Raw genomic sequence first — 115,343 nt, 5'->3', positions numbered from 1 at the left:
TGACCGCTGTCCTGGCCGGCGGCACCCTTGCCGGACAGGCAAGCTGGGCACCCAAGCTGGCACTGGACCTCGAGGGTGGCACCCAGATGATCCTGGCGCCCAAGGTTGAGGGCGGTTCGGACATCAATGAAGAGCAGCTCAACCAGGCCGTAGCCATCATCCGCCAACGTGTGGATGGTTCAGGTGTTGCCGAAGCGGAAATCAGCACGCAGTCAGGCCGCAACGTAGTGGTCAGCCTTCCGGGTACACCCACGAAGGAAACTCGCGACCTGATCCAGGCCTCCGCGGACATGAACTTCCGTCCCGTATTGCTGAACGGCGACGGCGCGCCCGTCCCCACGGAATCCCTCACCCCCGAAGACCAGCTTCCGAAGCCCACGGCGGAGCCCGCCAACGGCAGCGATATCAACTGGATCACCGCGGACATCTACCGTCAGTTCGAAACCATGGACTGCAACAATCCTGCGCCGGAGAGCCCGGAGGCCTCCGATCCCACTAAACCCCTAGTTACCTGTGAACCGGCAACGGAGACCACGCCGGCCATCAAGTACATCCTGGGTCCGGTGGAGGTCAAGGGCGGCAACATTGTCACGTCCTCCTTCCAGCTGCAGCAGGGTGCGCAGGGCGCTGTGACCAACGACTGGGCCGTCAACATCCAGTTCGACGACGAAGGCACCGCCAAGTTCAAGTCGGTCACCGAACGCCTGAACCAGTTCTACGTGGCAGCAGGCGGCGAGACTGGCAACGACCCGAAGGCGCAGTTCGCCATCGTTCTGGACGACCAGGTCATTTCCGCGCCGCGGTCCTTGGCAGTCATCACCGACGGACGTCCACAGATCACCGGCGGCTTCACCGAACAGACCGCCAAGGTCCTTTCCGACCAGCTACGCTTCGGCGCGCTCCCCATCAGCTTCGAGATCCAAAGCGACCAGCAGATCTCGGCCACCTTGGGTGGCGAACAGCTGCGCATGGGCCTCCTTGCAGGCATCATCGGCTTGCTCCTGGTGGTGGTCTACTCACTCTTCCAGTACCGGGCCTTGGGCCTGGTGACCATTGCATCGCTGGTGGTGGCCGGCGCCCTGACCTATCTGGCCATCGCCATCCTGGGCTGGACCGAAAACTACCGGCTTTCCCTGGCCGGCGTGGCCGGCCTCATCGTCGCCATCGGCCAGACCGCTGACTCGTTCATCGTCTACTTTGAACGCATCCGCGATGAACTCCGCGAAGGCCGTGGATTGGTCTCCGCGGTGGAGAACGGCTGGAAGCGGGCCAAGCGCACTGTCCTGGCCTCCAAGGCCGTGAACCTGCTGGCCGCGCTGGTGCTCTACTTTGTGGCCGTCGGCAACGTCCGCGGGTTCGCTTTCACGCTGGGTCTGACGGCCATTGCCGACCTCATCGTGGTCTTTATGTTCACGCACCCGACGCTGCAGCTCCTGGCGCGCACCAAGTTCTTCGGGGAGGGCCACCCGCTCTCCGGCCTGGACCCCAAGCGGCTGGGTGTTGTGCCGCTCTACCGCGGCGCCGGGCGCCTGCGCACGCCGGAGGCCAAGCCGTCCGTGGTCCGCGCCAAGAACACCGGCGCGGCGGCCGAGGCTGAACGACGCATGACCATCGCAGAACGCCGCCTCGCGGAAAAGCAGGAGCAGCTCACCGGCTCCTCCAAGAGCGCAGCCAAGGAGAACAAGTAATGTCCAGCAGCTTCGCCAATTTCGGCAACGAGCTCTACACCGGGAAGCGCTCATACAACTTCGTCGGTGCCAAGAAACTGTGGTTCATCATCGCGGCGGTGGCGGTGGCGCTGTCCATCCTCATTCCGGTAGCCAAGGGTGGCTTCAACCTTGGTATCGAATTCCGCGGCGGTTCGGAGTTCACCGTCTCCAACGTGCAAAGCACCGACTCGGCCCTTGGTGAAAAGGTTGTCGAAGACGTTGTGGCCGGCAGCGTTCCGCGTGTGGCCAATGTCGCCGGTACCACCATGCGGATCCAGACGGACAAGCTCACGGATGACGAGACCCTCCGGATCAAGGACGGCCTCATCTCGGCCTACGGCGTCACCGACAACGAGGTGACATCCACGTTTATCGGACCCACCTGGGGCGCGGATGTCACTAAGCAGGCCCTGATTGGCCTGATCGTCTTCGTGGCCCTGGCCGCTGTGCTGATGGCGCTGTACTTCCGGACCTGGAAGATGTCGCTGTCCGCGATGGCTGGAATGCTGGTGACGATGTTCATCACCGCCGGCGTCTATGCCCTCAGCGACTTCGAGGTAACGCCCTCAGCCATCATCGGGTTCCTGACGGTGCTCAGCTACTCGCTGTATGACACGGTGGTGGTCTTCGACAAGATCCGTGAGAACACCGCTGATCTCGATGCGTCCACGCGCCGCACTTTCGGGGAGGAAGTCAACCTCGCCGTCAACCAGACGCTGGTGCGTTCCATCAACACCATGATGGTGGCCATCCTCCCGGTCGGTGCCATCTTGTTCATCGGGGCCGGCCTTCTGGGGGCAGGCACGCTGCGCGACCTGTCGCTGGCACTGTTCGTCGGAATTCTGATCGGAACTGCGGCCACTATATTTATCGCTGCCCCGATGTATGCCTGGCTGCGCCAGAACGAGCCTGACTTGGTGAAGCAAGCGAAACGCGTCGAACACCGCAGGTCCGCGAACAACGCCCGGACCGAAGAATCGGCTTCGCCCGCAGGGGCCTGACCCTTCGCACAACGCGGGCCGGGCGGCGTCGGAATACCGACGTCGCCCGGCCCGTTTCGCATTTAAGCGCCGGTTACATAAGTGAACTGGCGGGGGAATAGACTGGAGTAATTAAACAGTCGTGAGGGGTGCTTCATTGGAAGAACGTTCGGCGTCGGTGCCAACGGCAGGTGGGGATGACAGTCCGGGCCACGGAGTTCAGACCGGACTGACCGCTTCCGTACGCCCGGCGCCGGTTGTTCCCGTGGACAATTCGGGCGCCCGCCCAACATTTCCCGGCCGCCGCGAGCGGACTCGCTCCCGTTTGGCCCGGCTGACCGGCCGCGGCACGGCAACCTATTCGCCCATTCTTGAGCCGCTGCTGCGTACCGTCCGTGCGAACAACCCCAAAGAAGATTTCGATCTTATCCAGCGCGCCTTCGAGGTGGCTGAGCAGAGCCACCGCGGGCAGAAGCGCAAGAGCGGTGATCCCTACATCACCCACCCCGTGGCCGTAGCCACCATCCTCGCTGAGCTGGGCCTCAGTGGAACCACCCTCGCCGCGGCGCTGCTGCACGACACAGTCGAGGACACCCCCTACACGCTGGCGGACCTCAAAAGGGACTTCGGTCCCGAGGTTGCCATGCTGGTGGACGGCGTCACCAAGCTGGACAAAGTCAGCTTTGGCGAAGCCGCGCAGTCAGAGACCGTCCGCAAGATGGTTGTGGCCATGGCCAAGGACATCCGGGTCCTCATGATCAAGCTCGCGGACAGGCTCCACAACGCCCGGACCTGGCGGTTTGTCTCCGCGGAGTCATCGGCCCGAAAAGCCCGCGAAACCCTTGAAATATTCGCGCCCCTTGCCCACCGCCTGGGCATGAACACCATCAAGTGGGAGTTGGAGGACCTGTCCTTCGCGGCCCTCTATCCGAAGGTCTATGAGGAAATCGTCCGGATGGTGGGCGACCGCACCCCGGAACGGGAGAAAAGCCTCGGCGTCATCCGGGACCAGATCACTGAGGATCTCCGTACTGCCCGGATCAAGGCCACCATTACCGGCAGACCGAAGCACTATTACTCGATCTACCAGAAGATGATCGTCCGGGACAAGGACTTCGACGACATCAACGACCTCATGGGCGTCCGTGTACTCGTCGATTCGGTCCGGGACTGTTACGCCGCCCTGGGCACCATGCATTCGCGCTGGAACCCGCTGCCGGGGCGGTTCAAAGACTACATCGCCATGCCCAAGTTCAATATGTACCAGTCGCTGCACACCACGGTGATCGGACCCGGCGGCAAGCCCGTGGAGATCCAGATCAGGACCCACGAAATGCACCGCCGTGCTGAGTACGGTGTGGCCGCCCACTGGAAGTACAAGGATCAGCCCAGCCGTACGGCTGTCGGGCCGGGCAGCCCCCGCGACGGTGACATGGGCTGGCTGAGGTCCCTGGTGGACTGGCAGCAGGAAACGTCCGATCCCGGGGAGTTCCTGGACTCGCTGCGGTTTGAGATCAATGCCCGCGAAGTCTTTGTCTTTACCCCCAAGGGTGAGGTCATGGCACTGCCCGCCGGATCGACTCCGGTGGATTTTGCCTACGCCGTCCACACCGAAGTGGGGCATCGCACCATCGGCGCACGGGTCAACGGCAAGCTTGTGCCCTTGAACAGCGAGCTGAACCACGGCGACTGGGTTGAGATATTCACGTCCAAGGCGGAAGGCGCCGGCCCTAGCCAGGACTGGCAACACTTCGTCAAGAGCGCGCGTGCGCGGAACAAAATCCGCCAGTGGTTCAGCAAGGAACGGCGCGAAGAAGCAATCGACCGCGGCAAGGAACTGTTGACACGGGCGATGCGCAAACAGAACCTGCCCCTGCAGCGCCTGATGACGCACGAGGCCCTCGCGGCGGTGGCCGCAGAGTTCAAGTACCTTGACATCTCGGGCCTCTACGCCGGCGTGGGAGACGGTCATACGTCAGCGCAGTCGGTCATGGAGAAACTCGTTGAAAGCCTGGGCGGCAACGAGAGCACTGACGATGACATCACTGAAGTCAGCATCCCCACGCAGGTGGCTAAAACCAAGTTCTCCGATTCCGGCGTGGTGGTGCGCGGCGTTGGCGATGTCTGGGTGAAGCTCGCGCGCTGTTGCACGCCCGTTCCGCCGGATCCGATTCTCGGCTTTGTCACCCGCGGCTCCGGGGTTTCGGTGCACCGCACGGACTGCACCAACATTTCGGATCTCCGGGACCAGCCCGACAGGATTGTCGAAGTGGACTGGGCACCCACCCAGTCAAGTGTATTCCTGGTGGAGATCCAGGTTGAGGCGCTGGACCGGAAGTCCCTTCTCTCCGACGTCACGCGTGTCCTGTCCGAGAACCACGTCAACATTCTGGCCGCCAGCGTGAACACCTCCACCGACAGGGTGGCCATCTCCAGGTTCGCCTTCGAGATGGGCGACCCCAAATACCTCAGCCACGTCCTCAGTGCCGTGCGGCGCATCGACGGCGTGTTCGACGTCTACCGGACCACCGGTAACAAGCGCCGGAGCTAGCAAGGCCAGCTTTTCCAGTGCGGCCCGTTTGTGGGGGACCCGCGGGCAGGCCTCAATGGCCAGGATCAGCAGGCGCAGCCGCACGTCCCGCTCCGGGCGGGCCAGCAACCCCGCCAGCGCTGGCAAGGCCCGGTGGCCGTCGACATGCAGGGCGATGTCGACGGCGGTGCGCAGTGGACTCGACACCATCAGCCCGCCCATGCTGACAACGTCGAACGGACCAAGCCGGACTTCATGGAGCGTGCAGCCCCTTGTGTTGCGGAGGCTCGAAATCCGCCGCTTCGCATCCACAAGCAAGGCCAGCCGGTCCGGTTCAGCCGCACAGCCGTAGATCCAGGCCGCCGTCATCCGCCCGGCCACCACGCGTTGCCTGACGGCCGCCGGAACCGCGTTGGCCACCGTTCTGGCCCGCACCTGGGGTGACGCGGGAGCATCCGGCAACGTGAAGCCGTGCTGGTGGAACTGCGCCAGGACACCGTCCGCTGCCAGCGACTGGAGTTCGGGCCACGCGAAAGGCTTGCCCGGCGAATACAGGTCCGGGTATTGGGGTGGTGGGGAGGTGGCCATCCCCCCATCCTGCCGCGTCTTCCCTTAACGCGCACAGGCCCGGTCCCGGTTATGTGGATAACCGGGACCGGGCCTGTGCGTCCTCCGACAGACGCCTGATGAAAGGCGTCCTACAAACTACTTGCTAGGAAAGCTCGCTGGCCGAGCGCTGGATCTGGTCCAACCAGGCCTGCCTCGCCTCGAGGGCTTCGCGGGCCCCCTTGATCTTGCGCTGGTCGCCGGCTTTCTCGGCCTTGGCGAGATCGTCCTGCAGGCCGGAAATGGCTGCTTCCAGCTGCGACAGGGCGCTGTTGGTGCGGGCCTTCGTCTCGGGGTTGGAGCGCTGCCAGTTTTCCTCTTCGGCGTTGCGGACAGCGTCCTCCACCTTGCGGAGGCCGGCTTCGATGCGGCCCATGTCGGCGCGGGGCACCTTGCCGGCTTCTTCCCAGCGGTCCCGGACAGACTGGAGCGCCTTCTTGGCCGCGGCCAAGTCCTTGACCGGCAGAATGCTGTTCGCTTCGACGAGGAGCGCTTCCTTCACCGTGAGGTTGGCGGCGTATTCCTGGTCGATCTCCTCGTTGGCTGCCTGCCGGTGCGTGAAGAACACATCCTGGGCGGCACGGAAACGGGCCCAGAGGGCGTCGTCGTCCTTGCGGCTGGCGCGCGGTGAGGCCTTCCATTCGTCCATGAGCCGGCGGTATTCCCCGGCGGCAAAGCCCCAGTCGGTGGACGAGGACAGAGCCTCGGCTTCGGCGATGAGCTTCTCCTTGGCCGATTTTGCGGCCGAGTTCGTGCTGTCCAGCTGGGAGAAGTAGGCGCGGCGGTGACGGTCGAAAACTGTGCGGGCGGCACGGAACCGCTTCCACAAGGCGTCCTCGTTGCTGCGGCCAAGCCGGATGCCGCCCTTCTGGGCTGTCTTCCAGCTTTCAAAAAGATCGTTCATCCGGGCGCTGGAGGTCTTCCATTGGATCTGTGCGGGATCCTGCCCCGAGATCTCTTCGGCTTCGGCCACGATGGCCTCGCGGGCCGCGAGCTCGGCGGAGCGAACGGCGTCGTGTTCTGCCTTCTCTGCCTTTTCGAGTTCTGCGATCTGCCCGGAAACAGCGTCGAGCCGTGCTTCGGTGGAACGGAGGTCTCCCACCATGTTCCGCTCCGCCAGCTGCTCGCGCAGGTGCGTGACGGTCTTCTGCATATCGGTGCTGGGCGCCTTGGAGCTGATGCGCTGCTCCAGGAGCAGGACCTGCGCAACAATGTCGTCATGCTTCCGCGCGAAGTAGGCAAGGGCTTCGTCATTGCTGACGCCGGGGTACTGGCCCACCGGGTGCTCATCGCCGTCGATCGTCAGGAATACGTGGCCGTCACCCTCGACACGGCCCCACTTTGCAGCTTCCGCCAGCGAAGTCGCGGAGGCGACGGGTGCCGGTGCTGCCACGGGTGCGGCTGCTGCCGGCTTGGGCCGGGCAGCGAAGGCTGCCGGTGACGGGGCGGGTCGAGGTGCCGGAGCAGGCGCGGGTGCCGGAGCCGGGGCTTCTTCAGCCGCGTTCTCGTCACCGGCCGCACTCTCTTCAACCGGGGCCGCCGGGGCCTCGGCATCTTCGGCCTGGACGCCCACGCCCTTTAGATCCACGTCCGCTTGAGCCGCGGTTTCGTCAACCGTGGCCTGTTCGGCGGTTGCCTGGACAGCGTCTGCCTGGTCAGCCACGGGGGCCGTTACCTCGGTCAGTTCTGCTGCTGTTTCGTCGGATTTCTGACTGTCTGTCACCGCTAAAAGTCTTTCGCTTGGAGGGAAATACTCACGTACTGCACCGCGGCCGTAAAGGCCTGGCTTCCTACTTCAGAGAAACCGAGTCTATCGTGACTGGTTGCACAGGTGCGCCGTCTGATGCGCTGGAGCCGGGCTTGATTCCCGCGGCGGCAATGGCGTTGACTGCTTCCATTCCAGAGGTCACCTTGCCCACCACCGTATAGCCCCCGGCAGAGTCGGCGGGAATCACCGTGTCTTTGTAGACCACAAAGAACTGCTTGCCGTTACCGTAGGCGTTGTCGCCGGACCGGGCGATGGCAATCGTGCCCGCAGGGTAGATGTTGTCTACCGGGGTGTTTTCGAGGGGACCCCAGGTGTACTCGGGGTCGGCAGCAGCGGTGGCGCCACCGCACTGCAGGAGTCCGAACGTTTCGCCCGTGGTTAGTCGGTGGCACGCGCTGCCGTTGTAGAAGCCCTCGTCCGTCAGTGCTTTGAAGACCGCGGCAGCCTGGGGTGCCTTGGTACCGTCGATTTCGACGCCGAGCACGTTCCCGTTCAGTGCCAGTTCACCAGTGAACACCTTCCCGGCGGCAGTGTCCGGGGCCGGGATGTTCGCGCCGTTCGTGGCGGGCGCGGAAGGCGTGGGGGAGTCGGTTGGGCTGGTCAGGCCGGCCTCCGCGGCGGCGAATTCCTCTTCGGTGGGATTGCCGGCAAAGGCATTGAACTGAAGCACGACGGCGAGCAGGACGGCGGCGGTTCCGGCGCAGGCGGCGATGAGGTTGTCGCGCTTGCGGCGTTTCTCCTGGTCCCGCCGCAGCTCGCGCTTTGCCTCCATCTGCTGGATGCGCCGTTTGGCTTCGCGGGCGCTGCGTGAACTGGCCGCCAATGGTCCTCCTTGTATCCGGGCCGCGTCCGGTAGGAACTGAATCCGGAGGCGGTTGTCTGCCGGCAGCCTTGCGGCGCCGGCCGCCGTATTAGAGATGCCGGCGGATGACGCATAAACTGACTGCCGCACATAGTTTATGCATGAGTTGCCGGACTGCCGCCGTTCCCCGCCCGTTTCGGGCGGAATGCCGGGCAAAGTCCCAGGCACCCTTCATCAAGAGGAGAACATCCACCATGGCACGCACAGCCTCCCTGTCCGGATTCCCCGAGTGGCTTCCCGAGGAGCGGCTGGTGGAGCTGCACGTGCTGGACACCCTTCGCAAGGTTTTTGAGCTGCACGGCTTCGCGTCCATCGAGACCCGTGCCGTGGAAACCGTGGGCCAGCTGCTGCGCAAGGGTGAGATTGATAAGGAGGTCTACGGCCTCAGCCGCCTTCAGGACGACGACGCCGACACCTCCGACGCGGGCAAGGCCGGCAAAGCTGACCCCAACGCCCTCGCGCTCCACTTCGACCTCACGGTGCCTTTTGCGCGGTACGTCGTTGAGAACGCCGGGTACCTGGCGTTCCCGTTCCGGCGCTACCAGATCCAGAAAGTCTGGCGCGGGGAGCGCCCGCAGGAAGGCCGGGCCCGCGAATTCACCCAGGCAGACATCGATGTGGTGGGCGACGGCGAGCTGCCGTTCCGCTATGACGTGGAGATTGCCCTGGTCATTGCCGAAGCCTTGAGCGCACTGCCGATTCCGGACTTCCGCCTCCGGATCAACAACCGCAAGCTTGCCGAAGGCTTCTACCGCGGCATCGGCCTGGATGACACCGCCGGCGTGCTCCGCAGCATCGACAAGCTGGAAAAGATCGGCGCAGCCAAGGTCGCAGAGCTGCTCAAGACGGAACTGGGTGCTACTGATGACCAGGCGCAGGCAGCACTGAAGCTGGCAGGAATCCGTACCGAGGACACCTCGTTTGTGGCCCAGGTCCGCGCGCTCGGCGTGACGAACGACCTCCTTGAGGAGGGCCTGAATGAACTGGAACAGGTGATAGAGGCCGCCGTGCAGCGCGCGCCGGGCAAGGTTGTTGCCGATCTCAGCATCGCCCGCGGCCTGGATTACTACACTGGCACGGTGGTGGAGACGGTCCTGGTGGGCCACGAACAGCTCGGTTCCATCTGCTCCGGCGGCCGCTACGACGCGTTGGCGAGCAAGGGCAACCGCAAGTTCCCCGGCGTCGGCCTCTCCATCGGAGTTACCCGGCTGGTGTCGCGCATCCTGAGCCAGGACCTGGCCAAGGCCTCCCGTTCGGTGCCCACCGCCGTACTGGTGGCGCTCACCACTGACGAGAGTTGGGGTGCCGCGCAGGACGTTGCCGCCCAGCTCCGCAGCCGGGGCATCGCCACCGAAGTCGCTGCCAAGGCCGAGAAGTTCGGGAAGCAGATCAAATTCGCGGACCGCCGCGGGATCCCGTTCGTCTGGTTCACCGACGACGACGGCAAGCACCAGGTCAAGGACATCCGGTCCGGCGAGCAGGCCGACGCCGATCCCGCAACCTGGACGCCGCCGTCGGAAGACCTTAACGTCCAGGTCACAACAGTCCAGGTGCCAGCGGCAGCAGCCCAGCCGGCCTGACCGGCCCGGTTTGGCGGCAGCTAGCGGCGGAACCGAAGCACCACGAACCGGCCGGCCGCGCCGAGGGTCAGGACGGCGGCCATCCCCAGCACTGAAGCGGACGGCAGTGTGAAAGCCAGCAGCAGGCAGCTGATGAAGCCGGCCACATTGAGCCACCTCGGGCCGTGGGGCGGGTGCTCCTCCAGGGTGTACGCCGCGGCGTTCGTCACCGCGTAGTAGATGAGCACACCGAAGCTGGAGAACCCCACCACCGTCATCACGTTAGTCGTCAGGATCAGGAAGATCACGACGGCGGCCACCGCCAGTTCTGCCACGAAGGGCACCGTGTGCTTGCCGCCCACCCGGGCCAATTGAGCCGGCAGATCGCGTTCGCGCGCCATAGCCAAAGTTGTGCGCCCCACGCCGGTGATGAGCGCAAGCAGCGCACCCAGGCACGCCGCTGCCGCGCCGGCCTGGACGAGCGGCGCACCGGCGGCGAACTGCGAATTCACTACAGCGTCCAGCAGCGGGGCCGTGGTGGCGGCCAGCTTGCCTTCGGTCAAGTGGTTTTGGAGCAGCAGCGCCAACGCCAGGTAGATGACGAAGGCGCCGGCGAGGGTCGCCAGGATCGCTCGCGGAATGGTCCTGGCCGGGTCCTTGACTTCCTCTCCGAGGGTGGCGATGCGGGCGTACCCCGCGAAGGCGAAGAACATCAGGCCGGCGGCCGGCAGCACCCCTTCGATTCCGCCGGCCCCGCCAGAGCCGGACGTCCCGAGGGACGTTCCGCCGGCTGGATGCGGCCCCACGATCGCGGCCGCGGCAACAAACACTAGGGTGGCCAGGACAACGCACAGCAGGATTCTGGTCAGGAGTGCTGTGCGGGTAATGCCAAACAGGTTCACGGCGGTCAGCGCCACCACCGCAGCGATGGCAACCGGCACCGCGTAGCCCGGTGACACGTAGTGGCCGAACGTCAGCGCCATGGCGGCGCAGGAGGCCGTCTTGCCGCTGACAAATCCCCAGCCGGCCAGGAAACCAGGCCATTCCCCCAACCGCTTCCGGCCGTACACGTACGTTCCGCCGCTGGCCGGATACCGTGCGGCCAACTCTGCGGACGCCACCGCGTTGCAGTAGGCCACGGCACCCGCGATCAGGACCGAGAGGACGAGGAAATTTCCGGCCAGGCCCGCCGCGGGGGCGAAGACGACAAAAACGCCGGCCCCGAGCATGGAGCCGAGGCCGATGGACGTGGCGTCAAACACTCCCAGCCTGCGTTGAAGGTGCTGGTGTTCGGGCACGGGGGAGTCGGGCCTTTCCAGCGGGTAAACTCAGACGGGATTGTTCCCGGAACGATCCTATGCAGTTTTTTATCTTTTGTTTTCCTGCTGTCGTCTTCAGAAAGGCGTGCTGTGCTGCGCACACATGACCTCGGATCCCTTCGCTCCGAGCACATTGGACAAACCGTAACCCTGGCTGGCTGGGTGGGCCGCCGTCGTGATCACGGTGGTGTTGCATTCGTGGATCTGCGCGATGCGTCCGGCGTGGCCCAGGTTGTGGTCCGTGAGGAAGAGGTCTTCCACGGTCTGCGCAACGAGTACGTCCTGCAGATCACCGGCACCGTGTCCCAGCGCCCCGAGGGTAATGAGAACCCCGCCCTGGCCACCGGCGCCATCGAGGTCATGGCGGACAAAGTGGTTATCCTCAACACCTCCGATCCGCTGCCGTTCCAGATCGACGAGCACGTGGAGGTCGGTGAGGAAGCCCGCCTGAAGCACCGCTACCTTGACCTGCGCCGCCCTGGTCCCGCCCGCAACCTCCGGCTGCGCTCCGAAGCCAACCGGATTGCCCGCGAACTGCTCCACCAGGACGGTTTTGTCGAGATCGAGACGCCCACGCTGACCCGTTCGACGCCGGAAGGCGCCCGCGACTTCGTGGTCCCCGCCCGCCTCGCGCCGGGTTCCTGGTACGCGCTGCCGCAGTCCCCGCAGCTTTTCAAGCAGCTCCTGCAGGTGGGCGGCTTCGAGAAGTACTACCAGATCGCGCGCTGCTACCGCGACGAGGACTTCCGCGCCGACCGCCAGCCCGAATTCACCCAGCTGGACATCGAAGCAAGCTTCGTGGACCAGGACGACATCATTGCCCTGGGCGAAAACATCGTCAAGGCGCTGTGGAAGCTGATCGACGTCGAGATCCCCACGCCCATCCAGCGCATCACCTACGCAGACGCCATGGCGCGCTATGGCTCGGACAAGCCCGATCTCCGCTTCGGCGTGGAGCTGACGGAGCTCACCGCATTCTTCAAGGACACCGGCTTCGGCGTCTTCAAGGCCCCGTATGTCGGCGCCGTGGTGATGCCCGGCGGCGCTTCCCAGCCGCGACGCACCCTGGACGGCTGGCAGGAATTCGCCAAGCAGCGCGGCCACAAGGGCCTGGCCTACGTCCTCTTCAAGGAAGACGGCGAACTGGCCGGCCCTGTTGCCAAGAACCTGAACGAAACCGAGCGTGCAGGCCTCGCCGACGCCGTGGGCGCCAAGCCGGGCGACTGCATCTTCTTCGCCGCCGGTGAGAAGTCAGCGGCCCGCGCCCTCCTGGGTGCGGCCCGCGTGGAGATCGGCCACCGCACCGGCCTGATCGACCCCAGCGCCTGGGCCTTCTGCTGGGTGGTTGACGCCCCCATGTTCGAACCGGCCGCCGCAGCGGTGGCGTCCGGCGATGTGGCTGTTGGCGCCGGAAAGTGGACGGCCGTCCACCACGCCTTCACCTCGCCCAAGCCCGAGTTCATGGACACGTTCGACAAGGACCCGGAATCGGCCCTGTCCTACGCCTACGACATTGTCTGCAACGGCAACGAAATCGGCGGCGGCTCCATCCGAATCCACGAGCGTGACGTCCAGGAACGGGTGTTTGAACTGATGGGGCTGGACAAGGCAGACGCCCAGACCAAGTTCGGCTTCCTGCTGGAAGGCTTCAAGTTCGGGGCACCTCCGCACGGCGGCATCGCGTTCGGCTGGGACCGCGTGGTGGCATTGCTGGCGGGCGTTGAGTCCATCCGCGACGTTATTGCGTTCCCGAAGACGGGCAACGGATACGACCCCCTGACGCAGGCTCCCGCGCCGATCACGGCGCAGCAGCGCAAGGAAGCCGGCGTGGACTTCAAGCCCCAAACGAAAACGGAAGAGCCCAAAAAGGCCGAGTAATCTGAACACCGCAGTCGCGAGGCTCCCCGGGAAACCGGGGGGCCTTTCGCATCGGAAGGGTGGTATGCCATGACAGCTCCAGCTCCAGGACCTGCTCCGGCCTTGCCCGGGCTTGAGTCGCTGATGGACGCCGCCTGGCCGGCCCCGGACCGCGAGGAATCCGCCGGCTGGGTGCTTCGCGCGGCCTCGGGCGTGACCCAGCGCGCCAATTCGGTCTGGCCGCGGGAGCCGGAGGGCGACACCCGCCGGCAGCTCGAGGCTCTGCGTGCGGCGCGGCTCTGGTACCGCGGCCGGCGCCTGCCGTTGATTTTCCAGGTCTTCGATGATCCCCGCTCCACCGGACTGAATGCCATCCTCGACGGGGAAGGCTTCACCCGGCAGTCCGAAACACTGGTGATGTGCCGGAGCAGCGGCGCGCAGGCTGCGGACCAACCTGCGCTAACCCATCCTGCGGCGGCCCAACCCGTCGTCGAGATCTCCACGGTCCCCAGCGATGAGTGGCTTGAGCTGTGGTGGAACGTGGATGGCCGCGGCGGCCCGGCCGAGCGCGAGAGCGCACGCAGCATCCTGGCAGGCTGCCCGTCGCTCTATGCGCTTGTGAGGTCCGACGAGGGTGTTCCCGCCGCCGTCGGTCGGCTGGCTCTCCCTCCCGCCGGGGAGGCAGGAGGCAGTTGGGGCGGGCTGTACAGCATGGCCACCCGCCCGGACGCCCGGCGGTGCGGCCATGCCGTGCGGATCATGCAGGTGCTCCTGCAGGAAGGCGCCGCCCGCAACCTGGCCGGCTACTGGCTGCTGGTCACCGCAGCGAACTCCGGGGCCCAGCAGCTCTACGCCCAGGCAGGATTCCAGGAGGCTGGCCGCTACCTCTACCGGCAGGAACGGCCCAAGCGGCACCTGACCGGCTGCTAAGGGGCCCGGAGATTCGGATTGTTGGCCGGGCCGTCCGCAGGTGCGTCCGCCACCTGTATCCGGACGGCGCAGACATCCGCGGCGGCCTTCCGCAGAACCGAGCCATTGGGATCAGGCACATCCAGGAAGTCCAGCCGGGGGACTGAGGCGTACAGCTTCATGGCAGGTTGGTCCATGACCAGTCCCGCAAGGGTCCGGTCCCCGCCCGGAGCAAGATACTCGATCGGCTGGCCGCCGAAGACCGCTGCGGCGTGGGCCGCCACTTTCTCCACCAGCTCATCAGCCTGGTTGGCCCGGCGCCGTGCGAACCGCTGCTGGGACTGGCCGCCGGCCGCAGTCCGGGACTGCACGTGGCGGGACCCCGCCTTGGACGCGAGTAAGATGCCTTCCCGGGCCACGCCCACCGCATAGCCGCCGCGCCGCACAAGCACCAGGCCAGCCGTCCGTGGCTGGGCGGCGACGGAGGCCAGGCGCTCCAGGGGATCAGCGCCGCGTCCAGGCCGTCCGTCATGTGGCCACGGAGCCTGAAGCAGCGCAGTGGTGCCGTCGGCCGCCAGCAGCCGCACGCCGTCGTCGTCATCGCTGATCCGGAAGCCGCTGTGCGAGGCACCGAAGCGTTCCGCCCAGCCGGCCAGGCGTCCGCCGGACACAAACGCGGTCCTGACGGACCCCGTCCGGCCGGCGCCGGGGGTACTGCGTGCGCTCATGGCGGGATCCCTTGCATGGAGGGCGGAAGTGGGGCGGTGAACTAATGAGTAGCCTATCTATGTGGATGATCTCTTCGCCCAAGGGCATGGCAATGACGACGACGACACTGACGAACCGTCGTCGTCCGGCCGTACCGCCGCGCCCCGCAGTCCCTTGGCCGTCCGGATGCGGCCACGCACCCTGGATGACGTGGTGGGCCAGCAGCACCTGCTGGGGCAGGGATCGCCGTTACGGCAGCTGGCGGCCGGCACCGACGCCCTGGGCCCCGCAGGCCCCAGCTCGCTGATCCTCTGGGGACCGCCCGGGACCGGAAAAACCACGCTCGCGCACGTGATCGCCAAGGGCAAGGGGCGGAAGTTCGTGGAGCTGTCCGCCATCACCGCAGGCGTCAAGGACGTCCGGCGGGTTATGGACGAAGCCCTGACAGCGCGGGACCTGTACAAGACCACCACTGTGCTTTTCCTCGACGAGATCCACCGCTTCAACAAGGCCCAGCAGGATGCCCTGCTGCCCGGCGTCGAAAACCGCTGGGTGGTGCTCGTAGCAGCAACCACGGAAAACCCGTCCTTTTCGGTGGTCTCGCCGCTGCTGTCCCGTTCCCTCTTGCTCACTTTGAAACCGCTCACGGAGGCGGATATTGAAGGGCTCCTGCAGCGCGCCGTGGCGGACGATCGCGGCCTGAACGCGAAAGTGGAGCTCAGCGGCGAGGCCATGGCGCACCTCGTCCGGCTCGCAGGCGGCGACGCGCGCCGTGCACTGACTGCCCTCGAAGCAGCAGCGGGCGTGGCCTTCGGCGATGCGGACGACGCCGCTGCCGACTCGCTGGTCACCGTGGAACTCAAGCACACCGAACGCGCGCTGGATGTGGCTGCCGTGCGCTACGACCGCGCCGGGGACCAGCATTACGATGTCGCCAGCGCATTCATCAAATCGGTCCGCGGCTCCGACGTGGACGCCGCACTGCACTACCTTGCCAGGATGCTGGAGGCAGGGGAGGACCCGAGGTTCATTGCCCGGCGCATCGTGATTTCCGCGGCGGAAGACGTGGGAATGGCGGACCCCACAGCGCTGCAGACGGCGGTCGCCGCCGCCCAGGCAGTCCAGCTGATCGGCATGCCCGAGGGGCGGATCGTCCTGGCCGAGGCCGTGGTGCATCTGGCCACCGCGCCGAAATCCAATGCCGCGTACATGGGAATCAACAAGGCCGTCGCTGATGTCCGTGCCGGCCTGGGCAACGGGATCCCGGCGCACCTGCGTGATGCGCACTACCCCGGCTCCAAGCAGCTGGGCCACGGGCTCGGCTACAAGTACGCCCACGATGCCCCCCATTCCGTGGCCAGCCAGCAGTACCCGCCGGATGATCTGGTGGGTCGGGACTACTACGAGCCCACCGCCAACGGCGCGGAACGGGACATCGCCTTGCGCCTCGAACGCCTGCGCAAGATCATCCGCGGCAACTGACCGGCGCCGGCGGTGGAGTGGACCCGGGCAGTGATGCCACCGGAGTGACGCGGGGAAGCGGCGGCCGGAGCGGCCGGCGGAGTGTGGGAATGCAGCCGAATCCTGCTAAGATTGTTCGTTGTCTGGCAAGGCGCGGACGCAATCTCCCCATCCTTCAGTATTTCTGCTGTTTCGTTGGGGTAGCCCTGTGCCCAGTAGCAAAAGGCAGCGGTTGGCCGATGCTCTCCATTATGGAGGCCAGTAACACTGACACACCGCAGATATTGGAAGGACACAAGTGGCTAACAACACTCGTGCTCGCCGTACAGCACGCCTCTCGCGTGCACTCGGCATTGCTCTGACCCCCAAGGCCGCCAAGTACATGGAGCGCCGCCCGTACGGCCCCGGTGAGCATGGCCGTGCCCGCAAGAAGCAGGACTCCGACTACGCCGTACGTCTGCGCGAAAAGCAGCGTCTGCGCGCCCAGTACGGCATCCGCGAAGCCCAGATGACCCGCGCCTTCGAAGAAGCCCGCCGCACCAAGGGCCTGACCGGTGAAAACCTGATCGAACTGCTCGAAATGCGTCTCGACGCCCTCGTGCTGCGTGCCGGCTTCGCCCGCACCATCGCCCAGGCCCGCCAGCTCGTTGTGCACCGCCACATCATGGTTGACGGCATCCGCGTTGACCGCCCGTCCTTCCGCGTCAGCGAAGGCCAGCTTGTCCACGTCCACACCCGCAGCGAAACCATGGTTCCGCTCCAGGTTGCAGCAGCCGGCGCACACCGCGACGTCCTGCCCCAGGTTCCGGCCTACCTGGACGTCAAGCTTGACGCCCTGCAGGCCCGCCTGGTCCGTCGCCCGAAGCGCTCCGAGGTTCCCGTAACCTGCGAAGAGCAGCTCGTCGTCGAATTCTACGCACGCTAAATCCCAGCAGCGTATCCAAAGAAGCCCGTGGCAAGCGCCACGGGCTTCTTTGTATGTAAGGTACTTGGGGGACATCTGCGGAACGCATCAAGGCAGCGTGCGCGCGGAGGTAAAAGATCCACGTCAGTTTCAAGGAGATGAACGTCTATGTCTGGTGGCGATATTGCCGGCCTGATCGCAGCCGGGGTGTTCGCGCTCCTGGTGCTGCTGCTCGCCGTGCCCATCCTGAAGCTCGGCAGTGTGCTGGAGGAAATTCGGACCTCCATCCGCTCCCTCAGTGATGGCGCCACGCCCCTGATGGACGAAGTCACCGCGACTGTGTCCACCACCAACCAGCAGCTGAAGAAAGTGGATGGCATCACCTCCAACGTTTCGGATGCGTCGGCAAACCTTTCGGCGCTGTCATCACTCGTTGCAGCGACAGTCGGTTCACCGCTGATCAAGGTGGCGGCCTTCAGTTACGGCGTGCGCTCAGCACTGGCCAACCGCAAGAAGCCCGCCCCCGGCCGCCGCAGCCGCTAAGCCACCGGAGAAACTGAAATGAAACGATTTGTCTGGATGGGAATCGGCGTGGCCATCGGAGTCATCGCGTTCCGCAAGGTCACCGAAGCCCAGTCCAACCTGGGGCCCGAGGGCCTGAACCGCGCGGTGGGCCGGCTAGCTGACGGCGTATACAACTTCGCCGACGCCGTGCGTGCCGGAATGCATGAGCGCGAGACCGATCTGCGGGCCGCCCTCGGGGTCGATTCCCAGGACGTAGCCCGACGCTGAACGCGGGAAGAACGCGCGAGAATTAAACCAGCAGCCGCCGCTTGCCGGCACTGCCGTCTGAATCACTAAGTCATGCGTGGCATAACGCGTGAACCGAGAAGGGTATGTAATCAGCTCATGAAGTCGCAGGAGATCACAAAGCGCTGGGTGGACTTTTTTGTCAGCAAAGGACACACAGCGGTTCCCTCCGCCTCGCTGGTCTCCAGCGACCCCTCCCTCCTGTTCACCGTGGCCGGCATGGTCCCGTTCATCCCGTACCTGACTGCCCGAGAAGAGGCCCCTTTCGCCCGGGCCACCAGCGTCCAGAAATGCATCCGCACCGGTGACATCGAGGAGGTGGGCAAGACCGCCCGCCACGGCACCTTCTTCCAGATGTGCGGCAACTTCTCCTTCGGTGATTACTTCAAGGAAGACGCCATCAAGTACGCCTGGGAGCTGCTCACCACGAGCGTGGACGACGGCGGCTACGGCCTGCCGCCGGAACTGCTGTGGGTGACGGTCTACGAAGAGGACGACGAAGCCAAGGAGCTGTGGCTCACAAACACCGGCGTCCCGTCCGAGCGCATCCAGCGTATGGGCAAGGCCGACAACTACTGGCACACCGGCCAACCGGGCCCGGCAGGCCCCTGCTCGGAGATCTACTACGACCGGGGCCCTGCCTACGGCGTCGAGGGCGGTCCCATCGCCGACGAAAACCGCTACGTTGAAATCTGGAACCTGGTGTTCATGCAGTACCAGATCGACAACGTCCGCTCGAAGGACGACTTCGACGTCGTCGGCGAGCTGCCCAAAAAGAACATCGATACCGGCCTCGGCATGGAGCGCCTCGCGATGATCCTGCAGGGCGTCGAGAACATGTACGAGACAGACCAGGTCCGGCCTGTGATCGACAGGGCTGCCGAGCTGTCGGGCCGGGAGTACACCTCGGCCGAAACACCTGAGGACCCGCACCACACGGACGACGTTCGCATGCGCGTTGTCGGTGACCACATCCGTTCGGCCCTTATGCTGATCGCCGACGGTGTGACTCCGTCCAACGAGGGCCGCGGCTACGTCCTGCGCCGCCTGATCCGCCGCGCCGTGCGTTCCATGCGCCTGCTCGGCGTCGAAAAGGCCTGCCTGCCGGACCTGCTCCCCGCCTCACGCGATGCCATGAAGGGCGTCTACCCCATCGTGGCGACGGACTTTGACCGCATCAGCCGGATCGCCTACGCCGAAGAGCGGGCCTTCCTGCGCACCATCGCTTCAGGTACCGCCCGCCTCGAAGACGCCGTAACGGAGTCCAAGGCCGCCGGCACGCCGCTGTCCGGTGCCGATGCCTTCGCCCTGCACGACACCTACGGCTTCCCGATCGACCTCACCCTGGAGATGGCAGAGGAAGCCGGGCTCAAGGTCGATGAGCCGGAATTCCGCAGACTGATGCTCGAGCAGCGCCAGCGTGCCCAGGCGGACGCCAAGGGCAAGAAGGGCGGCCACGCCGATCTCAGCGCCTTCCAGGAACTGCTGGCGCAGGGCGAGACTGTCTTCACCGGTTACACCGAGCTGGATGGTGAGTCCCGGGTCCGGGGCATCCTCAGCCGCGGACAGCACGTGGGGCACGCCGCCACCGGCGACGAGATTGAACTCGTCCTGGCGGAGACCCCGTTCTACGCTGAGGCAGGCGGCCAGTCGGCTGACACCGGCCTCATCACCGGTGACGGATTCGTCGTCGAGGTCCTGGACGTCCAACGCCCCATCAAGGGACTGAGCGTCCACAAGGCAATCGTCCGCGAAGGGGAGATCGGCTCCGACTCACTGGTCCGCGCAGCCGTGGACCGCGAGCGGCGCCACGCCGCCGAGCAGGCCCACACCGGCACGCACATCGTCCATGCCGCGCTGCACCAGATCCTCGGCCCCGAAGCCACCCAGCGTGGTTCCTACAACAAGGCCGGCTACCTGCGCTTCGACTTCGCCTGGGGCGAAGGCCTCAGCACCGCCACGCGTTCGGAAATCGAGGAAGTCTCCAACCTCGCCATCCGCAACAACTTCCGCGTGGACACGAAGATCATGGGCCTGGCGGAGGCCAAGGCGCTGGGCGCCATGGCGCTCTTCGGCGAAAACTACGGCAGCGAAGTTCGTGTTGTGGAGATCGACGGCGCGTGGTCCCGGGAACTCTGCGGCGGCACGCACGTACCCAACACGTCCTTGATCGGCAGCCTGTCGCTGCTCGGCGAGCAGTCAGTCGGTTCAGGAAACCGCCGTGTGGAGGCGTTCGTGGGCATGGATGCTTTCCGCCACCTGGCCGCCGAGCGCGCCCTGGTGACTGAACTGACCGAGATGCTCAAAGTGCCTTCCGGTCAGCTCGCGGACAGAATCGCCAGCACGCTGAACAAGCTCAAGGCCACGGAGAAGGAACTCGACCGCCTGCGCAAGGAACAGATCGCCGCGGCGGCCGGAAACCTCGTGGGCACAGCCCGGGACGCAGCCGGCGTCCAGGTCATCGCACACGACGCCGGCCAGATCGGCGGCGCTGACGACATCCGCAACCTTGCCCTCGACCTGCGCAACCGCCTCGGTTCGGCAGCATCCACCGTGGCAGTGGCCGGTGTCAGCAATGACCGGCCCATGATCCTGGTGGCCACCAACGAGGCAGCCCGGGAAGCCGGCGTGAAGGCCGGGGCCCTGGTCCGGCTCGCGGCCGGAATCCTCGGCGGCGGCGGCGGCGGCAAGGACGACGTCGCCCAAGGTGGCGGCACGGACGCCGCCAAGGTCGCACCGGCGCTGGCCGCCGTTGTGGACGCCATCTCCCGGCGCTAGGGAACCCGTGACAGAATCCGCTGGCGCCGCCGTCTACCCCCAGGGCATCAAACTGGGGGTAGACGTCGGCACCGTCCGCGTGGGCGTCGCCATCTGCGACCGGGACGAAATCCTGGCCACTCCGCACAAGACCCTGGACCGCAACGTCAAGAAGAATTCCGACGTGCGCGTCATCGCGTCCCTCGCTGGGGAACTGGGCGCCGTCCAGGTCTTCGTGGGGCTGCCACGGACCATGAAGGGCGAGGAGCACGCCTCTGCCAGGATGGCCACCGATTACGCCGAACTGCTGGTCGCGGAGTTCGTTGCCCGGGAAATGGATGTTCCAGTCAACCTGGTGGACGAGCGCTTGAGCAGTGTTACGGCGCACCGTAACCTGCACGAAGCTGGCATGAGCAGCCGGAACCACCGTAAAGTGGTGGATCAGGTCGCGGCGGCAGGCATCCTCCAGCACGCCATCGACATGCAAAAAGCCAGGGGAACGGACGTTGGCAGCCGCGTGACCGCGCCGCCCCGTACTCGGCCATCCGGAGCAGGTTCGGCAGTTCAGCCCGAGCATGCGGCCCCGGAAGGCACGACCCGATCTCAGAACACGGAAGGCTACAGTGAGCCCGTCCAATAACGACGACGCCTATGGCGCCACGAGCAACGATGGAGCCAGGCCGCTGACCCGAAAAGAGCTCCGCGCCCTGGAGAAGCACACGGGAAGCAGCGATGTGGTTCCCGAGCAGGCCTACGAAACAGGGCAGGATGCGCCCGCACCTGCCACGGCTCCTGTTCCCGAAGCTGCGCCCGCTCCGGCGCCTGCCCCCGTTCCGGTCCGGGCGCCCGAACCTGTTCAGGCGCCTGAACCGGATCCGGAGCCGGCTATTCCCACAGTCCCGGAAACGCCGCCTTCCATCCAGGACCCTGGTCCGGCCGCAGACCACCAGCCGGATAACGCCCAGGTTCAGGAATACCACCCCGAAGACCAGCACTTTTATGAAGCGCACGACGCCGGGCACCACCACCCTGACGAAGCGCTCCATGAAGCCGGGCACCACTATCCGGACGAAGAACACCATGATGATCACCATGCCGATGACCACTACCCTGATGATCACCACCCCGACACCGGCCTGTTCGCCGGCGCAGCCGCGGTTTCCGTAGTGGCGAAGCCCTCCAAGAAGGTGCGGCGGCGGCGCCGCCTCCTGGCCCTGTTCCTGACCCTTGTCGTCTTCGTGGCAGCGATCGCCGTGGGCGCGCAATTCCTGAAGCCCCTGCTTGGAAACGACAAAGCGGCCGACTACCCCGGTCCCGGCACGGGCGAAGTCATTGTTTCTGTCCAGCCCGGCGAAGGTACCCGCTCCGTGGCCACCAAACTGGAAAGCGGCAAAGTAGTGGCCAACGCGGACACTTTCCTGCAGGCATTTTCGTCTTCCGGCGGAACGTTGTCGCCGGGGGATTACGCATTCAAGATGGAGATGAAGAACTCCGACGCCGTCAGCGTCCTGCTCGGCACCGACAAGAGCAAGGTCATCTACTTCGCCTTAAATGCCGGTCTCAGGGTCGGCGAGTCGCTGCAGGCCATCTCCGAGGGCTCCGGTGTGTCGCTTCAGCAGCTGAAGGCATTCAGCGACGCCCCCGCACAGTTTGGCCTTCCGGCCAACGCCAAGAACCTTGAGGGCTACCTCGCTCCGGGGGAGTACCGGTTCCCGCTCGGCACACCGGCCAAGGACATCCTCCAGTCACTGGTCAAGGGAACCACCGACGAACTTGTGGCACAGGGCATCACCGATCCGGCGAAGCAGTATGAAGCTGTGATCGTTGCGAGCATTGTGCAGGCCGAAGGCGGCCAGGCTGAGTACGGCGATGTTGCAGGAGCCATCTACAACCGCCTCAAGCCGAATGACCAGACCTCCGGTTACCTGCAGGTCGATTCGGCCGTGACGTACGGGCTGGGCACCAAAAGCTTCAACTTCACCGATGAAGAGCGCCAGGACAAGTCCAACCTCTACAACACCTACGCCAACCCGGGCCTACCGCCGGGCCCCATCGGGTCCCCGGGCAAGAGAGCTATTGACGCTGCTGCGAAGCCCAAGGCCAACGACTACCTGTACTGGGTAACCATCAACCTGGACACCAAGGAAACCAAGTTCTCCAAGACGCTGGCCGAACATCTCGGCTACGTTGAGCAATACAACACCTGGTGTACGGCCAACGTGGGCCGCTGCGCATGAGTCTCCGGGCCGCCGTCCTGGGCCATCCGATCAGCCACTCCAAGTCCCCGGCCCTGCACCTGGCGGCCTACCGCAAACTCGGGATGGACATCGGCTACACGGCCCTGGACCTGACCGAGCAGGCGCTGCCCGCCTTTATGGAACAGGTCAGGACGCAGCAGGGCTGGCGGGGGCTCTCAGTCACCATGCCCCTGAAATCGGGCATGGTTGCCGAAGTGGACGAAGTCCGCGGTGTGGCACGGACGCTGGGCGTGGTCAACACCGTCGCCTTCGAGGAAGACCTCGGCTCCGTCAGGCGCGTCGGCTACAACACCGACGTCGCCGGCATCGTCAACGCTGTCCTGAACGCCGGGGTGGCGGCCAGCCCCGCCGCCGTGGTCCTGGGCGGAGGGGGAACGGCCGCAGCCGCAGTGGCCGCGCTGAAGGATCTGGGCACGCAGCACGCCCAGGTGTTCGTCAGGGATACCTCCCGGGCCGACGAAGCACGCGCCGCCGCGGCCGGAGTAGGCCTTTCCATCGTCGTCCGGCCACTGACGGAAGCTGCCGTTCCGACGGCAAGTGCCGACGTCGTAATTTCCACGCTTCCGCCGCGCGCAGCGGACGGTCTGGCAGCGGAGATCGCCGCGTTGGGAACCGGAACACCCGGGGTCCTCCTGGACGTGGCCTATGATCCGTGGCCCAGCGAGATTGCGTCGGTGTGGCAGTCCGGCGGCGGCGCGGTGGTGCCCGGGCTCGAAATGTTGTTGTACCAGGCGGTGGAACAGGTACGCCTGTTCACCGGCCGCGGTGACGACGTTAATGCAGCTGTCATAGATGTGATGTGCGACTCAGTCGGCCTTCCCCGACGGGCGTTCTGACCGCCATACGTGGCAGGATGGAAATTATGTTGCGTTGGTTGACTGCCGGTGAATCCCATGGTCCGGCCCTGATGGGAATTATTGAAGGCGTCCCCGCCGGTGTTGAACTCACCAGCGGGCAGATCGCCGATTCATTGGCACGCCGCCGTCTTGGCTACGGCCGGGGCGCACGGATGAAGTTCGAGCAGGACGTCGTGACCATTCTCGGCGGCGTCCGCCACGGCCTGACCCAGGGCGGTCCAGTGGCCGTCCAGGTCGCCAACACCGAATGGCCCAAGTGGGAGCAGATCATGGCTGCAGATCCGGTGGATCCGGAAATCCTGGCGGACCAGGCCCGCAACGCACCGCTGACCCGGCCCCGTCCGGGCCACGCAGACTTCACCGGGATGCAGAAGTACGGGTTCACCGAGGCCCGGCCCGTCCTGGAACGCGCCAGCGCCCGGGAGACCGCCACGCGGGTTGCCATGGGCACCGTGGCGTCCCAGTTTCTCAAGGCGCTCGGCATCGAACTGGTCAGCCACACCGTCTCCATCGCCAGCGTGACCGTGCCCGAGGGCCGTCCGCTGCCCGTTCCGGCCAACGTGATTGCGCTCGACGCCGATCCTTTGCGCTGTTTTGACCGCGAGACCTCCGATGCCATGGTGGCCGAAGTTGACGCCGCCCACAAGGAAGGCGAAACCCTGGGCGGTGTGGTGGAGGTCCTCGCGTACGGACTGCCGCCAGGACTGGGCAGTTACGTCCACTGGGACCGCAGGCTTGATTCGCGCCTCGCGGCCGCCCTGATGGGCATCCAGGCCATCAAGGGCGTCGAAGTCGGCGACGGATTCCGCACCGCCGCACGCCGTGGTTCGGCCGCCCACGACGAAATCGTCAAGGACGCGGACGGCAAGATCATCCGTACCAGCAACCGCGCCGGCGGCATTGAAGGCGGCATGAGCATCGGCGACGTGCTGCGCGTGCGTGCAGCCATGAAGCCCATCGCCACGGTGCCCCGCGCCCTGCGCACGGTCGATGTCAGCACGGGGGAGCCTTCCAAGGCCCACCACCAGCGCTCGGACGTCTGTGCCGTGCCGGCCGCAGGTGTTGTGGCCGAGGCGATGGTGGCGCTGGTCCTGGCGGAAGCCGTCACCGAAAAGTTCGGCGGTGACTCCGTGGCGGAGACCGCCCGCAACATCAAGGGTTACCTGGACAACATTCCGGCATCCCTGGACTCGATCGGCCACTAGTGCCCGGGAGCCGTAAGGCCGGTGTGCCTGGCAACCGGCCCATTGTCCTCATCGGACCCATGGCGGTGGGAAAGTCCGCGATCGGGCACGAGTTGGCCAAGCTGCTGGACGTGCCCTTCGTCGATACGGATAATCTGATCGTGGACGCCCATGGCAGCATCGCTTCCATTTTTGCCGGCCGCGGCGAGCACGCGTTCCGGGAGATTGAGGCCCGGACCGTAGCCAGCGCGGTGGAGCATTCAGAAGGCGCGGCCAGCGTGATTTCCTTGGGTGGCGGCGCCGTGCTGGATTCCGGCACGCAGCAGCTCCTGGGCCGCTGCACTGTGGTGTACCTCGAATGTGATGAGGAAACCGTGGCCGTCCGCATCGCCCGGAACTCGGGCCGGCCGCTGCTCGCCGGCGATGCCATGGCCCGATGGTCCGCTCTGTTTATTACCAGGAAACCCGTTTACGAACGGCTGGCCGACCTTGTGGTGGATGTCCGCCATGGCTCGGTCAGCGAGCTGGGACACCGGCTCGAAGTTGCGCTGCGTGATTACGCGGCCGCCAAACAGGAAGTTGAAAATTGAGCGTCGATTCAACAGTCATCAAGGTCACCGGCGAATCCGCTGGGCAGAATTACGACGTCGTAGTTGGCCGCGGTCTGCTGGGGAACCTTCCGGCGTTGCTGGGGGAGCGGGTCCGGCGTGTGCTGGTCATCCATCCCCGTGCGTTGCGGCTCACCGGTGACACGGTCCGCGATGAGCTGGCTGCAGCGGGTTTCACCTCGCTGACCGCGGAAATCCCGGACGCCGAGGAAGGCAAGCACATCCAGGTTGCCGCTTTCTGTTGGCAGGTCCTGGGCCAGAACGATTTCACGCGCTCGGACGCCATCGTGGCAGTGGGCGGCGGGGCCGTCACCGACCTGGCCGGTTTTGTGGCGGCTACCTGGCTCCGCGGCGTGAAGGTCATCCACATGCCCACCAGCCTGCTGGGCATGGTGGATGCTTCTGTGGGTGGAAAGACCGGCATCAACACGGCTGAGGGCAAGAACCTGGTGGGCTCCTTCCACCCGCCGGCCGGCGTGCTGGTGGACCTGGACACGCTGAACACCTTGCCCAGGAATGAAATCATTTCCGGCATGGCTGAAGTCATTAAATGCGGCTTCATCGCAGATCCGGCCATCCTTGACCTGATCGAAAAGGACCCCGCGGCGGCCACCGACCCCGGATCGGACGCCCTGCGCGAACTCATTGAACGCGCCATCGCGGTCAAGGCCAAAGTGGTTTCGGAAGACCTCAAGGAATCCGGGCTGCGCGAAATCCTGAACTACGGCCACACCCTGGCCCACGCCATTGAACTGGTGGAGCGGTACTCCTGGCGGCATGGCGCGGCCGTGTCGGTGGGCATGATGTTCGCCGCTGAACTGGCCCGCAGCGTTGGCCGGCTCAGCGACGTCGACGCCGACCGCCACCGCAGCATCCTGGAAACACTGGGCCTCCCGGTCACATACCGGCGGGACCGCTGGCAGGGGCTGTTGGACGGCATGCGGCGGGACAAGAAATCACGCGGGGACCTCCTGCGCTTTGTGGTCCTGGACGGCATCGCCAAGCCGGGCATCCTGGATGTCCCGGACACGTCCCTGCTCTTCGCGGCCTACCAGGAAATCGCCTCCTGATGCAGGGCGACGTGGCGGGCACCAGCGACTGGCCCGAGGCTGGCTTCTCCGGAATCCGGATCAACCCGGTCTCCCTGCTGCCGGAGATCGTCAACGAGGATGCCTGCCGCGCGGCCCTGGCGGCGTCCGCGGACCCGTCAGACCAGATTTTCGTCCTGATCGTGGAAGGGCATGCTGCGGAGGCGGCCGAACTGCTCGCGGAGGCCCGCTTCAAGGACCCCGAGTCCTTCCGGCTCCGCACGTTCGAGGCCGAGGTGCTGCGTGTCTCACACCGCACGGACCGCGCCCTTGAACTGTTCCGGCAGTTGCTGGCGGAGTTCCAAGGGACTGACCGTGAAGCACTGGTACTGCAATACCTGGGCAAGACCCAGTACGCCGCCGGTCACACGTCCGCCGCGGTGGAAGCCTTTGCCCGGGCACTGGATCTTCGGGTTGCGCAATCGGCTGATGCCGCGCAGATCTACTCGTCCACCGTTGCCCTTCAGCGGGCCCGCGACGTCCTGGATCTCGCCTGCTGACACGCCTATCCGGTTCTGAGGTGGGTGGCCGGGAGGCCCGGACGCAAGCCGCCCGGGTTTTACCGGTAGAATGGTTCTTGGATTTTTGATAAACACGCGCTGGCAGGCCGTTCGGCATGCCTGGCCGGCATAGAACGTCTGACAACTGACCAGACAGATAGAAACCAGAGGATACCAGTGGCAACCACTAACGACATCAAGAACGGAACGGTCCTTAAGCTCGAGGGCCAGCTCTGGAACATCATTGAATTCCAGCACGTCAAGCCCGGCAAAGGTGGCGCGTTTGTGCGGACCAAGATGCGGAACGTGATGTCCGGCAAAGTTGTAGACAAGACGTTCAACGCCGGCCTTAAGATCGAGACCGCCACGGTTGACCGCCGGGACTACCAGTACCTGTACCAGGACGGCGCCGACTTCGTGTTTATGGACACCTCGGACTTCGACCAGCTCACCGTCTCGGGCGCCACTGTTGGCGACGCCACCAACTTCATGCTGGAGAACCAGATGGTGAACATCGCCATCCACGAAGGCAACCCGCTCTACATCGAACTTCCGGCCAGCGTTGTCCTCGAGATCACCTACACCGAGCCTGGCCTGCAGGGCGACCGCTCCTCCGCCGGCACCAAGCCCGCAACCCTGGAAACCGGCTACGAGATCCAGGTGCCTTTGTTCGTCGAGAACAACACCAAGGTCAAGGTCGACACCCGCGACGGCAGCTACCTCGGCCGGGTCAGCGAGTAGTGAGCGCACGCGGTAAGGCCCGAAACAGGGCACTGGATGTCCTCTTCGAAGCCGAGCAGCGCTCGGTTTCCGCCTTCGATGTACTCAGGTCCCGGCGCGAACTGACAGACCAGATCGTGAACCCGTACACCTTGGAAATCGTGGAAGGCGTCGTCTCACAGCAGACCGCCATCGACGAATTTCTCGAGACCTATTCCCAAGGCTGGACCCTGGAACGTATGCCTTCGGTGGACCGCATCATCCTGCGCATCGGCACCTGGGAACTGCTGTACAACGACGACGTTCCCGACGGTGTCGCGGTCAGTGAGGCAGTGGCACTGTCCAAGACGCTCTCAACGGATGAATCGCCGTCGTTCATTAACGGCCTCCTCGGCCGGCTGCAGCAGCTGAAGCCCTCGCTGCTCGCCTGAGCAGGACCCGCCTGAACAGCACGTTGTGACGGAAGGGACCGGCACCACCCAAACGGTGGTGCCGGTCCCTTCTGCGTCAGCCCGCGACGGCGGCGCGCAACGACAGAATCCGCTGCAGTTGCTGCTGTTCCTCCATCTGGTGCAGCCGGACGTCGCGGCCGCTGAGGATGCGCTGCCGGATGAAGGCGAGCTGGGTGGCAGAGTGCAGGAACGCCTTCATCTGCGGGCGGCGGTTATAGCCAGCCGCCCACTGCAGGGCGGTCCGCCGGCCGCGCGGGGTGGCCAGCAGTTCCACCTCGGCGGGGCTGAACCAGCCAGCCGCGGAATATTCCATCAGCCGTTGGCGCGTGAGCCGGTTTTCAGCGACGCGGAGGAGGAAGATGCCCACAACAGCCAGCACAAAGATGGGCACCTGGATCAGGATGTACTCGGCCAGGAACCCCGCGCCCATGCTGTTCCACCGGTTATGCAGCAGCATCGCCGGGATCAGTCCGATGACAAAGGCCAGCACCGAGGCCCCGGAGTGCCAGCGGCGGGCAGCGAAACCCATGATGAGGCCGGTGGTTCCCGTGAAAATGGCATGGGCGAAGGGCGACATCACGCCGCGGAGGAGGAAGATCTGGGCCAGATCCGTTCCCGGGTTGGCGGATTCGGCGATGGCCCGCCCGAAGTAGAGGATGTTTTCGGTGAACGCGAAGCCGCCGGAGATGGTGAAGGCGAAGACTATGCCGTCCACCGGACCGTCGAAGTGTTTGCGCGCCAGCAGCAGGATCAGCAGCAGGCCCAGGGACTTCGCGAACTCCTCCACCACGGGCGCCTGGACGGTGGCCATAAACGTCTGGAAGTCCGCCACATCGCTGAACTGGAAGGTCAGGGCAAAGAACGGCTGGACCAGCAGCGTGACCGCGATGGACACCGCCGCGCCCCAGGTGAATGCGAAGAGCAGGAGCCGCTTGGGTTCCGGTTCCCACCGGTCGATCAGGTAGACGGCAAGGAGCACCGCGGACAGCGGGATCAGCGACACCACAAAGCCCACCAGGAAGCCGCCCACGCCGGTGTTGGCCAGCAGGAAGGGCACCACCAGGAACAAGCTCAGGAAGACCAGGGCGGCGCCGCCTACCGTGAGTGCCAGGAGGCCTGCGGGCCGCCGGCCTGCCAGGGTTGCCTGCGGAGGCCCCAGCGGCGGCAGCTGGGCTGCGTTGGTTCCGGGCGCAGGACGGTAGTACTCCGGTTCAACCCGGCCCATCCAGCTGGGGTTGGCCTGCGTGGGGAAAGGATCCGGTGGGCCGGCTGGCCCACGGGCATGGCCGGAACACGGCTGATGAGGGTGCATGGACATACTGGAAGCCTATGATGCCCCTGCCGATGTGGTAATTTTGAAACGCAAATGATCCTTTTTTAATTCCGTCCCGTGAGGCGGGGAAAGGGGAGACGAGAGTTTGACTTCTGTCACTAACGCACCGGTTCCAGCCAGGGTTGTCCTCAATCAGGCGGACATTGACCGTGCACTCACTCGAATCGCCCACGAGATCCTTGAGGCCAACAAAGGGTCCAAGGACCTGGTCCTGTTGGGCATTCCGCGCCGCGGCTATCCGCTGGCCGTCCGCCTCGCACACAAGATTGCGGCCGCGGACCCAACCGTGGACGCCACCGCCATTGTCGGGCAGCTGGACGTCACCATGTTCCGCGACGACCTCTCCCACCAGCCCACCAGGCCGCCGTACCCCACACAGCTCCCGCGCACGGGAATCGACAACAAGGTTGTGGTGCTCATCGATGATGTCCTGTATTCCGGCCGCACCATCCGTGCCGCCCTTGACGCCATCATCGACCTCGGCCGTCCGCGGATCGTCCGGCTCGCTGTGCTGATCGACCGCGGCCACCGTGAGCTGCCCATCCGGGCCGACCACGTGGGCAAGAACCTGCCCACCTCGTCCGCCGAGAAGGTCCGGGTCCGCCTGGAGGAAACCGACACCGCCGCCGACGGTTCCGTAGTCAACGAAGTAGTTATCGAGGGCGGGGCGTGAAACACCTCCTCTCCACCGAAGACCTCAGCCTGGCCAACGCCATCCGCATCCTCGACACCGCCGAGGAAATGGCTGCCGTAGGGGACCGCGAAGTCAAGAAGCTCCCGGCCCTCCGCGGCCGCACCGTGGTGAACCTCTTCTTCGAAGACTCAACCCGCACGCGGATCTCTTTCGAAGCGGCCGCCAAGAGGCTGTCCGCCGACGTCATCAACTTCGCCGCGAAGGGCTCCTCCGTCTCCAAGGGCGAATCCCTCAAGGACACAGCCCAGACGCTCGCAGCCATGGGTGCGGACGCCGTCGTGATCCGCCACTGGGCCTCGGGCGCGCCGCACCGGCTTGCGGCGACGGACTGGATCGACGCCGCCGTCATCAACGCCGGCGACGGCACCCACGAACACCCCACGCAGGCCCTCCTGGATGCCTTCACCATGCGCCGGCACTGGTCAAAGCTGGCGGGATCCGCCTCGACCGGGGCGGACCTCAAAGGCATGCGCGTAGCCATCGCCGGGGACGTCCTGCACTCCCGCGTGGCCCGCTCCAACGTCTGGCTGCTCCGCACGCTCGGCGCCGAAGTCACCCTCGTGGCGCCACCCACCCTGCTGCCCATCGGCGTCGAACACTGGCCGTGCAAGGTCAGCTACGACATGGACGACACCCTGGCGCAGGGTGTGGACGCCGTGATGATGCTGCGCGTGCAGGGCGAGCGGATGAACGCCTCGTTCTTCCCCTCCACCCGCGAATACTCGCGCCGCTGGGGCTTTGATGACAACCGGCTCCGGGCCCTGGACAGCCTGGGACTGAAGGACACCATCATCATGCATCCCGGACCCATGAACCGTGGCCTGGAGATTTCTTCCGCCGCCGCCGACTCGCCCCGTTCCACCGTGCTTGCACAGGTGCGCAACGGCGTCTCGGTCCGGATGGCCACCCTCTATCTGCTGCTCTCCGGGGATACCCGCGAACCAGCCGCCTCCGTGGGCGCGGCCACCAACACAGCCCGCACCAACTCAGCCCACACCAATGCAGCGCGTTCAAACGCCGCCCATTCTACCAAGGAGAGCAACTGATGGCAGAGAACAACGGAACCTACCTGATCCGCGGTGCATCGATCCTGGGCGCAGGGGCAGAGGACCTGCTAATCAGTGACGGCGTCATCGCCGCCCGGGGCGCAGCCGCTGCCACCCACAAAAACGCGGACGGCGCCACCGTCATCGAAGCCGCCGGCCTGGTGGCACTGCCCGGCATGGTGGACGTGCACACACACCTGCGCGAACCCGGCCGCGAAGATGCCGAAACCGTAGAGACCGGCACCCGCGCCGCCGCCCTGGGCGGCTTCACCGCGGTCCACGCCATGGCCAACAGCAACCCGGTGGCGGATACCGCCGGTGTGGTGGAACAGGTCCACAGCCTGGGCCGCGCGGCCGGCTGGGTGGACGTCCGTCCCGTCGGCGCCGTGACCGTCGGCCTGGCCGGCGAGCAGCTCGCCGAACTCGGCGCCATGGCAGATTCCCGCGCCCAGGTCCGCATGTTCTCCGACGACGGCATCTGCGTCCACGATCCCGTGCTCATGCGCCGCGCCCTGGAGTACGTCAAGGCGTTCGACGGCGTGGTGGCCCAGCACGCGCAGGAACCCCGCCTTACCGCCGGAGCCCAGATGAACGAGGGCGCCGTCTCCGCCGTCCTGGGACTCACCGGCTGGCCGGCGGTCGCCGAGGAAAGCATCATCGCCCGTGACGTCCTGCTGGCGCAGCATGTGGACTCCCGACTGCACGTCTGCCACGTCTCCACCGCCGGCTCCGTGGAGATCATCCGCTGGGCCAAGGAACGCGGCATCAACGTCACCGCCGAAGTCACCCCGCACCACCTCCTGCTCACTGACGACCTGGTCCGCAGCTACAACCCCGTCTACAAGGTCAACCCGCCGCTGCGGACGGATGCAGATGTGCAGGCACTGCGCGCCGGCCTGGCGGACGGCACCATCGACGTGGTGGGCACGGACCACGCCCCGCACCCGAGCGAGCACAAGGAATGCGAGTGGGCGCAGGCCGCGATGGGCATGACCGGGCTGGAAACCGCACTGTCCGTAGTGCAGCACACCATGATCGAAACCGGCCTCATGACCTGGGCCGATTTTGCCCGCGTGACCTCCACCGCGGCGGCGCAGATCGGCCGGGTGACGGACCAGGGCCGTCCCCTGGACGCCGGCGAACCCGCCAACATCATCCTGGTGGACCCGGCGGCACGCTGGACCGTTGACCCTGCCAAGATGGCAACCATGGGCCGCAACTCCCCGTTCGCCGGCCTGGAGCTGCCGGGCAAGGTGGTGTCCACCTTCTACAAGGGCCACCCCACCGTCCTGGACGGCAAGCTCAACACGCCGTACCGCGAACCGGCAGCGGCAGGCGCCTCCTGATGGACACCAAACTACTCACCGGCCTCATCACGGTCGCGCTTATCGCCGTCGTCCTGGTGATGATCTGGGCAGGCTGGCGTAACCGCCTCAGGCGGCAGGCCGACGTCGGCCGGTTGCCCGACGTGCCAGAGGCGCCCGGGGTGCCGCTCGCCGGGGCCGACGGCCAGTACGTTGCGTCCACCACCGCCGGAGACTGGCTGGACCGCATTGCGGTGCACAGGCTTGGGATCCGGACCAACGCGGTTCTCAGCGTGTACCCGCATGGCGTCCTCTTCGACAGAACCGGTGCCCCGGCGCTCTACATCCCGGCCGGCAGCCTGACCGCCGTCCGGCAGGAAAGCGGAATGGCCGGCAAGTTCGTTGAAAAGGATGGGCTCCTGGTCCTCACCTGGGACCTCGGGACCCACGAACTCGACACGGGGTTCCGGACCCGCCGGGCCGCCGACAAGGACGCCCTCTATGACTCCCTTCAGCAATTGATCGCCGCAGCCCCCCAGGCAGATCCCCAGAGTGGAAAGTAAGACAGTGACAGAAACAGCGACAGCAAAAGCAGAGACTGCGGCACCAGCAGCCCTTTCCACCACCGTTCCCACACCGGCGGTATTCGTCCTGGAGGACGGCCGCATGTTCCGCGGCATCAGCTACGGCGCGCAGGGCACTGCCCTGGGCGAGGCGGTGTTCGCCACCGGCATGACCGGCTACCAGGAAACCATCACCGACCCCTCCTACGCCCGCCAGCTGGTGGTGCAGACGGCGCCGCACATCGGCAACACGGGTGTGAACAGCGACGACGCCGAGTCCCGCCGCATCTGGGTGGCCGGCTACATCGTCCGCGACGCCGCCCGCCGCCCCTCCAACTGGCGCTCCGAACGCTCCCTGGACGAGGAGCTCATTGAGCAGGGGATCGTCGGCATCCAGGGCGTGGACACCCGCGCCATCACCCGCCACCTGCGTGAGCACAAGACCATGCGCGCCGGCATCTTCTCGGGTGCGGCCGCCAAGGCCACGGACAAGGAACTCCTTGACGCGGTCCTGGCCAGCGCCCCGATGGAAGGCGCCCGCCTGGCCGAGGAAGTCAGCGTGGACAAGGCCTATGTGGTGGACCCCAAGGACCACGGCTGGGACGGCGAGCCGCGCTTCAGCATTGCCGCGATCGACCTCGGCATCAAGGCCATGACCCCCGTCCGCTTCGCCGAGCGCGGCGTCCGCGTGCATGTCCTGCCGGCAACTTCCACCCTCGAGGACGTCAAGGCCCTCAACCCGGACGGCTTCTTTATGTCCAACGGACCGGGCGACCCCGCCACGGCTGACGCCCAGGTCAAGCTGCTGCGCTCCGTCCTGGACGAGAAGCTGCCGTACTTCGGCATCTGCTTTGGCAACCAGATCCTGGGACGCGCCCTGGGCTTCGGCACGTACAAGCTCCGCTACGGCCACCGCGGCATCAACCAGCCCGTCCTGGACCGGCGCACCGGCAAGGTGGAGATCACCTCGCAGAACCACGGCTTCGCCGTGGACGCGCCGCTCGACGGCGCCACGCAGGCTCCCGAGGAGCGCTACGGCCGCGTCGAGGTCAGCCACATCAGCCTCAACGACGACGTCGTCGAGGGCCTCGCATGCCTGGACATTCCCGCCTTTTCGGTGCAGTACCACCCGGAAGCCGCGGCCGGCCCGCACGACGCCGCTTACCTGTTTGACCGTTTCATCGACCTGATGGCCGTCACCAAAACCGGCGCAGAGAACACCACCGATTCCAAGACTGAGGACAAGAAGTAATGCCCAAGAGAACTGACCTTAAGAGCGTCCTGGTCATCGGTTCCGGCCCGATCGTCATCGGCCAGGCCGCGGAGTTCGACTACTCCGGTACCCAGGCACTGCGTGTCCTCAAGGAGGAGGGCCTGCGGGTCATCCTGGTGAACTCGAACCCGGCCACCATCATGACGGACCCCGAATTCGCAGATGCCACCTACATCGAGCCCATTACCCCCGAGGTGGTGGAGAAGATCATCGCCAAGGAGCGCCCGGACGCGATCCTGCCCACCCTCGGCGGCCAGACCGCACTGAACACAGCCATCGCGCTGGACAAGAACGGCGTGCTGGCAAAGTACAACGTGGAGCTCATCGGCGCGAACATCGCCGCCATCGAGCTCGGCGAGGACCGCGAAAAGTTCAAGGGCGTGGTGGAACGCTGCGGCGCCGAATCGGCCCGCAGCCACATCATCCACACCATTGACGAGGCTTTGGCCGCCGCCGAGGACCTCGGCTACCCGATGGTGGTCCGGCCCTCCTTCACCATGGGCGGCCTCGGCTCCGGCCTGGCCTACAACGAAAACGACCTCCGCCGCATCGTCGGGCAGGGCCTGCAGTACAGCCCCACCACCGAGGTGCTGCTCGAAGAGAGCATCCTCGGCTGGAAGGAATACGAGCTTGAGATGATGCGCGACAAAAACGACAACGTCGTTGTCGTTTGCTCCATCGAAAACTTCGACCCCGTGGGCGTCCACACCGGCGACTCCATCACCGTGGCACCGGCGCTGACCCTGACCGACCGCGAATACCAGCGGCTGCGCGATATCTCCATCGCCGTCATCCGTGAGGTGGGCGTGGACACCGGCGGCTGCAACATCCAGTTCGCCATCGAGCCGGACACCGGCCGGGTAGTGGTCATCGAGATGAACCCGCGCGTGTCCCGGTCCTCCGCCCTGGCGTCCAAGGCCACCGGCTTCGCCATCGCCAAGATCGCCACCAAGCTCTCCCTCGGCTACACGCTGGACGAGATCCCGAACGACATCACGCAGAAGACCCCGGCGTCGTTCGAACCCACGCTGGACTACGTGGTGGTCAAGGTTCCACGCTTCGCCTTCGAGAAGTTCCCGGCCGCGGACGACACCCTCACCACCACCATGAAGTCCGTCGGCGAAGCCATGGCCATGGGCCGCAACTTCACCGAAGCGCTGCAGAAGGCCCTCCGCTCCCTGGAACAGAAGGGCTCGCAGCTGGACTTCAGCTCCGTCCCCGAATGGGAAGTCCCGGAGCTGATCGAGAAGGCCAAGCGGCCCACCACGGAACGCCTGCACCAGGTCCAGCGTGCCCTGCTCGGCGGCGCCACCGTGGAACAGCTGTTCGAAGCCACCAAGATCGACCCCTGGTACCTGGACCAGCTCCAGCTGCTCAACGAGATCTCCCACGAGATCCGCCAGGCCGGAGCCCTGACCGTGGAGATGCTCAAGCGCGCCAAGCGCCACGGCTTCTCGGACGAGCAGATCGGTTCCCTCACGCACAACTCCGAAGCCGTGGTCCGCGGTGTCCGGCAGGCCCTCGGGATCCGTCCGGTCTACAAGACGGTAGATACCTGCGCCGCCGAGTTCGCCGCCTACACCCCGTACCACTACTCGTCCTACGACGAGGAGGACGAGATTGCGCTGCACTCCAAGCCGTCCATCCTGATCCTCGGCTCCGGCCCCAACCGTATCGGCCAGGGCATCGAGTTCGACTACTCCTGCGTCCACGCCTCCATGGCGCTGCGCAAGGCCGGGTACGAGACCGTTATGGTCAACTGCAATCCGGAGACCGTCTCCACGGACTATGACGTCTCCACGCGCCTGTACTTCGAGCCGCTGACCCTTGAGGACGTCCTCGAGGTCATCGCCGCCGAGGAACGCACCGGCGGCGTGATGGGTGTGTTTGTGCAGCTCGGTGGCCAGACGCCGCTGAAGCTGGCACAGCAGCTGGCCGACGCCGGCGTCCCCATCCTGGGCACGTCCCCGGAAGCGATCGACCTCGCCGAGCACCGCGGCGAGTTCTCCCGCGTGCTCGACAATGCCGGGCTGATCGCCCCGAAGAACGGCACCGCGGTGTCCTTCGACGACGCCAAGAAGATCGCCGACGAGATTGGCTACCCCGTCCTGGTCCGTCCGTCCTACGTGCTCGGTGGCCGCGGCATGGAAATCGTCTACGACGAGGCCAACCTTTCCCGCTACATCGCCAACGCGACCGAAATCACCCCGGACCACCCCGTGCTGATCGACCGCTTCCTGGAGGATGCCGTCGAAATCGACGTCGACGCGCTCTTCGACGGCACCGACATGTACCTCGGCGGCATCATGGAACACATCGAGGAGGCCGGCATCCACTCCGGCGACTCCGCGTGTGTCCTGCCTCCCATCACCCTGGGCAACAACGTGATCGAGCGTGTCCGCACGGCAACGCGCGCCATCGCCGAAGGGGTGGGCGTCCGCGGCCTGATCAACATCCAGTTCGCGCTGGCCTCCGACGTTCTCTACGTGCTCGAAGCCAACCCGCGTGCCTCCCGCACCGTGCCGTTCGTCTCCAAGGCGACCGGCGTCCAGATGGCGAAGGCAGCCGCGCTGATCGGCACGGGCGTCACCATCCACCAGCTCCGGACCGCCTACAAGATGCTGCCGGAAACCGGCGACGGCTCCACACTGCCGCTCGACGCCCCGGTCTCGGTCAAGGAAGCCGTGCTTCCGTTCAGCCGCTTCCGCACCCCGGAAGGCAAGGTGGTGGACTCGCTGCTCGGCCCGGAGATGCGTTCCACCGGCGAAGTCATGGGCATCGACAAGCACTTCGACACCGCCTTCGCCAAGAGCCAGGCAGCCGCCAACAATGCCCTGCCCACCGAAGGCAAGATCTTCGTCTCCGTGGCCAACCGGGACAAGCGGGCGGTCATCATGGCCGTCAAGCGCCTCTCGGACCTCGGCTTTGAGATCGTCTCCACCGGCGGCACCGCCGACGTCCTGCGCCGCAACGGCATCCAGGCCAGCACGGTCCGCAAGGTCGCCGAGGGCAGCAGTGCCGAAGGTGAGGGCACCATCGCAGACCTCGTCATCGCCGGCGAGATCGACATGGTCTTCAACACCCCCTCCGGCGGCGAAGCCCGCAGCGACGGCTACGCCCTGCGTGCCGCCGCGACCTCCATCGGCATCCCCTGCATCACCACGGTGGCCGAGTTCAACGCGGCGGTGCAGGCCATCGAGGCGATGCGCACCTACGAATGGTCGGTGACCAGCCTGCAGGAGCACGCCGCCGCCCTGGTGGCGTCCCAGAAGGCAGCTGCGGAGAACGCGGCGGCCGAGTCTGCGGTTTCGCAGAATGCCTGAGGCCGCCTCCACACCGTCAAGCCCCGCCCGGGAGTCCTTCGGCTCCCGGCTCGGGGCGGCCATGGCGGCCCGCGGGCCGCTGTGCGTGGGCATTGACCCGCACCCCGCACTCCTGAAGGACTGGGGACTGGCCGACGACGCCGCAGGGCTGAGGCGGTTTTCGCTGACGGTCCTGGAGGCCGTCGGTTCGCTCGCTGCCGCGGTGAAGCCGCAGGTGGCGCTCTACGAGCGCCACGGTTCGGCCGGGATGGCAGTCCTGGAAGAGGTCCTGGCCGCGGCAACGCAGGCGCAGGTCCTCACCATTGCTGACGCCAAGCGGGGGGACATCGGCTCCACGATGGCTGCCTACGCGGATGCCTGGCTGCGGGACGGCTCGTCCCTGGCAGCCGACTCCGTGACCCTCAGCCCGTACCTGGGGTTTGAGTCGCTCCGCCCGGCCCTTGACCTGGCAGCGGACTACGGCCGGGGCGTATTTGTCCTGGCGCTGACCTCCAATCCGGAGGGGGCTTCCGTGCAGCATGTGGGCGGAGCCGACTCCGTGGCCCGGCGGATCGTCGAGGCGGCAGCGGCAGAAAACAGCCGTTATGCCGGCGGCCTGGGGTCCGTTGGACTCGTCGTCGGCGCCACCGTGGGGTCTGCTTTGACTGACCTGCACCTGGACCTGCAGGCGGTCCGCGGACCCATCCTGGCCCCGGGACTGGGCGCCCAGGGTGCCACCCCGGCAGACCTGCGCCGGACCTTCGGGGCGGCGTACCCGCAGGTCCTGGGGACGTCCAGCCGGGATATCCTGGCTGCCGGTCCAGGGACCCAAGGTCTCCGTAATGCTGCGTTGCGCACGCTTGTTGGGCTCATCGGCGAATAGGCACCCAATGGTGGCATCCATTGATTCACCGCCCACCAAGGGGTAGGTTTCAGGACAAGTCCAATGGCGGCCGCCTTGGACTCAGCCGATGAATCCGGGGGTGTCCTCCATGAGCCTGCGACCCTTATCTCCTTCGGAACGCGCGGCGGCCCTGAACAAGGCGGCCGCCGCGCGGGCCACCAGGGCGGCCGCGAAAGAGCGCCTCAAGAACGGCAAGACGTCGGCAGCGGACCTCATAGGCGCCGCCGCCGCGGATGACGCCCTAGCCCGGATGCGGGTAGTGGAGCTGTTGGAGGCCCTGCCGGGCATTGGAAAAGTCAGGGCTGCAGCCATTATGGAGCAGTTGGGCATAGCGGCCTCCCGCCGGCTCCGCGGGCTGGGCATTCACCAGCGCCAGGCGCTGGTAGATTTTATAGACGAGAAATAGGGCGTTCCTAGAGGCGCCCGACCCCAAACTCCGCCGCAAAGGAATACGTGAGCAAGAAACCGGGACTGACAGTCCTCGCTGGTCCGACGGCTGTTGGCAAAGGCACCGTGTCCACCTATATCCGGGATAACTACCCCGAAGTCTGGCTTTCCGTATCGGCCACCACCCGCGCTCCGCGGCCCGGTGAGCAGGATGGCGTCCACTACTTCTTCAAGTCCAAGGAAGAGTTCGAGTCGCTCGTTGCAGCCGGCGAGTTCCTGGAGTGGGCCGTAGTCCACGGCCAGAACACCTACGGCACCCTGCGGAGTTCCGTGGACGAGGCCATCGCCGCCGGCAGGTCCGTCCTGCTGGAGATCGATCTGCAGGGTGCACGCCAGGTCAAGCAGGCCGTTCCTGACGCCCAGTTTGTGTTCCTGGCGCCGCCCAGCTGGGACGAAATGGTCCGACGACTGGTGGGTCGCGGCACGGAAACTGAGCAGGAGCAGCAGCAGCGGCTAGAAACAGCTAAACTGGAACTTGCCGCTGAACCGGAGTTTAACCACACCGTCATCAATGATGACGTTCGCCGGGCAGCGGACGAGCTTGTTTCACTCATGGGGCTGACCCCGCACCCGCACTAGTAGCCGGTACCAGCCAGCCCGTTAGAATTTGGAGAATTCGTGTCCACGAACCTTGAAGGCATCATCAACCCGCCGATCGACTCACTGCTTAAGGCAGCTGATTCCAAGTACGGCCTGGTGATCTTCGGTGCCAAGCGTGCACGTCAGATCAACGCTTACTACGCCCAGCTGCACGAGGGCCTGTTCGAGTACGTCGGCCCCCTGGTCGACACCAAGCTGAACGAGAAGTCGCTGTCCATCGCCCTGCGCGAAATCAACGAAGGCAAGCTCGTTTCCACGCCGATCGAAGCCGCAGAGTAAGTTCAGACTGCCCTGTTGACGGAGGTCACGTGCGCATAGTCCTCGGAGTCGGGGGAGGGATTGCGGCCTACAAGGTCGCATCGCTCCTCCGGCTTTTTACTGAAGCCGGCCACAATGTCACGGTGATTCCCACTGAGGCAGCCACCCGCTTTGTGGGTGTCGCCACGTGGGAGGCACTGTCCGGGAACCCGGTCAGCAACAGCGTCTTCGACGACGTGCACCAGGTCAACCACGTCAGGCTTGGCCATGAGGCCGACCTCATTGTGGTGGCACCCGCGACCGCGGACCTGCTGGCGCGCGCGGCCACCGGACAGGCCAACGACCTCCTCACCAACACGCTGCTCATGGCCAGCGGCCCGGTACTCTTTGCCCCCGCCATGCACACGGAGATGTGGCTGCACGCCGCCACCCGCGCCAACGTTGAAACGCTGCGAAGCAGGGGCATCGCGGTCCTCGAACCGGCCAGCGGCCGGCTCACCGGCACGGACTCCGGTCCCGGCCGCCTGCCTGAGCCCGAAGCAATCTTCGACGCCGCCATGGCACTTGCCCAGGGCCAGTCCGATTACCAGCTTCCGCTGGCCGGCCGGACCGTCACAGTCAGTGCAGGCGGAACCCGGGAACCGCTGGACCCCGTCCGTTTCCTGGGCAACCGCTCCTCCGGTAAGCAGGGCGTGGCGCTGGCCGTCGCTGCCCGCAATGCGGGTGCCACGGTCCGCCTGGTCGCCGCCCATTTGGAGGTCCCGGCGCCGACCGGGGTCGACGTAGTGACCGTTGAGACCGCCCTGGAGTTGCGCGAGGCCATGCTGGCAGCCGCGGCGGATTCCGACGTCGTGATCATGGCTGCGGCCGTGGCGGACTTCCGCCCCGCGGAGATCTCCGGCACGAAGATCAAAAAACGTGATGACACCGCGGACCCCGTCATTTCCCTGGTCCGGAACCCGGACATCCTCCAGGAACTGGTCGAGGTCCGGGACCACGCTCCCGATAACCAGGCCAGCCGCCGCAGCCAGCTGATAGTGGGCTTCGCAGCAGAGACCGGTGACGGCCAAGGCGACGTCCTGACCTACGCGGAGGCAAAGCTCAAGCGCAAGGGCTGCGATCTCCTGGTGGTCAATCATGTGGGATCGGACAAGGTCTTTGGCCAGGACAGCAACTCGGTAGTCATCCTTGCCCGCTCCGGCGCCGAACCACAACTGGCCGCCGGAACCAAAACAGAGGTTTCGGCCGCCGTCATCACGCGGATCGGCTATGAGCTGAACCACGTTTCGCCACGCTCCTGACCGAAAGCCACGCACTGTTTCCTTAGCACGGGGACACACGCCGCCGGACGTCCGATTCCCAACCAGTAAGGTAGTTGAGTGACTTTACCGCTGCACATTCCCCACACCCACGGGGCCACGCCCTCCGCCCTCCGGCTCTTCACGTCCGAGTCGGTCACTGAAGGCCATCCGGACAAGATCTGCGACCAGATCAGTGACGCCATCCTGGATGCACTGCTCGCCGCGGATCCCGAGTCCCGCGTCGCCGTGGAGACCATGGCCACCACCGGCCTGGTCCATGTTGCCGGCGAGGTCACTACCGACGCCTACGTCGAAATCCCGCAGATCGTCCGGGAAACCATCCTCGGCATCGGCTACGACTCCTCAGCCAACGGGTTTGATGGTGCCCGCTGCGGCGTCTCCGTCTCCATCGGACAGCAGTCCAACGACATCGCCGGGGGTGTCTTCAACTCCCTCGAAGCCCGCGAAGGCCGCCAGGAGGACGACTACGACCTCCAGGGCGCCGGCGACCAGGGCCTGATGTTCGGGTACGCGAGCGACGAAACCCCGTCCTACATGCCGGTGCCGATCTGGATCGCGCACCGCCTGTCCGAACGCCTCACCGAGGTGCGCAAGTCCGGCGAACTCTCTTACCTCCGCCCCGACGGCAAGACCCAGGTCACTATCGGCTACGACAAGGACGTCCCGGTTTCCGTCGAAACCGTCGTCATCTCCAGCCAGCACGCCGCAGGCACCAGCCTGGACCGGCTGCGCGCCGACCTCGCCTCCTTTGTTATTGAGCCCGTCCTGGCTGCAGCCAACCTGGACATTTCCCGGGCTGCCAACATCCTGAACCCGGCCGGTGAGTTTGTCATCGGCGGGCCCGTCGGTGACGCCGGCCTGACCGGACGCAAGATCATTGTGGACACCTACGGCGGCATGGCCCGCCACGGGGGCGGCGCCTTCTCGGGCAAGGACCCCTCCAAGGTGGACCGTTCCGCTGCCTACGCCATGCGCTGGGTTGCCAAGAACGTCGTGGCGGCCGGACTGGCAAAGCGCGCCGAGATCCAGATTGCCTACGCCATCGGCCAGGCCCGCCCCGTGGGCACGTACGTCGAGACCTTCGGCACCGAGACGGTGGACCCGGCCAGGATCAGCGCCGCCATCGCGGAGATCTTCGACCTCCGCCCGCGTGCCATCATCGATGCCCTGGACCTCAAGCGTCCCATCTACGCCAAGACCGCCGCGCACGGACACTTCGGCCGTGACGATCCCGACTTCACCTGGGAGCGCCTGGACCGGGTGGAGGACCTGAAGGCCTTCTTCAACGCGTAGGCCAGTCCGCCATGGCCTCTGATGAGTCTGTCCCTCCCGGCGCCGTCCAGTTGTCGCTGCTGCAGGGCTTCCCGGCGAAGGCCAGGCCGTCCGGGCCCCCGCTGGCCGCGCACCTTCCGGTGGCCAGGGTCCTCGTGGAGACGCCGCTGCCGCATCTGGACCGGCCCTTCGACTACAGCGTGCCGGCCGAACTGGACGGGGCCGCACAGGCCGGCGTCCGGGTAAAGGTCAGCTTCAACGGCCAGGACCTGTCCGGGTTCATCATTGAACGGACTGAAGAATCCGACGCCGGCCACACCCTGGTGCCCCTGCAGAAGGTGGTCTCTCCCGTCGTCGTCCTGACGCCGGCTGTCCGGGATCTGGTGTCCGCCGTCGCGGCCCGGTATGCAGGCACGGTCAGTGACGTCCTTCGCGTCGCGGTGCCTCCGCGCATGGCGAGGCTCGAGAAGGACTTCCTCTCGTTGCCGGTAGCAGAGCCGGCGTCACCGGACCCGCTGGCCGACGCCGGGGCTTTGACCGGCCAGGACGTCCCTGCCGGGACTGAAGCAGACTGGGCCGGTTACCGCAACGGCCCGGCATTTGTCCGCCACCTGCGGGACGGCGGATCCCCACGGGCGGTCTTCAACCCGCTCCAGGGATTCGGCCCGGCAGCTTGGCCGCACCTTTTGGCAACGGCCGTGGCAGCAGTCCGTGCCTCCGGCCGCGGCGCCGTGGTGGTGGTGCCGGACTACCGGGACCTGGACCAGCTGGAAAATGCGCTCCTGGCGGTGCTGCCCGCCGACGATATCGCCCGCCTGACATCCGACGACGGGCCCACTCCCCGCTACCGGAACTTCCTGCGCCTCCTTGCCGGGTCCGCGCGCGTAGCCATCGGCACGCGCTCGGCAGCGTTTGCCCCGGTCCGGGATCTGGGCCTTGTTGCCTGCTGGGACGACGGCGATGACCTCCACATCGAACAGCGTGCCCCGTACGCCCATGCCCGCGACGTGCTGCTGCTGCGCGCGGACCAGGAAGGCACCGCCTGCCTCATGGCCGGTCATTCCAGGAGCGCGGAACTCCAGCGGCTGGTGGAGGCCGGCTGGGCCATGCCCGTTGAGGCCGATCGGGCGTTCGCACGACGGACCGTGCCCCGGGTGCTGAACACGGCGGACAGCTTCGAGCAGGAACGCGACCCCCTGGCCCTTGTTGCGCGGCTTCCCGGTGCCGCGTGGCGGGCTGCCAAGGACGGGCTGGAACGTGGGCCCGTCCTGGTGCAGGTGGCCCGCGCCGGCTACGCGCCGTCGCTCGTCTGTGAGACGTGCCGCGAACCCGCCCGCTGCCAGGCCTGCCAGGGTCCCCTTGCCCTGGCCGGAGCCACCGGCAGCTCTGCGGTCCCGCAATGCCGCTGGTGTTCCACGCCGGCACCGGAGTGGCAGTGTGCCCATTGCTCGGGGCACAAGCTCCGTAAGGGCGCCACCGGCGTCCTGCGCACAGCCGAAGAGCTGGGCAGGGCATTTCCCGGAAAAACCGTCATTACGTCCTCGGGCGGCAACATCAAGGCCGGCGTTGGCAGCGCCAAGGCTTTGGTGGTGGCCACCGTCGGGGCCGAGCCCGTGGCGGAAGGTGGTTATGCTGCGGCGCTGCTCCTGGACGGTGACTCCCTGCTCCGCCGGGAGAACCTCCGCGCCGGGGAAGACACGGTGCGCCGCTGGTTCAACGCCGCGGCGTTGGTGCGCCCGGCGTCCGACGGCGGACTGGTGGTCATCACCGCGACGGAAAGTGTTGCTGTTGGCGCGTTGCTGCGGTGGGACCCGGCCGGGTACTCCCGGCGCGAGCTGGAACTCCGGATGGAACTCCAGCTGCCGCCGGCGGTCAGGATTGCCTCGGTCACCGGCCCCCGGGCCGCCGTCGCACATTTTTCCGGGACCGTGGAGAAGGAGCTGGCCGCCACGGGTGTGACGCTGCGGACCGCAGGACCGGCGCCACTGTTCCTCACCGGTCCAGCGGCCGCCGGGGGAGCCGGGGGTGCCGAGGGGGCAGGGGAGAACGCCCGGACCCTGCTGTTCTTCGCGTACGGGCAGGCAGCCACTGTCACCCGGGTGTTACGTGCAACAAAGGCTGCGGCCGCCGCCAAGAGGACCACGGAACCGGTCCAGGTCAGGCTGGACGGCGTGGACGTCCTCTAGCGGCTTCCTTTGGCGGCATCAGTCAACGGCTGCGCCGCGCCATGATGTCGTGGGCCACGTCCACCAGCTGCTGCGCGGATTCGTCCCAGCTGAACTCCTGCGCACGTGCCACGGAACGGCGGGACACCTGCCGCCAGTGGGCGTCGTCCCGCAGTTTCTGCACGGCCGCGGCGAACTCTGCCGGGGATGCGGGATCAACGTAGGTTGCCGCGTCGCCGCCCACCTCGCGGAAAATCGGGATGTCGCTGGCGATGACCGGCGTGCCGAGGGCCATGGCCTCCACCAGCGGAAGACCGTAGCCTTCGGCGCGGGAGAGGCTCACCAGTCCAGTGGCCCGCATGAGCAGGACGGCATATTCGTCATCGGTGACCCCGTTGTGGAAGACCACCGTGGCACCCGGCGGCACCATGATCTCCAGCTCGGCCCGGCGCTCGGAGGTGATCCTGCTCAGCAGGTGCAGGGTGAAATCTGGCAGCTCGGACATGCCGGCCACCATTGTTTCAACGTTTTTGTAGGGCATAAACGAGCCCATGTACACCAGCGAATGGTCCGCCCCGGCAGCAGGATCACGCGGTTCCTGGGCGGGCTGCGGGGCGTTGCTGATGATCCGCACGGGCCTTTTGGTGAGCCGGTACTTGGCCATCAGCGCTTCCGTGGTCCGGCTGATGGTGGCCACGGTGTCCGCCCGGTTGAGGAGGACGCGCTGCGGCCAGAACGCCTTGTGGTAGAGCCGCCAGAGCACGCGGACGGGTGCCGGCAGGAATCCCGGGGGCGCAGGGTGCTCGTAGTAGATGAGGTCGTGCAGGGTCAGGACCAGGCCGTACTTGCGCCCCCAGCTGCCCATGGTCTGCATGGGGCACACCACAACGTCTGCCCCCAGCGGGTTGATCCTGCGGGCCACGAACAGCTCCAGCGGGGACAGCGGACTGTTGATCAACGTGTACGGAACATCCGGGAGCAGCGCCAGTTGGCGCGTGTCGCTGATAAGCATGGAAACGTCGGCCACCTTTGCCGTGGCGGCGATGAGGCTGGCTCCGTAACGGCTGATGCCGTCGTGATGATCGGTCCGGGTGAATCGTGCATCGATGACAATCTTCACGCGGGGTGGTCCTTAAGGAAGCTGCGGATGAAGCCGGCGGCGGGGCCGGGCGTTTCGTAGTGGATCAGGTGGCCGACGCCGGGAATGACTTTGAGGACGCCGTCGGGGAGGAGCGCGGCGAGACGGTGCTGGTCCGGCAGGGTGGCAATCTCGTCTTTTTCGCCGGCGACCAGGAGCACCGGCAGGCTCAGCTTCCCGGCAACCTCGGCCACATGGCCGCTGACCGACGCCGTGAACGATTCGAGGAGGCTTTCCCGGTTAGCGAAAGCGCTGAAGTAGGCATGGTGCTGGCCGTGGATGAAGCGGCGCAGCTCTGTGTCGGCCGTCTTGGCCATGGCCTCGCTCATGACCCTGACAATCAGCGGACTGCGCAGCAGTGCCAGTCCCAGCGGGCGGGGGAGCCGGGCCGCCAGCCGGTAGTAGAGGACGGCCAGCTTGGTCATGATGCCCTTGGGGCCTTCCAGGGCAGGCGTGGCGATGGGGTTGATCAGGATCAGCGGTGTGACGGTACCCGGGTGGGTGGCGACAAAATGGGCGGCGACGATCGAGCCGAAGGAGTGCCCCAACAGCACGGTGTCCGGGCCGAGGCCGAGCGCCGCCATAAAGTCGGTGACAAAGGTGCCGTACTGCTCCACCGAATGTTTCCCGGAGGCGAACGCGGCCGAGCTGCCGAACCCTGGCAGGTCCGGCATGATGATGCGCATTTCCGGCAACTGGTCGGCCACCCGGAGCAGGCCGTGGTGATCGCCGCGGAAACCGTGGATGACCAGGATGGTGCGGGTGTCAGGTGTGGGCTGGACGGGTTCGTAGGTCCAGTACGCCACGGCGGTGCCGTTAATCACGATGTCGGCGGCCCGGGTGCGGGCCGCCAGCCCGGCGCTGAAGAACGAGGACGCAGGGGATGGCTGTTGATCGGCGGTTTTCATGACCCTCGGTCCTAGTTGACGTTGTCGGGGTGGGATCCCGTGCGCTGACCGCGGTCAAGCTCGGCAAGGGCTGCCATGTCGCGGTCTGAAAGTTCAAAGCCAAAGACGTCCAGGTTTTCCCTGATCCGCGACTCGGAGCTTGCCTTCGGAATGGCGATGTTCCCCAGCTGGATGTGCCACCGAAGAATGATCTGGGCCGCTGTCCTGCCGTGTTCGGCGGCCAGGGCCAGGACCACGGGATCCAACAGTACGTGTCCGCGCGCCAGGGGGCTCCAGGCTTCCGTCCGGATGCCCAGGGCGTGGTGTTTGTCCCTCAGCTCCGCCTGCTGGAGCCACGGGTGCAGTTCAATCTGGTTCACGGCGGGCACCACTTCGGCGCTCTCGAGCAGCTGGTCCAGGTGCGCGGGCTGGAAGTTGCAGACGCCGATGGCGCGGACTTTGCCTTCGCGGTACAACGTTTCGAGGGCGCGGTATGTGTCGGTGAACAGATCCCGCTTGGCGCAGGGCCAGTGGATCAGGTACATGTCCACGTAGTCCAGGCCGAGGTTGACCATGGAGGTATCGAAGGCACGGAGGGTTGAGTCGTACCCCTGGTCATCGTTCCAGACCTTCGTGGTGATAAATACGTCCTCGCGCCGCAGGCCGGGCGAGGATTCCCCGGAGCCGCCGCTTCTGCCTTCGGAATCCATGGCGGGGCCGAGCCCCCGCGCCACGCCGGTTTCGTTGCCGTACATCGCTGCCGTGTCAAAGTGGCGGTATCCGGTGCCGAGGGCCGTGGCCACCAGGCCGGATGCTTCCGCTGCCGGAACTTTGTACAGCCCGAATCCCAACTGGTCGATCTGCACACCGTTGTTGAGGCCGAGCCGGGGTGAGGTTTTCATAGCATTGACTTTACCCATTGGGCCAGGCGACACCGCCAAAGCCCACCAGGCGGCGCGCGGTGGCTTCATCCACGATCAGGTCGGTGGCAAGGCCAGCGGAGAGGGCGCCCCGCAGGCCGTTGATCTTGGATGCCCCGGAAATCACGCAGATCCGCCGCCGGACCTGGCGCAGCTGGGAGAGTGCCGGACCCGTGGAGCGTTCGTTCAGGACGATACCGTCAGAGGATCCGTTACGCCGAAAAAAGACCGTGGCAACGTCACCCACCACATCTGAATGGGCCAGCATCTTGAGGTCGCTTTCGTCCAGGTAGCCACCCGCGTAGACGTGGCTCGGGTAGTCCGCGTCCACGGATCCAACACCGAAGATGGCGATGCTCATCCGGGCCTGCAGGTCCAGGATGCGCTGCACGCTGCGCTCATTCCACATGGCGGTTTTGGTGGCTGCATGGTCGAAGAATGCGGGAACAGGGAACTGCTCCACGCGGGCGCCGTAGGCACTTCCGAAGCGGCGCATGATGTCACTCGCATAGGTGATACCGGTGGTGTGCATGTTGCCGGCGCCGTTCAACTGGACCACCACGGTATCGTGCGTGATCTTGCGCGTGAGGTGCCTGCTGACCGCACTGAGCGTTGAACCCCACGCGACGCCGATGATCGCATTGGAGTCCACCAGCGGGCCGATGGTGCGGGCCGCCTGAATGGCCACGCGGTCCAGGGTTTCCGCCTCGTTCAATGACTCCAGCACCGGAACAACGTGCACGTCCACGTTGTACTCGCGACGGATCATGCTTTCGAGTTCGGGACCCGTATCCAGCGGGTTGCGGATCTGGATCTGGACCAGGCCTGTGTCCCTGGCGGCCGACAGAAGCCGGGAAACCGTGGACCGGGACGTCCGCAGTTCCCGGGCGATCGCGTCCATCGTCAGGTCCTGGAGGTAATACATCTGTGCAGCCCGAAGCGCATCTGAGTGCCGGGAGAGCGTCATTCGGACTCCATTCTGCACGTTTGTGCATAGTGCTTGACTCCATTTTCCATTACTCCAAACAATAGTTGAAGAACGACGGTGCATCCGGCGGATGCCCGCACGCCAATAAACCCAAGGAGCAGTGTTGGGACTCAAACATACATTCGGCCACAGCGGAGCCACGCCCGCCCACAGCACCGTGCCGCGCGCATCGGTGCAGGGTCTGCGGAATCGTCCGCACGCCAAGGTGTTGATCATCGGCGGTGGCATCAACGGCGTGGGAACCTTCCGGGACCTCGCCCTGCAGGGAGTGGACGTGGCCCTGGTGGAGCGTGGCGATTACTGCCAGGGTGCCAGCGGCGCGTCCTCCCATATGATTCACGGCGGCATCCGTTACCTGGAAAACGGGGAATTCCGCCTCGTCCGCGAATCCGTGGTGGAACGCAACCGCCTCCTGCGGATCGCGCCGCATTATGTGAAGCCCCTCCAGACCACCATCCCGATCTTCAGCACTTTTTCCGGCGTCCTGTCCGCACCGTTGCGGTTCCTCACGCACAAGCAGCAGGGCAAGCCCAAAGAGCGCGGCGCCTTCCTGATCAAACTGGGCCTGAGTATGTACGACTCGTTCTCCCGGGACGGCGGCTCCGTGCAGCGCCACCAGTTCCGCGGACGCAAGCGTGCCCTCGCCGAGCTGCCGCAGCTGCATCCCGGCATCAAATACGCAGCCACCTATTTCGACGCCTCGGTCCACAACCCCGAGCGCCTTACGCTCGATGTGCTCCAGGACGGCGAAAAAGCGGGGCAAGGCAGCGGCGGACCGGAAAGCTCAACAGCACGGGCGAGCAACTACCTCGCACTCCATTCGCTCGGCGGGGCTGCCGCACAGTCCGGCACCACGGTCCAGCTCCGCGACGAACTGACTGGCGAGCTGTTTGATTTCACCGCGGACGTCATCGTCAACACCACCGGCGCCTGGGTGGACCTGACCAACGAAGCCATGGGGGCGGCGTCGGCCTTTATGGGCGGCACGAAGGGATCGCACATTGTGCTGGACCACCCGGTCCTGCTCGAGGCCTGCAAAGGCCGGGAGATCTTCTTTGAGCACACGGACGGCCGGATCGTCCTCATCTATCCCATGGGCGACCGGGTCCTGGTGGGAACCACTGACGTTCTTGCCGACATGACGCAGGACGCAGTGTGCACGGATGAGGAGATCGAGTACTTCTTCAACCTGATCGGCCACGTCTTCCCGGACATCACCGTGCAGCGTGACCAGATCGTCTACACGTTCTCCGGCGTCCGCCCGCTGCCACGCCACGACGCCACCCAGCCGGGGTTTGTCTCGCGCGACTACCGGATTGAACGGCGCACCCCGGCTGCCGAGGCACCCGGCGCAGGAACCGCCGTCGTACTCAGCCTGGTGGGCGGTAAGTGGACCACTTTCCGGGCTCTGGCCGAGCACATGGCAAATGATGTGCTTGCCGAGCTGGGGATGGAACGGAAGGTCTCGACGGCGAAACTCGCCATCGGAGGCGGCGCCGGCTTCCCCGAGGATGACGCCGGAGTCCAGAAATGGATCAAGGCTCATATGGGTGCCGGCCGGGACGCGGACCGCTCCGCCGTCCTGCTGACCCGCTACGGCACGAGGGCTGACGACGTGATCCGCTACCTTGATGCCGGCCCGGACAGGTTGCTCCGTTCCACCCGTGAACTCAGCGTCCGTGAGCTGGAGTTTATGGCCCGGAACGAGCAGATCGGGCACCTCATCGATGTCCTGATCAGGCGTACGTCGCTCGCCTTCCGTGGACTTGTCACCGGAGAACTTCTTGTCGAGGTTGCGGACGTCCTGTCCGCCCCGCTGGGCTGGGATGCCACAGCCAAGGCCGACGAGATCAAGCATGCGCGGGAAGTACTGGAGCGATTCCACCGCGTACAGATCCACAGCCTGGTCGCCTAGGCAGACCAGGCTGCAGCCGGGGCGTCAAAGCGCTCCGGTTCAACGGTCCTTCAACCCGCGAAGGACCGCAAAATAGAAAATAGAGGAGTCAATGATGTCTCTTGGAATTGTTTTTCTTTCCGAAGTCTTCGGAACGGCGATGCTCACCCTGCTGGGTTGCGGTGTCGTGGCCAACGTTGCCCTGAAGGGCACAAAAGGCAACAGCGGCGGGTTCCTGATGGTGACCTGGGGGTGGGGGATCGCCGTCTTCGCGGGTGTTTTCGTTGCCGCCAAATCCGGCGCCCACCTCAATCCGGCCGTCACGCTGGGCCTACTGGTTAAGGGCGGCAAGGAGTATGCTCCGGACGTCCCGGTGGATGTCGCGTCCACGTTCACCTACTTCGGTGGCGAACTGCTCGGCGCCTTCCTGGGTGCTGTCCTTTGCTGGGTCGCATACAAGCAGCACTTCGATGCCGAACCCGTGGAAGCCAACAAGCTGGCGACGTTTTCCACCGGTCCGGCCATCCGCTCCACGCCCTGGAACCTGCTCACGGAAATCATCGGCACGTTTGTCCTGGTCTTCGTCATCCTGACGTTCGGCGGGACGCCCTCGGGCCTTGGGCCGCTGGCGGTGGCACTGCTCGTGGTGGGCATCGGCGTATCCCTGGGTGGACCCACGGGTTATGCCATTAATCCGGCCCGCGACCTCGGGCCCCGCATCGCCCACGCAATCCTGCCCATCAAGGGCAAGGGTTCCAGTGACTGGGCCTACTCCTGGATCCCCGTCGTAGGGCCGTTGGTCGGCGGTAGCCTTGCCGGCCTGGTGGCGTTCTGGGTTCCCGCGATCATGCCTGCCGTCGCCGGCTAGTAACCATTTTCAAACACACACAAAAATACAGACAAGGACGTCACCATGAACCAATACGTAATCGCCATCGACCAGGGCACCACCAGTTCCCGCGCCATCATCTTTGACCACAGCGGCAACATCGTTTCCTCGGGCCAGATGGAGCACGAGCAGATCTTCCCGCAGGCGGGCTGGGTAGAGCACAACCCTGCCGAGATCTGGAACAACACCCGCGAAGTGATCGCGTCCGCCCTCTCCAAGGCGAACCTGACCCGGCACGATATTGCCGCCGTCGGAATTACCAACCAGCGCGAGACAGCGGTTGTCTGGGACAAGACCACCGGCGAGGCCATCTATAACGCGATTGTCTGGCAGGATACACGGACCCAGGACATCGTTGATGAGCTGTCCAAGGACGGCGGCCCGGAGCGGTTCAAGCAAAAGGTAGGGCTACCCCTGGCCACCTATTTCTCCGGCACGAAGATCAAGTGGATCCTGGACAACGTCGACGGCGCCCGGGCCAAAGCGGAAGCCGGTGAACTGATCTTCGGCAACACCGACGCCTGGGTCCTCTGGAACCTGACCGGCGGCGTGGACGGCGGCGTGCACGTCACCGACGTCACCAACGCCTCCCGCACGCTGTTCATGGACCTCGACACGCTGAGCTGGGACGAGGAAATCCTGGGCATCTTCGGCGTGCCGCTGAGCATGATGCCTGCCATCAAGTCCTCCTCCGAGGTCTACGGCACCGTGCACACCTCCCAGCTGCTGCGCGAAGTTCCCGTTTCAGGCATCCTGGGTGACCAGCAGGCTGCCACGTTCGGGCAGGCGGCGTTCGAGGCCGGTGAAGCCAAAAACACCTACGGCACCGGATGCTTCCTCATCTTCAACACCGGCGAAGAGATCGTCCACTCGAAGAACGGCCTGCTCACCACGGTCGGGTACAAGCTCGGCGATGCCCCAACGCACTACGCGCTGGAAGGCTCCATTGCCGTCACCGGTTCCCTGATTCAATGGCTCCGTGACAATCTCGGCATGATCAGCAGCGCTGCGGAAGTGGAAACGCTGGCGGCGGCCGTTGAGGACAACGGCGGCGTCTACATTGTTCCGGCCTTCTCGGGGCTCTTTGCCCCGTACTGGCGTTCGGACGCCCGCGGCGCCATCGTCGGCCTCACCCGGTTCGTCAACAAGAACCACATCGCCCGGGCGGCGTTGGAGGCCACGGCTTTCCAGACCCGCGAGGTACTGGACGCAGTCAATGCTGACTCCGGCGTTCCGCTCACTGAGCTGAAGGTCGACGGCGGCATGGTGGCCAACGACGCTCTGATGCAGTTCCAGGCGGACATCCTGGGCGTTCCGGTGATCCGGCCGAAGGTAGTGGAAACCACTGCGCTCGGTGCCGCCTACGCTGCGGGCCTCGCCGTCGGCTTCTGGAAGGACCTCGGCGAGCTCTCGTCCAACTGGTCCGAGGACAAGAGGTGGGAACCGAAGCTGGACCAGGCCGAACAGGACCGCCAGTTGCGCCTGTGGAGGAAGGCAGTCACAAAGTCCATGGATTGGGTCGACGAGGACGTCCGCTAAAGCGCCACGGACCGGGCGGCGTACAGCAAAGAAGAGGGAGGGTGGCCGAGGAGTGCCGCCCTCCCTCTTCTTCTGCGGGTCGGGAACTTTCAGTCACCGACCCTCCGCCAGCACGGTGGTCAGGGTCCGTCGAGTTCAGCCGGCGGTGTCTTCGCATAGACGCTTCTGCTGACCGAGTATGCCCGCTCATCCAGTTCCAGCGCTTGGGTGTTGACGGCCGCGAACTGCGCGGCGCCCAGCTTCTTCACTTTCACCAGGTCCATGAATTCCTGGTCGGGACCGCCGACGGCGGTGACTTTCACCAGCCCTGTTCCGGCTGAGTAGAACTTCCGCTGGTGGCCTGCCTCAGGCGGTTCCAGCGGGTTATATTCATCGATCACCAGTACATCGTCGTAGCAGCCAGTCGGGACGCAAACGCGCTGGTTTTTCTGGAACACTGTCCCGCAGTCAAGGAAGTCAACCTTGGGTGCATAAGCCTGGACATAGTCCGGCGTGCCTGTCCGGGGCCTGGCCTGCATGGCGATGCCGGCCCGGGCCTTGGCAAGCCCGCTGATGAAAGTGCTGGGCGCACCAACGAACTCGCCGTTTTCGTATTCCTCCGGATATTCGCCGAAGAGCCAGACCGTTCCCTTTCCAGTCTGCGCAAAGAAGGCCAGCTCGGATTCCACCAGTTCGCCGTCCGAGTAGTCGCGGTCCCACAGGACACGGGTCTTGACGCCGTCAATTACCTTGGTCAGCCCGGTGACAGTATGGACGACGGTGCGTGTGCTGGTCCCTTCGGCAGAGGTCACGGTCCCCGTCGTCGTGTACTGCATGCCGGGCTTGAGCGGGAACCACTTGTTATCGATCCGCGGCCATGCCTGGAAATCCGAACGGTCAAAGTTGATCGCGGAGCCGGGCCCGCAGAGTTCCGGGGCCGGCGGCGCGGCACCCGCTGTGGGTGCCGACACCACCGTCAGCGATCCGAAGGCCAGCAGTAATGCGGACCCGTATGCCGTAAAACGATGGGCTCGAAAAGTCATCTCACGTGCCTTTCATACTCGTGGGGATCTGCTAGACCGCAGGCGCGGGTTCCAGCTCGTGTGACCCGTGCCGGCGGCCGCGGCCGCCTTTGGCGAAACGCAGGTACAGCGAGGGGACGATGAACAGGTTGACCAGCGTTGACGTGACCAGTCCGCCCAGGATCACCACGGCCATGGGATGCTCGATCTCGTGGCCCGGGATGTTCCCCATCACCACGAGCGGAACCAGGGCAAGGGCAGTAGCCAGTGTGGTCATGAGGATCGGCGACAAGCGCTCTGCAGCCCCCCGAAGCACCAGCGCAGGTCCGAAGGGCATGCCCTCGTACTGCTCCAGGTGCTGGCAGTGGTTGATGAGCAGGATGCCGTTTCGTGCCGCGATCCCCATGAGGGTCAGGAAGCCAACCAGCGAACCCAAGGACAGGATTCCGCCGCTGAGGTGGGCGGCGATCACCCCGCCCACGAGTGCCACCGGCAGGGTCAGGATGGCCAGGGTGGCCAGCCGCCAACTCTTGAAAGCAGCCTGCAGGAGAAGGAAGACGACGATGACCGCGCCAATGGAGTAGAGCAGCAGCCGTTGGGATGCGGCCTGGCGTTCGGCGTATTCGCCGAGGACAACCGCGCTGTAGCCGACCGGGAACTGGACAGATTCCATATCGGAATTGAGCTTCTCCACGACCTTCGCCAGATCACCTTCTTTGACGTTGGCACTGACGTCGATGCGCCTGGATCCCTCCGAACGCTCAATGACATTGGGCGTGGGTTTGACCGAAATCTTGGCCACGTCAGCCATCCGGATCTTTTGCCCGCTCGGCGTATCGAGGGGAAGATTCTCAATGCTCGTGACACTCGTCCGGGCCTCCGGCGGGCTCCACACCTGGACGTCGTAGGCCTTCCCGTCCCGATAAATATCGCCGACCTCTTCGCCGGCAACGAAGGTCGCCGCGGCACGCCGCACATCGCCCGGCTTCAGCCCGTAGCGGTTAGCCGCGTCCATGTTCACTTCCACATCGATCTGCGGAATGCTGGCCTGGAGGGCAACCTTCGCGCCGACGGCTCCGTCGATGCCGCCCAGAATGGTCTTGATCTTGTCTGCCTCCTGGCGCAGCGTCGCAAGGTCGTCCCCGTACACACGGACGACGACGGCGTAACCGGTTCCGGTGAGTACCTCGCGGATGCGTTCCTTAAGGTACGTCTGCACGTCCCGTTGGATTCCGGGATAGCCGTCCACGACCGCCGCGACTGCTGCCAGGGTTTGGTCATAATCCACCCCGGGGTCGACGCTGATCCAGTTCTCACCGAAGTAGACGCCCACCACCTCATCGGCGTTGAATGCCTGTCCCGTGTGGGACCCGCAGTTGTTCACTCCGGGGATGGTCATGAGTTCCCTGCAGGCCAACTGGCTGACGCGGACTTCCTCGGCGTTGGACGTGCCAGGCTGCGTGAGCCAGTGCATGAGGAAATCACGCTCCTTGAAAGACGGGAGCAACGATTGGCCCAGCAGTGGTGCCGCCACAATGCCGACGACGCCAACGGCTGCCAGGGTCAGGTATCCGGGGACAGGACGGCGGACAATGGGCCGGAGTGCATTGGCGTACCAGCGCTTCAGGACCCTGACCACGGGCGGATCGCGGTCCTCCAGCTTGGCATTTCGCAGGACGATGTACGCCATTGCCGGCGTGACCGTCAGCGCCACAAGCATGGAGGCGACCACCGCGAGCGTGTAGGAGGTGGCCAGCGGCCGGAAGAACGCCCCGGTCAGTCCGTCCAGGAAGAAGATCGGAACCGTGGCGGCGACGATGATCAGCGTGGCGTACACAATCGGTCCGCGGACCTCTAGCGAGGCGTTGACCACTACCCTGGCGGTGCTCCCGGTCGCGCCACTGGCCCGGTGGTGCCGGAGCCGTCTGACGATATTCTCGACGTCGATGATGGCATCGTCCACCACCACTCCGACGGCGATCACCAGCCCCGCAAGCACCATGGTGTTGATCGTGCCGCCGGTCCAATACAACACGAGGGCCGCCGCCACCAGTGACAACGGGATGGCCAGCACGCTGACCAATGCCGTCCGCCACTGGAAGAGGAAGACACTCAAGACCAGGATGACCAGCAGACATCCGAGCAGCAGGGCGACGCCCAGGTTGTCGAGGGATTCCTCAATGAAGGTTGCCGGCCGGAAGATGGCCGTGTCCACAGCGATTCCCGTCAGGCCGGGTTCGAGCTGCTTCATGGCCTCTTCAACCCCCCGCGTCACTTCGAGGGTGTTGCCCCAAGGCAGTTTTTCCACGATCAGCATCAGACCCGGTCCGCCGTTAATGACGGCGTCACCGATCAGCTGCTGGTGGTCCTCCACCACACTTGCCACGTCGCCCAGCTGGAGCGGGGGCTGTCCCTCACGATCCTCCAGTGCCACCTTCGCGAGGTCCGCAGGTGTGGTGATGGGCTGGACATGCCTGATCCCGATTGTCTGGCTGGGTGTGTCCAGGGAACCTCCGGTGCCGATCATGGCACCGGAGGAATACTGGAGCAGGCCGGCGTCGAGGGCGTTGGCGGTGGTACTCATGACGGTTTCCAGGCTGACCTTGTTTGCTGCCAGCTTGGCCGGGTCAGCCTGAACCTGAAGCATCTGGAGACGTTCGCCCCAGATTGCCACGTTCGCCACACCCGGAACGCGGAGCAGATGGGCCCTGATGTTCCAGTAGGAAATCATTGACATCTCGATCAAGGACCGGGTGTCCGAGGACAGCCCGATCTTCATGACACGGCTGGTGGAGGACAGGGGCTGCAGCATGACCGGCGGCGCCGCCCAGGTGGGCAGCGTGGGAATGACTGTCGCCATCCGCTCGGACACCAGCTGCCTGGCAGTGAGCAGATCCGTGCCGTTCTCGAATTCCATCACAATCGAGGACAGCTGCGGTACCGACTTGGACCGCATATGGGCGAGGCCGTCAATGCCGTTGAAGGCCTCTTCCATGGGAACGGATACCAGTTCCTCCACCTCAGCGGCAGTAAGTCCCAGGCAGGCTGTCTGGACCTCCACTTTCGGCGGCGCGAATTCAGGGAACACGTCTACCGAGGCACTGCTGAGCTGGGCGCCGCCTACCATCATCAGCGCCGCCGCCATCGCAATGATGATCGATCTGAACCTTAGGCTTGCCGCGACTATCCGGCGCATGTCATTTGCCCGTAACGAACTCTGCGCCGAACAGCTCAGCCGCGGCTACGGTTACCACTGGCGTTCCCACGGCTGGGCCGACGCTGGCTGTGACCGCGCCCGCTTCGACTTTGGTCACGGTGACGGACTGGCGCTCATACACCCGTGGCTCGGCGTTGATGTAGACCCAGGTATTCCCCTGCGCGTCGTACAGCAGCGCTGCGTAAGGGAAGAGGAGGCCTGCGCCCCCCGGAGCCGCTTTGACCGTCTCAGTTTGCAGCTCCAGCCGTTCAATCGCCCGCTGGCTCAGCGTGATGCGTGCGATGCCGGTGGTGGCATTCTTTTCCACCGTGGCAGCCGCTTCAGATGCGGTTTCTGCCATGGCTGAGGGTTCAGCACAGGCGGGCAGTGAAAACAGCAGTGCTGCGCAGACAGCGGCCGCCACTGGCAGGCGCCGCAGGGGCCTATTGCTGGTCATGATACTTCCACCTTTTCCGGCATAACGGGGGTAACTGGAATTTCCGATTCGTAGACCTCTGACCACTCTTCCGGCTCGGTGCGGGGACCGAACCAGAGGGTGAGTAGCGGGAGTACAAAGAGCCCCACGAGCGTTGTGGTTACGAGGCCGCCGGCAATGATCAGCAGCATGGGTAGCATCAACGCCTGGCCTACCGTGCCGCCGAGGAAGGCGGGCGGTATCAGCACGAGGAGCGTCACCAGGGCGGATTTCAGGATCGGAGAAATCCGGTCCCGGGCGGCCATCATGACTACATCAGTGCGGGACAGCTGAGCAGGTTCGCGCCAGAGTTCGTCAACACGCGCGGACAGGAGTGCAGCGTTGCGGGCAGCGATGGCCAGCACGGCCGCAAACGCAGTCAGCGACAGCCAGGACAGAGGCTCTGCCCCGATCCATGCGGCGACTGCTGCCCCCGCCATCGCGGCGGGAAGCGCCAGGAAGACCGCGAGGGCCAGTTTCCAGCTCCGCACTGCAGTCTGAAGCAGGAGCAGCACAGCCAGGATGGCCGCGATTCCGAGTCCATGAACCAGGGTGTCTGCAGCCTGCAGCTGGCTGTATTTCGTGGGTATCTCGGCGTGGTATTCGAGCGGGAACTGGATTTGTTGGATGGCCGCTTCGATATCCCGCTGGATATCTGCCAGGGGGCGTCCGCTGACGTCAGCCACAACGTCGATTCGCCGCGAGGTGGCATCATGCTGGATGACAACTTCGCTGGGGACCATGCGCACGTCGGCGACCTGGCCCAGTTGGACGTGGCCGCCATTAGGAGCGTCAAGGAGCAGTTCACGGATGCTGGTCAGGTCATCCCGGACACCAACCGCGCCGCGCACAACCACTTCGAACACCTTCTGCTCCTCAAAGAGGTTCCCAACGACGATGCCCTGCATAAGTGTCGCAGCGGCGCGCCTCGCGTCACCGGGTTTGATGCCGAACTTTTGGGCAGCCTCGAGATTGACCTGGACCTCTACGATCGGGGTCATGGCGGCAGCGTCGATGGTCGGGTTGTTCACACCATCAATCTTCTGGAGGGCCTGGCGGACCTCTTCTGCCTTTTCACGGAGCACCGGCATTTCCGTTCCGTAGACGCGGACCGCGAATCCCGGCTCCAGGCTGGAGCGCATGTCGCCGACGGTCTGTTGCGAGTAGTTCAGCACGTTGTGCGCGATGCCCGGGTAGCCCTGGACCACGTCCCGTACCGCCCGCTCCGTTTCGCCGAAGTTGGCGTCCCGTGCGATCGACACCCACAGCTCAGCAGAGCTGTTGCCAACCACCTGATCCGCAGAGATGGCGCGTCCCACGTGACCGCCGACGCCCGAAACCCCCGGGAGGGCCCTGAGTTCATCGGAGGCCAGGGCAGCGATCCGCCGGACTTCGTCATTGGACGTCCCGGCCATGGTGTCCCACTGCACCAACAGGGTCCGGTCGGGCATGGTGGGAACGAGCGGCCGGTTTCCTGCCAGTTGCGAGCCGGCGGCGACGCCAAGGATCCCCACGACCACGATGGCCGCAATCGCCAGGGGCTTCCGGGAGTTGACCCCGCCCAGTGCGCGGTCGTAGTACGCCTTCCCCCGTCCGACGGCGGGAAGTTCCCTGTCGGTGGCGGACTTGGACGGAAGGAGGAAAAACGCCAAAACCGGTGTGACGGACAAGCCTACGATCAGGGCGGCGGCCAGCGTCAGCGCCAACGACCAGAAAAGCGGCGAAAGAAACGAGCCGCCTACTCCAGTCACGAAGAGGGTCGGAATGAGGACAACCACCATCATCAGCGATGCGTGGAACAGCGGTGTGCGGACCCCGCGGACGATGTAGCTGCGGCGCGACCTCGGGGTAGCCTCGGCGTCCGTCGCCTCGCGGACGGCGCGCTGTCGTCGGTGGGCCTGAACGTCTTCCACGATGTCGCCCACGATCACGGACGTGCCGAGCAGAACTCCCATCAGGACGGTGATATTCAGTGTTGCGTTTTGGGCGAACAGCACCACCGCCGCCGTCGTGACGGTAGTGGCGATGGCCACGAGTGCGATCACGGCGACCCGCCAGGACCGGAACAGCAGCCAAAACAGTGCTACCGCAATCAGCAGGCTGATCAGGAGCGCCAGGCCGAGGCTGTTGACGGAGTCCTGAACACTGGTCGCAGGCCTGAAGACAGAGGTGTCGATCTGGACCCCCGTGAGGCCCGGCTCCATGTCCTTGAGGGCCGCCTCAACACTACGGGTGACCTCCAGGGCGCTGATGCCGGGGAACTTCTCGATCACCAGCATCAGGCCGGCGTCCGCCCCAACAACGGCGTCACCGATCAGCGGCTGGTGGTCTTCCTTGACCTGGGCAATGTCGCCCAGGAGCAACTGCGGGTCCGTGTCCTCCACGCTGACCTTGGCCAGGTCGGCTGGCGTGCGGATGGGAAGGACGTGCTGGATGCCAAGGCGCTGGTTGGGCGACTCCACGAAACCGCCGGTCCCGGGCGTCGAAGCCTCCAGGAAGCTCAACGGCGAAACCCAGACCGCGTTGCCTGTGGTCTTAATTAGCTGCTCAAGGGTAATGCCTTTGTCGCGCAGCTGCGTCGGAGTGACCTCAACCTGCAGCTGCTGTTCGCGCTGGCCCCAGATGGACACGTTCGCCACGCCCGGGATTCCGATCAGCCGCGGCTTGATTTTCCATCTGGCCAGGACCGACATCTCAATGCCGGAGAGCTCCTTGGAGTTCATCCTGACCATCAGCACGCGGCTGGTGGAGGACATGGGCTGCATGATCAGCGGCGGCGATGAGACGTTAGGCAGCGCGTGCGCCTGCGTCATCCGTTCCGCGACCAACTGGCGTGCGCGGAGGAGGTCCGTGCCGGGCTCGAAGACCAGTTCGATGGACGACAGCCCCGGGACGGATTTCGAGCGGATCTCGTCCAGCCAGGCCACCCCGTTGAGGAGGTCTGCTTCCATCGGTGCGGTAATAAGCTGCTCAACTTCAACCGCGGAGAGCCCTAGGGCCTCAGTTTGGATCTCTACCTGTGCGGGGGCGAACTCCGGCATGGTGTCCACGGCCATATGTGGAACGTTCACGATGCCAAAAGTAATAAGGCCCGCCGCGAGGGCGAGAACCAAGATTCGGAACTGCATGCTGAACCGGATAACCCAGCCAAACACGGTCAGTCCCTCGCTAATTCTTCGCAGGGGTGAAGGGCGGATTCTTCAGTCCATCACAACGTTGTGCGGGACATAAACGCCAAGAATACATGTCAGGCTCCTCGACCTGAGACCGTCTTGTTTCCCCACAGACTTGACAATACTGTGGACTGATTGCGCTGGGTTGGCAAGGGTAGAATCTACCCCATTGAGCCACGCTGTTTCAGGGTTCTCTTTGGCGAAGAGATCTGGGCTATCTAATGGGCCCGGCGGCACTGTCCACTTCGACGGTGCCGGCACTGGCCACGAGGATCTCGCCGGTCTGGAACTGGAGAAATCCTCGGGGCCCTCGACCACCCGCACGCGCCCCTGCGCCCGTCCCGGACTGGCGCGTTCCCTTAGCCTGGGCCGGCCCACCTGCAGTGGGTAGGCTAAAGTAGTCCTATGCGTGCGATCCTTCTGCTTAGCTAGCCGCCCGGTGTCCGGAAACAAACGGATTGCCGTGCGGCTGCCCCTCCATGGAGAGGGGCTTTTGTGTGTCCGGGCATGTTTCCGGGCCGGCGGCAGAGGGGATCAGACCGTTGTGGCAGCACCGATGCCACAACAGAACAGAAGAGGGCAGCAGTGAGCGTTCAGCCGGAGACAGAGACCGGAACAGCAGCAGTGGCGGCGGAAACACCCGAAGAGGGTGCCTACAGCTTCGCGGCGATGGAGGCCAAGTGGCCGCAGGTGTGGGAAGACCTTAAGGTTTTCACCCCGGTGGATGATGGTTCCCGCGAGCGCCGCTACGTGCTGGACATGTTCCCGTACCCCTCGGGTGACCTGCACATGGGCCACGCCGAGGCTTTCGCCATGGGCGATGTTGTGGCCCGGTACCTGCGGCAAAAAGGCTTCGACGTCCTGCACCCGATCGGTTGGGACTCCTTCGGCCTGCCGGCCGAAAACGCCGCCATCAAGCGCAATGCCCACCCGAGCGAGTGGACCTACGCCAACATCGACACCCAGGCGGCGTCGTTCAAGCGTTACGCGATCTCCGCGGACTGGTCCCGGCGGGTGCACACTTCGGACCCCGAGTACTACCGCTGGACCCAGTGGCTGTTCAAGCGCTTCTACGAGCGGGGCCTGGCATACCGCAAGGACTCCCCGGTCAACTGGTGCCCCAAGGACCAGACCGTCCTGGCCAATGAACAGGTGGTCAACGGTGCCTGCGAACGCTGCGGCACCCCCGTCACCAAGAAGTCCCTCAACCAGTGGTACTTCAAAATCACCGAGTACGCTGATCGGCTGCTCGATGACATGGACGAGCTGCGCGGCCACTGGCCCGAGCGGGTTCTGGCGATGCAGAAGAACTGGATCGGCCGCTCCGAAGGTGCCCACGTCAATTTTGTGATCGAGGCCGTCGGTGGCAAGCCCGCCAAGGACGTCACAGTCTTCACCACCCGCCCGGACACGCTGTACGGCGCCACGTTCTTTGTTGTCGCAGCCGACGCGCCGATCGCCGTCGAACTCGTCACTGAGGAGCACGCCGCCGCCTTGGACGCCTACCGCGAACAGGTCAAGGCACTCACCGAGATCGAACGCCAGTCCACCGAACGCGAAAAGACCGGTGTCTTTACCGGCCGCTACGCCGTCAACCCGCTGAACGGCGAAAAACTTCCGGTCTGGGCCGCTGACTACGTCCTGGCCGACTACGGCACCGGCGCCATCATGGCCGTCCCCGCCCATGACCAGCGCGACCTCGACTTCGCCAAGACGTTCGACCTGCCCGTCCGCGCCGTGCTGGATACCGGTGAAGAGGATCCCACTGTGTCCGGCAAGGCCACCTCGGGCGAGGGCATCCTGATCAACTCGGGCGTCCTCGATGGGTTGCCGAAGGCCGAGGCCATCCCGGCTGCCATCGACATTCTGGAAAAGCAGGGTACCGGCGAGAAGTTCGTCAACTTCCGCCTGCGTGACTGGCTGCTGAGCCGCCAGCGTTTCTGGGGCACACCCATCCCAATCATCCACTGCCCTGCCTGCGGCGAGGTTCCGGTTCCCGACGAGCAGCTGCCTGTCAGGCTGCCGGCGGACCTGCGCGGCGAGGACCTGTCCCCGAAGGGTACGTCCCCCCTGGCCGCCGCCGAGGCCTGGGTCAACGTTGACTGCCCCAACTGCCACGGGCCGGCAAAGCGCGATACCGACACCATGGACACCTTCGTGGATTCGTCCTGGTACTTCCTGCGGTTTGTTTCCCCGCAGTACACCGAGGGGCCATTCGACCCGGCAAAGATCAACGAGTGGATGCCGGTCGGCCAGTACGTGGGCGGCGTGGAGCACGCCATCCTGCACCTGCTGTATGCCCGGTTCTTTACCAAGGTCATCCACGACCTGGGCATGATCGACGCCGACGAACCCTTCAGTGCGCTGCTGAACCAGGGCCAGGTCCTCAACGGGGGCAAAGCCATGAGTAAGTCGCTGGGCAACGGCGTTGACCTCAGTGAGCAGCTGGACAAGTACGGCGTGGACGCCGTTCGTCTGACCATGATCTTCGCGTCCCCGCCGGAGGACGACGTCGACTGGGCGGACGTTTCGCCTTCGGGCTCCGCAAAGTTCCTGGCCCGTGCCTGGCGCCTGGCGCAGGACGTCACCAGCGAGCCTGGCGCCGATGTGACCGCCGGTGACCGTGCCTTGCGCTCCGTCACGCACCGCACCATCGCTGACGCCGCCGCGCTGCTGGACACCAACAAGTTCAACGTGGTGGTGGCAAAGCTGATGGAGCTGGTCAACGCAACACGCAAAACCATAGATGCAGCCGCCGGCGCCGGCGGGGCGGATCCTGCCGTCCGGGAGGCGGCGGAAGCCGTCGCCGTCATCCTGAGCCTGTTCGCGCCGTACACCGCGGAGGACATGTGGAACGTCCTCGGTCACCCGGCGTCCGTGGCGAACGCCGGCTGGCCGGTGCACGACGAAGCGCTGCTGGTCCAGGAGACCGTCACCGCGGTGGTCCAGGTCCAGGGCAAGGTCCGTGACCGCCTCGAAGTCTCGCCCGGGATCGGCGAAGACGAACTGCGGGAACTGGCGCTGGCCAGCGAAAACGTCCAGCGCGCGCTCGACGGCCGTGGCATCCGCACGGTGATCGTGCGAGCGCCTAAACTGGTCAACATCGTCCCGGCCTAGTCCGGGGCACCGGCCGCCGGGCCCAACCGGTGGCCGGCCCTAAACCAGGAGGCACTCTTGCCCGACCGTGACGCCGCTGCGTGGCTCTGGCTCCGGGAGCGTCTGGCTGCCCTCCGTCCTGCGCCGCGCCCCGGTGCGGCCGTACCCTCCACCCCGCCCGCCGTCGTCGTCCGTACCGCGGTGGTGACCGATTCTGCCTCAGCTCTGCCGGCCGACTGGGTGCATGCCTGTGCAGGGGACGGACGCCTGACTGTCATCCCGATGCCTGTTATGGTGGGCGCGGAAATCTACGGCGAGGGCGAAGACGACATCACCGAAACCATTGCGCTGGCACTCGCCAGTGGAACTTCGGTCAAGACGTCCCGCCCGTCACCCGGACAGTTTGAACAGGTCTTCCGTGCAGCCGAACGCCTGAGCTACGAAAGCGTGGTCTCCATCCACATTTCCGGTGGCTTGTCCGGGACGGCGGATGCGGCGCGGCTGGCGGCCAGCCGCGTGACCATCCCCGTGGAAATCCTCGACTCCGGCACTGTGGGCATGGCCCTGGGCATGGGTGTGCAGGCCGCGGTGGCAGCAGCCGCCGAAGGGCGTGATGCCACAGCAGTAGCCGCCGCGGCGGCGGAGCAGTTCGCGCGAACCAAGGTTTATTTCTACGTGCCCAGCCTGGAACAGCTCCGCCGGGGCGGGCGGATCGGCGCGGCCGCGTCGCTGCTGGGGACCATGTTCGCCATCAAACCTATCCTTGCCGTCGACGACGGAAAGATCGTGCCGCTGGAAAAGGTCAGATCGGCTGCAAAAGCTGTCGCCCGGCTCGAGGAGCTGGCCGCAGCGGACGCCGCGTCGCGCCCTCGCGGCCAGGCCCGCCTCGCCGTCCACCACTTCGGGAATCCGGCTGAGGCAGAAGCTTTGGCAGCCAGGCTGTCCGCGGACCTGCCAAGCTGTCCGCCAGCCCAGATCAGCTCTTTGCCCGCTGTCCTGGCAGCCCACGCGGGACTTGGCGTGCTCGCGGTGATCGTGGGGGAGAGCGGCCCAACTGTGCGGAACTCGGAGCCGGAGCTCCCCGCAGTTTCCACATAGGGCAGGCTCGGCCTGTCACCGGCGGCGTTGTATCCCTAGCGTTGGGAGCATGTCACGCCGGGACGCTGGAGCAGCACGCCAGGGGGCCCGGCATGCCCGGGACCGGCTGCAGTCCACGCTCGGAGCCGGCCCGGGGCTTCTGCTCACCGGCAGCGGCGAAAAGGTCTTTGAGTACGACGGCGGTACTCACTTATCCGGTGACGACGCCGCTTCGGGGGCTGCTGATGAGTCCGCTGCCGCTACAGGCAGGACAGGACCGGCGCTGAGATGGCGGGTGGGCCCGCGGGTCGCCCTGCTTATCGCCGCACTCGCGGTGCTGGGCGGCGCCTGGTTCTGGTCACAGGTGGCCGCCGGTCAGCCCGAAGTCATGCCACTGAGTGACATCTCTGCCCAGGGCGGCTTGAGCGCGGGGGAAGAAACCCAAAGCCAGGAGCCCCACGGGGCGGGGCCGCCTGAACTGCCCGCGGAAAGTCCACAGGCCGGCACTGTCATCATCCATGTGGCCGGCGCCGTCGCCGTGCCCGGGGTAGTGCAGTTGCCCGCCGGCAGCCGGGTTCACCAGGCGGTCGCCGCGGCAGGCGGCGGCACACCCACAGCAGACCTGAACCGCCTCAACCTTGCTGCCGTGCTGACGGACGGACAGAAGCTCTACGTTCCCCAGGCCGGCGAAGAAATCCCCGCCGGTTCGTCCGGCCCACCCGGGGGACCGGGGGAGGAGACTGACGGCGGTGGGACCGCGTCAGCAGGAGGAAAGGTCAACCTCAACACAGCAGGCGTCGAAGAACTGGACGCCCTGCCGAAGGTTGGGCCCGTGCTGGCGCAGCGGATCGTGGACTGGCGCAAGGAACACGGCCCGTTCAAATCGATCGAGGAGCTCGACGCCGTGGACGGCGTGGGTCCAAAGATGCTCGAGACACTCCTTCCCCTGGTAGGCGTCTGAGATGGCCAGGCGCAGCCCGTGGAGCCGCTTTGTTGACTCAGCCGTGCACGGCCAAGGAGCTCCCGCAGCCCTCCCGGCACCCGTGGATACGTCCGCCATGACTACACCCGCCGGGGTCCAGGCCGCGGGGCTGAAGGTCCGCAGGCTGGGTGAACGCGTCGGGACGAAACTCCGGGGACAGGAGCCATCGAGTGCACCAACGGACGCGCCGCGCCGGCGCACCGACGTCAGGCTGGCACTGCCCGCCCTCCTCGTCTGGAGTGCCGCCGTCGCCGGCGTCTGGCTTACCCCTGTGGCGCTGGTGGGGCTCTGTTGCGGCATGGTGCTAGTGGCCACGTGCCTGTTGATCCGGGCCCCGCGCGGCCGGGCGCTGGTGGCAGGCCGGCGGAGCTTTCTTATGACCACCGCAGTTGCCCTTGTGCTGGCCGCGACCGCCGCTGCCCATTCGGCCGTCTCCTCGTCGCAACGCCACGACGGGCCGCTTGCAGAAGCTGTCGCAGCCGGCAACTCTGTGGTGGCCATCCTGGAAGTCACCGGATCCCCCCGGGCCATGACGGTCCCGGGAACTTCGGGGCCGCCCGAACGGTGGTCGGTAACGGCGCAGACGGAGCAGGTCACCGTCAGCAGCCGCGTCATCCGCACCCGTGCCCTGGTGGTGGTCATGGGCGGCAAGGGCTGGGGCGACCTGGTGCCCGGCCAGGTGGTCCGGACCGCGGGCAAGCTGAAGCTACCCGACGCAGGCCAGCAGGAAACCGCCGTCCTGTCGGCCTCGCTGCCACCCCGTGCCGGCTCCGGGACCGGCAGCAGCGCCGGAGCCGATGATGCCGACGACCCGGGCTGGCAGCTGGTCGCGAAGGACCTGCGCGTCCGGTATGTCTCCGCCGCGTCCTTCCTTGCCGCCGATCCGGCCGGCCTCCTCCCGGGCATGGTCACCGGAGATACCAGCGCCCTGGACGAAGGGCTCAATGCGGCAATGAAAACGGTGGGCATGACCCACCTGACCGCGGTCAGCGGAGCGAACTGCAGCCTGGTCCTGGGTGCACTGCTGATCGCTGCACGCAGCCTCCGCCTGCCCCGGCTCCCCGCGGCAGGACTGGCGCTGACCGGCCTGGCAATGTTTGTGGTGCTCGTGGGCCCGGACGCCAGCGTCCTGCGCGCCGCGCTGATGGGTTCAATCGCCGTGGCATCGCTGGCAGGCGGCCGGACGGGCCGCGGACTCAGTTTCCTCTGCCTCGCGGTGATGGGCCTGCTCCTGATCGACCCCGGCCTCGGTACCAGCTTTGGGTTCCTCTTGTCGGTACTCGCGACCCTGGGCATCATCGTCCTGGGCCGACGGATGATTGACTGGACCCCTGCAGTGATTCCACGCTGGGCAGCCGCCGCCTGGGCCGTCCCGCTCTCCGCGCAGTTGCTGTGCGGCCCGGTGGTTGTGCTCCTGCAGCCCCAGTTTTCCACCTACTCGCTGCTTGCAAACCTGATGGCAGCCCCGCTGGTAGCACCGGTGACATTGCTGGGAACGGCAGCGGTCCCGCTGCTGGTTGCCGCGCCGTGGCTGGCCACCGTCCTGATCGCCGTGGCGGGCACTTTCAGCGCCGGAGTGGCAGGAACCGCACGGATCACGGCAGGATTGCCGGGGGCTGCGCTGCCCTGGCCCGAGGGCCTGTTCGGACTCCTGACCATGGTGCTGCTCTCCCTGCTGACCTTTGCCGGTGTGTGGCTTGCCGTCCGGCCGCGTCAGGTGTTGCCGTGGGTCCTGGCACTGCACGCCCGGACGGAATCGGTGTTGGACCTCCTGGAACGGCACCTGGGGGCCACGTTGGCCCGGTGCTGGCCGGACCGGCGCGGGCCAGGCCAGCGTGGCCCGGGCTTGGTGGCGGCGGCCCACCGTGGCAGGCTTAGACACTGCACCAGAATTTCCGGGAGGAATCCACCATGGCCGCAGCCCAGACCACACGTACCAGGACTCCGGCGTCCAACACGGCCACCTGGCGGGACGTGACGCCTGCCGAAATCGTCCTGGTGGGCGGACCGGAGGAATACCTCGGCATCCGTGCCATGGACCATGTCCGCGCCCAGGTGCGGACGGCGTTTCCCGACGTGGAAGTCAGCCGCCTCATGGCCGGAACGTACGAAGCCGGGACCCTCGCCATGCAAGTCAGCCCCTCACTCTTCGGCGAGCGCAAACTGATCGAAGTCGAAGGCGTTGAAGGCATGAACGATGCCTTCCTGGCCGACGCACTGACCTATCTGGCCCGCCCGGAGCCGGAGGCGGTGCTCGTCCTGCGCCACGCCGGGGGAGTCCGCGGCAAGAAGCTCCTCGATGCCGTCAAGGCCGGCGGTTGGCCGGTAGTTGACTGCCAGCCCCTGAAGAAGGATGCGGATAAGGCCACTTTCGTGGCAACGGAATTCAGGGCCGCCGGACGCAAGATCAGCTCGGACGCCGTGCAGACGCTGGTTAATGCCGTCGGCGCCAACCTTTCGGAGCTCGCGGCGGCGTGCAGCCAGCTGATCGCGGATGCCACGGGAGCAGTGACCCCGGAGTTGGTGGACCGCTACTACGGTGGCCGGATTGAGGCCACTGCCTTCAAGGTCGCGGACGCTGCCATGGCCGGAAACGGTCCAGTGGCGCTGTCCACCCTTCGCCACGCGTTGGCCACCGGGGCTGATCCGGTTCCGCTGGTGGCGGCGTTGGCAGCCAAGCTGCGGACAGTGGCCAAAGTTGCCGGCGCCCATGGGTCCCCGGCGCAGATCGCCCGGGAACTGGGCATGCAGCCGTGGCTCGTGGAGCAGGCCCAGCGCGACGTGCGCCGCTGGACCCCGGAGGGCCTGGTGCGCTCCATCCAGGCCACCGCCGAGGCCGATGCCCAGGTCAAGGGCCTTTCGCGTGATCCCGTCTATGCCGTTGAACATGCGGTGACCGTCATCGCAACCTCTGTGCGCGGGCACTGACTTCAGCTGATCGCGGCTGCGGTAGGTGGCTCTGGCGCAGAGACGCTGGCGGCTTAAAGATGCGTGGCCGGCACCCATCGGGTGCCGGCCACAATCATCAGTTCAGGTGAACTGGAAACCTTACAGCGCGTTGACCTTCTTGGAGATGGCCGACTTGCGGTTTGCTGCGTTGTTCTTGTGCAGAACACCCTTGCTGACAGCCTTGTCCAGCTTGCGGCCGGCAACAAGCAGGGCAGCGGCAGCTGCATCCTTGTCGGTGGACTCAACGGCGGTGTTGACGGCGCGGATGGCCGTCTTCAGCTCAGACTTGACTGCGTTGTTGCGCAGGCGGGCCTTCTCGTTGGTAAGGATGCGCTTCTTCTGGGACTTGATATTAGCCACGTGTGAACTCTCTTTTTAATGCGGAAATGGTCTAGAGGGCTTTCAGATTGGCCATTGACTGAGCGGCGTGGGGATACCTATGGCGGCCAACCATCAGTGGCCGTCGACCTGCACGGACACACAGCTATACAGAATAGCAGACCCCCCGGAAGCTGGCCATTTGGCGGGCTATTTCCAGCCGTGTCGGCGCCGTATGCCTGCAGCCACCAGATCGAAGCGTTTCCGGTCCAGAACTGCACCTTCGCGCCGGATGGCGTCCGGGCTGATCTGCAGGATCCGTCCAAGGTTCGCCTCGCTGGGCCGCTGCTGGCGGTCCCAACTGCCAGTTCCGATGTCCACGTAGTCTCCGGATCCGTTGCCGGCATGGTCATGGTCCCTGCTGGTGAGCATTACCCCCAGCAGGTACTGTCCGCTCTTGCCCACCAGCAGAACCGGACGGTCTTTGCCCCGGGTGTGGTCCTCCTCATACGGCACCCAGGTCCACACAATCTCGCCGGGGTCGGGACTGCCGTCGGGCTGCGGGGCGTACCGGATGGACGCCGTGCCGGCAAAGTCGCCAGGATAGACGCCGTGCGGGGCCGGCCTCACCGGCGCCGCCTGGCGGGCCGGTGCAAGCGTGTGCGGTCCGGCAGATCCGGTTGCCCCAGTACGGAACTTCTGCAGGACCCTGACGGAAGTCCGGACAGCGTTGGCCAAGGAACGGAGGTTGATAGGCATGGGCCAAGACTACCGCCGGGCCACCGTGCCGGGTTTGACCTGAATGCAATACGATGCGCCCGGACGTGGGAGACTGGAGGTTCCAAATGTGCGGTCCAGCCGCAGGGTGCCTTCGGTGCGTCCTGGCGGGGGTCGCACGAATGTCAACAGTAAGGACCCTGCGTGTCTCCCATGGCCCGCACCGCCCCGGTGCCCGCCGCGACTGATCCGGCCATCATTCGGAATTTCTGCATCATCGCGCACATTGACCACGGTAAATCCACCCTGGCTGACCGCATGCTGCAGTTCACCGGGGTGGTCAAGTCCCGCGATATGAAGGCCCAGTACCTGGATCGCATGGACATTGAGCGCGAACGCGGTATCACCATTAAATCCCAGGCGGTCCGCATGCCCTGGGAACTTGACGGGACCAGCTACGCGCTGAACATGATCGACACCCCCGGCCACGTGGACTTCACCTACGAAGTGTCCCGTTCGCTGGCCGCCTGCGAAGGCGCAGTGCTGCTCGTTGACGCGGCGCAGGGCATTGAGGCCCAGACCCTCGCCAACCTGTACCTGGCGATGGAAAACAACCTCACCATCATCCCGGTACTGAACAAGATCGACCTCCCGGCAGCCCAGCCTGAGAAGTACGCGGCCGAACTCGCCAGCCTGATCGGCGGCGACCCCGACGACGTGCTCCGCGTCTCCGGCAAGACCGGCATGGGCGTCGAGGTCCTGCTGGACAAGATCGTCCGCGACCTGCCGGCCCCCGTGGGGGACCCGAACGCCCCCGCGCGCGCCATGATCTTCGACTCGGTCTACGACACGTACCGCGGTGTGGTCACCTACGTCCGTGTGATTGACGGCATGCTCCACCCCCGTGAACGCATCCAGATGATGTCCACCCGGGCCACCCACGAACTCCTCGAGATCGGGGTGAGCTCCCCGGAGCCCACCCCCTCCAAGGGTCTCGGCGTTGGCGAAGTGGGCTACCTCATCACCGGTGTGAAGGACGTCCGCCTGTCCAAGGTCGGCGACACCGTCACCAACCTTGCCAAGCCTGCCACTGCCTCCCTTCCAGGCTATGCCGATGCCAAGCCGATGGTGTTCTCCGGCCTGTATCCGCTGGACGGCACGGACTACCCGGTGCTCCGCGATGCGCTGGAGAAGCTGATGCTCAACGACGCCGCGCTGGTGTACGAGCCCGAAACGTCGGCCGCGCTCGGCTTCGGCTTCCGCGTCGGCTTCCTCGGCCTGCTCCACCTGGAAATCACCAGGGAGCGGCTCGAACGCGAATACAATCTTGACCTGATCTCCACTGCCCCCAACGTGGAGTACGAGGTGACGCTGGAGGACAAGAAGGTGGTCCATGTGACCAACCCCAGCGAATACCCTTCCGGCAAGATCGCAGAGGTCCGCGAGCCAATGGTGGCTGCCACCATCCTGGCGCCGAATGAGTTTGTGGGCGCCATCATGGAGCTCTGCCAGAGCCGCCGCGGTGTTATTGGCGGCATGGACTACCTGTCCGAGGACAGGGTCGAAATCCGGTACCGGTTGCCGCTCGCTGAGATCGTGTTCGATTTCTTTGACATCCTCAAATCCAAGACCCGGGGCTACGGTTCGCTGGACTGGAAGGCCGACGGCGAGCAGGTGGCCGACTTGGTCAAGGTGGACATCATGCTCCAGGGCGAACAGGTGGATGCCTTCTCTGCCATCACGCACCGTGAGAAGGCTTATGCCTACGGTGTGATGATGACCGGCAAACTGCGCGAGCTCATTCCCCGCCAGCAGTTCGAAGTGCCCATCCAGGCTGCCATCGGCTCCAGGATCATCGCCCGGGAAAGCATCCGCGCCATCCGCAAGGACGTTCTGGCCAAGTGCTACGGCGGCGACATTTCCCGGAAGCGCAAACTGCTGGAGAAGCAGAAGGAAGGCAAAAAGCGCATGAAGATGGTGGGCCGCGTTGAGGTACCCCAGGAAGCCTTCATCGCTGCGCTGACCACCGACGAGTCCAAGGACAAGGCCAAGAAGTAGTGATGACAGTGGCCGGCAACACCGGACGCCCCTGCAATGCCTAGCATTCTTCCCCTCGGCGACCCCGCGCCGTCGGACGGTCTGCTGCCCGCCCAGGCAGTGGACGGTGCGGCGGACCGGGCCTTCGGCCTGTACGTGCACATCCCGTTCTGCGCGGTGCGCTGCGGATACTGCGACTTCAACACCTACACCGCCACCGAGCTGGGCGGCGGAGCCTCCCAGGACGCCTACGCCACCACAGCCGTGTCCGAAATGGATTTTGCGGCCACGGTCCTGCGGGACTCGGGTCTTCCGGACCGGCCCCTGAGCACAGTCTTTTTCGGCGGCGGCACCCCCACGCTGCTCCCTGCGGAAGACCTCGCCCGGATCCTGACGGCCGCCGTCGGGCACTGGGGCCTGGAACCCGGCGCCGAAGTGACCACCGAAGCAAACCCGGACTCGGTCACCCCTGCATCCCTGCAGGTGCTGGCCGATGCTGGTTTCACCAGGGTTTCCTTTGGCATGCAGTCTGCCGTTCCCCACGTCCTGAAGGTCCTGGACCGCACGCACACGCCCAGCCGCGTGCCGCAGGTGGTGCAATGGGCGCGCGATGCCGGACTGGCCGTGAGCCTGGATCTTATCTACGGGACGCCGGGGGAGTCCCTGGAGGACTGGCGGTTCTCGCTGGAGACGGCCCTGTCCTACCAGCCGGACCACATCAGTGCCTACGCGCTGATCGTGGAGGACGGCACCAAGCTGGCCGCCCAGATCCGCCGTGGTGAAGTCCCGGGAATCGACGACGACGACCACGCCGACAAATACGAACTCGCCGACCAGCTGATCGGCGCTGCAGGCCTCAGCTGGTATGAGGTCAGCAACTGGTCCCGGACGCCGGAGCAGGCATGCCGGCACAACCTCGCGTACTGGCGCGGGGACGACTGGTGGGGCATCGGACCAGGTGCGCATTCACACGTCGGCGGAGTGCGGTGGTGGAACGTCAAGCACCCCACGGCCTACGCCGGACGGCTCTCTCAGGGCCTGTCACCGGCCGCCGGGCGGGAAACCCTCGACGCCGAAACCCGCGACGTGGAGCGCGTGATGCTTGAGGCCCGGCTCGTGTCGGGGCTGGCAACGTCAACGCTGGGCGAACACGGCCGTCACGCCGTGGCCGGGCTCATTGCCGACGGCCTGGTGGAGCCGCCGGCTGCCTTCCACGGCAAGCTGGTATTAACCCTGAAGGGCCGCCTGCTGGCCGACGCTGTGGTCCGCAGGATCCTGCCGGACTGACTGGTGGGCCCACGCCCGCAGGGTTCCCTGGCCGAGCCTGCGAGGTTATGGTGCGGGTGGGGACTACTTGATCCAGCGCAGGTTGTACTGGTAGCGGTGGGGCTGGCCCTTGTTGACATGGATACCTGCGGCCACGGAGAAGCAGGTCAGGGCAATCCAGATCAGGGTGGCGATGACGGCGAAGATGTTTCCCACCACCGGAATGAACACCAGGAGGTTGGCCACCAGCGCCGCAATGGTGGGCGGCAGGCTGAAGTTCAGCGCTTCCTTGGATTCCTGGGCGGTAAACGGCCCGCGCTCACGGAAAATCAGGTAGATCAGCAGTGACGGAACACAGCCGAGGATCCCGCCGAAGTGTGCCAGTGTGGCCCACTGGCGGTCTTCGCTGGCCGTCAGGGGCAGCGCATTCGCCGGAACGCCCTGGTACTCGGAACGGCCCTGGCCGCCGTGGTCGTCCCGGTGCTCGCGTGCGTTTTGTGCCACGGTTTTCTTCCTTCGAAAGTGCAATGGTGCTGGGTTGGAGAATGCCGGACTGAAGCAACTGCAGCCTCCGCAGTACCAAGAATACTGGTTCAGCCACCAAATGCTGCCGACAGGAGCCGAATCCGGCGTTAAGGCACTGTCAGGAAGTCGATGACTTCCTCCACTCTCCCGAGCAGTGATGCTTCCAGGTCCGCGTAGCTGCGGACGGCCCCCAGGAGCTTTTGCCAGCCAAGCCCGATGTCTTCCTTGGTGGAGTGCGGCCAGCCGAACGCTGCCAGGATTCCGGTCTTCCAGTCCTGCCCGCGGGGCACCACCGGCCATTCTTCGATGCCCAGTACAGCGGGCCGGATGGCCTGCCACACGTCAACGTAAGGGTGCCCGACGATCAGGACATTCCCCGCCGCGCCGGGGGAGGCCATCACGGCAGCCGCGATGCGCCACTCCTTCGAGTCCGGCACCAGGTGGTCCACCAGGACCCCCAGCCGCCGCCCCCGACCGGGACCGAATGCGGCTACCGCCCCCGCCAGGTCATCAATGCCATGCAAAGGCTCGACGACGATGCCCTCTACGCGGAGATCGTCACCCCAGACTTTTTCCACGAGTTCGGCGTCGTGTTTTCCCTCCACCCAGATCCTGCTGGCTTTGGCCACCTGGGCACGCTGGCCGGCCACGCGGACTGAGCCGGACGCCGTCCGGCCGGCGGCCACGGGGGCGGCCTGCCGGGGCGCCGGGGGAACGAGCCGGATGGGCTGCCCCTCCAGGAGGAACCCGAAGCCCAGCCGGAAGGACCGGGACTTGCCGCGCCGGTCTTCGAGGGCCACTACATGCATGCCACCGGACTTCTCCACCCGGGTCACCGCTCCCACCCAGCCTGACTGGGCGTCTTCGAGAACCATGCCACGTTCCACGGGGACCTCAGGGAGTTCGCTTCTCACGGGCGCGGTGATCTCCTGCGGACCCCAGTTCTGGTACTGCATGGATTGATTCCGCCTTGCCGCTAGATCCTGGCCCGGAATTTCGCCCGGAGCGGTACCAATGCTAACAACGGGGTGACTCATATTAGACTGTTAGCACTTAGGCATGTCGAGTGCTAACCCTGCAGTGACCACGGATGGAGGTGGAGTATGAGCGAGCCGCGCAAACTCGAAGTACTGCGCGCCATCGTGGAGGACTATGTGCACTCCCGCGAGCCAGTAGGTTCAAAAGCGCTCGTGGAACGCCACCACCTCGGCGTGTCCAGTGCCACCATCCGCAACGACATGGCGGCCTTGGAAGACGACGGCCTGATCACGGCCCCGCACACCAGCGCGGGACGGATCCCCACAGACAAAGGCTATCGGCTGTTTGTGGACCAGATTTCAGCGGTAAAGCCGCTTTCCCACGCGGAACGGCGTGCAATCCAGTCGCTGCTGGAGGGCGCAGACGATCTGGACGACGTCTTGGACAGGACCGTCAGGATGCTGTCGCAGCTGACCAACCAGGTCGCCGTAGTGCAGTATCCGCATCTGAGCCGCGCCACCATCCGCCACATCGAATTCGTCCTGCTCGCGCCCCGGCAGGTCCTGGTGGTCCTCATCGCCACCACCGGCAAGGTCGAACAGCGCGTGATCGACGTCGGCCAGGACCTCGGCGACGACGCCATCGCCGCGTTGCGGACACACTTCCTGGGATCACTCGCGGGCATCTCGCTGAGCCGGCTGACCCCCTCGCTGCCGGGAGTCGTTTCGTCCGTCAGCCCGGGCCAGCGCGCGGCGGCCCAGGCTTTGGCCCACGGGCTGGAAACGCTCGCCCACAGCAGCCGCGAGGAACGCATGGTCATGGCCGGAACGGCGAACCTCGCCCGCTCCAATGTGGATTTTCCGCTCAGTATCGGACCGGTCCTGGAAGCGCTCGAGGAGCAGGTTGTCCTGCTGCGCCTCCTGAGCGACATGGCGCAGGATCCGAGGGGCGTGGCAGTCAGCATCGGGCGTGAAAACCCGTACGACGGGCTCGCGGAAGCCTCCGTGGTGGCCACGGGCTACGGACCAGACAGCACTGCCAAGATCGGTGTGCTCGGCCCCACCCGGATGGACTATCCCACCACCATGGCCGCCGTCAGGGCAGTAGCCCGTTACCTTTCAAGAATTCTGGGTCCGTAACAGCACCGCGGTCCAGGCACGTAGAGCAGTGCCGGCAGCCCGGCTGCCGGCAGTACAACAAGGAAGAGATACGAACTTTGAGCAGCCACTACGACGTCCTCGGAGTCTCGCCGGAAGCCACCGGGGAAGAGATCAAGAAGGCCTACCGCAAGCTGGCCCGCACTCTTCACCCGGACGTAAACCCCGGGGACGATGCATCGGACCGCTTCAAGGCCGTGACCCATGCCTACGAGGTACTTTCGGACCCGCAGAAGCGCCGGATCTATGACACCACCGGCAACGAGAACGGCACCGACAACGGGTTCGGCGGCGGCGGATACTCCGGCCAGGGCTTCGCGTTCCAGGACATCTTCGACACGTTCTTCGGGGCCGGCGGCACCTCCGGCCCCGCTTCCCGGGTCCGCCGCGGCCAGGACGCGCTGATCAGCGTACGGATCGAACTCCGCGATGCCGTGTTCGGCGTCAACCGGAAACTCGAAGTGGACACAGCCGTCACCTGCCCCACCTGCAACGGGTCATGCTGCCGCGAAGGCAGCCACCCTGTGCGCTGCGATATCTGCGGCGGCAGCGGCCAGGTCCAGCGCGCGGTGCGCTCCATCCTGGGCCAGGTCATGACGGCGGCCCCGTGTGGCAGTTGCGAAGGCTTCGGGACGGTCATCAAGGACCCCTGCAACGAATGCAGCGGCCAAGGCCGCATCCGCAGCCGGCGGTCGCTCACCATCAAGGTGCCGGCCGGTGTTGCCACGGGCACCCGGATCCAGCTCTCCGGGCAGGGCGAAGCAGGCCCGGCCGGCGGACCGTCCGGGGACCTGTACGTGGAACTCCGGGTCAACAACGACGCCACCTACGCACGCGACGGTGACGACCTGCACGCAACGTTGCACATCCCGATGACTGCCGCCGCCTTGGGCACCGAGCTGTCACTGGAAACCTTTGACGGGCTGCAGGAAATCGACGTCAAGGCAGGGACGCAGTCAGGGGAGATCATCACGCTCCGTGGACTCGGCGTGACGCACCTGCGCGGTTACGGCCGCGGGGACCTGATGGTCCATCTGCAGGTGGAGACGCCGGCCAAGCTGGATGCCGCGCAGGAGGATCTCCTGCGGCAGCTGGCGAAGCTGCGGGGCGAGCAGTTCACGGAAGGCAAACTGGCTGCCAGTGGCGGCGTCTTTGCCAAGCTGCGGGACCGGTTCGGTAACCTGTAGCGGTGAGCAATCCCGTTTTCTTCAGCGGTGCCGGGTCGCTGGACAAGCTCGTGCCCGGTGCCCGTTTTGTCCTTCAAGGGCCGGAGGCACGCCACGCCGTGACCGTAAAACGGCTATCTCCCGGAGAAGCAGTGGACATTGCCGACGGCGCCGGAAGGCGGCTGACGGGAACTGTTGTCTCGGCGTCGCCCGCGGAGCTCACCGTGGAATGCTCCGCCCTCGTTGTGGAGGACCGGCCCGACATCCGGCTGGTGCTGGTGCAGGCCCTGGCCAAGGGGGACCGGGATGAACTGGCCGTGGAAACGGCAACCGAACTCGGGATTGATGCCGTAGTTCCCTGGCAGTCCGAGCGATCAATTGTCCGCTGGAAGGGTGAGCGCGCGGCCAAGGCCCACGCAAAATGGCAGTCCGTGGTCACTGCCGCCGCCAAGCAGGCACGCCGCGCCTGGATCCCCGAGGTGCGCGCCGCCGTCGAAACCCCTGGCCTTGCGGCGGCCGTGGCGGCAGCGGATCTGGCCGTAATCCTGCACGAAGACGCGGTCCGGCCGCTCCGGTCTGTCCTGGAATCATGGCAGGGCACCCAGGCTGACGCCGGGCCCCTGGAGATTCTGCTCATCGTTGGCCCGGAAGGCGGAATCAGTCCCCGCGAAATCACCCGGCTTTGCGACGCCGGCGCCGTGACGGCGCTCCTGGGACACCACGTCCTGAGGTCATCCACGGCCGGACCGGCAGCGGTTGTTCTGGCGAGCGACGTACTGGGACGCTGGACAGCCCCGGCATCCTGAGGCGGCCTGCTGCCCAGGCTGCTACCGGACGTTGAAGTTCCGCGTATCCACATTCAGCTCCTGGCCGCTGCCGGCCGCATCCACCTGCGAAACGCGGAGCTCGTAACTCCCGGCGGACAGGCTAAGGGCAAGCGTGAACACCCCGGACTGGGCGGCTTCGGCAGCTGCAGTGGTCTCCCCGGTCAGGTAGGGCGTCTTGTTCCCGTTCGCTTCGGCCCGCAGGATCTGCCAGCGGAGCTTACCGCCCGGAACGGTGCTGCGGCCGGTGATCTTGACGCTTCCGCCGGCCAGGTCAGTCCCTTCCTGCGGATCGATGATCCACACGGGCGCCACCATTCCGGCAGCTCGGGACATGGGGTCGCCAAGCTGGACGTGGTCGAAGGCGACGTAGTCGGTGTGGCTATCCACCAGGATCCTGACCTGGATCTGCTGGCCGGAATCGATCAGGCCGGAACTCGCAGCCGCTGCCGTAGCGGTAAAGACCAGCTGCTGAATGGCGCGGCCGGCCATGTCGGCGTCGAGATTGCTGTTAAAGGCATCCTCCGAGATGTCGACAGTAATGATGTTCTTGCCGGAGATGGACGAGGCGAGTTTCTCGGGATTCTGCCAGGGCGTGAAGAAATCCGGGTCCAGCGGCTTCTCGGACATCATGGCCCGCAGGGCGCGGGTCACTGGATTCTCCTGCTCCGGCACGTCCCGGAACTCCCGGTACAGGAACACGTTGCTGTTGCTTCGGCCAATCCAGTAGACCGGTGCCTTACTCGAGGACTGTGTTGTTTCCAGGGGCGCGCTGGTGGAAGGTGCCCCGGGGGAGCCGGTGGCGGCAGCGCTGGAGTTTGCCGTCAGGTTGGGCTCAGGGCTGGGGTCCGCGATACAACCGGTGAGAAGGAGGAATGCTGGCAGTAGGCCCAGGAGACGTTGCGGACGGAAACGTGGCGCGGCGCGCGTGGCACTGAGGGGGGTCGCTGTTTCCGGCACTCTCGTGGCCTGTCCTTTCCGGCTGTGAAATGGCGAGGCCTGGGCCCCGTGAGCCGGTCCCCGGACGGCTGTGATTTCCAGCATCGCATAGCCGGCTCCGCCAAAAGGACCGAATCCGGGCTGCCGGCCCAACTGCAACGGGAACGATATGAGCCCGATATGAAGTTGATACCTAATGACGCCAACCGTCCCGCAGTAAGCCGGTGACGGGCACCCTCGCCGGAGACCGCCTGACGCTGCCGGGAGGTGCCTCCTGGCGTAAGATGGAAGGACTCCGCTGGCTCCTGCGTGCTCGGCAACAGCCCCCACGCAGCAGCCGGCGCACTTAATTTTCGAACTGGAGGGGACCACGGGCCTGCGGGCCAGCACCATGACTGAATCAGCGAACGGAAAGCGCCGGCTCAATACTGAACGCGCCGCCGGAGAATTCCCCCATTCACTTCCCGGTGTTCGGACGGAGGTGGTTCTCTTTGACAACTCCGATCAGATGGTCCAATCGCTCGGCAGCCATGATGAGGCCTTGCGTTACATCGAAGAGCAGTTCCCGTCCGTCAACTTCCACGTCCGTGGAAACGAACTGTCCATGAGCGGCCCTGCCAACGAAGTTCCCCGCATCATGCGGCTGCTGCATGAAGTTCGCGGTCTCGTGGCCCGTGGCACAGTCATCAGCCCCGCGGTGTTGCAGCAGCTCGTCTCGTTGCTCCGCAGCCAGTCATTACAGAACCCTGTGGACGTCCTCACCCATGACATCCTCTCCAGCCGGGGGAAGACCATTCGGCCCAAGACCCTGAACCAGAAGAACTACGTGGACGCGATTGACGCGAACACGGTGATCTTCGGGATTGGCCCTGCAGGTACGGGCAAGACGTACCTCGCGATGGCCAAGGCTGTCCAGGCGCTGCAGCAGAAGGAAGTCAGCCGCATTATCCTGACCCGGCCCGCAGTCGAGGCCGGCGAACGGCTGGGATTCCTGCCGGGCACCCTGAGCGACAAGATCGATCCCTACCTGCGCCCGCTGTACGACGCGTTGCACGACATGATGGACCCCGAGGCCATCCCGCGCCTGATGGCCGCCGGGACCATCGAAGTGGCGCCGCTGGCTTACATGCGGGGGCGCACGCTCAACGACGCCTTCATCATCCTGGACGAAGCGCAGAACACCACACCGGCACAGATGAAGATGTTTCTTACGCGTTTGGGCTTCGGGTCCAAAATGGTGGTCACCGGAGACGTCACCCAGGTGGACCTTCCCTTCGACACACGCTCAGGTCTTCGGATCGTGGAGGAGATCCTGCAGGGAATCGAGGACGTGAACTTCACCGTCCTGGACTCCACTGACGTGGTCCGCCACCGTCTTGTGGGTGACATCGTGCGTGCCTACAGTCTCTGGGACGATCTCCAGCGGAACAAAGTGAAACACTCGGTGAGCCGGGAAAAGCGGGGGGAAAACGCGTGAGCATTGAGGTAAACAACGAATCCGGCATCCAGGTTGATGAAGCGGAGCTTGTGTCACTGTCCCGGTACGTTTTCGAACAGCTGTATATCCACCCGCAGGCTGAACTCTCCATCCTCCTGGTAGATGAACCAGCCATGGAAAAGCTCCACATCGAGCTTATGGACGAGCCGGGATCCACAGACGTGCTCTCGGTCCCCATGGACGAACTGACCCCCGGTACACCGGACCGGCCCACCCCGCAAGGGATGCTGGGTGACATTGCCGTGTGCCCCCAGGTGGCGCAGGTGCAGGCCGTCAACGCCGGGCACTCCCTGCAGGATGAAATGTTGCTCCTGACTACGCACGGGATCCTCCACCTGCTCGGCTATGACCATGCAGAGCCCGAGGAAAAGGAAGAGATGTTCGGCCTCCAGCGCCAGCTGCTTTCGGGCTTCACCGGCAAAGAAGCACCTGCCGAGACCACGCAGTGACGCCCCTGCTCCTTGTCGGCATGGCCCTGGCGTTCCTCGGTACCGCAGCACTCTTGACCGCAGCCGAGGCCGCATTCACGTTCCTTTCCAGGCATGACGCCGAAGACGCTCTGCTGAAAAGCCGCGGAAACGCCATGAAGCGCATCCTGGCCCAGCCGGTGGCGCACATCCGGGCCTTGCGGTTCTGGCGGGTCTGGTTCGAGATGGCTTCAGCCGTAGCGGTGGCCGTCCTGCTCCACAGCCTGCTGGACAACGTCTGGCTGGCCGGGCTGGCCGCCACCGGGATCATGGCCCTGCTCGGCTTCGTCATCGTCGGCGTTTCCCCGCGGCAGCTCGGCAGGCTCCATTCGGGCGCAGTCGTCCGCTCCACAGCACCGCTGATCAGGTACCTGACGTGGGTCCTCGGACCCATCCCGGGGTGGCTCGTGGCGCTGGGCAGTGCCGCCGCCCCCGGCGCTCCGGCGGGTGATGACGCGTTCTTCAGCGAACAGGAATTCCGGGAACTCGTGGACCGAGCATCCGAATCGGACATGATCGAAGACACCGAAGCTGAAATGATCCAATCAGTCTTTGACTTCGGGGACACCCTGGTGCGCGCCGTGATGGTGCCCCGGACGGATATCCTCAGCATCGACGCCGGCTCCAGCCTCAGGCGGGCCATGTCAATGTTCCTGCGGTCGGGCTATTCACGGATCCCGGTGATCCGCGACAACACGGACCAGATCCTCGGAATCGTGTACCTCAAGGACGTTGCGGCGACGCTCCATGAGCTCGGACCCGACGACGAACAGCCCCCGGTCGAAGCCCTGGCCCGCGAGGTCCGGTACGTCCCGGAGTCCAAGCCGGTGAGCGATCTGCTGCGGGAACTGCAGAAGGAGTCAACACACGTTGCCATCGTGATCGACGAATACGGCGGCACGGCCGGCCTTGTCACCCTCGAGGACCTCATCGAGGAAATTGTCGGCGAAATCGTGGACGAGTATGACACCGAAAGCGCCGAGGCCGTGGCCCTGGGCGGCGGTTCCTACCGGGTGAGCGCCCGGATGAGCATCGACGACCTCGGCGAACTGTTCGACATAGAGCTCGACGACGACGAGGTTGACACTGTGGGCGGGCTGCTGGCCAAGGCCCTGGGCCGCGTTCCCATTGTGGGCAGCCGCGTGGTGGTGGGCGGCATTTCGCTGCTCGCCGAACGGCTCGAGGGCCGCCGCAACCGCGTCAGCCACATCATTGCCTCAGCAGTACCAAAAGCAGACACTGACCTTGAAGACCTCCTCGACGAGGCGAAAGCAACCCAGCAGGGAGTTCCACGTGAGCAAGAAAAGTAATCGTCCGGCCAACCCGGATTCGGCCGCAAAAGACTTCGGCGGCTACAGGGCAGGCTTTGCGGTCCTCGTGGGGCGGCCTAACGCAGGAAAATCAACCCTGACGAACGCACTGGTGGGCCAGAAGGTGGCGATCACCTCCGCCAAGCCGCAGACCACGCGCCACACCATCCGGGGGATCGTGCACCGCGATGACGCCCAGCTGATCCTGGTGGATACCCCGGGCCTGCACCGCCCCCGCACTCTGCTGGGAAAGCGGCTGAACGAACTCGTTGCCGACACCCTCGCCGAAGTGGACGCGATCGGCTTTTGCCTGCCCGCCAACGAGAAAATCGGCCCGGGCGACAAGTACATCGCCGCCCAGCTCGCCGCCATCGGCAACAAGCCGGTCATCGCGATCGTCACCAAGGCGGACACAGTGGACCGGCAGGCGCTCACCGAGCAGTTGCTCGCCGTCGCAGCGCTGGGCCGTGATGTCATCGGCGAGGACGGCTGGAAGGACATCGTCCCGGTCTCCGCCACCGACGGCTTCCAGGTGGACACCCTCGCAGACGTCCTGATCAGCCACATGCCGGCGTCGCCGCCCCTTTATCCGGACGGTCACCTGACGGACGAGCCCGAAGCCGTGATGATCGCCGAGCTCATCCGGGAAGCTGCCCTCGAAGGCGTCCGCGACGAACTGCCCCACTCCCTAGCCGTCGTCGTCGATGAGATTGTTCCGCGTGAGGGCCGGCCCGAAGACAGACCCTTCCTCGACGTCCGGGTTAATCTCTATGTGGAACGTTCGTCCCAGAAAGCCATCATCATCGGCAAGGGCGGTGCACGGCTCCGGGAAGTCGGCACCAACGCACGCAAGGGGATCGAGGCGCTGCTCGGTGCCCGCATCTACCTTGACCTGCATGTGAAGGTGGCCAAGGACTGGCAGCGCGACCCGAAGCAGCTGGTCAAGCTCGGCTTCTGACGCTGCCCCTTTCGCTTTACCCGGCCGGTCGTCGGGAAGTTCCCAGACTGGGCAACTAAAATAGGCCGGATTCAATTTTTTCGAGGAAGGTACACCACACATGGGGCGAGGCCGCGACAATCGCGAGTACGGAGCTGACGCGTCAGCCGGGACCGGTCCGGTGTCCCGCCACGCTGATGCCACCGCCGTCGGCGTTGCCCGGCATCTCGGATCCCGGAGCCGGATGCCGGCCTGGCTGAAGGTGACCACTGCGGTGGTCACCATCCTGATGGTCGGCGGTCTTGGCTTCGCAGGCTACTGGTATTTGCGGTTTCAGTCGAACATCACCACGGCACCGCTGAACGCCGGTGGCGCGGCGAACCCATCGGACGACAAATCGGACCGGATGCAGATCCTGATCCTTGGCTCTGATACCAGGGACGGCGCCAACGCGGAGTACGGCGCCGTGGAGGACTCAACAGGTTACGGCAAATCCGACGTCATGATGCTGATGGACGTATCGGCCGACAACAAGCGCGTCAGCGTCATCAGCTTCCCCCGGGACCTGCTGGTCGATATTCCGGAGTGCACCGACCAGAAGACCAAGCGGACGTATCCTTCCCGCAGCGGTGTCATGATCAACGAGGCCATGAATGAAGCCGGCATCGGCTGCGCCGTAGACACTGTCAACAAGTTGACTGGCATGGAGATCGATCACTTCATGATGGCGGACTTCACCGCAGTGAAGGAACTCTCCAACACGGTGGGCGGCGTTGACGTGTGCATCAGTGACGCGGTCTATGATCCTGACTCCCGGCTGCGCCTGCCGAAGGGAACCTCCGCTGTTCAGGGCGAAATGGCTCTTGCCTTCCTGCGGACCCGTCATGCCTTTGCTGACGGCGGCGACCTGGGCCGGATCAGGGCACAGCAGGGATTCCTGTCCTCCCTCACGCGCAAGATCAAGGACGACGGCACACTGTCTGACCCCTCTAAGATGCTGACCATTGCCGATGTTGTGACCAAGAACCTCACGGTGGATGAGGGGCTGGCCTCCGTGCCGTCGCTCGTGAGTATCGGTAGCCGGCTCAAGGACATCGATATCAGCAAGGTGGCGTTTGTGGCCGTGCCCACCACGCCGGCAGTCACGGACATCAACCGCCTGCAGATTGCCGAGCCCGCAGGGTCCCAGCTCTTTGCGGCCCTCCGCGAGGACGTGGACCTCACGGATCCGACAGCACCCACCACGCCGTCCCCGGCGCCGACGGAAACAACAGCCACCCCAACAGAAACAGCCCCGGCGGTGCCGCCGTATGACAAGGCGCTGCAACCAGTCACCGTGGCCAACGGCAGCGGCGTCCCGGGACGCGCCCAGGAAATCGTGCAGGCGTTGATCAACGGTGGCTTCACCCAATCCGGGCCGTTTGAAGCCACGGCGGTGGCGCAGAGCGTCGTCTACTACGGTACGGAATTCGCCGACGTCGCAGCTGACGTGGCTGCGCTGCTGGGGATCCCGGCCGCGCAGGTCCAGCTGGCACCTCGCGTCGCGGGAGTCCAGGTCTACCTTGGAACTGACTTCACCACCGGGGCAACCTACGGAGCCGGTGCTGGTGGCGCCCTGCCCGAGGACATCGTCAACCAGACAGCCGGCGATACCGTGTGCCAGCAGGCCAACCCTGTGCTGATCGTCCAGGACTGACGGCCGCACCACAGAAGACAGCACCACAGTAGACACACAAGAGGCGGGGCCAGACGGCCCCGCCGCTTGTGTGTCCTGGAGGGTGATTACCAGATACTGACGCGAGCGTCCTGCGGCATCCACATGCCATCCTGGTCGGTCACGCCAAAGGCCTCGTGGAACGCGTCCAGGTTCTTGGCGATGGCGTTGGTCCTGAACTCGTTGGGGGAGTGGGGATCCGTCGCGAGCCTCCTGATGGCCTCTTCCGACCGGATCACCTGCCGCCAGCCGGCCGCCCAGGACGCGAAGAACCGCTGCTGCCCCGTCAGCCCGTCCAGCACCTCGGGTTCCCTGCCGTCGAGGCTGAGGAGGTAGGCCTTGTACGCGATGGTCAGGCCACCCAGGTCGCCGATGTTTTCCCCGAGCGTCAGCTTGCCGTTGACGTTGTGCCCTGGCGCGGCATACGGCGACAACGCGTCGTACTGTGCCACCAGCTTGGCCGTGAGTTCCTCAAAGGCCTTCCGGTCATCCTCGGTCCACCAGTTCCGCAGGGCGCCGCCGCCGTCGAACTGCGACCCCTGGTCATCAAAACCGTGGCCGATCTCGTGGCCAATCACCGCTCCGATGCCACCGTAGTTAACGGCGTCGTCGGCGTCGGCTGTGAAGAACGGTGGCTGCAGGATAGCGGCCGGGAAGACGATCTCGTTCAGCATCGGATGGTAGTACGCGTTGACCGTCTGCGGTGTCATGAGCCACTTGTTGAGGTCCACCGGTTTGCCCACCTCATCCAGGTGGCGGTCGACGTCGGCATTGTGGGCCCGCTCAACGTTCCCCAGAAGGTCCAGCGGGTCGATTTCCACAGCGGAGTAATCGATCCACTTGTCGGGGTAGCCGATCTTGGCGCGGAAGGCCTCCAGTTTCCGCAGCGCCTCGGCCTTTGTTTCCTCACCCATCCAGGCAAGACTGGTGATGGACTGCCGGTAGGCCTCGATCAGGTTGGCCACCAGGGTCTGCATGCGGGCTTTGTGGGTTTCGGGGAAGTGCTTCGAGACGTAGATCTGCCCAACGGCCTCACCGAGTGCGGCTTCCACGACGGCGACGGCCCGCTTCCAGCGGTCCTTGTTCCGGGGCGTGCCGCTGATGGTTGTTCCGTAGAAGGCAAAGTTGGCATCCACGAACTCGGAGGACAGGTAGGGCGCAGCGCTGTTGACGACGCGCAGGGCCAGCCACTCCTGCCAGACGGAGAGCGGTTCGGACTTCAGGAGGCCGGCGGCCCCACTGAAGAAGTCCGGGGTGCTGACTACGATCTCGCTGCGCTTGTCGGCGTCGATCCCGGCTGCTTCGAACCACGTGTTAAGGAGCGGGAACAGCACGGCTGCTTCCTCAGCGGACTTGAGGTTATAGGTCTTCTGCGGGTCGCGCAGGGTGACGTTGTCCCAGTGGTGGGATGCGAGGCTGGTTTCGAGGGCAACGACGCGTGCGGCCGCAGGCTCCGGATCGGCCACTCCGGCCAGCGTGAACATGGTCCTGACATGCTCGCCATAGGCCTTGACCATGGGGGCGAACTTCTCTTCCCGGTAGTAGGACTCGTCCGGCAGTCCCAGGCCGCCCTGGCCGGTGTAGAGCAGGATGCGGTCCGGGTTGCCAGCGTCCGGAGCCGGGTAGATGTAGAAGAGCCCGGACACGTCTGACCGGAACAGCCGCCCGGCCAGGGCTACGAGATCGGCAACCGTGGTTGTGGCAAAAACCTCGGCAAGCCGCCGGCGGATGGGCTCCATGCCTTTGGCCTCCACAGTGGCTTCGTCCATGAAGCTGTTGTAGAGCTCGCCCACCTTACGTTCTATCCCGCTGGCGGCTTCACCCTTGGCGGCTGCTTCCTCGATGATGTCCCGGACCGCGATCTCCGCTCCGTCGCGCAGCGCGGTGAAGGTTCCTTCGAGTGGCCGGTCATCCGGAATTTCCGTGGCCTTGAGCCAGGACCCGTTCACGTGCTGGTACAGGTCATCCTGCGGCCTGACGGTGTGGTCAATGTTGGACAGATCGATCCCCGAGATGGGCACAGATGCTCCTTCGTGTGACGTGCCGCGGCCGGCGCTGGCACCGGCGCGGCGTCTGCATGTTGGACGATAAGGACGGTGGCGCCCTCTCATCTTACGCACGCGTGCTACCCTCAAATGGTGCGCGCAGAGCTCCTCCTTCTTAGCTGCCGCGGCGAGGCCTCAGACGCGATCTAGCGCAAGGCCTATCCTCGTCGCGGAGTTTGTGTTGCCCGGCCACCCTTTCAGATTTGAACCACAGAAAAGGCCCCGATAGTAATGCGAAACGCACAGAAGCCCTCCGGAATGCCCGTCCACCGCTACACGCCGTTCCAGGATCAGATCACCGTTGAACTGCCTGACCGCACGTGGCCGGACAAGGTCATCGCCAAGGCCCCGCGCTGGTGCGCCGTGGACCTGCGGGACGGCAACCAGGCGCTGATCGACCCGATGAGCCCCGCCCGCAAAATGAAGATGTTCGATCTGCTGGTCCGCATGGGCTACAAGGAAATTGAAGTCGGCTTCCCGTCTGCTTCGCAGACCGATTTCGACTTTGTCCGTCAGCTCATCGTCGGAAACCACATCCCGGACGACGTCACCATCCAGGTCCTCACCCAGGCACGCGAGCACCTGATCGAACGGACCTATGAGTCCTTGGTCGGCGCCAAGCAGGCGATCGTCCACCTGTACAACTCAACGTCCGTCCTGCAGCGCCGCGTGGTGTTCAACCAGGATCAGGACGGCATCCTCGACATCGCGCTCCAGGGCGCCCGGCTGTGCAAGAAGTACGAGGAAACCCTCGTGGACACGCACATCACCTATGAATACTCGCCGGAGTCGTTCACCGGAACCGAACTGGACTACGCCGTCAGGGTCTGCAACGCCATCGCCGACGTCTTCGAAGCATCCGCCGACAGCCAGGTCATCATCAACCTGCCCGCCACGGTGGAAATGGCCACTCCGAACGTTTACGCCGATTCCATTGAGTGGATGAGCCGGAACCTGCACCCGCGGGAAGGCATCATCCTGTCCCTGCACCCGCACAATGACCGGGGCACCGGCGTGGCCGCCGCCGAACTGGGGTACCTGGCCGGCGCGGACCGGATTGAGGGCTGCCTGTTCGGCAACGGCGAGCGGACCGGCAACGTGGACCTCGTCACCCTGGGCCTGAACATGTTCGTCCAGGGCATCGATCCCATGATCGACTTCTCCGACATCGACGAGATCCGGCGCACCGTGGAGTACTGCAACCAGCTCCCCGTCGCCGAGCGTTCCCCGTACGGCGGCGACCTCGTCTTCACCGCTTTCTCAGGCTCGCACCAGGACGCCATCAAGAAGGGCTTCGAGGCGCTCGAGAAGGATGCCGCCGCCGCCGGCAAGGACGTCGCGGACTTCACCTGGCAGGTCCCGTACCTGCCCGTTGACCCTAAGGACCTGGGCCGCAGCTACGAGGCCGTCATCCGCGTCAACTCGCAGTCCGGCAAGGGTGGCGTGGCCTACCTGCTCAAGAACGAACACAGCCTGGACCTGCCCCGCCGTGCCCAGATGGAATTCTCCGGCGTGATCCAGAAGAAGACCGATACCGTGGGCGGCGAAGTCAGTGGCGCCCAGTTGTGGCAGCACTTCCAGGACGAGTACCTGCCCTCCAGCCAGGCGGAGGGCCAGTGGGGCCGTTACTCACTTGGTTCCGTCAGCACCGAAACCGATGACGACGGCGGGATGACCTTGCACGCCTCGCTCACCGTTGATGGTGTCCAGGCCCGTCGCACGGGCACCGGAAACGGGCCCATCGCCGCCCTGTTGAGCATCCTGCGCGAGGACGGCGTGGATGTCCGGGTGCTGGACTACAGCGAGCATGCCCTTTCGGAAGGCGGCAGCGCGATGGCCGCAGCCTACGTCGAGTGTGCCGTAGGGGAGCGCGTCCTGTGGGGCGTCGGTATTGATGCCAACACCAGCATGTCCTCGCTCAAGGCCGTCATTTCCGCAGTCAACCGTGCCATCCGGGATTCCCGCGCCTGATTCGGAACACGTTGCGCGCCGGGATTCCCGGCGCGCAACGCACCGGCATTGCCGGCTTTCCGGAACTCAGTGCGAAGATTAACCGTGGTCCACCAATCCTTTGCTGCCCGGTCCTACCGGGATGACGCCGTGGTGCTCCGTACCCACAAGCTGGGCGAAGCTGACCGCATCATCACACTGCTGACCAAGCACCACGGCCAGATCCGCGCGGTCGCCAAGGGAGTGCGGCGGACCAGCAGCAAGTTTGGGGCCCGGCTGGAGCCGTTTATGGTTGCGGACCTGCAGTTGGTCTCCGGAAAGACACTGGACATCGTCACCCAGGCTGTCGCCAAGGGCGCGTACGGCAGCAACATCGCCGCAGACTATGGCCGCTATACGGTTGCCGCTGCCATGACCGAAACTGCGGAAAAACTGACCGACGTCGACGGCGAAGCCGGCACCGCCCAGTACAACCTGCTGGTGGGGGCGCTGGCCTCGCTGTCCCGGGCCGAGCACGCGCCCGGGCTGATCCTCGATTCGTATCTCCTGCGGGCCCTCGCCACCGGCGGCTGGGCTCCGAGTTTTACCGACTGCGCCCGCTGCGGCCGGCCCGGCCCCCATACGGCGTTTTCGGCTCCGCTCGGCGGCATGGTCTGCGCTGACTGCAGGCCACCCGGTTCGCCTGCGCCGGCGGCGGAAACCGTCTTTCTCTTGGGCGCCCTGCTGACCGGGGACTGGACGACGGCGGATGGTTCGCAGGTGCCGCATCGCCGGGAAGCTGCGGGGCTGGTGGCCGTCTACCTGCAATGGCACCTTGAACGTGTCCTGAAATCCCTCAAACATGTGGAGCGTGGCTGACTGTGGCCTTGGGAAAAAAGAAGAGTCCTTCGCGGCAGCGGACCACCCCTGTGGTGGCACCGTATCCGCACCCGTCCGGCGCGGTTGCCCCGGCGATCCCCGCCGAATTCGTCCCCCGCCATGTCGCTATTGTGATGGACGGCAACGGCCGTTGGGCCAACCAGCGGGGCCTGCCGCGGATCGAGGGACACAAAGCCGGCGAGCCCGCGCTGCTGGACGTGATGGCGGGCGCTATCGAACTAGGCATCGAATACGTGAGCGTCTATGCGTTTTCCACCGAGAACTGGCGCCGGTCACCCGAAGAAGTCCGCTTCCTGATGGGTTTTAACAAGGATGTGCTACGAAGGCAGCGGAACCAGCTGGACGACTGGGGTGTCCGTGTACGGTGGTCCGGCCGGCGTCCCAGGCTGTGGGGCTCGGTGATCCGCGAACTGGAAGAGGCTGAGGAATTTACCGCGGGCAACAGCACGTGCACGTTGAACATGTGTGTTAATTACGGCGGACGGGCGGAAATCACGGACGCCGTATCGGCTATCGCCGCCGAGGTTGCCGCAGGCCGGCTCAAACCCGGGGCCATCACCGAGAAAACCATCCAGAAGTACCTGGACGAACCGGACCTGCCGGACGTGGACCTGTTCCTGCGGAGCTCGGGGGAGCAGCGGCTCTCCAATTTCCTACTCTGGCAGTCGGCATATGCCGAGTTCGTCTTTATGGACACGCTGTGGCCCGACGTCGACCGGCGGACCCTGTGGGACGCCGTCGAAATCTACGCCCAGCGGGACCGGCGCTACGGCGGCGCCGTCGACGCCGCGCCGGGTTCAGCCGTACCGTAACCCCGGAGCCAGCGGGCGAGCCGCGCATAGGCGTCTGCCCGCACTTTGGCAGGGGAGAGGAAGACGTCGTGGAGCGCGCCGTCTATCCGTTCCACCGTGACGCTGCGCCCCAGTGTCAGGGCGCGGAGGGCGATGATGTTGACGTCCAGTACTGCGTCGGTACGCCGCATTTCCTCGGACCAGAACGGCCCGGTGGCGCTTCCCCGGGACAGCAGCACCAGGATGGGTATGTCGATGTCCAGGCCACGGGCCACCTTGGTGTGGCCGGCCAGGATGGCGCTGAGCCAGCCTGCGCGGAGCGGAAATGCCATGGGCGGACGGAACCTGTCGTCAAGCGGCCACTCGCCGTCGGCTGAACTGCTGATGGTCCGCCAATAGAACCCCCGCTCGGGCAGCCGCAGGACAGCCTCCGGCCGGAACCGCGCCACGGGTCCCACCATCGTGGACGCAGCACGGCGGACCAGCGAGCTGCCGTGCATCTCTAGCCAGGGGCTGTTTAACACCAGCTGGGAGGCCGCTCCGGGGTGGTTGCTGACCCAGAGGGCGGCCACCAGGCCTCCGGTGGAGTGGCCCATCAGCGTGAGGGAGGCTTTGGCTTCCAGTTCCGGCGTGTGCGTGTCGGCCCGGATGATGGCGATGGCCGCTTCGATCTCGGCGTCATAGTCCGCCAGGTTCGCCACGTAGCCGCCCGGCGTTTCCGGGCGCAGGCTGCGGCCGTGGTTGTGCATGTCGAGGGCGTAGAACTCGTAGCCGCTGTGTGTCCAAAACTGCGCCAGGTCCACATTGAAGAAGTAGTCGCTCCAACCATGGAGGAACAGCACTGTCCGGCGCCGGCGGGTGGCTGCCGGTTCCTTCGCCGGACGGAAGCGCACCAGCGTGGCGGTGCGCTGGACGCCGTCTTCGCCCCCGGCCTCGAAGGTGCAGGCTTCGAAGCCAGCACCGAGGATATCTGGCTGCCACCTCATGGCTTTATGCTAGCCGGAGCCGCATGTATGGCGGCCCGGTTTGGTCTGGACCGTCCGAGACGGAAAACTAGAGCCATGCGCGTATATCCGACATTCTTCAGGCTGGCCTTTTCTTGGATGGACGCGGAACGCGCCCACAAGATCGGATTCAAGGGAATCAAACTTGCCCATACTTCCGGCGCAGGACGGCTGCTGCACCGGTTCACGGCACCCGGGGCCTCACTGCAGACTTCTGCCTTTGGGCTGACCTTCCCATCCCCGTTCGGTCTCGCAGCCGGGTTCGACAAGGAGGGATTCGGCATCGAGGCCCTCACCGAACTTGGCTTTGGCCATGTCGAAGTAGGGACCATCACCGGGCAGGCGCAGCCGGGCAACGAGAAGCCGCGCCTTTTCAGGCTGATCGAGGACCGGGCTGTCATTAACCGGATGGGGTTCAACAACGATGGCGCGGCCGCCGTCGAACCGCGCCTCAAAGCGGCACGCGCCGCCCTGCAGCGCAGGCACCCCGACGTGCGCCCCGTGATCGGGGTGAACATCGGCAAGAGCAAGGTGGTGGAACTCGACGACGCCGTGGCCGATTACCTGATCAGCGCCCGGAGCCTGGCGCCGGCCGCGGACTACTTGGTGGTCAATGTCAGCTCACCCAACACGCCCGGGCTGCGCCTTCTCCAGGATGTCCAGGCACTCCGCCCGCTGCTGACCGCGGTGGGGGACGAGGCGGACAAGGCGGCAGGCCGGCACGTCCCGCTGCTGGTCAAGATCGCACCGGACCTCAGCGATGAGGACATCGACGACGTCGCCAAGCTGGCCCTGGACCTTAAGCTGGACGGCATTATCGCCACCAACACCACGATCGGGCGCGAGGGGCTGGCGTCGCCGGCTGCGAAAGTGGTCGAATGCGGCGCTGGGGGCCTGTCCGGGGCACCGCTGAAGCAGCGTTCCTTGGAAGTCCTTCGCCGGCTCAAGGAGGCCACCGGGGGCGCGATCACGCTGGTGGCCGTCGGCGGCGTCGAGACGGCGAAGGACGTCCAGGACCGTCTGGATGCCGGGGCCACGCTGGTCCAGGGCTACACGGCTTTCCTGTACGAGGGGCCGTTCTGGGCGGCGCGGATCAACCGCGACCTGGCGAAAGCGCGACGCAACCGCTGACTCACACAACAAAACCCCGGTGGTTGGACCACCGGGGTTTTCGTTGTTTAAGGGAGGAGTGCTGCCGGGTCTGGCCCGGCCTGCACGTCAGGACGGGTATTGGCCGCGCTTCACGAGCGGCTTGGGCAGGCGCAGCTTGCGGAACTGCAGGGACCGCATCGAGCCGTACCAAACCGTGCCACGCTCAACCCCGCCGAACTTCTCGGTCAGCTTCTTGCGGAGCTGCCTGGACAGAATGAACACATCCACAAACACGGCCAGGAACATCACCCAAAAACCGCCCAGGACATAAACCATCTGCTCGCTGGAAGCCGGAACAATGAGGGAAATGATGACAAATACCAGGGCGCCGAACATGAGGTATTCGCCCAGGCTGAAGCGCGCATCCACGTAGTCGCGGGCATAACGCTTCTGCGGACCCTTGTCGCGCAAGGGCAGGAACTTCTCATCACCTGTATCGAGCGCCTGGCGCATTTTGGTCCGCTGGTCCTGGATGGCCTGGCGCTCAGCCGCCTTGGACGCCTTGCGGTCCTCCGGCACCAGGGGCCGTTTGCGGGCAGCTTCCTGGGCTTTGCGCTTGGGCGTGGGCGCACCCTTGCCCAACGCGGCATCCTGCCGGGCTGCCGCTTCAGCGGCCTGCTGGTCTATTGATTGCTGCGCCGTTGGCGCTTCCTTTTTACGTCCGAACACGTGAACAGAATACCTTGCGGCCCAAGGAGATTCGGCGCGGGTATTGTGATCGCCATGACTCCCACTCCAGTAGCCAGTCTGTCCGACGCCAACACCCCCGGCTCCGGTCACCCTGCCCCGGCCATCGACGCGGACAGACTCAGGCTGTCCGTCGCAGGTTCCTTCGACACAACCCTCGACCGGCTCAAGGAACTTGTGGCCATTCCCGGCATCGCCTGGCCGAGTTTCGATCCTGCCCCCTTGGAAGCCAGCGCGCAGGCCGTAGCGGAACTGTTGCGTGCCGCCGGCGTTGCGGATGTCCATGTCCTGCGCAGTAACAAGGACGACGGCACCCCCGGCGGCCCTGCCGTCGTCGCACGCCGACAGGCGGCCGAAGGAAAGCCGACCATTCTGCTGTACGCCCACCACGACGTCCAGCCGACGGGGGACCCGGCACTGTGGGAAACGGAGCCTTTCGCCGCCGTCGAACGGGACGGCAGGTTGTACGGCCGTGGCGCTGCTGACGACAAGGCCGGGATCATGGCCCATGTGGCCGCCTATGCTGCAGCGACCGAAGTTCTGGGCACGCAATTCGGCCTTGGCGTGACGTTCTTTTTCGAAGGGGAAGAGGAAGCTGGTTCTCCCACCTTCCGTTCGTTCCTGGAAACGCACCGGGAACTGCTGAGGGCCGATGTGATCGTGGTGGCCGACTCCAGCAACTGGAAGGTGGGCATTCCCGCCCTGACCACCAGCCTGCGCGGCCTTGTGGACGGAACCATTGAAGTTCAGGTGCTGGAGCATGCTGTCCACTCGGGCATGTTCGGCGGTCCCGTGCTGGACGCGCCGACCCTGCTGTCCCGTTTGATTGCTACCCTGCACGACGCAGACGGCAACGTGGCCATCGAAGGCCTCGTATCAAATGACAACGTCGGCGTGGAGCTCACCGAAGAGGAATACCGTGCGGATTCCTCAGTTCTCGACGGCGTCCAGCTCGCCGGCACGGGAAGCATCGCCGCACGGCTGTGGACCAAGCCCGCGCTGTCCATCATCGGCTTCGATGCGCCCGCCGTGGACGTGGCCTCGAACACGCTCCTGCCGCGGGCGCGTGCCAAGTTCAGCCTGCGCCTGGCGCCCGGCCAGGATCCGGCGGCAGCGATGGAAGCCGTTCAACGCCACGTCCAGGCCAATGCGCCCTTTAGGGCAAAGGTGGTGTTCACTCCCGGGGAAAGCGGAAAGTCTTTCCTCGCTGATACATCCTCAAAGGCAGCGAAGTTCGCAATGTGGGCGCTGGGGGAGGCCTGGGGTGTTCCCGCGGTGGAGATGGGGATCGGCGGGTCAATTCCGTTTATCGCGGACCTGATGGACGTTTATCCGGACGTCCAGATCCTCGTGACCGGTGTTGAGGATCCCGATTCCCGTGCCCACAGTGCCAACGAGTCCCTTCACATTGGTGATTTCAAGAACGCTGTGGTCGCCGAGGCGCTGCTGCTCGCCCGGCTGAACGCAGAAGGCCTGGCCTGAATCCCATGCCCCTCTGATGCCGGCATTCCTCCACCATCGGGAACAATCAGCGAACAGGCTTGGTTACGTCAGGAGTTAGAGCTACAGGGCTGACCGAAGTAGCATGTAGCTATAGCCCGTACCGTATCCGTAGGGGCAGGCGCCGCTGACGCGGGGCCGCCAGGACCGTCCTAAGGTAGGCCAAATGAGCACCGCAACCAACGAGAACATCACCGAGACCACCAGCGCTGCCAGCGATGAACTGGCTGCACACGAGGTCAAACTGACCGACGTCGCAGCAGGCAAGGTGCGCAGCCTCCTGGAGCAGGAAGGCCGGACCGATCTCCGCCTCCGCGTTGCCGTCCAGCCCGGCGGCTGCTCCGGCCTCATTTACCAGCTGTACTTCGACGAGCGCCTCCTCGATGGAGATGCCGTCCGCGACTATGACGGCGTCGAAGTTGTGGTGGACAAGATGAGCGTGCCGTACCTCAGCGGTGCCAGCATCGACTTCGAGGACACCATCTCCAAGCAGGGCTTCACCATCGACAACCCCAACGCCGGTGGCTCCTGCGCCTGTGGTGATTCGTTCCACTGACCCGGTTCTTTCGCCCGATGCCGGCGCCTGCTTTCCGTCCGCCAAAAACGGCACGGAGGCACGGCGCCGACATGTGGGCGAAACGCCCGGCAGAGCGGTAAGCTCTACACCGAGTAGTAAAACTTTTAGTGTGCCCGGACGGCCCCTTGGGTGGCCGGGCAACAGCAACAAGTAGGAAGGGCCGTCTGTGAGTTCGCAGAACCGAACCGGCAGCCGACGCAAAACGATCACTACGATCTCAGGCTTGGCAGTTGCCGGCGCGTTGGTTTTGACTGGATGTTCGCCAGAGGTAGAGAAGGGGTGGCTGCCCACCGAGCGTGGCACCACCAATCACACTGACCGGATCATGGACCTCTGGGTCAACTCATGGATTGCAGCCCTCGTTGTGGGCATCATCACGTGGGGCTTGATCGTTTGGTGCCTTGTCGCCTACCGCCGCCGCAAGGGCACCACGGGTTTCCCGCGGCAGACCAGCTTTAACCTCCCGCTGGAGGTCTTCTACCTGACCATCCCGCTGTTCATGGTCCTGGTGTTTTTCTACTTCACCGACCGCGACCAGCAGGCCATCGATGACCGCTCCAAGCCGGCCGACGTCGTTGTTGACGTCCGTGGCAAGCAGTGGGCCTGGGACTTCAACTACAAGTCGGGCGAGGTCGTCTCTGAGGATGTTTACGAAGCGGGAGTCCAGACGAACCTCACAGGAGGCGAAATCGACAAGGAAAAGCTTCCCACTTTGTACCTGCCGGTGGGCAAGTCGGTTGACCTCGAACTCAACTCGCGCGACGTCATTCACTCTTTCTGGGTTCCAGCCTTCCTGCAGAAGCGCGACATGATCCCGGGCAAGACCAACTACCTCAGGTTCACCCCCACCAAAGAGGGAACCTACGATGGCAAGTGCGCCGAACTCTGCGGTGAGTACCACTCCGAAATGCTGTTCCGCGTCAAGGTTGTCTCCGAAGCCGAATTCCAGGCTCACATGGACAAGCTCAAGGCAGATGGCAACACGGGACTCCTCGGCGAAGAGTACGACCGCAACCCGAACCTGAACGAAATTAAGTAAGGGGAGCGACGTGGCTACTTACACCCAGACCGCACCTGCCGGAACCCTAGAGGCTCCCGTAGTTCCTAGGTCCAAGGGACGCATCGTCGTCAACTGGATCACCTCCACCGACCACAAGACCATCGGGTACATGTACCTGATCGCATCGTTTGTGTTCTTCTGCCTCGGTGGCGTCATGGCTCTGCTCATCCGAGCTGAACTGTTCGAACCCGGCATGCAGATCCTGCAGACCAAAGAGCAGTACAACCAGCTGTTCACGATGCACGGCACCGTGATGCTGCTGATGTTCGCCACCCCGCTTTTCGCCGGCTTCACCAACGTCATCATGCCCCTGCAGATCGGTGCCCCCGACGTCGCCTTCCCGCGACTGAACGCGCTGGCCTTCTGGTTCTTCCTCTTCGGGTCCACCATCGCGGTGTCCGGCTTCATCACCCCCCAAGGTGCGGCGTCGTTCGGCTGGTTCGCCTACGCGCCGCTGTCCAACACGACGTTCAGCCCTGGCATCGGCGGTGACCTGTGGGTCTTCGGCCTGGCGCTGTCCGGCTTCGGCACCATCCTGGGCGCGGTCAACTTCATCACCACCATCATCTGCATGCGCGCTCCGGGCATGACCATGTGGCGGATGCCCATCTTCACATGGAACGCCCTGGTGACGTCCATCCTCGTGCTGATGGCCTTCCCCCCGCTGGCTGCCGCACTGTTCGCGCTCGGCGCCGACCGCCGCTTCGGTGCCCACATCTTCGATCCGGAGAACGGCGGCGCCATCCTGTGGCAGCACCTGTTCTGGTTCTTCGGCCACCCCGAGGTGTACATCATTGCGCTGCCGTTCTTCGGCATCGTGTCCGAGATCTTACCGGTCTTCAGCCGCAAGCCGATCTTCGGCTACAAGGGCCTGGTCTACGCCACCATTGCCATTGCAGCCCTGTCCGTCACGGTGTGGGCACACCACATGTACGTGACCGGTTCGGTGCTGCTGCCGTTCTTCGCCTTCATGACCATGCTCATTGCGGTCCCGACGGGTGTGAAGTTCTTCAACTGGATCGGCACCATGTGGCGGGGGTCCCTGACGTTCGAGACTCCGATGCTGTGGAGCCTCGGCTTCCTCATCACGTTCCTCTTCGGTGGCCTGACCGGCATCATCCTGGCTTCGCCGCCGTTGGACTTCCAAGTCTCTGATTCCTACTTTGTGGTGGCGCACTTCCATTACGTGGTGTTCGGCACCGTGGTATTCGCGATGTTTGCAGGCTTCTACTTCTGGTGGCCCAAGTGGACCGGAAAGATGCTCAACGAGCGCCTCGGTAAGATCCACTTCTGGATGCTGTTCCTGGGTTTCCACGCTACGTTCCTCATCCAGCACTGGCTCGGCGTGCAGGGCATGCCCCGCCGCTACGCGGACTACCTGGTGGAGGACAACTTCACCTGGATGAACCAGTTCTCCACTGTAGGCTCGTACCTGCTGGGGGCGTCCCTGATTCCGTTCTTCTGGAACGTTTACATCACCTGGCGCAGCTCCGAGCGCGTCGAGGTGGACGATCCTTGGGGCTTCGGAGCGTCGCTTGAGTGGGCTACCTCCTGCCCGCCGCCGCGCCACAACTTCACCTCGCTGCCCCGGATCCGTTCAGAGCGTCCCGCCCTGGACCTCCACCACCCGGAGCTCTCGCAGGTACATACCGTTGAATCGCCTGCAGCCGCAGCAGCGGTGCTCGGTAACGCCGACCAGAAGGACACCGCCAAGTGAAAATCGAATCATGGATATTTGGAGCCGGAGTCTTCTTCTTCGTACCGGTTTCCCTGGTCTACGGTTTCCTGACCAACTGGCATGAGTGGGTGGGAACCCTCGGGATCCTCCTGGTGGGTGGACTTTCCGGGATGATCGGCGGATACCTTGGCTTCACCGGCAAGCGCGTCGGGATGCGTCCCGAGGACCGCAACGATGCCGAGATCCACGAGGGCGCCGGCGAGCAGGGGCACTTCAGCCCCTGGAGCTGGTGGCCGCTGGTCCTGGGCCTCGCTTGTGCGGGCGGATTCCTGGGCCTCGCAGTGGGTTGGTGGATCCTGTTCATCGCAGCCGGCCTCGCAGTCGTAGCCCTCGTGGGTTGGGTCTTCGAGTACAGCCGTGGGGACCACGCCCACTAGGAGCCGCTGAGCTTCAGCAGGGATTTTGCAAATGACGACGTCGGGCCCCACCTTCTGGTGGGGCCCGACGTCGTTCTTGTCCGTTCGATTTCGCGCGGGGAGTCGCGGGGTAATGCGCCCTGGGAGAGGCTAGCTGGCTCCCTGAGACTCCAGGAGCTCTCCCAGCATCCGCAGGGCCGCCTCGGCGTTGCGGTGACTGACAGATCCGCTGAGGGCGCACTCGGGGACTGAAAGCTCTACTTCGCAGCCGAAGGGGAAATCGGCAGTCATGACTTCCAGCAGGGAGCGGGCGTCGACACCCTGGATGCCGGCCTTGCGGATGGTGACAGGAAGTCCCGTTTCGGTCACTGCCCTGACGAACATCGCGGCAGGACGGGCATGCAAGCCGACTGACGCTGACACAACGGCCTTATGCACTGGCAAGGTGTCTCCCATTTCCTGACGGTCCCCAAACCGTCATCGCTAAATTTCCTGTCCAATATATCCGGCTGGATGGCTGCGCGACCAAACGGGGGAGTAGGGGGCGGTCCGTTTGCTGGAACTGGTCTAGTCCAGCGACGCTGCTTGCCTTAAGCTTGGACAGTGAAAACTGAAGCAAGGACGTACCTCCGTGGCTGCTGATGCCCGCGGCGTTGCCGGCGAGATTGACCGCAGCAACGGGACTGCCATCTACATCCAGCTCAGGGAGATCCTCCGGGCCTACATCAGCGATTCCTGTCCGCCTGGATCCGCCCTGCCCTCGGAACGGGATCTTGCCCTGCGGTTCGGGCTGGCCCGGATGACTGTCAGGCAGGCCATCGATGCCCTGGTCGGCGAGGAAGTCCTCGAGCGGGTTGTTGGCCTCGGCACCTTCGTACGGAAGCCCAAACTCGATCTTCAGGTGAAACTCACCTCGTACAGCGAAGAGATGCAACGCCGCGGCATGGTGCCGGCCGCCAAAGTCCTGAGCTTCGAGCAGATCGGCGCAAGCGCCTTCCTGGCCCGCGAACTGCAGGTCGAGGAGGGGACGCCGCTGGTGCGTTTCCGTCGGCTGCTGCTGGCGGACGGCGAGCCCATGAGCGTGGACGAGAACTTCATCCCGGCGCAGCGAGTCCCAGGTCTCCTGGACGGCGAGCCCCCAACATCGCTCTACAACGTGCTGAGTGAGCAGTTCGGCCTCGTGATGGAGTGGGGGGAAGACATGATCGAAGCGACGGCCGCTTCCCCCTCTACGGCGCGCCTGCTCAACGTCGACGTCGGCGCACCCTTGCTTAAAATCCAGAGGCACGCCTTTGTTGCCCGGGCGATGGTGGACTACTCAGTTTCGTACTACCGTGCCGACCGCTACAAGCTATGGGTACCCCTCCAGCGGCCAGGTGCGAGACCTGCCCGGAACCAGTCGCTGGGATACCGGAACTACTAGTAGCGGGCCGCCAGCTGGCAACATCGGCGGCAGCCAGCAACGGGAAAGGCCCGGTCCAAGTGGACCGGGCCTTTCCCGTTGGAGCGTAACTGCTGTGAATCAGTGGCTGAGGCTCTTGCTTTCCTGGCCGGCCTCCACCGCTGGGTGGGCGGGGTGGCCGTGTGCGGCCTCCAGTTCAGCCGGGGTGGCCGGTGCAACACGGTCCTCGAAGAACCACTTGGACAGGAACGCACGCTGCTTTTCCTTACGCGTCACAATGCCGTGGTCGTTGGCGACCGCCGGCAGCGGTGCGGGGGATTCGAAACCCACGAGCTTGTAGCGCTTGTACTCATCCAGGGGAGCATGCACTTCGATGAACTCGCCGTGCGGGAGGCGAACGATGCGGCCGGTTTCGCGGCCGTGCAGTGCGATCTCCCGGTCCTTGCGCTGAAGGGCCAGCGCCACTCGCTTAGCGACCATAAAAGCGATGACCGGGCCAATGAAGAACAGCGCACGAAGCCAGTACGTCACATCGTTCAGGGACACGCGGAAGTGCGTAGCGATGAGGTCCGAACCAGCGGCTGCCCACATCACGCAGTACCAGACGAAGCCGGCAACGCCGATAGCGGTGCGCGTGGGGGCGTTCCTCGGACGGTCCAGGACATGGTGTTCGCGGGTGTCCTTGGTGATCCAGCTTTCGATCCACGGATACATGAACATCACCGTGAACAGAATGCCTGCCGGTATCAAGGCCGGCAACAGGACGTTCAGCGTCAGCACGTAGCCGAAGACAACGTACTCGAACTGGAAATCACCGATGACACCGGGCATAAGCCTCAGGGCACCGTCAACGAACCCGATGTACCAGTCAGGCTGGGTACCGGCAGACACCGGCGAGGGATCGTACGGGCCGTAGTTCCAGATCGGGTTGATAGTGAAGAAGCCAGCCATCAGGGCAATTACACCGAAGACGATGAAGAAGAAGCCGCCGGCCTTGGCTGCGTACACAGGTCCGAGCGGGTAGCCAACAACGTTGCCGTCGTTGCGGCCCGGGCCGGGGTACTGGGTGTGCTTGTGCACAACCACCATGAACAGGTGCAGGACGATCATCAACAGGATGAGCGCGGGTACGAGCAGGATGTGCAGCATGTAAAGGCGGCCAATAACAGCCGTCCCCGGGAACTCGCCACCGAAGAAGAAGAAGGAAATGTAGGTTCCGACAACCGGGATTGCCTTCATGACACCGTCGATGATCCGCAGGCCGTTGCCGGAGAGCAGGTCGTCGGGGAGGGAGTATCCGGTGAAGCCGGCTGCCATGGCGAGGATCAGGAGGACGCTGCCAACAACCCAGTTCATTTCACGTGGTTTGCGGAAGGCGCCTGTGAAGAAGACGCGCAGCATATGGACGGCGATCGACGCGACGAAAAGCAGTGCAGCCCAGTGGTGCACCTGGCGCATGAACAGGCCACCGCGGACGTCGAAGGAAATATCCAGCGAGGTGCTGTAGGCCACCGACATCTCGACGTTCTTCAACGGCAGGTAGGACCCGTCGTAGTGCGTTTCCGCCATGGACGGATCGAAGAAGAAGGTCAGGAAGGTGCCCGAGAGCAAGAGGATAACGAAGGAGTAGAGGGCTACTTCGCCGAACATGAACGACCAGTGGTCAGGGAATACCTTGCGTCCAAATTCCCGCAGGATTCCTGATCCACCGACTCGCGCGTCAACAAAATCGGTGATGCGTCCGGCTTTAGTCTTGGCGACGAAGGCGGGGGCTTCAGCTCTTGATGCTGCGCTCATGCTCATCACGCTCCCAGTAACTCGGTCCTACAGGTTCATTGAAGTCGCTGGTTGCGACTAGGTAGCCCTCGGCATCCACTGCAATCGGCAGTTGGGGGAGGGGCCGGCTGGCCGGGCCAAAGATCACCTTGCACTCGTTGGTGAGGTCAAAGGTGGACTGGTGGCACGGGCACAGCAGGTGGTGCGTCTGCTGCTCGTACAGAGCAACGGGGCAACCGACGTGGGTGCAGATCTTGGAGTAGGCAACGATTCCGTTGTAGCTCCAGTCTTCGCGGCCTTCCGAGGGATTCAGCGAGGCGGGATCCAAACGCATCAGCAGGACAACAGCCTTGGCCTTTTCGTTGAGCTTGCCTTCAGGCAGTTCGTTCAGGCCCTCAGGAATTACGTGGAAAGCTGAGCCGATGGTGACGTCAGAGGCCTTGATGGGTGTGCCGTCGGGGTCGCGGGTGAGGCGCTTGAGCTTGCCTTCCTGCGGAGCCCACATGGTGTGGGCCAGCGCCCGGTCGGGGCGGGGGCCGAGGTCACCGAAAACCGCAATTGCGGGAAGCGGGGCCAGGGCTACAGCACCGAGCAGCGTGTTGCGGATGAGCGGGCGGCGCTTGATGCCGGTCTCTTCCACGATGTCATCCACGATCCGGACCGCCGCCAAGCGGTCTTCTTCGGTGCGGATGGGATGGCGTTCTTCCGAGACTTCGTGGTCCGGCATCAGGGCTTTGGCCCAGTGCACAATACCGGTCCCGATGCCGAGCATCGCAAACGCTGTGCCAAGGCCCAGCAGTGCGTTCTGCAGCCGGATGGTGGCGATGCTTGTGCCGTCGCCCAAGTCGATGGCGAAGTACGCCACCAGGAAGATCAGGGTGCCGACAACTGACGCGCCGAAAAGTACAGCGACCTGCCGTTCTGCACGCTTTGCGGCCTTCGGGTCCGTGTCGGCCAGGCGCAAACGGTGCGGGGGAATTCCAGGATCCTGGAACTTCTCCACCTCATTCTGACCAGCCGTAGCTACGGTGCCCGAGTGGTTCGGACTGCCGTCACTATGGTTGCCCATAATTCGCCTCATCCTTCTCTCGTCCCGGCGGCTGCCGGGTTAGTTTTCAATGTCAAACTGCTGACTGGGCAGCAGAAGTTCTTAAGATTCCCGTTGCGCCTAAGACGTCCGGGAAGTAAGCCAGATGGTGAAGGCGATGATGACGCCCAGGCCTGCAATCCAGACGAAGAGGCCTTCAGAGACGGGACCGAGGGCTCCTAGGTCAGCGCCACCGGGGGAGCCGTTGGCCTCGATCTGCTTCAGGAAGGTGACGACGTCGCGCTTGCCCTCAGGGGTGACGTTTGTGTCACTGAAGACGGGCATGTTCTGCGGTCCGGTGACCATCGCTTCGTAGATGTGCTTGCCGGAGACATCGGCAAGGGCGGGAGCGAACTTGCCACGGGTGAGTGCACCGCCGGCGGCTGCCGCGTTGTGGCACATCGCGCAGTTCACGCGGAAAAGTTCGCCACCAGCTGCCGCGTCACCCTTTTCGTCCAACAGGCCTTCTTCAGGAATTGCCGGGCCGGCTCCCAGGGAAGCAACATATCCTGAAAGCTGTCGCGTCTGTTCGTCGTTGAACTGTGCAGGCTTCTTTTGCGCCTGCGGACCGTTCATCTGCATGGGCATACGGCCGGTTCCGACCTGGAAGTCAACAGAAGCTGCACCAACACCCACCAGGGAGGGCCCATTTGCGGTCCCACTGGCACCCATGCCATGGCACGTGGCGCAGTTGGCGACGAACAGTTTACCGCCTTCCTCGACGTCGTTGGCGGTGTAGCCGCTGGTGGAAGCCTTGGCTTCGTTGACGGTGGTGGCAACGGCGTAGAGCCCGCCAGTGACGAGGAGTCCCATCAGTAGCAGCGCGATTACTGCGAGTGGGTGACGCCGCTTTTGCGAGAGAGCCTTCACGTGGTGGTTCCTTTATTCGATCGTGCGCCGGCTCCGTGAGCCGCTTCTTGAAATTCTGCCTCTTGTAGAAAAGGAATCAAAGCTTGACTACTTCAGTACGTAGATGACCAGGAAGAGCCCGATCCAGACAACGTCCACAAAGTGCCAGTAGTACGACGTGACAATCGCGGAGGTTGCTTCGAAGTGGCCGAACTTCTTTGCCGCGAACGAGCGCCCGATGATGAAGAGGAAGGCTATGAGGCCGCCGATGACGTGCAGGCCATGGAAGCCGGTGGTCATATAGAACGCGGAGCCGTAGGCGTTGGATGAGAGCGATACGTGCTCTGAAACAAGCATCGCGTATTCCGTTGCCTGGCCGGCGACGAAGAACGCACCCATGATGAAGGTCAGCGTGAACCATTCGTTCATGCCCCAGCGGGTGAACTGGAACGGGCCGCCTGTTTTGCGAGGCTGCAGCCGTTCGGCGGCGAAGACGCCCATCTGGCAAGTAAAGGAACTGGCCACGAGGACGATCGTGTTGACGAGCGCAAAGGGGAAGTTGAGCTTGGCTGTCTCTTCGGCCCACATCTGTCCGCTCGTGGAGCGCAGCGTGAAGTACATGGCGAAGAGGCCGGCGAAGAACATCAACTCACTGGACAGCCAGACTACGGTTCCGACAGAAACCATATTGGGGCGGTTCAGCGTGGGGTGCGCCGGGGTACTGGGGGCATGGGTCGCAGATGTCACATAGACATTATGTCTATAAAAGTCCGTAGTTCCCAACGCGAACCGCCTTTTCGGGGGACTTTTTCTACAAAGACGCGAAATCACCGTGAAAAGTTCCCGGCGACGTTCACATTGGTCAGGTCCGAGGTGGCTCGCTAGCATCAGAAGGTGACTTCTCAGGCAACCGCGCCGGCGGACAGCAACACCTGGCCGCGGCTCATCTCGGCACTTATCAACCATACTGACCTCACTGCGGACAATACCGCGTGGGCTATGGACAGAATCATGTCCGGGGAGGCCACCCCCGCGCAGATCGCCGGATTCCTGGTTGCCCTCAGCGCCAAGGGCGAAACCGTGGACGAGATCTCGGGCCTGGTGGACGCGATGCTGCGCCATGCAACACCCATCGATATCCCCGGCGAGAAGCTGGACATCGTTGGTACCGGCGGTGACCAGCTCAACACCGTCAACATTTCCACCATGTCCGCCCTCGTTGCTGCGGGCGCTGGAGCGAAGGTCGTCAAGCACGGCAACCGTGCAGCGTCTTCGTCCTCCGGATCGGCTGACGTGCTGGAGGCGTTGGGGGTCAGGCTCGACCTACCGGTGGCCCAGGTGGCACTCAACGCGCGGGATGCTGGAATCACGTTTTGCTTCGCGCAGGTATTCCATCCGTCTTTCCGTCACACCGCCGTGCCCCGCCGGGAGCTCGCCATCCCCACCGCATTCAATTTCCTGGGCCCGCTGACCAATCCAGCCCGGGTGCAAGCCTCCGCGGTGGGAGTGGCGAATGCCCGGATGGCTCCACTGGTAGCAGGCGTCCTGGCGAAGCGGGGCAGCCGTGGCCTGGTTTTCCGTGGCAATGACGGCCTGGACGAACTGACTACTACGGGGCCCTCCACCGTCTGGGAAATCCGCGACGGTGCTGTCTCAGAGCTGGATTTTGAGCCTGCCGAGCTGGGTATCCGTCCCGCGACTGTGGAGGAACTCCGCGGCGGGGACGCCCAGGCGAACGCCGCCGTCGTCCGTGATGTCCTGGCCGGCAAGACCGGCGCAGCACGGGATGCCGTGCTGCTGAACGCGGCCGCTGGACTGGTGGCCTTTGATGAATCGTCCGAGGGCCCGTTCCTGGAGCGTATGCGTTCGGCGCTTGCCCGGGCCGCGGAGTCGATTGATAGCGGTGCTGCCGCTGCGGTCCTCGATAAGTGGGTTTCGCTGACGCGGCCTTGAAATGGACAGGAAAGGACGCGGGCCCGGCTGTAAGGCCGGGCCGCGTCGTTTCCGGGGAAGTGATCCTACTGTTCGAAGCCGAGCGCGAATGCCGCGTCGAGATCGTGTTGCGAGTAGGCACGGAAGGCAATGTGTGTAGTGGTGTGAACCACCGCGGGCACCTTTGACAGCTTGTCGGCAATGACGTCAGCCAGGTCCTCGTGCCGGGCGACGCGGGCAACGGCGATGAGGTCCCATTCGCCTGTTACGGAATAGACCTCGCTGATGCCTGGGATCGCGGAAATTTCCTCGGCGGTTTCCGGGATGCGCGCGGCGTCGGTCTTGATCAGAACGAATGCGGTGATCACTGTTCAATCCTTCCGGATCTGTTGGCCGTAGCTGTGCCCGGCAAGACTCTGTGGTGATGCCAGCCTATTACATGGGCCGTGTCCATCAGGCGTGCCCCGGACGCGTGGCCGGCGGCGCCTTCACGACTTTCTAAGCCTGCGTACCAGTGCAAGAAGTGCCCGGTAGCCCACCAGGAACAGCCCCAGGCTCAAGAGCGCAACAACCACGAAGGCCAGTACTACGCTCTGTCCCGTCAGCGCCCTCAGGATCATGCCGCCGGCCACGGCGCCAAGCCAGACCACGACGCCGGTTGCCATGGACAGCGGACGCCGCCACGCCCGCCACGCAAGCCAGGCCATACCGGCCCCAGCCAGGAACGGCCACGCAGTGAGGAACACGCCGGTGACGATGTCGCCGCGCTGGTGGGCGTCCCTGCCGATCGCCGCGAAAACCAAAATCAGGAAGGCATCTGCCAGGGCGGCGGCAATAATGGCCTGGCGGGGAGCTCGAATGGACTGTTTGGTCTCGGAATTCATGGCTTCGAGCCTAACCCGGCGAGGGCGGCAGCCCGGTCCTGATGCTTGCCGGGGTGCGGGGGATTAGGGAAGATGGGTGGGACAGCGGCGCTCATCGCGCGGGAGGCACAGTGCGTCTGATCCAGTTGGCCCAGCAGGCACATGACCTGCAGCGGGCCGCTGAGTTCTATTCAGAACTGCTGGGGGGTGCAACCAGCGGCGATCTACGGCCCGCCGGGGCTGCTGTTTTTTGATCTGGAAGGCGTGCGGCTCTTGCTGGAGCGCGGCGCGCCGTCGTCGGTCCTCTATCTGGAGGTGGAGGACGTCCGGGCGAGCATCAGCGTCCTGCACGGCAGGGGAGTGGAGGTAATTGCGCTGCCGCATGTGATCTTTCACCATGGCGACGCTGCCCTGGGTCCGGCAGGAACCGATGAATGGATGGCCTTCATCAGCGACTCGGAAGGGAACACCCAGCATTCGCCTCAGCTGCGGATCATCGACTGGACTTCCGGACGCGGCACCTATTCGTGGCCTTGGTGCCGCCGCAGGTTGGAAGGACTCCTGACTCGGGGGTGAGGACTGCTTGGGTTTCATCTATTCCTTTCGACGGAAGCTGCCGCCACGGTCGCCGAGTTCCGTGGCGCTGGTTGCGCCCCCACACAGGAGAACGATTCGAGCGGCACTATCATCCGCTGTATGCCCCGGCAGCCGAGCCCGAAGGCTCCCCGGGGGGTCGATGCCTTCGGGCAGGGATGCCGCCAGCCTTGGCTCCCGCGGGCGCCGGCTGTTCGGTCCCGGCCCACCGATGGGCATGGCCCCGGTGCAGGTCAGCCGAGCGAACCGAGAAGGTGGTTGCATGCCTTTTCGCAACGGCGGCAGGCCTCGGCGCAGAGCCGGCAGTGTTCATGCATGCCGACGTGCCGTTCGCATTCCTCCGCGCAGGCCTTGCAGGCGGTGGCGCACGCCTGCAGCACCGCGCGGGTGACATCGACATCGTAGCCGGTGTGGCGGGAGAGGACGTTGGCCGTGGCCGCGCAGATGTCCGCACAGTCAAGATCGGTGCGGATGCATTTGGTCAACTCGGCGACCATGTCTTCGCCGAGGCAGGCATCAGCGCAGGCGGTACAGGCCTGTGAGCAGTCAAAGCACGCTGCAATGCATTCGGCGAGCATGTGCTGATCGATAGTGCCGAGATCCTTGGGGTAAGCATCGAGCATCTTGTGGGTGCTTCCGTGTGTCACTTTTTCTCTCTTTCCAAGGGCTGAATTGGAGGAACCTGGTGTGGATTCCGGCTTGTAATCTCTGCTGTGCCGGGGCCGCTGTCTGACGTTCTTTCTCGGGCCTCCTTCCGGTCGATGAAGGCAGGCCCCCAAGGGGCGGCCGTACGGGGCGGTGTCTATGCCAGCTTGCCCGACGGGTGCCACGTACTGGCTGTGTGGCTTAGCGTTCGTGCGGCCGGACGAGGAGCATGCGGGCTTTATGTCCGGCTGATTGACAGTTGGGCCAGGGTCGGCGCCCGCCGGCTCACGGGTGCCGGGGGCTGGGCGAACGGGCCCGCGGAATCAGGTATGAGCGTTCCCGGCCTTGGCTGCGCCGCGTCGGTCGCGGTAACGGGCCGCGACTGTGAACTGACTGCCCAGATGGCTCCGGGTTCCTTGCACTCGCTGCTCAGGGCTCCGGGGGACAGGTCGGAAGCGGATTGGGCTCCGACCGGCGTCACACTGTTCGAATGTCCCGGTGGGTTCTCCTGCTCCGCTGAGATGGCGGTCTCGGGCCGGTGCTGTGCAGCGGCGTAAGGGCGGGGGGCAGCCTCAGCCACCACGTGTTCCCATCCATCGCAGAAGGCAACCGACCCGGCCACCACGAGGACGACCACGAGGCAGGAAAGGACAGCCCGCAACGCAGCACCCCTGCCGACGAGCTGTGGACGAACCAAACGATGACGGGCCATCTGCTCTCTCCCCGGGGGCAAGTCACGCCCAGCGTAACCTTCCCGTGCCCCGCCAGTCACCATCCCTCTCCACTTAAGCCCGGAGCACCTTTGGTAACGGATTTGTAACTTAGGCCGGCGCTTCGCTAAAGTTGGATAAACACATACCCCGAATGGGTATGGATGTGGCCGCTTCGCCAAACCCCGCCGGCGGTCCGTGAAACTGATCTTTCTCAGGCGGGGGCGGAGGACCCACTTTTGGTGCGTAATGATGCACCTTGGGGTGAAGCCGACCCTGTGAATGCGCGTCCTAAATCGCGTCCTGCAGGGCAGCCGGACAGTCCACTCGTCCGAATCCGACAGCTAACTTCGCCGGCGCCGAGAGGACCACTATCTTGTCTGCCCAGCCAAAACACGGCCGTCGCCGTGCCCTTCCGGCGGCTGCCTCACCGCGCCGCCGTCCGTTTTTCCAGGAACCAACGTTCCGGCTCCGCGGCCAGCAGTTCGGGGTGGCGGCCGCCGTCACGGGAATGATTGCCCTCACTGCTCTGTCCGCGGCGCAGGCTGACTCCGGCAGCCGCGCTGCGGCCCAGGACCGGCCAGCGTCTGTGGCAGCCCCGGCCCCGGAAGCGGCGGTCACGGCAGCAGCTGACACTGTTCTCACCTTTGACCGCCCGGAGGTGACCTCCCAGCCGGCGCCTGCGCCCGCTGCGCCGGCACAGTCTGCAGGGGCAGTCAAGGCACCCGAGGCTGCCCCCGCACAGGCATCCCCATCCACGAGGTTGCGTGCCCCGCTCGCGTCGATGAGCGTCAGTTCCCCCTTCGGCTACAGGGTCAGCCCAATCACCGGGGCCGCCGCTGAAATGCACACCGGGGTCGATCTGACCGGGGCATGCTCGACGGCGGTCTTCGCCGCCGGTTCCGGCACCGTCACCGAGGCCGGCTGGAGCCCGTACGGCAGTGGCAACCGGATCGTCGTTGATCACGGCAACGGCCTGAAGACCACCTACAACCACCTGGCCAGCATCGGTGTCTCCCTCGGACAGCCCGTGGCTCAGGGCCAGCAGATCGCAGGGGTAGGCACAACCGGTGCCTCCACCGGCTGCCACCTTCATTTCGAGGTCATGGTCAACGGCCAGACCGTCGACCCGTCTGCCTTCATCTAAGAGGCCCGGCCCACGGGCCTCTTAGGCGGCTGCGCTGACTGCTTGCGCGTGATAAGCGGTAGCTGCGCGGTGAAGCGGTACAGTTGCGGGGGGCGTCCTGCACCCTGTTTCTCTGCTTCCTGACGGACCCGCGCTCACTGCCAGTCATGGTTCCGGGCTCGGGCGGATAACGCACGAGGGCCGTCTGCGGGCGCCCATACAACGAGCCGGACGAAGGATTACTCAGTGCAAATGCCAATGGCTGCCGCGGGGCTTTTCGCCCTGGCAACGACGCCGGCCCCGGGTCCGGGGAACGAAGGTCTGAGGCCAGGCCTGGATGCGAATCAGGTAACTCCCGGATTCCTGGGTTTCGCGATGACGGCGTTCATGGTCATTGCCGTTGTCCTGCTCATGGTTTCCATGACCAGACGGATCCGGCGTGTGCGTTACCGGGCGCAGTTCGAGCAAGGAAGCGAACGCGTTTCGGAAGAAACGGTTGATGCCCGCAGCCAGCCTGGGATCAACGAAACCGAGGCGACCAACGGACGCGGACCGGGCGGCGAGGGCCCCGGACGGGGATGAGCCCGCGGCTCCCGCGGCAGGCCGTGTCCTCCACCCCCCGGTTGGAAAGTCCCGCTCACTGACCGTGAAGGGCTAGCGGACGCCTTTCCGTCCCACCGGTGGGACGTGGTGCTGCGGTGGGGGCGATTTGGAATGCAAGGGTCATTCGGCAGGGCTGGAGATTTCCTATTCTGTGCCACCGGGCTCATTGACGGCATGGGAAGCGAGACCGAGCACGAAAACCGTGGCAAATGAGGCCAGGGCGGCGACAATCACAACTCCTGTCAGCATTAGTTCGGAAGGTCACGCCAGCGCGCGCTGACTCGAATAGGCCTCATCGATGCTCACCGAAAACCGTGATCCCTCTACGGTCCGAACTGTTCGGCGGATCCCGGCTCCCCATTGTGCTGGAGGCGGCTGGTTCTCGCCGTTCCGTAATGGGAGTCGGGCGGCGGGCTGAAACGGTGGACCCTTCCGTGTGGCCAGGCTCATGAGGAGCCGAAAACATGCGGCGACGGGGCCTGTAGCCTTGTTAGAAGAAAGTCGCACTGACGTGCGTAGTGAGACGAGACGGCGCACAGTCAAGGAGAACCCATATGGTCGGATCCGAAATCCCCCGCAGGACCGTGGAATCCCTGCGAGCCGCTCCCGGCGTTCCGCCGCAACCACTGGCGGGAGGCCAGGATGCCGACGGCGGCGTCGCCGGCCACCCGGGGGATCCGGTCCGCCCGGCGACACTCAGGGCGGACGTCGGGGGATCAAGAAACGACCCGCCCGCCGGTGCCGGCAGCGTGCCTCCGAGCGGGCACGAGGGGGCCCGAGTGTCCCTGCCCGGACGGTTTCTTCAGGTCCTTGTGGCCGTGTTCTTCCCCGTGATCGTGGTCGCCGGTGCCGTGCGGGCCGTGACTTCGCCGCTGTTCCTCTGGATCGAATACCAGCGCCCCGGATTTCCGGCTGACCTTTTTGGCTTTTCGACTGAAGAACGCCTGATTTACGGCTCCTACACCCTCGATTATGTTCTCAACCTCGCCCCGGCAGGGTACCTCGGCAGACTCGTGAACGCAGAGGGCGGCAGGCTGTTCCTTGAGAGCGAAGTGGGACACATGGCGGACGTCAAGGGTGTCCTCTCGGTCTCCTTCCTCGTGGCGTTCGTGATGCTCCTGATCGCTGTCGCCTCGTGCGTGTACCTCGCCTGGAGGTATCACGGCGCGGTTCGAAGGGCGCTGTTCTCCGGGGCGGTGCTGACACTGGCTCTGATCGTGGCGCTGACCGTTTCTGCAGTCCTGGCCTGGGAAGCCTTCTTTGCACAGGTCCATGCCTTGTTCTTCGCCGCGGGTACCTGGACGTTCCGGGTCGATGACACGCTGATCCGGCTTTTTCCCGAACAGTTCTGGACCGACGCGGCGATTACGATCGCCGCCCTCGTGTTCCTCGTAACCACACTCACGGTTGCTTTCGGCTGGCCCGTCCGGCGGCCACGACTTCCCGATGACAGCAACAGCGGCTAAACAGCGCGGGACCGCTGAACGGTCTGACCGGCATCTTGTTCAGACTGCATGGACTGGCACGGGCACACGGTGTGAATTGCAGCTTCAGCGGACCAGGTCTCAAAGGACACGAGCCCAGCCAAACCTGCCACTACCTGTCGGAGCCGCTGCCGGCTTGTTTGCGGCCATCGCTCTGGTCTTTTTGTGAACCGGCTGCTGCCACCCTATTCTCAGCTAACATGCGTTTAGACGATGGCGCCGCCCAGCGCCTTGTTGATGTCTTGAAGGACAAATTTCCATGAACAAAAAGTACCTGACCATGTCTGCCGCTGCGATCGCCGCAGCCATCGCCCTGGCTGGCTGCACGGCCGGGTCCGGCGGCAGCATGCCCGGCATGAACCATGGCGGCTCCGGCATGTCATCCGGTTCCGCAACTGCTGCCAGCTCCCCGGCGGGAACGGCACCGGCGGATGCCGCCCCGGATCAGGTCAGAGGGCCCAATGATGAGAACGCGCCCCTGGCCGTGGGGATCGCGGCCGCGCTGCTGGCACTGGCCGGGGGCGGCTTCTACCTGGCGCAGCGCCGCCGGGCCAGAAACTCCGGCGCCTGAGGACTGCCGCCGGCGGCCCGGAGGGTTCCCGGTTCATTCCGGGAGAGGGGCCCGGTCAGCCGTCGAGCCGTGGCCCGGCCCCGGCGCCCCGGGCCACGGAGGCTGCGATGGCGCCCGCCCCCATCAGCACAAAGGCCGCCGTCCCCAGACAGAACCGTCCCCAGATATAACAGCAGCGAGGACTAGCCCGGCGCGGGCGAAGACCGCGCCGGAAACAGGCCGAGCCGCCGGATCTGGCCGACTCGCCGCGATGGCGCCTGACAGGCAGTGGGTTCGCCGACGCAGCGTATGTCTGCACCTTCGCCGGCTGGGCCTACGCGGCGTTCGTCATCGACGTGTTCTCCCGCAGGATCGTCGGATGGCGGGTAGCCGCCAGCCTCTACTCCGATCCGGTGCTCGATGCCTGGTGATGGGTCTGGGCCCGGGGTGGCGCCGACGATACCAATCTGGTCCCTCAATTAATTTCCAACCAAAAACACCTCCACAAAATTACTGGCTTGACCCGCCCCGGTCACTTCCCATCCAGGAGTCGCACCGGCAGTCTCAGGGAACACTCAGGCCCCAGACATCCCGCTGTTACCTTGCTGCTATGCGTTGCGCGCATGGGTCTGGGAATTTCTGATTATGCCGTCAATGAGGGGCCGGGCGCCGTGGCCGTCATCATCAACGACACAAGTCAAACCGGCCGCGGCGCTCGTCGGATTCAACAACTCCGGGCAGATTGTCGGCAAGTTCGCCCAGGTCCATGCAGGCACCCGGTCGCGAGGACGCTTTGTCCAAATCCTGACGACCGGCCACCGGCAACCGCGGCCTTCCCATACCCGACCGGATCTCGATGCGTCGGCTTGACGCAGGAACGCATTCTTTCCAGCACGTCCCCAAAAACCCATTGATGTGATACCCCCTAGGGTATATCTTGGCGGTGTTGGCAGAGCCAGGCGAAGGCTCGTCCCTTCCGGAAGCCAACGGAGGAGGCAGGTCATGAAGGTGCGGTCCCGCAGCGGGTCCTCGTCGTCCGCTCATCGCAGCGGCCCCGCTCCAGGGCATGCGGCGGCCACATTGGTGGCTGAGGACCTTGTCACGTCGGGTTTCGGTCTCCTGATTGTGACCGCCGTCTACCTTGACGGGCGTGCCCATATTCTTGGCCTCCCTGATTCCTTCTTCACTCCATGGCATGCCTTCCTGTATGGGGGCCTGCTGCTGCTCGTGGGATGGCTGGCCGTGCTTGGCAGGCGCGCGGCCGCGCGCCTGCGCGTGGCCCGCCTGGCCGTTGTTCCCGCCGGCTACGGGCACGCCGTTGCGGGCGCGGCCGACTTTGGCGCGGGAGGAATCTCCGACATGGTCTGGCACCAGCTTTTCGGTGTGGAATTCGGAATCGACGCCCTGCTCAGCCCCACGCATCTAGCCTCGTTCGCCGGGGGTGCCTTGCTGTTCTCCGGCCCCATCAGGGCTTCCCGGCTGGGGGAAGGTTCGTCCTCACGGCTGATGGGGCTTCCTGCCATGCTCGCCGTAGCGGCGATATCCGCCGTCGCCGCTTTCGCCCTCAGCTATCTGTCCGGGTTTCTGGCGGACCAGGGGACCATGGCCGTATCACATGCCCCGAAGGAACGGCCGAACACATAGCGGGAGAGGCGATCGCGTCCGCCGGTCTTGCCAGCTACCTCGTGACGTCGCTTGTCATTGCGGTTTCCCTGGCGCTCCTGATTCGTTTCGGACTGGCCGTCCCGGGAACAGTGACATTCCTCGTCACATCACTTGCCCTTCTCGCCTCCGTCCTGGCGGACTTCCCCAACTCCGGCGTCATCATAGCCGCCGCCGCCGCGGGAGCGGTCGCTGACCTCGCGCTTGCCGGCTTGGGCGGGCTCGGTGCCTCTGTGCGGGTTCGGGAGCTCGTAATGGCACCCCTGCTACCTCTGTTGCTCCGGCCGGGCCAGCTTGTGGCGGTCACCGCCGCAGAACCTGTTCTGTGGTCTCTGGAGATGGTGACGGGAGTAGTTATCGTCTCAGCGGGGTGTCCTTCGCCGCCGTCTTCGTCCTTGGAATGACATCGTCGAATGTGGCCAAGTCACCGGAGAAAGCAGTTCGGGCCCGGAGCCGGTGGCACCGAACATCTGGGGCGCTCTGAGGGAGAGGGTGTAAAGATCCGGTCTCGATGGCGGTTCCGCATAACGATGTGGTGCCCGGATGCGGTGGAATGTGCCCGGAACGGCGCACAGTATCTACGCTGAAGCATGCGCAGAATCTGGCTGGCCACAGTTTTGCTGGCCTCGGCCTGCGTGCCACCGGTCACGTCATGCCCTGCGATTGCCCAGGCCCCTGTGGTGACAGTGACTGTCCTGCAAAGCTATGTCCCGGCGGTGCGCACCGTCCACCTGAGGGCATGCCAGTCCGGGGTGTGCAAGGAGGGTGACCTGGCGCTGGCGCCGGGCACCAAGCCCGTGAACCAAGGCTGCGAGGGCCCTGATGCCGTGTGCTCTGCGACTGCGTCTCCGGACGGGACACTATATGGCCACCTTTGGCTGGATCTGATCACGGAGGATCCGATTGACGCCACGGTGTCGGGTGTCGGCGCCGACGGGTCACCGTTGCTCGTCCGCACGATTACCTTCACGCCCAAGCTCACGCAGTGCCCAAAGTTCATCACCGCGAGCCTTCTCCTGGATGCCGACGGTGTGCGTCAGGCCTGAGCCACACCCCCTGAGCATATGCCACTGATTCCAGCCTGGACACTGGCCAATCACGGTCCTGCCTTGAGCACGTGGGCAGCAAGGAAGACCCATGATTCTCCACCGGGGTGGAAGCCATTGCCGCCGTCCGCGCAGGAGTGCCGCGACCCGGACTGGATGGCGCAGCGGAACGATTGAAGGACAGACGGTTTGAAAGACTCAATAGTTGCCTCCGTAGTGGATGGCCTCATTTTCCGGCTCTCCTGACTCATCCGTGGGTTAATTCCGGCCCGGGAGCGCCGGTTTGGGGCCGCCGAGGCTGAGCATGGCTAACGCGATGAGTGCGTCCG

General features: G+C 65.0%; 99 protein-coding genes, 1 pseudogene and 1 riboswitch (1 of these 101 running past the window's edge). Of the genes and pseudogenes, 71 read left to right on the top strand and 29 right to left on the bottom strand.

The genetic code is table 11. The features are described from left to right. From secD to ACVWY0_RS10130, 3 genes are all read left to right on the top strand, one after another. Positions 1-1,688: the 3' portion of a protein translocase subunit SecD gene (secD, locus tag ACVWY0_RS10140; protein WP_485836584.1), read on the top strand. Its footprint begins 70 nt before the window's first position; only the last 1,688 of its 1,758 coding nucleotides appear in the window; its start codon lies beyond the left edge, outside the window; it ends in the stop codon at positions 1,686-1,688. After that, positions 1,688-2,710 (top strand): protein translocase subunit SecF, encoded by a 1,023-nt coding sequence (gene secF, locus ACVWY0_RS10135; protein WP_485836583.1) that lies wholly within the window; start codon positions 1,688-1,690, stop codon positions 2,708-2,710. Before secD ends, secF begins: the two co-directional genes overlap by 1 nt. A 136-nt stretch (positions 2,711-2,846) precedes the next feature. Beyond that, a complete protein-coding gene (locus ACVWY0_RS10130) occupies positions 2,847-5,240 on the top strand; it encodes a RelA/SpoT family protein (RefSeq protein WP_485836582.1) in 2,394 nt (797 codons plus the stop codon). Positions 5,241-5,931: 691 nt separating this feature from the next. Here ACVWY0_RS10130 and ACVWY0_RS10125 read toward each other — a convergent pair. Next, positions 5,932-7,548, bottom strand: a complete 1,617-nt coding sequence (locus ACVWY0_RS10125) for a DUF349 domain-containing protein (protein ID WP_485836581.1) — start codon at positions 7,546-7,548, stop codon at positions 5,932-5,934. 67 nt (positions 7,549-7,615) lie between these two features. Further along, positions 7,616-8,416, bottom strand: a complete 801-nt coding sequence (locus ACVWY0_RS10120) for a peptidylprolyl isomerase (RefSeq protein WP_485836580.1) — start codon at positions 8,414-8,416, stop codon at positions 7,616-7,618. A gap of 233 nt (positions 8,417-8,649) precedes the next feature. Here ACVWY0_RS10120 and hisS point away from each other — a divergent pair, with 233 nt between their 5' ends. Continuing rightward, positions 8,650-10,035: a histidine--tRNA ligase gene (gene hisS, locus ACVWY0_RS10115; RefSeq protein ID WP_485836579.1), complete on the top strand. Its 1,386-nt coding sequence runs from the start codon at positions 8,650-8,652 to the stop codon at positions 10,033-10,035. Positions 10,036-10,055: 20 nt separating this feature from the next. Here the strand turns inward: hisS and ACVWY0_RS10110 are convergent, their stop codons facing one another. After that, the gene (locus ACVWY0_RS10110) at positions 10,056-11,312 is read right to left on the bottom strand and encodes an APC family permease (RefSeq protein ID WP_485836578.1); all 1,257 of its coding nucleotides are present in this window, start codon (positions 11,310-11,312) and stop codon (positions 10,056-10,058) included. A 111-nt stretch (positions 11,313-11,423) separates the two neighbouring features. Between ACVWY0_RS10110 and aspS the strand changes: the two genes are divergently transcribed. Together aspS and ACVWY0_RS10100 are read left to right on the top strand one after the other, a co-directional pair. Continuing rightward, positions 11,424-13,211 (top strand): aspartate--tRNA ligase, encoded by a 1,788-nt coding sequence (aspS, locus tag ACVWY0_RS10105; RefSeq protein WP_485836577.1) that lies wholly within the window; start codon positions 11,424-11,426, stop codon positions 13,209-13,211. Between the two features lie 69 nt (positions 13,212-13,280). Continuing rightward, the gene (locus ACVWY0_RS10100) at positions 13,281-14,120 is read left to right on the top strand and encodes a GNAT family N-acetyltransferase (RefSeq protein WP_485836576.1); all 840 of its coding nucleotides are present in this window, start codon (positions 13,281-13,283) and stop codon (positions 14,118-14,120) included. Here ACVWY0_RS10100 and ACVWY0_RS10095 read toward each other — a convergent pair. After that, the gene (locus tag ACVWY0_RS10095; protein WP_485836575.1) at positions 14,117-14,827 is read right to left on the bottom strand and encodes an acVLRF1 family peptidyl-tRNA hydrolase; all 711 of its coding nucleotides are present in this window, start codon (positions 14,825-14,827) and stop codon (positions 14,117-14,119) included. The two genes, ACVWY0_RS10100 and ACVWY0_RS10095, sit on opposite strands and share 4 nt — an antisense overlap. 61 nt (positions 14,828-14,888) lie before the next feature. Between ACVWY0_RS10095 and ACVWY0_RS10090 the strand changes: the two genes are divergently transcribed. The 14 genes from ACVWY0_RS10090 to nusB all read left to right on the top strand — a co-directional run bounded on the left by ACVWY0_RS10090 (position 14,889) and on the right by nusB (position 28,385). Continuing rightward, the gene (locus ACVWY0_RS10090) at positions 14,889-16,289 is read left to right on the top strand and encodes a replication-associated recombination protein A (RefSeq protein WP_485836574.1); all 1,401 of its coding nucleotides are present in this window, start codon (positions 14,889-14,891) and stop codon (positions 16,287-16,289) included. Between the two features lie 277 nt (positions 16,290-16,566). Further along, positions 16,567-17,193, top strand: coding sequence for a 30S ribosomal protein S4 (gene rpsD / locus ACVWY0_RS10085; protein WP_058932352.1), 627 nt, complete (start codon positions 16,567-16,569; stop codon positions 17,191-17,193). 147 nt (positions 17,194-17,340) lie between these two features. Then, positions 17,341-17,715, top strand: coding sequence for a DUF948 domain-containing protein (locus ACVWY0_RS10080; RefSeq protein WP_252565549.1), 375 nt, complete (start codon positions 17,341-17,343; stop codon positions 17,713-17,715). 18 nt (positions 17,716-17,733) lie between these two features. After that, on the top strand, positions 17,734-17,964 hold the full coding sequence (locus ACVWY0_RS10075; protein WP_485836573.1) for a DUF6167 family protein: 231 nt from the start codon (positions 17,734-17,736) through the stop codon (positions 17,962-17,964). Between the two features lie 117 nt (positions 17,965-18,081). After that, positions 18,082-20,760 carry an alanine--tRNA ligase gene (alaS, locus tag ACVWY0_RS10070; RefSeq protein WP_485836572.1) on the top strand — a complete coding sequence of 893 codons (2,679 nt, stop codon included), beginning with the start codon at positions 18,082-18,084 and terminating at the stop codon, positions 20,758-20,760. A gap of 7 nt (positions 20,761-20,767) precedes the next feature. Continuing rightward, entirely contained in the window at positions 20,768-21,379 is a 612-nt protein-coding gene (gene ruvX, locus ACVWY0_RS10065) for a Holliday junction resolvase RuvX (RefSeq protein ID WP_485836571.1), read from the top strand. Continuing rightward, positions 21,363-22,976 carry an endolytic transglycosylase MltG gene (gene mltG, locus ACVWY0_RS10060; protein ID WP_485836570.1) on the top strand — a complete coding sequence of 538 codons (1,614 nt, stop codon included), beginning with the start codon at positions 21,363-21,365 and terminating at the stop codon, positions 22,974-22,976. Before ruvX ends, mltG begins: the two co-directional genes overlap by 17 nt. Beyond that, the gene (locus ACVWY0_RS10055; RefSeq protein ID WP_485836569.1) at positions 22,973-23,833 is read left to right on the top strand and encodes a shikimate dehydrogenase; all 861 of its coding nucleotides are present in this window, start codon (positions 22,973-22,975) and stop codon (positions 23,831-23,833) included. Before mltG ends, ACVWY0_RS10055 begins: the two co-directional genes overlap by 4 nt. Before the next feature lie 26 nt (positions 23,834-23,859). Continuing rightward, positions 23,860-25,059: a chorismate synthase gene (gene aroC / locus ACVWY0_RS10050; protein ID WP_485836568.1), complete on the top strand. Its 1,200-nt coding sequence runs from the start codon at positions 23,860-23,862 to the stop codon at positions 25,057-25,059. Positions 25,060-25,082: 23 nt separating this feature from the next. After that, positions 25,083-25,628, top strand: a complete 546-nt coding sequence (locus ACVWY0_RS10045; RefSeq protein ID WP_485836567.1) for a shikimate kinase — start codon at positions 25,083-25,085, stop codon at positions 25,626-25,628. Further along, the gene (gene aroB / locus ACVWY0_RS10040; RefSeq protein WP_252614582.1) at positions 25,625-26,716 is read left to right on the top strand and encodes a 3-dehydroquinate synthase; all 1,092 of its coding nucleotides are present in this window, start codon (positions 25,625-25,627) and stop codon (positions 26,714-26,716) included. The genes ACVWY0_RS10045 and aroB overlap by 4 nt, the downstream gene beginning before the upstream one ends. Continuing rightward, positions 26,716-27,234 (top strand): tetratricopeptide repeat protein, encoded by a 519-nt coding sequence (locus ACVWY0_RS10035; protein WP_485836566.1) that lies wholly within the window; start codon positions 26,716-26,718, stop codon positions 27,232-27,234. Before aroB ends, ACVWY0_RS10035 begins: the two co-directional genes overlap by 1 nt. A gap of 177 nt (positions 27,235-27,411) precedes the next feature. Beyond that, a complete protein-coding gene (efp, locus tag ACVWY0_RS10030) occupies positions 27,412-27,975 on the top strand; it encodes an elongation factor P (RefSeq protein ID WP_485836565.1) in 564 nt (187 codons plus the stop codon). Next, on the top strand, positions 27,975-28,385 hold the full coding sequence (gene nusB, locus ACVWY0_RS10025; protein WP_056340263.1) for a transcription antitermination factor NusB: 411 nt from the start codon (positions 27,975-27,977) through the stop codon (positions 28,383-28,385). The genes efp and nusB overlap by 1 nt, the downstream gene beginning before the upstream one ends. 76 nt (positions 28,386-28,461) lie before the next feature. Here nusB and ACVWY0_RS10020 read toward each other — a convergent pair whose 3' ends face one another. Then, the gene (locus tag ACVWY0_RS10020; protein WP_485836564.1) at positions 28,462-29,724 is read right to left on the bottom strand and encodes a PrsW family intramembrane metalloprotease; all 1,263 of its coding nucleotides are present in this window, start codon (positions 29,722-29,724) and stop codon (positions 28,462-28,464) included. A 100-nt stretch (positions 29,725-29,824) separates the two neighbouring features. On the opposite strand from ACVWY0_RS10020, the gene pyrR reads away from it, so the two are divergent. The 13 genes from pyrR (at position 29,825) to ACVWY0_RS09955 (ending at position 44,910) form a co-directional block, all read left to right on the top strand. Continuing rightward, positions 29,825-30,412 (top strand): bifunctional pyr operon transcriptional regulator/uracil phosphoribosyltransferase PyrR, encoded by a 588-nt coding sequence (gene pyrR / locus ACVWY0_RS10015; protein WP_056340241.1) that lies wholly within the window; start codon positions 29,825-29,827, stop codon positions 30,410-30,412. After that, the gene (locus ACVWY0_RS10010) at positions 30,409-31,479 is read left to right on the top strand and encodes an aspartate carbamoyltransferase catalytic subunit (protein WP_485836563.1); all 1,071 of its coding nucleotides are present in this window, start codon (positions 30,409-30,411) and stop codon (positions 31,477-31,479) included. Before pyrR ends, ACVWY0_RS10010 begins: the two co-directional genes overlap by 4 nt. Continuing rightward, complete coding sequence (locus tag ACVWY0_RS10005; protein ID WP_485836562.1) at positions 31,479-32,825, top strand: dihydroorotase; 1,347 nt, start codon at positions 31,479-31,481, stop codon at positions 32,823-32,825. The genes ACVWY0_RS10010 and ACVWY0_RS10005 overlap by 1 nt, the downstream gene beginning before the upstream one ends. Beyond that, entirely contained in the window at positions 32,825-33,346 is a 522-nt protein-coding gene (locus ACVWY0_RS10000) for a PH-like domain-containing protein (RefSeq protein ID WP_485836561.1), read from the top strand. Before ACVWY0_RS10005 ends, ACVWY0_RS10000 begins: the two co-directional genes overlap by 1 nt. Continuing rightward, a complete protein-coding gene (gene carA, locus ACVWY0_RS09995; RefSeq protein WP_485836606.1) occupies positions 33,327-34,598 on the top strand; it encodes a glutamine-hydrolyzing carbamoyl-phosphate synthase small subunit in 1,272 nt (423 codons plus the stop codon). Before ACVWY0_RS10000 ends, carA begins: the two co-directional genes overlap by 20 nt. Further along, positions 34,598-37,942 (top strand): carbamoyl-phosphate synthase large subunit, encoded by a 3,345-nt coding sequence (gene carB / locus ACVWY0_RS09990; protein ID WP_485836560.1) that lies wholly within the window; start codon positions 34,598-34,600, stop codon positions 37,940-37,942. The genes carA and carB overlap by 1 nt, the downstream gene beginning before the upstream one ends. Continuing rightward, positions 37,935-38,804, top strand: coding sequence for an orotidine-5'-phosphate decarboxylase (gene pyrF / locus ACVWY0_RS09985; RefSeq protein WP_485836559.1), 870 nt, complete (start codon positions 37,935-37,937; stop codon positions 38,802-38,804). The genes carB and pyrF overlap by 8 nt, the downstream gene beginning before the upstream one ends. A 109-nt stretch (positions 38,805-38,913) precedes the next feature. Next, on the top strand, positions 38,914-39,231 hold the full coding sequence (gene mihF, locus ACVWY0_RS09980) for an integration host factor, actinobacterial type (RefSeq protein ID WP_485836558.1): 318 nt from the start codon (positions 38,914-38,916) through the stop codon (positions 39,229-39,231). A gap of 47 nt (positions 39,232-39,278) precedes the next feature. After that, positions 39,279-39,851, top strand: coding sequence for a guanylate kinase (gene gmk, locus ACVWY0_RS09975; protein WP_058932377.1), 573 nt, complete (start codon positions 39,279-39,281; stop codon positions 39,849-39,851). Between the two features lie 39 nt (positions 39,852-39,890). Further along, positions 39,891-40,151: a DNA-directed RNA polymerase subunit omega gene (rpoZ, locus tag ACVWY0_RS09970; protein WP_056340218.1), complete on the top strand. Its 261-nt coding sequence runs from the start codon at positions 39,891-39,893 to the stop codon at positions 40,149-40,151. Positions 40,152-40,180: 29 nt separating this feature from the next. Next, positions 40,181-41,431 (top strand): bifunctional phosphopantothenoylcysteine decarboxylase/phosphopantothenate--cysteine ligase CoaBC, encoded by a 1,251-nt coding sequence (coaBC, locus tag ACVWY0_RS09965; RefSeq protein ID WP_485836557.1) that lies wholly within the window; start codon positions 40,181-40,183, stop codon positions 41,429-41,431. A gap of 78 nt (positions 41,432-41,509) precedes the next feature. Beyond that, positions 41,510-42,745 (top strand): methionine adenosyltransferase, encoded by a 1,236-nt coding sequence (gene metK / locus ACVWY0_RS09960; protein WP_485836556.1) that lies wholly within the window; start codon positions 41,510-41,512, stop codon positions 42,743-42,745. An 11-nt stretch (positions 42,746-42,756) separates the two neighbouring features. Continuing rightward, positions 42,757-44,910 carry a primosomal protein N' gene (locus tag ACVWY0_RS09955; RefSeq protein ID WP_485836555.1) on the top strand — a complete coding sequence of 718 codons (2,154 nt, stop codon included), beginning with the start codon at positions 42,757-42,759 and terminating at the stop codon, positions 44,908-44,910. A 22-nt stretch (positions 44,911-44,932) separates the two neighbouring features. Here the strand turns inward: ACVWY0_RS09955 and ACVWY0_RS09950 are convergent, their stop codons facing one another. From ACVWY0_RS09950 to ACVWY0_RS09935, 4 genes are read right to left on the bottom strand one after another with little or no spacing between them, the layout of a single operon-like run. Beyond that, complete coding sequence (locus ACVWY0_RS09950; RefSeq protein WP_485836554.1) at positions 44,933-46,009, bottom strand: glycosyltransferase family 4 protein; 1,077 nt, start codon at positions 46,007-46,009, stop codon at positions 44,933-44,935. Further along, positions 46,006-46,935, bottom strand: coding sequence for an alpha/beta fold hydrolase (locus ACVWY0_RS09945; RefSeq protein WP_485836553.1), 930 nt, complete (start codon positions 46,933-46,935; stop codon positions 46,006-46,008). The genes ACVWY0_RS09950 and ACVWY0_RS09945 overlap by 4 nt, the downstream gene beginning before the upstream one ends. An 11-nt stretch (positions 46,936-46,946) precedes the next feature. Beyond that, positions 46,947-47,816: an aldo/keto reductase gene (locus ACVWY0_RS09940; protein ID WP_485836552.1), complete on the bottom strand. Its 870-nt coding sequence runs from the start codon at positions 47,814-47,816 to the stop codon at positions 46,947-46,949. A 10-nt stretch (positions 47,817-47,826) separates the two neighbouring features. Continuing rightward, entirely contained in the window at positions 47,827-48,801 is a 975-nt protein-coding gene (locus tag ACVWY0_RS09935) for a sugar-binding transcriptional regulator (RefSeq protein WP_485836551.1), read from the bottom strand. 124 nt (positions 48,802-48,925) lie between these two features. Here ACVWY0_RS09935 and ACVWY0_RS09930 point away from each other — a divergent pair, with 124 nt between their 5' ends. The 3 genes from ACVWY0_RS09930 to glpK all read left to right on the top strand — a co-directional run bounded on the left by ACVWY0_RS09930 (position 48,926) and on the right by glpK (position 53,144). Then, a complete protein-coding gene (locus ACVWY0_RS09930) occupies positions 48,926-50,737 on the top strand; it encodes a glycerol-3-phosphate dehydrogenase/oxidase (RefSeq protein WP_485836550.1) in 1,812 nt (603 codons plus the stop codon). 94 nt (positions 50,738-50,831) lie between these two features. Continuing rightward, positions 50,832-51,584, top strand: a complete 753-nt coding sequence (locus tag ACVWY0_RS09925; protein ID WP_485836605.1) for an MIP/aquaporin family protein — start codon at positions 50,832-50,834, stop codon at positions 51,582-51,584. Positions 51,585-51,629: 45 nt separating this feature from the next. Further along, on the top strand, positions 51,630-53,144 hold the full coding sequence (gene glpK, locus ACVWY0_RS09920; protein WP_485836549.1) for a glycerol kinase GlpK: 1,515 nt from the start codon (positions 51,630-51,632) through the stop codon (positions 53,142-53,144). Positions 53,145-53,263: 119 nt separating this feature from the next. Here glpK and ACVWY0_RS09915 read toward each other — a convergent pair whose 3' ends face one another. The 4 genes from ACVWY0_RS09915 to ACVWY0_RS09900 are packed head-to-tail and all read right to left on the bottom strand — an operon-like array spanning position 53,264 to position 60,944. Next, positions 53,264-54,166, bottom strand: coding sequence for a hypothetical protein (locus tag ACVWY0_RS09915; protein ID WP_485836548.1), 903 nt, complete (start codon positions 54,164-54,166; stop codon positions 53,264-53,266). 31 nt (positions 54,167-54,197) lie between these two features. After that, the gene (locus ACVWY0_RS09910; RefSeq protein ID WP_485836547.1) at positions 54,198-57,341 is read right to left on the bottom strand and encodes an efflux RND transporter permease subunit; all 3,144 of its coding nucleotides are present in this window, start codon (positions 57,339-57,341) and stop codon (positions 54,198-54,200) included. Position 57,342: 1 nt separating this feature from the next. Continuing rightward, positions 57,343-57,798 carry a hypothetical protein gene (locus ACVWY0_RS09905; protein WP_485836546.1) on the bottom strand — a complete coding sequence of 152 codons (456 nt, stop codon included), beginning with the start codon at positions 57,796-57,798 and terminating at the stop codon, positions 57,343-57,345. Next, positions 57,795-60,944, bottom strand: coding sequence for an efflux RND transporter permease subunit (locus tag ACVWY0_RS09900; RefSeq protein ID WP_485836545.1), 3,150 nt, complete (start codon positions 60,942-60,944; stop codon positions 57,795-57,797). The genes ACVWY0_RS09905 and ACVWY0_RS09900 overlap by 4 nt, the downstream gene beginning before the upstream one ends. A 630-nt stretch (positions 60,945-61,574) precedes the next feature. On the opposite strand from ACVWY0_RS09900, the gene leuS reads away from it, so the two are divergent. From leuS to holA, 5 genes are all read left to right on the top strand, one after another. Beyond that, positions 61,575-64,106 carry a leucine--tRNA ligase gene (gene leuS, locus ACVWY0_RS09895; protein WP_485836544.1) on the top strand — a complete coding sequence of 844 codons (2,532 nt, stop codon included), beginning with the start codon at positions 61,575-61,577 and terminating at the stop codon, positions 64,104-64,106. 57 nt (positions 64,107-64,163) lie between these two features. Then, the gene (locus tag ACVWY0_RS09890; RefSeq protein WP_485836543.1) at positions 64,164-65,183 is read left to right on the top strand and encodes a DegV family protein; all 1,020 of its coding nucleotides are present in this window, start codon (positions 64,164-64,166) and stop codon (positions 65,181-65,183) included. A 49-nt stretch (positions 65,184-65,232) separates the two neighbouring features. Further along, a complete protein-coding gene (locus ACVWY0_RS09885) occupies positions 65,233-66,123 on the top strand; it encodes a ComEA family DNA-binding protein (RefSeq protein ID WP_485836542.1) in 891 nt (296 codons plus the stop codon). Positions 66,124-66,220: 97 nt separating this feature from the next. After that, positions 66,221-68,122: a ComEC/Rec2 family competence protein gene (locus ACVWY0_RS09880; RefSeq protein WP_485836541.1), complete on the top strand. Its 1,902-nt coding sequence runs from the start codon at positions 66,221-66,223 to the stop codon at positions 68,120-68,122. Continuing rightward, complete coding sequence (gene holA, locus ACVWY0_RS09875; protein ID WP_426985687.1) at positions 68,056-69,072, top strand: DNA polymerase III subunit delta; 1,017 nt, start codon at positions 68,056-68,058, stop codon at positions 69,070-69,072. Before ACVWY0_RS09880 ends, holA begins: the two co-directional genes overlap by 67 nt. A 120-nt stretch (positions 69,073-69,192) precedes the next feature. On the opposite strand, the gene rpsT is transcribed toward holA, so the two are convergent. Further along, the gene (gene rpsT / locus ACVWY0_RS09870; protein ID WP_056340153.1) at positions 69,193-69,453 is read right to left on the bottom strand and encodes a 30S ribosomal protein S20; all 261 of its coding nucleotides are present in this window, start codon (positions 69,451-69,453) and stop codon (positions 69,193-69,195) included. 168 nt (positions 69,454-69,621) lie between these two features. Beyond that, positions 69,622-70,170 carry a type II toxin-antitoxin system PemK/MazF family toxin gene (locus ACVWY0_RS09865; protein WP_485836540.1) on the bottom strand — a complete coding sequence of 183 codons (549 nt, stop codon included), beginning with the start codon at positions 70,168-70,170 and terminating at the stop codon, positions 69,622-69,624. Positions 70,171-70,332: 162 nt separating this feature from the next. On the opposite strand from ACVWY0_RS09865, the gene lepA reads away from it, so the two are divergent. Together lepA and hemW are read left to right on the top strand one after the other, a co-directional pair. After that, on the top strand, positions 70,333-72,186 hold the full coding sequence (lepA, locus tag ACVWY0_RS09860) for a translation elongation factor 4 (protein ID WP_485836539.1): 1,854 nt from the start codon (positions 70,333-70,335) through the stop codon (positions 72,184-72,186). A gap of 36 nt (positions 72,187-72,222) precedes the next feature. Beyond that, positions 72,223-73,452 (top strand): radical SAM family heme chaperone HemW, encoded by a 1,230-nt coding sequence (gene hemW / locus ACVWY0_RS09855; protein ID WP_485836538.1) that lies wholly within the window; start codon positions 72,223-72,225, stop codon positions 73,450-73,452. A 63-nt stretch (positions 73,453-73,515) separates the two neighbouring features. Here the strand turns inward: hemW and ACVWY0_RS09850 are convergent, their stop codons facing one another. Together ACVWY0_RS09850 and ACVWY0_RS09845 are read right to left on the bottom strand one after the other, a co-directional pair. Further along, the gene (locus ACVWY0_RS09850) at positions 73,516-73,935 is read right to left on the bottom strand and encodes a DUF4870 domain-containing protein (RefSeq protein WP_252575353.1); all 420 of its coding nucleotides are present in this window, start codon (positions 73,933-73,935) and stop codon (positions 73,516-73,518) included. A gap of 128 nt (positions 73,936-74,063) precedes the next feature. Beyond that, positions 74,064-74,912: a DUF3097 domain-containing protein gene (locus tag ACVWY0_RS09845; protein ID WP_485836537.1), complete on the bottom strand. Its 849-nt coding sequence runs from the start codon at positions 74,910-74,912 to the stop codon at positions 74,064-74,066. A gap of 147 nt (positions 74,913-75,059) precedes the next feature. Here ACVWY0_RS09845 and hrcA point away from each other — a divergent pair, with 147 nt between their 5' ends. The 3 genes from hrcA to ACVWY0_RS09830 all read left to right on the top strand — a co-directional run bounded on the left by hrcA (position 75,060) and on the right by ACVWY0_RS09830 (position 78,063). Then, on the top strand, positions 75,060-76,073 hold the full coding sequence (gene hrcA / locus ACVWY0_RS09840) for a heat-inducible transcriptional repressor HrcA (RefSeq protein WP_056340133.1): 1,014 nt from the start codon (positions 75,060-75,062) through the stop codon (positions 76,071-76,073). Between the two features lie 77 nt (positions 76,074-76,150). Then, positions 76,151-77,278, top strand: coding sequence for a molecular chaperone DnaJ (gene dnaJ, locus ACVWY0_RS09835; protein ID WP_252607985.1), 1,128 nt, complete (start codon positions 76,151-76,153; stop codon positions 77,276-77,278). 2 nt (positions 77,279-77,280) lie between these two features. Beyond that, complete coding sequence (locus ACVWY0_RS09830) at positions 77,281-78,063, top strand: 16S rRNA (uracil(1498)-N(3))-methyltransferase (protein WP_485836536.1); 783 nt, start codon at positions 77,281-77,283, stop codon at positions 78,061-78,063. Positions 78,064-78,084: 21 nt separating this feature from the next. Here the strand turns inward: ACVWY0_RS09830 and ACVWY0_RS09825 are convergent, their stop codons facing one another. Continuing rightward, entirely contained in the window at positions 78,085-79,041 is a 957-nt protein-coding gene (locus tag ACVWY0_RS09825; RefSeq protein WP_485836535.1) for a GerMN domain-containing protein, read from the bottom strand. 370 nt (positions 79,042-79,411) lie between these two features. Here ACVWY0_RS09825 and ACVWY0_RS09820 point away from each other — a divergent pair, with 370 nt between their 5' ends. The 5 genes from ACVWY0_RS09820 (at position 79,412) to ACVWY0_RS09800 (ending at position 84,928) form a co-directional block, all read left to right on the top strand. After that, entirely contained in the window at positions 79,412-80,497 is a 1,086-nt protein-coding gene (locus tag ACVWY0_RS09820; RefSeq protein ID WP_485836534.1) for a PhoH family protein, read from the top strand. Continuing rightward, on the top strand, positions 80,494-80,967 hold the full coding sequence (gene ybeY / locus ACVWY0_RS09815; RefSeq protein WP_160671087.1) for an rRNA maturation RNase YbeY: 474 nt from the start codon (positions 80,494-80,496) through the stop codon (positions 80,965-80,967). Before ACVWY0_RS09820 ends, ybeY begins: the two co-directional genes overlap by 4 nt. Next, positions 80,964-82,295 carry a hemolysin family protein gene (locus tag ACVWY0_RS09810; RefSeq protein ID WP_485836533.1) on the top strand — a complete coding sequence of 444 codons (1,332 nt, stop codon included), beginning with the start codon at positions 80,964-80,966 and terminating at the stop codon, positions 82,293-82,295. The genes ybeY and ACVWY0_RS09810 overlap by 4 nt, the downstream gene beginning before the upstream one ends. Next, a complete protein-coding gene (gene era / locus ACVWY0_RS09805) occupies positions 82,279-83,253 on the top strand; it encodes a GTPase Era (RefSeq protein ID WP_056340115.1) in 975 nt (324 codons plus the stop codon). Before ACVWY0_RS09810 ends, era begins: the two co-directional genes overlap by 17 nt. Positions 83,254-83,353: 100 nt before the next feature. Then, positions 83,354-84,928 carry an LCP family protein gene (locus tag ACVWY0_RS09800; RefSeq protein WP_485836532.1) on the top strand — a complete coding sequence of 525 codons (1,575 nt, stop codon included), beginning with the start codon at positions 83,354-83,356 and terminating at the stop codon, positions 84,926-84,928. A gap of 86 nt (positions 84,929-85,014) precedes the next feature. Here ACVWY0_RS09800 and ACVWY0_RS09795 read toward each other — a convergent pair whose 3' ends face one another. Further along, entirely contained in the window at positions 85,015-86,967 is a 1,953-nt protein-coding gene (locus tag ACVWY0_RS09795; protein ID WP_485836531.1) for a M13 family metallopeptidase, read from the bottom strand. 255 nt (positions 86,968-87,222) lie between these two features. Here ACVWY0_RS09795 and leuA point away from each other — a divergent pair, with 255 nt between their 5' ends. The 3 genes from leuA (at position 87,223) to ACVWY0_RS09780 (ending at position 90,632) form a co-directional block, all read left to right on the top strand. Then, entirely contained in the window at positions 87,223-88,962 is a 1,740-nt protein-coding gene (gene leuA / locus ACVWY0_RS09790) for a 2-isopropylmalate synthase (RefSeq protein WP_485836530.1), read from the top strand. 84 nt (positions 88,963-89,046) lie between these two features. Next, positions 89,047-89,799, top strand: coding sequence for a DNA repair protein RecO (gene recO, locus ACVWY0_RS09785; RefSeq protein WP_485836529.1), 753 nt, complete (start codon positions 89,047-89,049; stop codon positions 89,797-89,799). 2 nt (positions 89,800-89,801) lie between these two features. Beyond that, on the top strand, positions 89,802-90,632 hold the full coding sequence (locus tag ACVWY0_RS09780) for an isoprenyl transferase (RefSeq protein ID WP_485836528.1): 831 nt from the start codon (positions 89,802-89,804) through the stop codon (positions 90,630-90,632). On the opposite strand, the gene ACVWY0_RS09775 is transcribed toward ACVWY0_RS09780, so the two are convergent. Further along, positions 90,587-91,597 (bottom strand): alpha/beta hydrolase, encoded by a 1,011-nt coding sequence (locus ACVWY0_RS09775; RefSeq protein WP_485836527.1) that lies wholly within the window; start codon positions 91,595-91,597, stop codon positions 90,587-90,589. The two genes, ACVWY0_RS09780 and ACVWY0_RS09775, sit on opposite strands and share 46 nt — an antisense overlap. A gap of 75 nt (positions 91,598-91,672) precedes the next feature. Between ACVWY0_RS09775 and ACVWY0_RS09770 the strand changes: the two genes are divergently transcribed. Further along, on the top strand, positions 91,673-92,746 hold the full coding sequence (locus ACVWY0_RS09770) for a quinone-dependent dihydroorotate dehydrogenase (protein WP_485836526.1): 1,074 nt from the start codon (positions 91,673-91,675) through the stop codon (positions 92,744-92,746). Positions 92,747-92,833: 87 nt separating this feature from the next. Here the strand turns inward: ACVWY0_RS09770 and ACVWY0_RS09765 are convergent, their stop codons facing one another. Then, on the bottom strand, positions 92,834-93,436 hold the full coding sequence (locus tag ACVWY0_RS09765) for a DUF3043 domain-containing protein (RefSeq protein ID WP_058932432.1): 603 nt from the start codon (positions 93,434-93,436) through the stop codon (positions 92,834-92,836). Between the two features lie 54 nt (positions 93,437-93,490). On the opposite strand from ACVWY0_RS09765, the gene ACVWY0_RS09760 reads away from it, so the two are divergent. The 5 genes from ACVWY0_RS09760 (at position 93,491) to ACVWY0_RS09740 (ending at position 98,706) form a co-directional block, all read left to right on the top strand. Beyond that, on the top strand, positions 93,491-94,936 hold the full coding sequence (locus ACVWY0_RS09760) for a M20/M25/M40 family metallo-hydrolase (RefSeq protein WP_485836525.1): 1,446 nt from the start codon (positions 93,491-93,493) through the stop codon (positions 94,934-94,936). 184 nt (positions 94,937-95,120) lie between these two features. Next, positions 95,121-95,510, top strand: a complete 390-nt coding sequence (locus ACVWY0_RS09755; protein ID WP_056340087.1) for a HesB/IscA family protein — start codon at positions 95,121-95,123, stop codon at positions 95,508-95,510. Positions 95,511-95,697: 187 nt separating this feature from the next. Then, entirely contained in the window at positions 95,698-96,570 is an 873-nt protein-coding gene (gene ctaC / locus ACVWY0_RS09750; protein WP_485836524.1) for an aa3-type cytochrome oxidase subunit II, read from the top strand. 10 nt (positions 96,571-96,580) lie between these two features. Beyond that, positions 96,581-98,308 (top strand): aa3-type cytochrome oxidase subunit I, encoded by a 1,728-nt coding sequence (gene ctaD / locus ACVWY0_RS09745; RefSeq protein WP_252598854.1) that lies wholly within the window; start codon positions 96,581-96,583, stop codon positions 98,306-98,308. Next, positions 98,305-98,706, top strand: a complete 402-nt coding sequence (locus tag ACVWY0_RS09740; RefSeq protein WP_056340077.1) for a cytochrome c oxidase subunit 4 — start codon at positions 98,305-98,307, stop codon at positions 98,704-98,706. The genes ctaD and ACVWY0_RS09740 overlap by 4 nt, the downstream gene beginning before the upstream one ends. Positions 98,707-98,835: 129 nt before the next feature. Here the strand turns inward: ACVWY0_RS09740 and ACVWY0_RS09735 are convergent, their stop codons facing one another. Further along, the gene (locus tag ACVWY0_RS09735) at positions 98,836-99,129 is read right to left on the bottom strand and encodes an HPr family phosphocarrier protein (RefSeq protein ID WP_252607973.1); all 294 of its coding nucleotides are present in this window, start codon (positions 99,127-99,129) and stop codon (positions 98,836-98,838) included. Positions 99,130-99,316: 187 nt separating this feature from the next. On the opposite strand from ACVWY0_RS09735, the gene ACVWY0_RS09730 reads away from it, so the two are divergent. Next, complete coding sequence (locus ACVWY0_RS09730; RefSeq protein ID WP_485836523.1) at positions 99,317-100,108, top strand: GntR family transcriptional regulator; 792 nt, start codon at positions 99,317-99,319, stop codon at positions 100,106-100,108. A gap of 99 nt (positions 100,109-100,207) precedes the next feature. Here ACVWY0_RS09730 and qcrB read toward each other — a convergent pair whose 3' ends face one another. From qcrB to ctaE, 4 genes are all read right to left on the bottom strand, one after another. After that, positions 100,208-101,884, bottom strand: a complete 1,677-nt coding sequence (gene qcrB, locus ACVWY0_RS09725) for a cytochrome bc1 complex cytochrome b subunit (protein ID WP_485836522.1) — start codon at positions 101,882-101,884, stop codon at positions 100,208-100,210. Further along, the gene (gene qcrA, locus ACVWY0_RS09720) at positions 101,862-102,932 is read right to left on the bottom strand and encodes a cytochrome bc1 complex Rieske iron-sulfur subunit (RefSeq protein WP_252598851.1); all 1,071 of its coding nucleotides are present in this window, start codon (positions 102,930-102,932) and stop codon (positions 101,862-101,864) included. The genes qcrB and qcrA overlap by 23 nt, the downstream gene beginning before the upstream one ends. A gap of 99 nt (positions 102,933-103,031) precedes the next feature. Beyond that, the gene (gene qcrC, locus ACVWY0_RS09715; RefSeq protein WP_252598850.1) at positions 103,032-103,820 is read right to left on the bottom strand and encodes a cytochrome bc1 complex diheme cytochrome c subunit; all 789 of its coding nucleotides are present in this window, start codon (positions 103,818-103,820) and stop codon (positions 103,032-103,034) included. Positions 103,821-103,907: 87 nt separating this feature from the next. Beyond that, a complete protein-coding gene (gene ctaE, locus ACVWY0_RS09710) occupies positions 103,908-104,546 on the bottom strand; it encodes an aa3-type cytochrome oxidase subunit III (RefSeq protein ID WP_445260432.1) in 639 nt (212 codons plus the stop codon). Between the two features lie 147 nt (positions 104,547-104,693). On the opposite strand from ctaE, the gene trpD reads away from it, so the two are divergent. Then, positions 104,694-105,752, top strand: coding sequence for an anthranilate phosphoribosyltransferase (gene trpD / locus ACVWY0_RS09705; RefSeq protein ID WP_485836521.1), 1,059 nt, complete (start codon positions 104,694-104,696; stop codon positions 105,750-105,752). A 65-nt stretch (positions 105,753-105,817) separates the two neighbouring features. Here trpD and ACVWY0_RS09700 read toward each other — a convergent pair whose 3' ends face one another. Then, entirely contained in the window at positions 105,818-106,099 is a 282-nt protein-coding gene (locus ACVWY0_RS09700; RefSeq protein ID WP_056340053.1) for an Lrp/AsnC family transcriptional regulator, read from the bottom strand. A gap of 120 nt (positions 106,100-106,219) precedes the next feature. Then, positions 106,220-106,615 carry a DUF3054 domain-containing protein gene (locus ACVWY0_RS09695; protein ID WP_485836520.1) on the bottom strand — a complete coding sequence of 132 codons (396 nt, stop codon included), beginning with the start codon at positions 106,613-106,615 and terminating at the stop codon, positions 106,220-106,222. Positions 106,616-106,801: 186 nt separating this feature from the next. Between ACVWY0_RS09695 and ACVWY0_RS09690 the strand changes: the two genes are divergently transcribed. Beyond that, positions 106,802-107,170, top strand: a complete 369-nt coding sequence (locus tag ACVWY0_RS09690) for a VOC family protein (protein ID WP_485836519.1) — start codon at positions 106,802-106,804, stop codon at positions 107,168-107,170. A gap of 251 nt (positions 107,171-107,421) precedes the next feature. Here the strand turns inward: ACVWY0_RS09690 and ACVWY0_RS09685 are convergent, their stop codons facing one another. Next, the gene (locus tag ACVWY0_RS09685; RefSeq protein ID WP_485836518.1) at positions 107,422-107,811 is read right to left on the bottom strand and encodes a four-helix bundle copper-binding protein; all 390 of its coding nucleotides are present in this window, start codon (positions 107,809-107,811) and stop codon (positions 107,422-107,424) included. 926 nt (positions 107,812-108,737) lie between these two features. After that, positions 108,738-108,914: riboswitch (cyclic di-AMP (ydaO/yuaA leader) on the top strand. 5 nt (positions 108,915-108,919) lie between these two features. Between ACVWY0_RS09685 and ACVWY0_RS09680 the strand changes: the two genes are divergently transcribed. From ACVWY0_RS09680 to ACVWY0_RS09645, 8 genes and pseudogenes are all read left to right on the top strand, one after another. Then, positions 108,920-109,690, top strand: a complete 771-nt coding sequence (locus ACVWY0_RS09680) for a M23 family metallopeptidase (protein WP_485836517.1) — start codon at positions 108,920-108,922, stop codon at positions 109,688-109,690. 231 nt (positions 109,691-109,921) lie between these two features. Continuing rightward, positions 109,922-110,251, top strand: coding sequence for a hypothetical protein (locus tag ACVWY0_RS09675; protein WP_485836604.1), 330 nt, complete (start codon positions 109,922-109,924; stop codon positions 110,249-110,251). A 575-nt stretch (positions 110,252-110,826) separates the two neighbouring features. Next, the gene (locus ACVWY0_RS09670; RefSeq protein ID WP_485836516.1) at positions 110,827-111,738 is read left to right on the top strand and encodes a TIGR01906 family membrane protein; all 912 of its coding nucleotides are present in this window, start codon (positions 110,827-110,829) and stop codon (positions 111,736-111,738) included. A 277-nt stretch (positions 111,739-112,015) separates the two neighbouring features. Beyond that, the gene (locus ACVWY0_RS09665) at positions 112,016-112,327 is read left to right on the top strand and encodes a hypothetical protein (protein ID WP_485836515.1); all 312 of its coding nucleotides are present in this window, start codon (positions 112,016-112,018) and stop codon (positions 112,325-112,327) included. 275 nt (positions 112,328-112,602) lie between these two features. After that, positions 112,603-112,731: pseudogene (locus tag ACVWY0_RS09660) on the top strand (IS3 family transposase); the annotation flags it as partial. 577 nt (positions 112,732-113,308) lie between these two features. After that, complete coding sequence (locus tag ACVWY0_RS09655; protein WP_485836514.1) at positions 113,309-113,950, top strand: hypothetical protein; 642 nt, start codon at positions 113,309-113,311, stop codon at positions 113,948-113,950. A 41-nt stretch (positions 113,951-113,991) separates the two neighbouring features. Then, complete coding sequence (locus ACVWY0_RS09650) at positions 113,992-114,372, top strand: hypothetical protein (RefSeq protein WP_485836513.1); 381 nt, start codon at positions 113,992-113,994, stop codon at positions 114,370-114,372. Positions 114,373-114,558: 186 nt separating this feature from the next. Then, positions 114,559-115,014 (top strand): hypothetical protein, encoded by a 456-nt coding sequence (locus tag ACVWY0_RS09645; RefSeq protein ID WP_485836512.1) that lies wholly within the window; start codon positions 114,559-114,561, stop codon positions 115,012-115,014. The last annotated feature ends 329 nt before the right edge of the window (positions 115,015-115,343 follow it).

It is taken from the genome of Arthrobacter sp. UYNi723 (assembly GCF_054057635.1).
This window is presented reverse-complemented; position numbering and strand designations above follow the sequence as displayed.

Coding starts and splice junctions, on each gene's coding strand:
- secF (WP_485836583.1), top strand. CDS start 1,688: ATGTCCAGCAGCTTCGCCAATTTCGGCAACGAGCTCTACACCGGGAAG.
- hisS (WP_485836579.1), top strand. CDS start 8,650: ATGGCACGCACAGCCTCCCTGTCCGGATTCCCCGAGTGGCTTCCCGAG.
- ACVWY0_RS10100 (WP_485836576.1), top strand. CDS start 13,281: ATGACAGCTCCAGCTCCAGGACCTGCTCCGGCCTTGCCCGGGCTTGAG.
- ACVWY0_RS10095 (WP_485836575.1), bottom strand. CDS start 14,827: ATGAGCGCACGCAGTACCCCCGGCGCCGGCCGGACGGGGTCCGTCAGG.
- ACVWY0_RS10080 (WP_252565549.1), top strand. CDS start 17,341: ATGTCTGGTGGCGATATTGCCGGCCTGATCGCAGCCGGGGTGTTCGCG.
- ACVWY0_RS10075 (WP_485836573.1), top strand. CDS start 17,734: ATGAAACGATTTGTCTGGATGGGAATCGGCGTGGCCATCGGAGTCATC.
- alaS (WP_485836572.1), top strand. CDS start 18,082: ATGAAGTCGCAGGAGATCACAAAGCGCTGGGTGGACTTTTTTGTCAGC.
- ACVWY0_RS10055 (WP_485836569.1), top strand. CDS start 22,973: ATGAGTCTCCGGGCCGCCGTCCTGGGCCATCCGATCAGCCACTCCAAG.
- aroC (WP_485836568.1), top strand. CDS start 23,860: ATGTTGCGTTGGTTGACTGCCGGTGAATCCCATGGTCCGGCCCTGATG.
- ACVWY0_RS10035 (WP_485836566.1), top strand. CDS start 26,716: ATGCAGGGCGACGTGGCGGGCACCAGCGACTGGCCCGAGGCTGGCTTC.
- ACVWY0_RS10020 (WP_485836564.1), bottom strand. CDS start 29,724: ATGTCCATGCACCCTCATCAGCCGTGTTCCGGCCATGCCCGTGGGCCA.
- ACVWY0_RS10005 (WP_485836562.1), top strand. CDS start 31,479: ATGGCAGAGAACAACGGAACCTACCTGATCCGCGGTGCATCGATCCTG.
- ACVWY0_RS10000 (WP_485836561.1), top strand. CDS start 32,825: ATGGACACCAAACTACTCACCGGCCTCATCACGGTCGCGCTTATCGCC.
- carB (WP_485836560.1), top strand. CDS start 34,598: ATGCCCAAGAGAACTGACCTTAAGAGCGTCCTGGTCATCGGTTCCGGC.
- pyrF (WP_485836559.1), top strand. CDS start 37,935: ATGCCTGAGGCCGCCTCCACACCGTCAAGCCCCGCCCGGGAGTCCTTC.
- mihF (WP_485836558.1), top strand. CDS start 38,914: ATGAGCCTGCGACCCTTATCTCCTTCGGAACGCGCGGCGGCCCTGAAC.
- ACVWY0_RS09955 (WP_485836555.1), top strand. CDS start 42,757: ATGGCCTCTGATGAGTCTGTCCCTCCCGGCGCCGTCCAGTTGTCGCTG.
- ACVWY0_RS09945 (WP_485836553.1), bottom strand. CDS start 46,935: ATGAAAACCGCCGATCAACAGCCATCCCCTGCGTCCTCGTTCTTCAGC.
- ACVWY0_RS09940 (WP_485836552.1), bottom strand. CDS start 47,816: ATGAAAACCTCACCCCGGCTCGGCCTCAACAACGGTGTGCAGATCGAC.
- ACVWY0_RS09935 (WP_485836551.1), bottom strand. CDS start 48,801: ATGACGCTCTCCCGGCACTCAGATGCGCTTCGGGCTGCACAGATGTAT.
- ACVWY0_RS09925 (WP_485836605.1), top strand. CDS start 50,832: ATGTCTCTTGGAATTGTTTTTCTTTCCGAAGTCTTCGGAACGGCGATG.
- glpK (WP_485836549.1), top strand. CDS start 51,630: ATGAACCAATACGTAATCGCCATCGACCAGGGCACCACCAGTTCCCGC.
- ACVWY0_RS09915 (WP_485836548.1), bottom strand. CDS start 54,166: ATGACTTTTCGAGCCCATCGTTTTACGGCATACGGGTCCGCATTACTG.
- ACVWY0_RS09910 (WP_485836547.1), bottom strand. CDS start 57,341: ATGCGCCGGATAGTCGCGGCAAGCCTAAGGTTCAGATCGATCATCATT.
- ACVWY0_RS09905 (WP_485836546.1), bottom strand. CDS start 57,798: ATGACCAGCAATAGGCCCCTGCGGCGCCTGCCAGTGGCGGCCGCTGTC.
- ACVWY0_RS09900 (WP_485836545.1), bottom strand. CDS start 60,944: ATGCAGTTCCGAATCTTGGTTCTCGCCCTCGCGGCGGGCCTTATTACT.
- ACVWY0_RS09885 (WP_485836542.1), top strand. CDS start 65,233: ATGTCACGCCGGGACGCTGGAGCAGCACGCCAGGGGGCCCGGCATGCC.
- ACVWY0_RS09880 (WP_485836541.1), top strand. CDS start 66,221: ATGACTACACCCGCCGGGGTCCAGGCCGCGGGGCTGAAGGTCCGCAGG.
- holA (WP_426985687.1), top strand. CDS start 68,056: ATGGCCGCAGCCCAGACCACACGTACCAGGACTCCGGCGTCCAACACG.
- ACVWY0_RS09865 (WP_485836540.1), bottom strand. CDS start 70,170: ATGCCTATCAACCTCCGTTCCTTGGCCAACGCTGTCCGGACTTCCGTC.
- hemW (WP_485836538.1), top strand. CDS start 72,223: ATGCCTAGCATTCTTCCCCTCGGCGACCCCGCGCCGTCGGACGGTCTG.
- ACVWY0_RS09845 (WP_485836537.1), bottom strand. CDS start 74,912: ATGCAGTACCAGAACTGGGGTCCGCAGGAGATCACCGCGCCCGTGAGA.
- hrcA (WP_056340133.1), top strand. CDS start 75,060: ATGAGCGAGCCGCGCAAACTCGAAGTACTGCGCGCCATCGTGGAGGAC.
- ACVWY0_RS09820 (WP_485836534.1), top strand. CDS start 79,412: ATGACTGAATCAGCGAACGGAAAGCGCCGGCTCAATACTGAACGCGCC.
- ACVWY0_RS09800 (WP_485836532.1), top strand. CDS start 83,354: ATGGGGCGAGGCCGCGACAATCGCGAGTACGGAGCTGACGCGTCAGCC.
- leuA (WP_485836530.1), top strand. CDS start 87,223: ATGCGAAACGCACAGAAGCCCTCCGGAATGCCCGTCCACCGCTACACG.
- ACVWY0_RS09775 (WP_485836527.1), bottom strand. CDS start 91,597: ATGAGGTGGCAGCCAGATATCCTCGGTGCTGGCTTCGAAGCCTGCACC.
- ACVWY0_RS09770 (WP_485836526.1), top strand. CDS start 91,673: ATGCGCGTATATCCGACATTCTTCAGGCTGGCCTTTTCTTGGATGGAC.
- ACVWY0_RS09760 (WP_485836525.1), top strand. CDS start 93,491: ATGACTCCCACTCCAGTAGCCAGTCTGTCCGACGCCAACACCCCCGGC.
- ACVWY0_RS09755 (WP_056340087.1), top strand. CDS start 95,121: ATGAGCACCGCAACCAACGAGAACATCACCGAGACCACCAGCGCTGCC.
- qcrB (WP_485836522.1), bottom strand. CDS start 101,884: ATGAGCGCAGCATCAAGAGCTGAAGCCCCCGCCTTCGTCGCCAAGACT.
- qcrA (WP_252598851.1), bottom strand. CDS start 102,932: ATGGGCAACCATAGTGACGGCAGTCCGAACCACTCGGGCACCGTAGCT.
- ACVWY0_RS09695 (WP_485836520.1), bottom strand. CDS start 106,615: ATGAATTCCGAGACCAAACAGTCCATTCGAGCTCCCCGCCAGGCCATT.
- ACVWY0_RS09685 (WP_485836518.1), bottom strand. CDS start 107,811: ATGCTCGATGCTTACCCCAAGGATCTCGGCACTATCGATCAGCACATG.
- ACVWY0_RS09675 (WP_485836604.1), top strand. CDS start 109,922: ATGCCAATGGCTGCCGCGGGGCTTTTCGCCCTGGCAACGACGCCGGCC.
- ACVWY0_RS09670 (WP_485836516.1), top strand. CDS start 110,827: ATGGTCGGATCCGAAATCCCCCGCAGGACCGTGGAATCCCTGCGAGCC.
- ACVWY0_RS09665 (WP_485836515.1), top strand. CDS start 112,016: ATGAACAAAAAGTACCTGACCATGTCTGCCGCTGCGATCGCCGCAGCC.
- ACVWY0_RS09655 (WP_485836514.1), top strand. CDS start 113,309: ATGAAGGTGCGGTCCCGCAGCGGGTCCTCGTCGTCCGCTCATCGCAGC.
- ACVWY0_RS09645 (WP_485836512.1), top strand. CDS start 114,559: ATGCGCAGAATCTGGCTGGCCACAGTTTTGCTGGCCTCGGCCTGCGTG.